At 44.8% G+C, this 115343-nt stretch carries 84 protein-coding genes (1 of these 84 running past the window's edge); 29 read left to right on the top strand and 55 right to left on the bottom strand.

Going from position 1 to position 115343, the window contains the following annotated elements; translation table 11 throughout:
• From A3860_RS13295 to A3860_RS13275, 5 genes are all read right to left on the bottom strand, one after another.
• Nucleotides 1-494 carry the 5' portion of a hypothetical protein gene (locus tag A3860_RS13295; RefSeq protein WP_081147202.1) on the bottom strand. 457 nt of this gene lie to the left of the window's left edge, so only the first 494 of its 951 coding nucleotides appear in the window; the start codon lies at nucleotides 492-494; its stop codon lies beyond the left edge, outside the window.
• A gap of 240 nt (nucleotides 495-734) precedes the next feature.
• Nucleotides 735-1118: a hypothetical protein gene (locus A3860_RS13290; protein ID WP_143774079.1), complete on the bottom strand. Its 384-nt coding sequence runs from the start codon at nucleotides 1116-1118 to the stop codon at nucleotides 735-737.
• Between the two features lie 71 nt (nucleotides 1119-1189).
• Nucleotides 1190-1363: a rhomboid family intramembrane serine protease gene (locus A3860_RS42085; protein WP_262497303.1), complete on the bottom strand. Its 174-nt coding sequence runs from the start codon at nucleotides 1361-1363 to the stop codon at nucleotides 1190-1192.
• A gap of 31 nt (nucleotides 1364-1394) precedes the next feature.
• Complete coding sequence (locus tag A3860_RS42265; RefSeq protein WP_081147199.1) at nucleotides 1395-1574, bottom strand: rhomboid family intramembrane serine protease; 180 nt, start codon at nucleotides 1572-1574, stop codon at nucleotides 1395-1397.
• A 62-nt stretch (nucleotides 1575-1636) separates the two neighbouring features.
• On the bottom strand, nucleotides 1637-2896 hold the full coding sequence (locus A3860_RS13275; RefSeq protein WP_081147198.1) for a hypothetical protein: 1260 nt from the start codon (nucleotides 2894-2896) through the stop codon (nucleotides 1637-1639).
• 121 nt (nucleotides 2897-3017) lie between these two features.
• Here A3860_RS13275 and A3860_RS13270 point away from each other — a divergent pair, with 121 nt between their 5' ends.
• Nucleotides 3018-4205 carry a hypothetical protein gene (locus tag A3860_RS13270; protein ID WP_081147197.1) on the top strand — a complete coding sequence of 396 codons (1188 nt, stop codon included), beginning with the start codon at nucleotides 3018-3020 and terminating at the stop codon, nucleotides 4203-4205.
• Between the two features lie 77 nt (nucleotides 4206-4282).
• Here the strand turns inward: A3860_RS13270 and A3860_RS13265 are convergent, their stop codons facing one another.
• Genes A3860_RS13265 through A3860_RS13245 form a run of 5 tightly spaced genes read right to left on the bottom strand, consistent with a single transcriptional unit; the run spans nucleotide 4283 to nucleotide 9006 of the window.
• A complete protein-coding gene (locus A3860_RS13265; protein ID WP_081147196.1) occupies nucleotides 4283-4522 on the bottom strand; it encodes a DUF6755 family protein in 240 nt (79 codons plus the stop codon).
• Nucleotides 4523-4549: 27 nt separating this feature from the next.
• Nucleotides 4550-5056, bottom strand: coding sequence for a Rieske (2Fe-2S) protein (locus tag A3860_RS13260; protein ID WP_081147195.1), 507 nt, complete (start codon nucleotides 5054-5056; stop codon nucleotides 4550-4552).
• Nucleotides 5057-5093: 37 nt separating this feature from the next.
• Entirely contained in the window at nucleotides 5094-5660 is a 567-nt protein-coding gene (locus tag A3860_RS13255) for a 4Fe-4S dicluster domain-containing protein (RefSeq protein WP_081147194.1), read from the bottom strand.
• Nucleotides 5661-5686: 26 nt separating this feature from the next.
• On the bottom strand, nucleotides 5687-7903 hold the full coding sequence (locus tag A3860_RS13250; RefSeq protein WP_081147193.1) for a molybdopterin oxidoreductase family protein: 2217 nt from the start codon (nucleotides 7901-7903) through the stop codon (nucleotides 5687-5689).
• Nucleotides 7904-7941: 38 nt separating this feature from the next.
• Nucleotides 7942-9006 (bottom strand): MFS transporter, encoded by a 1065-nt coding sequence (locus A3860_RS13245; RefSeq protein WP_173820209.1) that lies wholly within the window; start codon nucleotides 9004-9006, stop codon nucleotides 7942-7944.
• A gap of 225 nt (nucleotides 9007-9231) precedes the next feature.
• Here A3860_RS13245 and A3860_RS13240 point away from each other — a divergent pair, with 225 nt between their 5' ends.
• The 4 genes from A3860_RS13240 to A3860_RS13225 all read left to right on the top strand — a co-directional run bounded on the left by A3860_RS13240 (nucleotide 9232) and on the right by A3860_RS13225 (nucleotide 13434).
• A complete protein-coding gene (locus tag A3860_RS13240; protein WP_081147192.1) occupies nucleotides 9232-10731 on the top strand; it encodes an MFS transporter in 1500 nt (499 codons plus the stop codon).
• Between the two features lie 165 nt (nucleotides 10732-10896).
• A complete protein-coding gene (locus A3860_RS13235) occupies nucleotides 10897-11328 on the top strand; it encodes a hemerythrin domain-containing protein (protein ID WP_081147191.1) in 432 nt (143 codons plus the stop codon).
• 10 nt (nucleotides 11329-11338) lie between these two features.
• Nucleotides 11339-12145, top strand: coding sequence for a DUF2249 domain-containing protein (locus A3860_RS13230; RefSeq protein WP_081147190.1), 807 nt, complete (start codon nucleotides 11339-11341; stop codon nucleotides 12143-12145).
• Nucleotides 12145-13434, top strand: a complete 1290-nt coding sequence (locus A3860_RS13225) for a cation-translocating P-type ATPase (RefSeq protein ID WP_081147189.1) — start codon at nucleotides 12145-12147, stop codon at nucleotides 13432-13434. Before A3860_RS13230 ends, A3860_RS13225 begins: the two co-directional genes overlap by 1 nt.
• A 45-nt stretch (nucleotides 13435-13479) precedes the next feature.
• Here the strand turns inward: A3860_RS13225 and A3860_RS13220 are convergent, their stop codons facing one another.
• From A3860_RS13220 to A3860_RS13195, 6 genes are all read right to left on the bottom strand, one after another.
• Nucleotides 13480-14391: a DUF5777 family beta-barrel protein gene (locus tag A3860_RS13220; RefSeq protein ID WP_245843536.1), complete on the bottom strand. Its 912-nt coding sequence runs from the start codon at nucleotides 14389-14391 to the stop codon at nucleotides 13480-13482.
• Nucleotides 14378-14929 (bottom strand): YceI family protein, encoded by a 552-nt coding sequence (locus A3860_RS13215; protein ID WP_081147188.1) that lies wholly within the window; start codon nucleotides 14927-14929, stop codon nucleotides 14378-14380. Before A3860_RS13215 ends, A3860_RS13220 begins: the two co-directional genes overlap by 14 nt.
• Before the next feature lie 27 nt (nucleotides 14930-14956).
• On the bottom strand, nucleotides 14957-15376 hold the full coding sequence (locus tag A3860_RS13210) for an OB-fold protein (RefSeq protein WP_081147187.1): 420 nt from the start codon (nucleotides 15374-15376) through the stop codon (nucleotides 14957-14959).
• Nucleotides 15377-15385: 9 nt separating this feature from the next.
• Nucleotides 15386-15772 carry a hypothetical protein gene (locus tag A3860_RS13205; protein ID WP_143774078.1) on the bottom strand — a complete coding sequence of 129 codons (387 nt, stop codon included), beginning with the start codon at nucleotides 15770-15772 and terminating at the stop codon, nucleotides 15386-15388.
• 6 nt (nucleotides 15773-15778) lie between these two features.
• On the bottom strand, nucleotides 15779-16150 hold the full coding sequence (locus A3860_RS13200; RefSeq protein ID WP_143774077.1) for a hypothetical protein: 372 nt from the start codon (nucleotides 16148-16150) through the stop codon (nucleotides 15779-15781).
• Between the two features lie 190 nt (nucleotides 16151-16340).
• On the bottom strand, nucleotides 16341-17105 hold the full coding sequence (locus tag A3860_RS13195) for a LytR/AlgR family response regulator transcription factor (RefSeq protein ID WP_081147184.1): 765 nt from the start codon (nucleotides 17103-17105) through the stop codon (nucleotides 16341-16343).
• A gap of 101 nt (nucleotides 17106-17206) precedes the next feature.
• Here A3860_RS13195 and A3860_RS13190 point away from each other — a divergent pair, with 101 nt between their 5' ends.
• Entirely contained in the window at nucleotides 17207-17938 is a 732-nt protein-coding gene (locus A3860_RS13190; RefSeq protein WP_216823431.1) for an SDR family NAD(P)-dependent oxidoreductase, read from the top strand.
• Between the two features lie 38 nt (nucleotides 17939-17976).
• Here A3860_RS13190 and A3860_RS13185 read toward each other — a convergent pair whose 3' ends face one another.
• The 3 genes from A3860_RS13185 to A3860_RS13175 all read right to left on the bottom strand — a co-directional run bounded on the left by A3860_RS13185 (nucleotide 17977) and on the right by A3860_RS13175 (nucleotide 22485).
• Nucleotides 17977-19863 (bottom strand): O-antigen ligase family protein, encoded by a 1887-nt coding sequence (locus tag A3860_RS13185; RefSeq protein WP_081147182.1) that lies wholly within the window; start codon nucleotides 19861-19863, stop codon nucleotides 17977-17979.
• The gene (locus A3860_RS13180; RefSeq protein WP_158085232.1) at nucleotides 19835-20887 is read right to left on the bottom strand and encodes a sugar-binding protein; all 1053 of its coding nucleotides are present in this window, start codon (nucleotides 20885-20887) and stop codon (nucleotides 19835-19837) included. The genes A3860_RS13185 and A3860_RS13180 overlap by 29 nt, the downstream gene beginning before the upstream one ends.
• Before the next feature lie 98 nt (nucleotides 20888-20985).
• Complete coding sequence (locus A3860_RS13175; RefSeq protein WP_143774076.1) at nucleotides 20986-22485, bottom strand: transglutaminase-like domain-containing protein; 1500 nt, start codon at nucleotides 22483-22485, stop codon at nucleotides 20986-20988.
• 732 nt (nucleotides 22486-23217) lie between these two features.
• Here A3860_RS13175 and A3860_RS13160 point away from each other — a divergent pair.
• The 5 genes from A3860_RS13160 (at nucleotide 23218) to A3860_RS13140 (ending at nucleotide 28741) form a co-directional block, all read left to right on the top strand.
• Nucleotides 23218-24285 carry a BF3164 family lipoprotein gene (locus tag A3860_RS13160; protein WP_081147177.1) on the top strand — a complete coding sequence of 356 codons (1068 nt, stop codon included), beginning with the start codon at nucleotides 23218-23220 and terminating at the stop codon, nucleotides 24283-24285.
• On the top strand, nucleotides 24285-24821 hold the full coding sequence (locus A3860_RS13155; protein WP_081147176.1) for a hypothetical protein: 537 nt from the start codon (nucleotides 24285-24287) through the stop codon (nucleotides 24819-24821). The genes A3860_RS13160 and A3860_RS13155 overlap by 1 nt, the downstream gene beginning before the upstream one ends.
• A gap of 51 nt (nucleotides 24822-24872) precedes the next feature.
• Nucleotides 24873-25739: a GLPGLI family protein gene (locus A3860_RS13150; protein WP_158085231.1), complete on the top strand. Its 867-nt coding sequence runs from the start codon at nucleotides 24873-24875 to the stop codon at nucleotides 25737-25739.
• The gene (locus A3860_RS13145) at nucleotides 25726-28422 is read left to right on the top strand and encodes a carboxypeptidase-like regulatory domain-containing protein (RefSeq protein WP_158085230.1); all 2697 of its coding nucleotides are present in this window, start codon (nucleotides 25726-25728) and stop codon (nucleotides 28420-28422) included. The genes A3860_RS13150 and A3860_RS13145 overlap by 14 nt, the downstream gene beginning before the upstream one ends.
• A gap of 88 nt (nucleotides 28423-28510) precedes the next feature.
• Nucleotides 28511-28741: a T9SS type A sorting domain-containing protein gene (locus A3860_RS13140; RefSeq protein WP_081147173.1), complete on the top strand. Its 231-nt coding sequence runs from the start codon at nucleotides 28511-28513 to the stop codon at nucleotides 28739-28741.
• Between the two features lie 59 nt (nucleotides 28742-28800).
• Here the strand turns inward: A3860_RS13140 and A3860_RS13135 are convergent, their stop codons facing one another.
• Both A3860_RS13135 and A3860_RS13130 read right to left on the bottom strand, forming a co-directional pair.
• Nucleotides 28801-29265 (bottom strand): MarR family winged helix-turn-helix transcriptional regulator, encoded by a 465-nt coding sequence (locus A3860_RS13135; RefSeq protein WP_081147172.1) that lies wholly within the window; start codon nucleotides 29263-29265, stop codon nucleotides 28801-28803.
• Nucleotides 29266-29283: 18 nt separating this feature from the next.
• Nucleotides 29284-29703 (bottom strand): SRPBCC family protein, encoded by a 420-nt coding sequence (locus A3860_RS13130; protein ID WP_081147171.1) that lies wholly within the window; start codon nucleotides 29701-29703, stop codon nucleotides 29284-29286.
• A 181-nt stretch (nucleotides 29704-29884) separates the two neighbouring features.
• Here A3860_RS13130 and A3860_RS13125 point away from each other — a divergent pair, with 181 nt between their 5' ends.
• Complete coding sequence (locus tag A3860_RS13125) at nucleotides 29885-30724, top strand: hypothetical protein (protein WP_081147170.1); 840 nt, start codon at nucleotides 29885-29887, stop codon at nucleotides 30722-30724.
• Nucleotides 30725-30793: 69 nt separating this feature from the next.
• On the opposite strand, the gene A3860_RS13120 is transcribed toward A3860_RS13125, so the two are convergent.
• From A3860_RS13120 to A3860_RS13065, 12 genes are all read right to left on the bottom strand, one after another.
• Nucleotides 30794-32503, bottom strand: a complete 1710-nt coding sequence (locus A3860_RS13120; protein ID WP_158085229.1) for a c-type cytochrome — start codon at nucleotides 32501-32503, stop codon at nucleotides 30794-30796.
• 160 nt (nucleotides 32504-32663) lie between these two features.
• Nucleotides 32664-34388: a GH39 family glycosyl hydrolase gene (locus A3860_RS13115; RefSeq protein ID WP_081147169.1), complete on the bottom strand. Its 1725-nt coding sequence runs from the start codon at nucleotides 34386-34388 to the stop codon at nucleotides 32664-32666.
• Nucleotides 34389-34488: 100 nt separating this feature from the next.
• The gene (locus tag A3860_RS13110) at nucleotides 34489-35073 is read right to left on the bottom strand and encodes a helix-turn-helix domain-containing protein (RefSeq protein WP_216823430.1); all 585 of its coding nucleotides are present in this window, start codon (nucleotides 35071-35073) and stop codon (nucleotides 34489-34491) included.
• A 329-nt stretch (nucleotides 35074-35402) separates the two neighbouring features.
• Complete coding sequence (locus A3860_RS13105; RefSeq protein ID WP_081147167.1) at nucleotides 35403-37307, bottom strand: arylsulfatase; 1905 nt, start codon at nucleotides 37305-37307, stop codon at nucleotides 35403-35405.
• Between the two features lie 122 nt (nucleotides 37308-37429).
• Nucleotides 37430-39019 carry a RagB/SusD family nutrient uptake outer membrane protein gene (locus A3860_RS13100; RefSeq protein WP_081147166.1) on the bottom strand — a complete coding sequence of 530 codons (1590 nt, stop codon included), beginning with the start codon at nucleotides 39017-39019 and terminating at the stop codon, nucleotides 37430-37432.
• A gap of 24 nt (nucleotides 39020-39043) precedes the next feature.
• Nucleotides 39044-42235: a SusC/RagA family TonB-linked outer membrane protein gene (locus A3860_RS13095; protein WP_081147165.1), complete on the bottom strand. Its 3192-nt coding sequence runs from the start codon at nucleotides 42233-42235 to the stop codon at nucleotides 39044-39046.
• Between the two features lie 653 nt (nucleotides 42236-42888).
• On the bottom strand, nucleotides 42889-45042 hold the full coding sequence (locus A3860_RS13090) for an endo-1,4-beta-xylanase (protein WP_081147164.1): 2154 nt from the start codon (nucleotides 45040-45042) through the stop codon (nucleotides 42889-42891).
• A gap of 29 nt (nucleotides 45043-45071) precedes the next feature.
• Entirely contained in the window at nucleotides 45072-46028 is a 957-nt protein-coding gene (locus tag A3860_RS13085) for a DUF5627 domain-containing protein (protein ID WP_081147163.1), read from the bottom strand.
• A 93-nt stretch (nucleotides 46029-46121) separates the two neighbouring features.
• Nucleotides 46122-47885, bottom strand: a complete 1764-nt coding sequence (locus A3860_RS13080) for a RagB/SusD family nutrient uptake outer membrane protein (RefSeq protein WP_173820207.1) — start codon at nucleotides 47883-47885, stop codon at nucleotides 46122-46124.
• A 30-nt stretch (nucleotides 47886-47915) separates the two neighbouring features.
• A complete protein-coding gene (locus A3860_RS13075) occupies nucleotides 47916-50738 on the bottom strand; it encodes a SusC/RagA family TonB-linked outer membrane protein (RefSeq protein WP_081147161.1) in 2823 nt (940 codons plus the stop codon).
• A gap of 44 nt (nucleotides 50739-50782) precedes the next feature.
• Nucleotides 50783-52663 carry a RagB/SusD family nutrient uptake outer membrane protein gene (locus A3860_RS13070; protein ID WP_081147160.1) on the bottom strand — a complete coding sequence of 627 codons (1881 nt, stop codon included), beginning with the start codon at nucleotides 52661-52663 and terminating at the stop codon, nucleotides 50783-50785.
• A gap of 11 nt (nucleotides 52664-52674) precedes the next feature.
• Nucleotides 52675-55812: a SusC/RagA family TonB-linked outer membrane protein gene (locus A3860_RS13065; RefSeq protein ID WP_081147159.1), complete on the bottom strand. Its 3138-nt coding sequence runs from the start codon at nucleotides 55810-55812 to the stop codon at nucleotides 52675-52677.
• Between the two features lie 600 nt (nucleotides 55813-56412).
• Here A3860_RS13065 and A3860_RS13060 point away from each other — a divergent pair.
• Together A3860_RS13060 and A3860_RS13055 are read left to right on the top strand one after the other, a co-directional pair.
• A complete protein-coding gene (locus tag A3860_RS13060; RefSeq protein ID WP_081147158.1) occupies nucleotides 56413-57084 on the top strand; it encodes an RNA polymerase sigma factor in 672 nt (223 codons plus the stop codon).
• A gap of 6 nt (nucleotides 57085-57090) precedes the next feature.
• Nucleotides 57091-58269: a FecR family protein gene (locus tag A3860_RS13055; RefSeq protein ID WP_081147157.1), complete on the top strand. Its 1179-nt coding sequence runs from the start codon at nucleotides 57091-57093 to the stop codon at nucleotides 58267-58269.
• Between the two features lie 18 nt (nucleotides 58270-58287).
• Here the strand turns inward: A3860_RS13055 and A3860_RS13050 are convergent, their stop codons facing one another.
• The gene (locus A3860_RS13050; RefSeq protein ID WP_081147156.1) at nucleotides 58288-58848 is read right to left on the bottom strand and encodes an RteC domain-containing protein; all 561 of its coding nucleotides are present in this window, start codon (nucleotides 58846-58848) and stop codon (nucleotides 58288-58290) included.
• A 110-nt stretch (nucleotides 58849-58958) separates the two neighbouring features.
• Nucleotides 58959-60773: an alpha-1,3-galactosidase-related protein gene (locus A3860_RS13045; RefSeq protein WP_081147155.1), complete on the bottom strand. Its 1815-nt coding sequence runs from the start codon at nucleotides 60771-60773 to the stop codon at nucleotides 58959-58961.
• Between A3860_RS13045 and A3860_RS42080 the strand changes: the two genes are divergently transcribed.
• A complete protein-coding gene (locus A3860_RS42080) occupies nucleotides 60774-60908 on the top strand; it encodes a hypothetical protein (RefSeq protein ID WP_262497299.1) in 135 nt (44 codons plus the stop codon). It begins immediately after the preceding gene.
• A gap of 99 nt (nucleotides 60909-61007) precedes the next feature.
• Nucleotides 61008-61898 carry an AraC family transcriptional regulator gene (locus A3860_RS13040; protein ID WP_081147154.1) on the top strand — a complete coding sequence of 297 codons (891 nt, stop codon included), beginning with the start codon at nucleotides 61008-61010 and terminating at the stop codon, nucleotides 61896-61898.
• 10 nt (nucleotides 61899-61908) lie between these two features.
• Here A3860_RS13040 and A3860_RS13035 read toward each other — a convergent pair whose 3' ends face one another.
• Genes A3860_RS13035 through A3860_RS13020 form a run of 4 tightly spaced genes read right to left on the bottom strand, consistent with a single transcriptional unit; the run spans nucleotide 61909 to nucleotide 69782 of the window.
• Nucleotides 61909-62982: an aldose epimerase family protein gene (locus A3860_RS13035; protein ID WP_081147153.1), complete on the bottom strand. Its 1074-nt coding sequence runs from the start codon at nucleotides 62980-62982 to the stop codon at nucleotides 61909-61911.
• A gap of 31 nt (nucleotides 62983-63013) precedes the next feature.
• On the bottom strand, nucleotides 63014-65218 hold the full coding sequence (locus tag A3860_RS13030; RefSeq protein ID WP_081147152.1) for an alpha-galactosidase: 2205 nt from the start codon (nucleotides 65216-65218) through the stop codon (nucleotides 63014-63016).
• A 15-nt stretch (nucleotides 65219-65233) separates the two neighbouring features.
• Nucleotides 65234-66748 carry a RagB/SusD family nutrient uptake outer membrane protein gene (locus tag A3860_RS13025; protein WP_158085228.1) on the bottom strand — a complete coding sequence of 505 codons (1515 nt, stop codon included), beginning with the start codon at nucleotides 66746-66748 and terminating at the stop codon, nucleotides 65234-65236.
• A gap of 19 nt (nucleotides 66749-66767) precedes the next feature.
• Complete coding sequence (locus A3860_RS13020) at nucleotides 66768-69782, bottom strand: SusC/RagA family TonB-linked outer membrane protein (protein WP_081147150.1); 3015 nt, start codon at nucleotides 69780-69782, stop codon at nucleotides 66768-66770.
• A 159-nt stretch (nucleotides 69783-69941) separates the two neighbouring features.
• On the opposite strand from A3860_RS13020, the gene A3860_RS13015 reads away from it, so the two are divergent.
• Complete coding sequence (locus A3860_RS13015; RefSeq protein ID WP_081147149.1) at nucleotides 69942-70844, top strand: AraC family transcriptional regulator; 903 nt, start codon at nucleotides 69942-69944, stop codon at nucleotides 70842-70844.
• A 544-nt stretch (nucleotides 70845-71388) separates the two neighbouring features.
• Here the strand turns inward: A3860_RS13015 and ppsA are convergent.
• From ppsA to A3860_RS12995, 3 genes are all read right to left on the bottom strand, one after another.
• On the bottom strand, nucleotides 71389-73821 hold the full coding sequence (gene ppsA / locus A3860_RS13005; protein WP_081147147.1) for a phosphoenolpyruvate synthase: 2433 nt from the start codon (nucleotides 73819-73821) through the stop codon (nucleotides 71389-71391).
• A 75-nt stretch (nucleotides 73822-73896) separates the two neighbouring features.
• Nucleotides 73897-75039 carry a histidine decarboxylase gene (locus A3860_RS13000; RefSeq protein WP_081147146.1) on the bottom strand — a complete coding sequence of 381 codons (1143 nt, stop codon included), beginning with the start codon at nucleotides 75037-75039 and terminating at the stop codon, nucleotides 73897-73899.
• 266 nt (nucleotides 75040-75305) lie between these two features.
• Nucleotides 75306-75800 carry a hypothetical protein gene (locus tag A3860_RS12995; RefSeq protein WP_143774075.1) on the bottom strand — a complete coding sequence of 165 codons (495 nt, stop codon included), beginning with the start codon at nucleotides 75798-75800 and terminating at the stop codon, nucleotides 75306-75308.
• Nucleotides 75801-76068: 268 nt separating this feature from the next.
• On the opposite strand from A3860_RS12995, the gene A3860_RS12990 reads away from it, so the two are divergent.
• From A3860_RS12990 to A3860_RS12980, 3 genes are all read left to right on the top strand, one after another.
• A complete protein-coding gene (locus A3860_RS12990) occupies nucleotides 76069-77181 on the top strand; it encodes a histidine kinase (RefSeq protein ID WP_158085227.1) in 1113 nt (370 codons plus the stop codon).
• A 127-nt stretch (nucleotides 77182-77308) separates the two neighbouring features.
• Nucleotides 77309-78298 carry a sensor histidine kinase gene (locus A3860_RS12985; protein ID WP_158085226.1) on the top strand — a complete coding sequence of 330 codons (990 nt, stop codon included), beginning with the start codon at nucleotides 77309-77311 and terminating at the stop codon, nucleotides 78296-78298.
• Nucleotides 78291-79022, top strand: coding sequence for a LytR/AlgR family response regulator transcription factor (locus A3860_RS12980; protein WP_081147142.1), 732 nt, complete (start codon nucleotides 78291-78293; stop codon nucleotides 79020-79022). The genes A3860_RS12985 and A3860_RS12980 overlap by 8 nt, the downstream gene beginning before the upstream one ends.
• On the opposite strand, the gene A3860_RS12975 is transcribed toward A3860_RS12980, so the two are convergent.
• From A3860_RS12975 to A3860_RS12965, 3 genes are all read right to left on the bottom strand, one after another.
• Nucleotides 79023-79205 (bottom strand): hypothetical protein, encoded by a 183-nt coding sequence (locus A3860_RS12975; protein WP_216823429.1) that lies wholly within the window; start codon nucleotides 79203-79205, stop codon nucleotides 79023-79025.
• Between the two features lie 214 nt (nucleotides 79206-79419).
• Nucleotides 79420-81378, bottom strand: coding sequence for a RagB/SusD family nutrient uptake outer membrane protein (locus A3860_RS12970; protein WP_081147141.1), 1959 nt, complete (start codon nucleotides 81376-81378; stop codon nucleotides 79420-79422).
• Nucleotides 81379-81408: 30 nt separating this feature from the next.
• Nucleotides 81409-84525, bottom strand: a complete 3117-nt coding sequence (locus A3860_RS12965; RefSeq protein ID WP_245843535.1) for a SusC/RagA family TonB-linked outer membrane protein — start codon at nucleotides 84523-84525, stop codon at nucleotides 81409-81411.
• Nucleotides 84526-84785: 260 nt separating this feature from the next.
• On the opposite strand from A3860_RS12965, the gene A3860_RS12960 reads away from it, so the two are divergent.
• The gene (locus A3860_RS12960) at nucleotides 84786-85886 is read left to right on the top strand and encodes a DUF4253 domain-containing protein (RefSeq protein WP_081147139.1); all 1101 of its coding nucleotides are present in this window, start codon (nucleotides 84786-84788) and stop codon (nucleotides 85884-85886) included.
• 217 nt (nucleotides 85887-86103) lie between these two features.
• Complete coding sequence (locus A3860_RS12955) at nucleotides 86104-87129, top strand: rod shape-determining protein (RefSeq protein ID WP_081147138.1); 1026 nt, start codon at nucleotides 86104-86106, stop codon at nucleotides 87127-87129.
• 87 nt (nucleotides 87130-87216) lie between these two features.
• Here the strand turns inward: A3860_RS12955 and A3860_RS12950 are convergent, their stop codons facing one another.
• The 3 genes from A3860_RS12950 to A3860_RS12940 form a co-directional block, all read right to left on the bottom strand.
• On the bottom strand, nucleotides 87217-87615 hold the full coding sequence (locus A3860_RS12950; RefSeq protein ID WP_081147137.1) for a DoxX family protein: 399 nt from the start codon (nucleotides 87613-87615) through the stop codon (nucleotides 87217-87219).
• A gap of 38 nt (nucleotides 87616-87653) precedes the next feature.
• Entirely contained in the window at nucleotides 87654-88559 is a 906-nt protein-coding gene (locus A3860_RS12945; protein WP_081147136.1) for a sigma-70 family RNA polymerase sigma factor, read from the bottom strand.
• An 85-nt stretch (nucleotides 88560-88644) separates the two neighbouring features.
• Complete coding sequence (locus tag A3860_RS12940) at nucleotides 88645-91035, bottom strand: TonB-dependent receptor (RefSeq protein WP_081147135.1); 2391 nt, start codon at nucleotides 91033-91035, stop codon at nucleotides 88645-88647.
• Between the two features lie 114 nt (nucleotides 91036-91149).
• On the opposite strand from A3860_RS12940, the gene A3860_RS12935 reads away from it, so the two are divergent.
• Nucleotides 91150-91884, top strand: coding sequence for a Gfo/Idh/MocA family oxidoreductase (locus A3860_RS12935; protein ID WP_216823428.1), 735 nt, complete (start codon nucleotides 91150-91152; stop codon nucleotides 91882-91884).
• Nucleotides 91885-91917: 33 nt separating this feature from the next.
• On the opposite strand, the gene A3860_RS12930 is transcribed toward A3860_RS12935, so the two are convergent.
• Nucleotides 91918-92736, bottom strand: coding sequence for a cyclase family protein (locus A3860_RS12930; RefSeq protein WP_081147134.1), 819 nt, complete (start codon nucleotides 92734-92736; stop codon nucleotides 91918-91920).
• A 196-nt stretch (nucleotides 92737-92932) separates the two neighbouring features.
• Between A3860_RS12930 and A3860_RS12925 the strand changes: the two genes are divergently transcribed.
• The 6 genes from A3860_RS12925 (at nucleotide 92933) to A3860_RS12900 (ending at nucleotide 105194) form a co-directional block, all read left to right on the top strand.
• Nucleotides 92933-94900: an amidohydrolase family protein gene (locus A3860_RS12925; protein WP_158085225.1), complete on the top strand. Its 1968-nt coding sequence runs from the start codon at nucleotides 92933-92935 to the stop codon at nucleotides 94898-94900.
• 223 nt (nucleotides 94901-95123) lie between these two features.
• Nucleotides 95124-95705 carry an RNA polymerase sigma factor gene (locus tag A3860_RS12920; protein WP_158085224.1) on the top strand — a complete coding sequence of 194 codons (582 nt, stop codon included), beginning with the start codon at nucleotides 95124-95126 and terminating at the stop codon, nucleotides 95703-95705.
• Between the two features lie 68 nt (nucleotides 95706-95773).
• A complete protein-coding gene (locus A3860_RS12915) occupies nucleotides 95774-97009 on the top strand; it encodes a FecR family protein (protein ID WP_081147131.1) in 1236 nt (411 codons plus the stop codon).
• Nucleotides 97010-97276: 267 nt separating this feature from the next.
• On the top strand, nucleotides 97277-100720 hold the full coding sequence (locus A3860_RS12910; protein ID WP_081147130.1) for a TonB-dependent receptor: 3444 nt from the start codon (nucleotides 97277-97279) through the stop codon (nucleotides 100718-100720).
• 29 nt (nucleotides 100721-100749) lie between these two features.
• Nucleotides 100750-102501 carry a RagB/SusD family nutrient uptake outer membrane protein gene (locus tag A3860_RS12905; protein ID WP_081147129.1) on the top strand — a complete coding sequence of 584 codons (1752 nt, stop codon included), beginning with the start codon at nucleotides 100750-100752 and terminating at the stop codon, nucleotides 102499-102501.
• Nucleotides 102502-102872: 371 nt separating this feature from the next.
• Nucleotides 102873-105194 (top strand): glycoside hydrolase family 31 protein, encoded by a 2322-nt coding sequence (locus A3860_RS12900; protein ID WP_081147128.1) that lies wholly within the window; start codon nucleotides 102873-102875, stop codon nucleotides 105192-105194.
• A 166-nt stretch (nucleotides 105195-105360) separates the two neighbouring features.
• Here the strand turns inward: A3860_RS12900 and A3860_RS12895 are convergent, their stop codons facing one another.
• From A3860_RS12895 to A3860_RS12870, 6 genes are all read right to left on the bottom strand, one after another.
• On the bottom strand, nucleotides 105361-106923 hold the full coding sequence (locus A3860_RS12895) for a sulfatase family protein (RefSeq protein WP_081147357.1): 1563 nt from the start codon (nucleotides 106921-106923) through the stop codon (nucleotides 105361-105363).
• 44 nt (nucleotides 106924-106967) lie between these two features.
• Complete coding sequence (locus A3860_RS12890; RefSeq protein WP_143774073.1) at nucleotides 106968-107342, bottom strand: BACON domain-containing protein; 375 nt, start codon at nucleotides 107340-107342, stop codon at nucleotides 106968-106970.
• Nucleotides 107343-107369: 27 nt separating this feature from the next.
• On the bottom strand, nucleotides 107370-109148 hold the full coding sequence (locus A3860_RS12885) for a RagB/SusD family nutrient uptake outer membrane protein (protein ID WP_081147126.1): 1779 nt from the start codon (nucleotides 109146-109148) through the stop codon (nucleotides 107370-107372).
• Nucleotides 109149-109163: 15 nt separating this feature from the next.
• Nucleotides 109164-112631, bottom strand: a complete 3468-nt coding sequence (locus A3860_RS12880; RefSeq protein WP_158085223.1) for a TonB-dependent receptor — start codon at nucleotides 112629-112631, stop codon at nucleotides 109164-109166.
• Nucleotides 112632-112830: 199 nt separating this feature from the next.
• Nucleotides 112831-114039, bottom strand: a complete 1209-nt coding sequence (locus A3860_RS12875; RefSeq protein ID WP_081147124.1) for a FecR family protein — start codon at nucleotides 114037-114039, stop codon at nucleotides 112831-112833.
• A 75-nt stretch (nucleotides 114040-114114) separates the two neighbouring features.
• Entirely contained in the window at nucleotides 114115-114708 is a 594-nt protein-coding gene (locus A3860_RS12870; protein WP_158085222.1) for an RNA polymerase sigma factor, read from the bottom strand.
• Nucleotides 114709-115343: the final 635 nt, after the last annotated feature.

The raw sequence follows: 115343 nt of genomic DNA, 5'->3' as shown, positions 1-115343 counted from the left end.
GCAGCAAGAGAAGACACTTCACCTTCCTGGTTGGCAAATGTTGTTTTGGCCGTATCAACATTATCTGGTGGCGTGGGCGGGGTTAAGATGGTAATAAAGTGAAGATCGTCAGAGAAATCGCCGGTATCAACATTAAATGCATCAACCCAAACACCAGGCCCACCGGGGCCTCCTATGCCGCCCTGGGGAGCGTATACTACCAATACATCTACATCGGATGAGCCTACGGGAAAGGTTCGATTACCTGAAGAAGTATACAGTAGGTTGCCATCGGCAGTGCCATGCACCGACATAAATGCAAATGGCAAATTGAAACCGCCAAATGGCAATGATGGCCAGCCGTTAGCCGTGTGGCTTCCCGGGCTGCTGTTTGTAGTGCCCGGATAATTGTCGTTTGTTTCTGCCGTAATATTGTTGGAAGAAGTAAAATGGTGATGCCGTACGCCGCCACCACTGTGATTATACACTATATACTTTGTTCGTACATGTGCCATACAAAATTGATTAATGGTTATATTGATTATTATTGAGACAATAATTGCCTTGCAATATTCCTGCGGATATTACCTTTCCGATCCGATGGCCTTAATAGAATTGATTGGTTTGTTAACACGAATGTATTAACATCAAACAGTTGCAGCAATACAACTTTAGTTGTATTTATGGGGATTACAGGAAGAAGCCAGGCATGGCAGTAAAGAATACGGTAAAGGATGAACTATAGGAGCCCACCATTAATTTAACTCTTCAAAAAAAATGTCCCAATGCTTCTCAAAGCTGTCAAAGTCAAAATCATTTATTTTTTTATGATAACCCAGGATCACTTCAACAGACCCATTTAACGCTTCGATCAGCATCCTTTTCATTTCCGTAACAGGAAGCGCCACTACATCTTCAAAACTGGTGATCACATCATAAGACAGCACACGTATCGCTTTATCAAAGCGCTTTCTTACTTTAAAGTTCCCTGGGCGACAGGTAAAAACAATAAATATTTCAACCAAACCATTTCCATAGCTTTTTTCTGCAAAGAAGCGCTGCAGCTTTTCTCTTATTGGATCCATAATAGCGTATACTTTCGACTCCGAAGAAATATCAAATGACATCCTAACTTTCACTTGCTTTATTATTTTATTGACGAATGTAATCAAGCTCTTTGAAAATTGGTTGCTTAAACTGTTGAAAGATCTTAGCCCGCCTTTTCTTCAACGGGTTCATATTCCCGGTCGCTTTTAAGCTGTGTCGACAAAACAATCCCGATAATAAATCCGCTTATCAATCCGCCAAGATGGGCTGCATTGTCAATACCACCGGCAAGCCCCATGATCAGATTGTAACCAACAAAAAATAAAGTACTTGCCAGTAATGCTTTGCTTAACTCTTTTGGGAGCGCCTTACGCTAATAAAACCCCGTACAAACCGAAGATGGCGCCTGAAGCACCTACGCTCACCGTTGCGGTATGCCACCACAAACTTGTAATACTGGCAACAATACCTGTTACCAGATAGATGATTGCAAATTTCGATCTGCCTAATTGCGGTTCCAGAAAGACCCCAGGCCAGGCAGTTTTCATTTGACGTATCAGCAGCAGTAGCAAGTATTGGCAACGGGACTTTGTTAACGGCCCCGCTGTTTTTACTTCAGTTCATACAATTTCCCGCCCGCAGTAAACCGGGTTTCTTTCACAGCAGCGGCCCCATTGAATCTGTATTGCACACCAACAATACCGGTTGGCTTATTGGGAAACGTAAACGTACTGGCCTTTTTGTTATTGACATAGATCGTAGCTGTTTTATTGACTGTTTCAACCCGCAACGATGTCCATTGAGTAAGATCGCAGCCAAACGCCGACAGATCAGCCGTTTTACTCTCGGCCTGCCATCCACAAAAGTATAGCGACAGGTCACCTACACAGGATTGGGCAGCCAGTGGTATAATGATGATATCATTCTTGCATTGAATAAGCACCTGGGTTTTGTGACAGGCATTGGCGCCATCGTCAAAGTTGTTTTTCACCATGGTTTCGAAGGTGAAATTGTCATTCATCAGTTCCCCGAGATCCTGCTGGTTAAAAAAACGCAGCTTTGGCGTCTGTGATACCTGCTGATGTGCGCTCAACATGGAATCGGTTACTTCAACAATTCCGTTTTGCAAACACTGCTCTTTTTTAAAATAAACCGGAACCGGCTGCTCCTCGAGCAGGCACAACCAGCCACCGGTGGTGATCCACAGTTCGTGCGTTTTTACAATTTGGCCATCGGCAATGAGTTTGGCCTTGAAGTAGCCGGGATAATAATAAATGGCAGAATGCTCGTGTTTATCAGCTGGCACCAATGTTTTGCGGGTAATATCCCAGGTTTGCACTATAAATAAAGAATCTGGTTTTTGCCTGGCGGTGTAATGAAATATCACGGAATTGGGCACCCCTTCAGTCATTATTTTGTTGGCACTGAAATCGAACTGAGCGGGGTCGTATAATTTAGTGCGCCGCCCCGCAGAAAGGAAAACGACAAACACGACGGCAACCAAAACCAGTATGCCTGCAAGCCCCAGCATAAACCGTTTCGATTTCCGCTGCGATGCCGGCATCGCCTCAACAACCATCTTTTCCTGTTCAACCGGTTTGACTGTATTTTGTTTGAAATGCTGCCAATCATTAAACCCGGCGAATTGTGCCAGGGTATTGAGGGTAGCCAATGTTGGTGCGCTATCGTATTTCAGCCGGCCAAAAATGCGTTTGAGGGTAGTCACACTCAGGCGTACCTGCGTACGATCATAGATCGCATCGGACAGTTTTTCAAAGTCATAGGTCGACCACTCGCTGCTGGCCCCGCGGTCAAGAATACCCTCGATCTGCTTAAGGATATGGGCAAGGTGTTCGTTGTTGTTGCTCATTTTATTCGTTTAAAATGAATTGGCGTGCATTTGCACCACATTGGCGTGCGCTTGCACACCATGAAGGCTGTATACCCATGTAACTTGTTGGGCTAACACATAAAGTTATAAAACAGCCTTTATGAAATTAATATTCAAAAAAATCACCATCCTTCCCTGTATTCTTTTCCTGTTCGCTTTTTCTGCCTTTGCTCAAAAAAACAAAAAGCCGGCTGCAAAGGAGATCACCATTCCTATGGAGCCGGCCTACTGGCGATACGATACCAGTGGCGTAGAATTTATTTTATACAATAATGTGAAGGCTGCTCACCTTAAAAAACCGCTGCCCCTGTTTCCTAAAGAGGTTCAATTTTCAAACGGTATTATTGAATATGATGTAGCATTGGGCCAGGGATTTCCCGGTGTAGCCTTCCGCCTGTCGCCCGACAGTAAACAGGGGGATCATTTTTACCTGCGCTATTTTGGCACCACCTCACCCGAAAGCCGAACTACCCTGCAATATGCGGCGATCGTTGACAGTACGAGCATGTGGAACCTGACGGATGAATACCAGGCAGGCGCCACCCTGAACATACCCGGTTGGAACCATGTAAAACTTGTAGTGTCGGGCAAACAAATGAAAGCTTATGTAAATGATATGAACCGGCCCGCATTGATGGTGCCGGCACTGGAAGGCGGCCTGGAAAAAGGCGGCATCGCTTTTTCAGGCGGCAATGTAACCATCGCCAATTTTATAATAAGACCCGACTCCGTTGAGGGTCTTTGTGCAGCGCCGGGATATATATCCACGTACAATGATACCCGGTACCTGCGTAGCTGGCAGGTAAGCCCGGCCAGCGATTTTGCTTTTGGGAAAGAGATCCCGCCGCCATTTCCCTATTTGGCCGGGCCGCTCAAAAGCGTTGGCTTCCCAGATAGCACAACAACATGGACGCCCATATGGGCAGAACCCCGTGGCGTAATTAATATAACCCGGCTTTTCGGCCGTACACCATTCACCAAACGCCGGCTTGCCTGGTTGAAAACAACGATTGAATCGGACAGTGCGCAGGAGCGTACGCTTCATCTCGGCTTTGTGGATGAGATCTGCCTTTATGTAAATGGACAGTTCCTGTTTGCCGATAAAAATTTCTATGGCACCCCTGGTCAAAAATTTCCCCGGGGAAGGTGCTCGATCGAGAACGCAGTAATAAAGTTGCCGCTAAAGAAAGGTAAAAATGAAGTGCTGATAGGGCTGGCCAATTTTTTCTATGGCTGGGGCATCATTGCGCGCATAGATGATACGGAAGGAATTCACCTGGCTAAATAGGCCAGGTGTTAGCTAAGCAATTGTATGAGCCTTTCCACTGCCGGCCAATTCAGGATAATGCCTGACATTTCAACTGGCTATTGCCGGCTCCGCGGCAGGTAATAAAGCAACCAGCAATTGATAATGAAAATAACCAGCGATGCTATGAAGGCGGGAAAGGCAATGCCGCTGTTATGTGCCAATGCATTGTTGAGCCCACTGTAAAGCAACCAGATCTGAATGGTCACGTTCAGGATCAACAGCACGATGATGGCCAGCATCAGCGTGCTGGTCTTGTTGGGATGTGCCTGGCTTTGCGCCCTGCGAAAAGTACTCATGGTATCCTAAATTAATTTATCGTGTTGTTATGCCTCTTCTTTTGCCGCAGCAACAAAAATATCGTTCCCCTTCACCTGTACATCCAACCGCGGAAGCGGTCGCGGCGGCGGGCCCTGCAGCACTTCACCCGTCATGGCATCGAACCAACCATTATGGCAGGGACATTCAATTTTGCCGCTGCCCGGTTTATAAAATACCGCACAGGACAGATGGGTACATTTTTGTTCATAGGCTTTGAACTCACCGTTTTCGAGGTGTATCAGGATATAAGGCGTGGTGCTTCCTTCCAAAACAAATGACCTGGTGCCACCTACCGGTAATTCAGTAATACTGCACACCCGGTGTGCGCCCTTTATTTTTTTGTCGGGGGAAAGAACAGATTTCGCGGCCACAAATGCGCTGCCTGTTGCCAAACCGCCCGATACCAGGCAAAGGAATTTTGCAAACTGTCTGCGGGTTACGGACGTAGTTTCTGACTGACTGATGGGGAAATCATTTTTCCAATCAGGATATTTCTCATTATTATCAGACATAGTAACAAATATTCAATGATAACTATAAATCGTTTTGTTAGTCAACTTTCAACCTGGTTGAACCTGCCGGCATCATGATATTAACCTTGGTCTTTACTTCCAGCTTGCCGAACTGGAAAGTATTTACCGGCACGCTGTTGGGCCGCATCTTCCGCATTTCTTCCCTGGTTCCATAATACAGGGCCTGACTGGGGCATACGGTGGCGCACATGGGCTTTTTACCGGCGCTGGTGCGGTCGTAACACATGTTGCATTTCATCATCATGTCGTATTTCTCTTCCTTGATGGGCACCCCGAACGGACAGGCCATTACACAATTTGAACAACCTATACAGCGGGCTGAATTGGCGGTATGCACTACCCCAAATTCATCTTTGCTGATGGCATCGGCCGGACAAACATTCGCACATACGGGATCATCACAATGCATGCACACCTGTACCGTGGTTTGTATAGTTACCGCCCGCTCCACATAATTCACATGAATCATGGACTGCTGTCCGTTGGTTTCACATTCGGCGCAGGCCGCTTCACAGGCCTTGCAGCCAATGCAACGCTGCATATCCACAAAAAATTCCATCTCGGTTTTGTAATAGGTAGTCATGCGATCGTTTTTAGTGTGGACTATTATTAAATACTGTCATAGGCATGTGATTCCTGCGGCGAAGGCGCCTGTTTTCTTAACGGTACCAACTGGCAGGCACACACTTTAAATTCGGGTATTTTGGAAATAGGGTCCAGCGTTCCCGGTGTTAACTGATTAGCCGATTTACGACCAGGCCAGTGATAAGGTATAAAGACCGTATCCTTGCGAATGGTCTCTACAATATTTGCCGGGAACTCCGCCTCACCCCTGCGGGTGATCACTTTCACCAGTTCGCGCTGTGCAATGCCATATTTAGCTGCCAGCTCGGGATGTATCTCGAGTAAAGGCTCGGGATATTGATTTACCAGTTTGCCAATGCGCCTGGTTTGCGTACCACTCAGGTATTGCGATACTACTCTGCCTGTGGTGAGCACTACAGGGTATTCGGCATCTACCACTTCTCCGGGGTCTTTATACAGCACCGGATTGAAATGGGCTTTTCCATCGACAGTGGCAAATTTCCTGTCTTCCCATAAACGCGGTGTACCGGGGTGGTCCATAGTGGGACAGGGCCAGAATACGCCCATGTTCTTTTCAATTTTTTCGTAGGTGATGCCATAATAATCAGCAGTTCCTCCCCGTGATGCCACCCTGAGCTCATTAAAAATATCTTCACTGCTGTTATAAGAAAATTTATCACCGGCGCCCAGGCGTTTAGCTAATTCAAGAAGGATAGAAGTATCGGTGCGGGCGTGCCGCGGTGGGGTAACGGCCTGGCGTATCCGGGTTACGCGGCCTTCGGCCGTAGTAACGGTTCCCTCCTCTTCTTCATGTAAAGAACCGGGAAAAATAATATCTGCATGGCGCGCCGTTTCGTTCATAAAGAAATCTATGGTAGCATAAAATTCCAGTTTCTCAAATGCTTCCCGAACATAATTATTATTGGGCAATGATACCAATGGATTGAAGCAGAGGGAGATCAGTCCTTTTACTTCACCGCGGTGAATAGCTTCTATCAGTTCATACGCAGTATAGCCGGCACTGGGCATTTCGCTTTCTTCAATACCCCAAACCTCCGCAATGTATTTTCTATGTGCGGGATTATTAATATCGCGATTGCCGGGCAGCTGATCGCATTTGTGACCATGCTCGCGACCGCCCTGGCCATTGCCCTGCCCCGTTATGGTGGCGTAGCCGCAATACGGTTTGCCAATTCTTCCGGTAGCCAACACCAGGTTTATGCAGCCCAGCACATTGTCGACTCCTTTTGAATGGTGCTCAATACCTCTTGCATGCAATAAAAAACTGGTCGCGGCCTTGCCCCACCATTCGGCTGCGATGGCAATTTTTTCTTTGGCAATACCAGTCACCTGCTCTGCCCATTCAAGGGTATAATCTTTTACCGCATCGATGGTTTGTTGAAAACCGCTTGTATGGTTATTTATAAAATCATGGTCCAGCAGATCCTTTTCAACCAGGTAGCGAAGCATGGCGCCATACAGGGCCGAATCGGTTCCCGGCCGTATATCTAAATGCAGATCAGCTGTGCGTGCCAGTGGTATTACCCTTGGATCAACGACGATCAATTTGGCGCCATTGTCCCTGGCCTGCCAGATCCAATGCGTTAGCGTGGGAAATGTTTCGCTTACGTTGGCCCCGCAAACCATGATCACTTCGGCCTTGCCGAGGTCTGAATAGTTATTGGAGCCCCGGTCGAGTCCAAACGCTTTTTTATTACCGGCGCCGGCGCTTACCATGCAAAGGCGACCATTATAATCGAGGTTACGGGTCTTCAATGCCACGCGGGCAAATTTTCCGACGAGGTAACTTTTTTCGTTGGTAATTGATACGCCTGACAACATGGCGAATGCATCATTGCCATAAGTTTGTTGAATGCGCTTTATTTCGGCAATCGTTTTTTCCATCGAGGCTTCCCAGCTCATAGGTTTAAAGCCTACGCCTTCCACTCGTTGAAGCGGTTCCAGCAAGCGGTCGGGATGGTTGTTTTGCAAATACCGCTGTACGCCTTTGGGACAAAGCCTGCCTTCATTAAAAGGAAATTCCATCCAGGGATCAAAACCAACTACCTTATTATTTTTAACCAGCAATTTTATTCCACATTGCATGCCACAAAAGCAACAATGGGTTTCCACCACTTTATCAGGCTCATCTCTTCCCGCAAAACCTTCCTGGGGAGCAAAATTCAAATGAGGTCCAAATTGCGCTATGAGCTTTTCTGCCGGAACTGGTAATGTAGCCATGAGTATTTATTTCAAACTGCTTAAAATAGAAATTGTTCTTACCCGAAAAACTTACCACTTTCTTCACGGGCCTTCAGGTGCGCCTTTGCCAGGGCCGATCTTTTTCCTTCGGGGCTCAGGTCAAGGTGCGAGCTGCCATCTTCCAACGTAAAATCAAAACCCAATTCGGTGGTTACGGTTTTCAGATCGTCGATATGCATTTGGGTGGCAAATGGTTTATGGGTATGCGGGCATACAGCCATTCCTTTTTTCTCGCCTTCCTTTTTATATAAATGCGCGCCGACCTGCGCTGGCCGTTGTATGATATGAAAGAACTTTCCAAACGGGATCCAGATCAAAAACAGTATCACGGTAACCGCATGTGTTACCGCCATAAATTCATATGTTTTACCTTTCAGAAATTCATAATCGTAGGTAAGTCCCAACCCGGTAACGGAAATGCCTATTAGCAAGATCAGCGGCAGCCAGTCGCCTTCAAAGGTTTGGGTGGCAATTTGCCCCGCATGCGTTAAGCGGCGGCGCATAAATAATAAACAGCCAATGATCACCAGCCACGAGCACCAGTTGAGAATATGAAAAATGAAAAACGCAATCCATGAGCCCAGCTTAAACTCCATTACTTTAAACCCGAACAAATGGGCTTCGTATAAATTGGTATCGGCGGGATCGATGCTGGTGGCAGGGTTCATGGTAAAATGGATCCAGCCCAGGGTGAGCGGGATGGTAACTGAAAATGCCAGCAGGCAGCCCGTTGCCAACAGAAAATGGCCCCACCATCTTGCTTTTCCACGCGGATAAATAAACCGTTGAAATGCGATATTGCGCACCAGCTTCTGGATCGACAGGCCGGCATATTCCACAAAACTTTTTGAAAAAAGCAGTTGCCATCCCCTTTTAAAATACATCCAGGTGGGCGGCCGCTGCAACCAAACGCAGTAGCGATAGATGATGCCAAACAGGGCGAACACCGTACCGAATAAGTAGGCTATTAAGGCCGCATCAAAATTCTGTAGCTTGCGGGAACCATAAAACACCAACGCCACGGTAATAATACAACAGCACAATGCAACGAGGAATGCTTTTTTGTTGAGTCGGAACTTCATAACTGTCATACGAATAGTGTAAAAATAGAGTGCCGCCAATAAAAAATACCTGATAGAAATCATGCCTTTATGCGTGACATGGTCAGGCACAGAGTAATTTACTGAAAATATTTTTGTGAAATACAGGTAAAATACAAAGCCCAATTCGGTAATAAGATATCTTAGCAGGGCCAGCTATTATTGCCAGTGATTTAAAAAAAGTTTTTACGGTTTAATTATAAGTATATGAACAGTGCACCTTCACCTACCGCACACCGGATCCTGCTCTTCAACACCCTTGCTTTTACTGTTTGTTTTGCCGGCTGGATGCTGAACGGCGTATTGGTAACCTACCTTGTTGATGCCGGTATTTTTAACTGGAGCCTGGTAGAAGTTGGCTGGTTGTTGGGTGTACCGGTGCTTACCGGATCATTGATGCGGCTGCCAATGGGCATGATCACGGACCGGATTGGTGGCAAATGGGTTTTCTCTACCTTATTACTGGGCTGTTCAATCCCTATGTTCCTTTTATCAAAAGCCAATAGTTATGGGGCTTTTCTGGCGCTGAGCTTTTTCTTTGGGTTATTAGGTACTGGTTTTTCGATTGGGGTTGGATTTACTTCTGTATGGTATCCTAAAAACTGGCAGGGCCGGGCATTGGGATTGTTCGGAATGGGCAATATTGGGTCTGCCCTTACCACCTTGATGGCGCCTTCCTTATTAAAATCATTGACGGGCAATGGAAGCAATCCCGAAGGCTGGCGGCAATTGCCGGTTATATATGCGGTTGCGTTAGCTGTTATGGGCGTTCTTTTCATGGTATTCACCAAAAACAAAAAACCGGAGACATCAGATAAAACACTGCTTAAATTATTACAGCCATTAAAGAACGTGCGGGTTTGGCGCTTTGGGTTGTACTATTTTCTGGCCTTTGGCTGCTTTGTTACTTTTTCGCAGTGGCTGCTGCCCTATTTTGTTAATGTGTATAGTGTAAACCTCATCACGGCAGGTTTTCTGGCATCAGCCTTTAGTTTGCCAGCAGGTGCTTTCAGGGCTGTTGGCGGCTGGCTGAGTGATAAATACGGCGCCCGCAAGGTGATGTACTGGGTGCTTAACAGTTCAATTGTGTTAAGCTTTTTGCTGATGATACCACGCATGGAAATTTTTACGCCTGGTACCGGCATTATGGCAACACAGGCCGGTACTGTTACAAATGTCTCCAATACGGTTATACAGGTTGATCAAAAGCAATATCCTGTTATACAAAAAACCAACAAATTTGGGAATAGTGACCGGGAGGCCATGATATTACCGGGAAAAGATGTTTGGCAGGAACCGGTGGTAAAACAGGGCGATAAAGTGGCAAAAAAACAATTACTGGCAAAGGGAACAACCCTGATCTTTTTCAATGCAAACCGGTGGATGTTTGTGGTCTTCATTACATTGATAGGCGCGTGTTGGGGTATTGGTACTGCTGCCGTGTTCAAACATATACCGGAATATTTTCCGAAAGAAATTGGCGCTGTTGGCGGCATGGTGGGTATGCTCGGCGGATTAGGCGGTTTTATTGGCCCTATTCTGTTTGGGTATCTGTTAAACGTAACGGGCCTATGGACCAGCTCCTGGATGTTCGTATGCCTGTTATCGGGCGCCAGTTTATTGTGGATGCACTCGGTCATTACCAATATGATGAAGAAAGAAGCGCCACGGCTGGCCGACAAAATTGAGAATGTACCTGTTCAATAAGCCATATAGCCTCCAAATTTATGAATATGGTCATCTGCTGGCCTGACAGTCATCAGGCCAACAGATGATACTTCGTCAATTAATAAAAGTATTGCAGTACTTCTATATCAGCCATTTCAAATCCTCCTACTTTTGTTTCAGCGGCAACTGATAAAAATTTTAATCATGGAAACGCATAAACCAATTAAACGCAGTAAGGCGTTTGTTCAATTTTCAAAAGACCATCATTTTGGCTTATTGCATATTTGGCAGATAAGGCAGGATATAAACAAAAACACAGCTGCCGCGACTATCGGCAAGTATATACTGGATTTCTTTGAGAAAGACCTGGCAAAACATTTTAAGGAAGAAGAAGAACTTATTTTCAGTAAACTACCCGCTGAAGATCCATTGCGCAAGCAGGCAGAAGCTGAACATGCCCAACTGTATCTTCTTATTGACTCTATAAAAAACAACCGGATCGATAAACAATTATTGCAGCATTTTGCCAATTTACTGGAAGCGCATATCCGGTTTGAGGAAAGGACCCTTTTTAATCATTTACAGGAAATATTGAAACCAGCCGAATTGGAAGAGATCCTGTTACATACTAAATGATCACCCCGCCATGGTTATAACAGCCAATACAAAAATTGCCGCTATTTTAAAGCATAATCCCGCGGCGTTGGAAGCCATCGTTAGCATTTCTCCCAAATTTGAGAAGTTGCGAAATCCAGTATTGAGAAAATTAATGGCAGGGCGGGCTTCCCTTTCAATGGCCAGTAAGATCAGCGGCTGCCGGCTACATGAGCTTTTTGAAAAACTACAACCATTGGGTTTTGTTGTTGACGAAACCGTCCCTGCTTTCGCTGAAGAAAAAAGAGAGGCACCTGATTTTATCAGGTCGATTCAAAAAGAACAAATTGTTGTGCTGGATGTGCGGCCGGTGATGGCATCGGGAAAAGATCCATTGAATATTATCCTTGAAAAGATCAGGGCGCTTCAACCTAAACAGGTCCTGAAGATCCAGAACACATTTGAGCCCACGCCTTTAATGAAACTGTTGCAGAAACAGGGATTCGAATCCTATGCCACAGCAATTAATAACAACCTGGTAGAGACCTGGTTTTACGGGCGGTCAGCAACGGCGCCACCAAATAATACACCGCTCACCGATGCTACTAAAAACTGGAACCAACTCTTCGAACGGTTCAAAGACCGGCTGCAAACAATTGATGTTAGAAACCTGGAGATGCCTTTGCCCATGTTAACAATCCTGGAAGCGCTGGATAATTTAGCTGCAGGGACTGCTTTATTTGTTTATCATAAACGCATTCCCGTATTGCTGCTCCCCGAACTGGTGCAAAGGAAATTTGATTACAGAATAAAAGAGATCAGCGACCGGGAAGTGCATCTTTTAATTTTCAATTCGTGATGCTTACAGGTAATAACCATAACGAATTGGTTAAAACAACCACCCACAAGGTAGTAGTACCATTTTACATCTATGCGGCATTGGCTTTCCTGGTAGCTGCCTGGCTTTTGTTTACTTCGTCACACACGTTTTCACAATATTATTTTCAACCGCAACTATTAGCCATTACGCATACGATGGCCCTTGGCTGGGGCACTATGATCATCTTAGGTTCAAGCCACCAGCTATTGCCGATACTGGTTGAAAGAGAACTGTACAGTAATACCCTGGCCCATTTCACCTTTGCCTTTGCTGCAGTGGGCATACCCATGTTGGTGTGGTCGTTTTATACTTTTAATATGCTATGGCCTGCCCAATCGGGCGCCCTTCTAATTAATATTGCCGTACTGCTGTATTTAATAAATGTAACGGCAAGCATTCTAAAAAGCCAGCACGAAAACATACATGCCGTTTTTGTGCTCACTTCAGGCATCTGGTTATTCATTACAACCCTGATAGGCGGCCTGCTGGTTTTTAATTTCACTTATAATTTGTTACCCAAAGATTCGCTGCATTATCTTTCGTTGCACGCCCACCTGGGCATTACCGGATGGTTTTTACTACTTGTCATTGGTGTTGGCACTAAACTCATTCCCCTGTTCTTAATTTCCCAATACAGCAACACCAGCCTGTTAAAATGGATCTTTGCTTTAATTAATGCAGGACTACTAGCTTTTGTTTTCATTTTTCTTTTTATCCAATTGCCGTTCCTGTTCCTCATCCCTGTTGCACTTATTACAATTGCACTGGTCCTTTTCGGGTATTATTGCTTCAAAGCCTATCAGCTGCGCATTCGCAAACAGCCTGACGGACAAATGAAGGTCTCCCTGCTATCTGCAGCCATGATGGCAGTGCCCCTATTATTCCTGCTAATCATAATTACCATGCTGCTTAATTCGCCGGTGAATACCCATGTGGTACTGACTTATGGTTTCACGATCTTTTTCGGGTGGCTGACAGCCATTATTTTAGGAATGACCTTTAAAACATTGCCTTTTATTATCTGGAATAAAAAGTATCATGCAAAAGCCGGACTGGGCCAAACGCCCAATCCCAAAGATCTTTTCAGCGACAAAGTATTTAATGGCATGGCAATTAGTTACCTGTTTGGATTTTGCTGTTTCGCAGGGGGCATTTTAACCGCTGACGCCATGGTATTAAAAACGGGGGCAGCCTCATTGCTTTGTTGCGCTTTTTTGTATAACACCAATGTTCTCAAAATACTTTTTCACAAAGAAAATTTGTCATGAATGCCGTTACAGATGATGATGAGCTTCATTTGTAAAACCGATTCCTTAATGATGCCTGCCGACCGTAAACACCCGCGATAAATTAAATCCGAAACGCACTTCTCCCTTGCCCCAGTCGCCCGTGGTATTGGTAATAAATGCTTTCTCGTTCATACCGGTGGAATTTGAAAAATGTAACTGAAATACATGGCCGCCGGTCTCAATATCAAAGCCCACAGACAGGGGATCTTTGTATATTTTTTTATCGAGCCCTTTTGCGATATAATGGTAATCGGCCACAAAAGCTATCCGCTTCCACAGTTTGAACCTGGTGCCAATGCCCAGGGCATACACGTCGTTTTCTTCACTGGCCAGCTGTACCAGGTTGCGATGAATAAAAATGGGCGCCAGCTGCAAACTAAAGCGGTCGCTGAATTTGCGGCCAATGATCAGCTCATTATAAAAGTCCATGCGGCTGGTGAAATAATTCTTGCGGGTGGTATCGGTCCATGGCTGGGTACCCAGGGTTATGCCACTTACCAGCACAATGGAAAATGGAAAAGAACCCGGGCCTTTGGTTTGCGCAACCGGTCTGAACTTGATAAAGCCATCCAGTTCCTTCCCTACATTGCTGCGGCCAACACCAACGGTGAGGTTATTCGAGATACCATAATCCAATCCAAAACGCATGCTGGCCTGGTCAAGCCCAAACAGGTTACTGATGCCCGAACTCACTTCGCCAAAGCGATGCAGGATGCGAACATCCAGCACGCCTTTTCCCAGAAATTCTATAGAATGCCCGTTGATGACGCGGGACGATTTAAATGCATTGGTTACCCGCTCTCTTTTTATGGTGTCGTTCTTTTCAACAAGGGAAAGCAGATCGCCCTGCGCATACCCAATTTGTGAAACAATTACCAGTAACAGGCCGGCCACTAATTTTTGTATGTTCCAGGATTTGATTTTACTTAAGCACATTATAATTGCAGTTAATTTTTATGGTAACTGTTTTGGAAACTTTATCTTTTACCAGCGAGGGGATCTCAATTTTATAATCGGCCAGTAACACGGTAAAGGAAGCATCTGAATGAACGGTTTCCCCGGTCACTTTTAAGGTACCGGTTGTTTCTATTTCTTTTTTTTCTCCATGCATATCGAGCACGCCTTTTACAGTTACCGGGTAAGAACCATCTTTCTGAAAATTCACTTTGTCGATATTCACGATCTTTCCTTTGAAAACCGATTTGGGAAACTTATCGCTTTCCATATAATTTTCATTGAAATGCTCCTGCATCAGGGCTCTTTTAAACTCGAACCCTTTAACCAGCAAGGCAAATTCAATTTGCCCCGTTGCGGCATCAAATACACTGGTGGTAGCCTTATTGACCCCGTCAATATCTTCCGCGGCCGTACCGGCGGCAAAACTTATTTGACCGCTTTTTGTAAAATATCTTTTCTGCGAAAAAACCGGTATCGTGAGCACCAGTAATACAACCGCAATCAGCATCTGTTTCATAGAATAGAATTTATTTTATTGGCAACCTTATTCCGCAAGGCTGCATTTGTTTAATACTATATCGCTTAACATACCGGTGCATATTCCTTTTATACGAACAGGAGCACCGGTCTTAATTTTTTTTACGCCTTCATCATCCTGGTAAAAGCTGCAGGTTACGGCAGCAAGCAGGTCGTTTGTTCGCAAGGTCACCGTTGCCTGACCGCTGCTATCGGTTTGAATACCGTTAACGATACCTGATACAATCAATACCTTGTCGACATATTTTGCATTGCCGGCCATTTCATCCTGCTGAAATGCTTTTAACAGCTCAATGGCCGTTATTTCAATACCGCCTTTTTCTTTTCTTATATCAGGCGGTGGTTTTTGATACAGGAACCAGCCATAGCCGGCTGCTGCCAGCGCCAGCACGATGACGCCTGTTATTATCTTTTTCCATGTACGCATAAATATCGTTCAGTTATTAGGTGTGCCTGAGCTGATCCAGCATTTCAGTATAGCAATTTCCTCAGTGGCCAGTGCCGCTGTGGGTGGCATTGTTTTTTCAACAATTGCGCGCTGGTTAATGCGGCCGGCATGGGCCTTCACCTGATCATAGGTTTCGAGCACCACACCTCCGGCCGCGTTGCGCGCACTGTGACAGTTATTACATTTGTTCGTCAGAATGGATTGCACTTTGGCATAGGTGGCCGATACCGTAGAACAATCGACCGCACTGTTGGGGTACAGCAATTCTTCTTTATCGTAATAACACCCTGTAGTAAATGTAGCCATGACGGTTATGATGGACATAATGTACCATCGCTTCCTGTTTGCCAGGAATCGTATTCGTTGGTTATTCATATGAGTTTAGTTGTTTATGGCCCCTGCTGAGACCCATTTTTCAATTTGACGAATCTGGCAACCTGTAAGTTTGGTAGTTCCCGGCGGCATCGGTTTATACCCGGTTGCCTGCTTTATGCTGCCCAGCAGCCTGCCATTAAGCGCAACAGTTTTTACCCCGTCGTAGGCGCTTAGGTCTATTCCAGCCCTGGTAGTGGTAGCGTTATGGCATTTTGTACAATAAGTAGTCAATAATGGTGCTACACCGCCTGAATAAGTAGATACAATAGTACCGCAGGTGTCGCTGTTATTATTTCCATCTTTGAGCGGGATCTCATGCTTGCAGGTTACAACAAGGAATGCAGTTATACTAAACGCAACGATCAAACTAAGTTTCACAGTAGTTTTCATTAAATGAATAAAAGGGTACTTTTTAAACTCAATTTCTATGCTGATATTATCATGATACAATTTCAAAATACCCACTGGTAGAAATTGAATACCGGATAGTCGTATTAAGGGGCTGAATGGGATCCTTCCATGCTTCGACTGAGCTCAGTACGCTCAGGATCCTCTGGGGCGGATATAGTTAAGCCATTTCGAACCCGCCCAGCATCCAGTTGCAAAATGATTCGGTGCGGCCAAAACTGGTGATGGTGTCGTGAATGGTTTCAGGCTTCAACACCACCTGCATTCTTGATTTACTGGCAGGCAGTAATTTTACTATAGCAGAAATATTAATGATGAACTGCCGGTTAATACGAAAGAAGCTGGAAGGGTTCAGTTGCTGTTCCAGCTTTTCTAACGTAAATCCCGTATTGTATTTCACCTTTTGAAAAGTAACCAGATAAACAATTTTTTGCTCGGTGAAAAAATAAGCCACGTCTTCTGCGGGTATCAATTTCATTTGCCGGCCAATGGTAACGAGGAACCTTTCCTGCCAGGAAGTTTTGCCGGGTTTTACTATGAATTTAATTTCACCGGCATGCTCACCCGGTGAAAAAAAAGTTTCATACCGGTTAAGCGCTTCTTTCAGTTCATCCCTTTTTACAGGTTTTAATAAATAATAGATCCCATTTGCTTTAAATGCATCAATGGTATATTTCTCATACAGGCAGGTGAATATTACCGGTGGCTTTTTGGGCAGGGTTTTAAAGATCTCAAAGCTTAACCCATCGGGCAGCTCGATAGCAGCAATTACCAGATCAGGCAGGGGATTTTTTTGCAACCATTGCCGGGCAGTTTTAATATCCCCGCACCGGCCGCATATTTTCTTTTCAGGCGCGATCTCATTTAATAATTTTTCAAGATGTTTTATAGCCTGGGAATCCTGGTCAATAATTAGAGTACGCATATTGTTTATATAACAACTTATGCGCCGTTTTCTTTCTTTTTATTTATCCACCCCAGGCATTTATTTTCACATACAATTATTTTTAATAATTACCCCTATTTTTGACAAGCGAAGCTCACAATATGAAGATCATCATTATCGGCGCTACTTCCGGTATTGGAAGGGAGCTGGCGCAACAATATATAATGCTGGGCCATACAGTGGCAGTTACGGGCAGAAGACAGCCATTGTTGCTGGAGCTGAAAACGCAGCATGCGGCCATTGAAACCGCCTGTTTTGATGTGCAGGCTGCCAATGCTGTACTGGAACTGCAGTCACTGATAACAAAATTAGACGGCCTCGATCTGTTGATCTACAGCGCCGGCTATGGGGAACCTTCTGCCGACCTGGTTGAGGAAACAGAAATTGATGCTACCACCACTAACGTAATGGGCTTTGTAAAAATAGCCGCTTTCTCCTTTAATTATTTCCGCAAACAGGGCCATGGCCAACTGGCCGTGATCTCTTCAGTAGCGGCAGTAAGAGGCAACAGCTGGACGCCCGCCTACAGCGCCAGCAAAGCGTATGTGAGCAATTATTCAGAAGGCCTGAACATAAAAGCCCGCAAACTTCAACTCGATATTGTTGTCACCGATATCCGTCCCGGATTTGTAAATACTAAAATGGCCAAAGGTTATGGGCAATTCTGGGTGGCGCCCGTAACAAAAGCTGCCCGCCAGATCATCGCTGCCATCGCAGCCAAAAAGCGGGTGGCTTATATAACAAAACGGTGGTGGCTGATCGCTTTCCTTTTGAAAAGACTTCCTTTCTGGATCTACAGAAGGTTAGGGTAATCCTACTGGTTGCAAGGGTCAAAAACCATATCGCCGGATCATGGCAGGTGGTTTAATATAGTTTCCGCTTCGGCCTTCAGCTTATCTACCTCTGTAGAAGGAATTTTTACCGGCATTGTCAATATTGTATGTGCTATCGCCCTGGCGTTGAGGGTGTCCTTTGTTTCATGGAAGAGTTTTAATAACTCCACTTTCGTTCCAAACTTATTGGGCAAATAATGACACAACCATTCATAATTTTCAATCGCTTTTTTTTGATTGCCGCTTTTTCTGTATGCTTCTGCCAGCGTTTCAATAGTGATCCTGGAGATAAAATATTTTTTTGCTTCTTCCAGTATAATGGAAGCCTTTACGCAATCTGCACTGTCTTCTGAAAGGAAAATGCCATATTCAGTTAAAAATTTTCCATTATACTTAAAAGGCTCCATAAGTCTGATATATTCTCCATTTAAGCCGGTCCGCGATGCATTTAGCTGATTACGCAGTGTATCTAATTCCTGTTTTGCCTGCCATAAACCGAAAGCCCGACAAGCAACTATTGCTGCTGGTATGATGAGAATTGCAGGCAACAGTCTGGCAGGGGCATTGGATAATTGACCGGGCATCTTAAACCAGGCGTACCTGGTTTCATTTACAACCGCTGCGATCGCAAAACACAATGCAAGCAACATAAGCATGCAGTTTACATGCAACGGATAAGAACTAAGCCCACAAACAAGAATGCCGGTGGCCGTAAGCTTGGCTGCATTCAACAGGTCGGCGTGGCGGATCGACTTCGCAGCAAAGAACCCTGTTAAAAGCAATGCAACAATTATAAAACCCGGAAGCCCGATCGTATGAAAGAGCTGAACATATTCATTGAAAAGGATGTAACTTTCGCCGGCACTCAGGAAGTAATCCCTTGAAGGAGCCGAATGCATGGCAAAGTATTGCGCCTGCCATTGTGGGTAATACCAGGTGAACCGGCCTATTCCTGTTCCCAACCAGAAATGATCGGTGAGGTGATCTGTTGCCGTATCCAGGGCCATTAAGCGGCCAAGTGCCGATAGTTTTTTCAAATTAAACAGGTTCCAGGCCATATAACCCAATGCGGCAAGTAATACTCCTGCAGCAGTAAGGATAAGCACCTTTGGTAATTTTAAAATAACTGCTTTTATTGTTTTCCCATAATGCAGTATGAAAAAATAAAGCAGTAATACGATCAGCGCCAAAAGCGCAGTACGTGATTGCGATTGCCACACGATGAATACAACAAAGCCAACCACCACGGCAAAAACAATACATTTTATACCTTTCAATAACTGCACAAGCCTTTTGGGCATGATTGGCTGCTTCATACCCGGGAAAAGGCCGGTCATTGAAAAAAAGAGGTAGTACAGGAAAGGAAGTTGAGCGACAAGATAAAAACTGAATACACCCGAATTTTGCAATGTTCCCTGGATGTTCAGTTTCTGAATGTTGAGAGCAAATCCACCCATCTGTTCAAAGGCCAGGCATAATTGCCAGAAGAACATAATTCCCAGAACTATTAACAGGAAATGCGCTACTCGTATACCCGTCCACATCAAGAGCGTACAAAGCAGGATCACAACAGTGATATTTGTAAAATACTCATTCGCAAAAGAGTAGTAACGGCAGAATAACAGGCAAAGGATAAATACATTTACCAAAAGCATTGACAGGCTTTGCCTGACACCGGGCTTTTTTTTAGAAAACACGAACAGCAACATACTTACGAACCAGCAACATAAAGCTACAAAGGCGGCGAAATACTGGCCATTTTCATTCAATAGATAATTGAATGCAAACGGGTAATAGAAAAGATAGTAAGCATAAAGAATAACAAAAGTGAGAAAAACAAGCGGTGTTAACAATTTATCGATGGTATTCATTTTTTCAGTTTGCCTGGTACAAAACAATTCCATAAAAAGGAGTTAAGGGCGGGTCGGCGTCCCAATGGCCATAGGCATGTGATTCATCAGACGAATATTTCAATGTGTAGGTGCCAGCTTTTAAACTGATCACCGTATCTGCAAGCCGGTTCTTGACACAACCGCCGGCATGTATGGTATTCATTGCACTCATTGCCCATACAATGCGCCCCTTATCATCTTCGATATAACCGTAATCACATAAAGTTTTTAAGGTGGAAACTTTTTCTTTTGAGATGTATCGCCGCTCATACTGAATAAAAAAATCGTATACTCTCACTAAAAAGTAAAGGTTTTTTTTATCCCAACACGATCTTAGCAAAGCCCCGCAATCATATTTATCTTTTACCTCTCCGGCAATGACCTTTTCAATGGCAGTGGCCGGAATATTATCCCAGCATAAAGTATCCGTAGTTTTATATTTACTATAAATGCAATCCTGTTGTGAAGAAAGGTCCTTTTTCGCGGTTAACCGGAGCTTACCATAATTATAAATATGATCCACTAAAGGATCGGTACCGGTATGCCATCCGATCTTTCCTTCCTGCCTTATGCCATCATCGTTATCACCTACGGCAAAATCAAAATCCATTTCAACACCTTCTTTGGGTTGCGTGCCCAGTTCATTCCAGGGAATGGAAATTAAAAATTCAGCAGTATGGTTAGTCGAATCGATCTTTTTGGAAAAAGTGATAGCACTTTTCTTTGCCCCTGAAGTACCCATGAACCCTTCCACCGCAGTGAAAAGGTAATTACGGTGATCATTCTGTGAAGGATGAAAGAAGAATTCCAGATCGTCATTTTTCAGGAAATAAGGCGCTCTTACCTGAGCAAGGGGCCTTACCAGCTCTCCTACCCCATATACCTGCACGGCTGCATCCTGCTTAATGGTGAATGACTGCATTGTATCGCAATAGTCAGGTATGTTCACGAGCGCAGCCAGCCGGGGTTTATTATTGTATTTTTTATTTATCAGCGGTATGGCATTGTGCGTATTACCTGTTATTGTCGAAGCCATTATTAGCGCAGGTTCCCCGTGATTGACCGGAACACTAATTTTTGACCGGCAGGCATTAAGCAAAACCAGTGTTAAAAGGGCTATTGCTGTTCTTTTATTTACCACCATATCTGTTGTTTGTTTTCGAACGTGAAGATCCTTTCCTGGAACCCTGCATCCAGGTTACGGATAAAAAGCAATGCATTTTCAGGAACATGATCAAAGACCAGATAGTCTTTCGTTGCCATTTGTTTTCCTAATGATATCCATTCTTTATTCCAGTAATACAGTTCGTAGTTATAACCGGGTATAATATTGTTACTCTGGTCTTCAGGGTACTTTTTTACTATTATTATTTCCCTGCATTGCTGCAGATTGGCATGCAGGGTACGTACCGTTCCGTTCCTGTGCAAAATAAGCGGGTCGGCTGCCGGCCAGTATTCATTATTACGATATATCATCGGCAGGTATACGACATCCCTGCCCAAAGTGGCAAATGACACTTTTTTATCAGCGCCTGTTTTTCCCCACTGCACCGGCTCCCATTGTTTATTATTGAAAACACACAGGTAGGCCAGCCCCTGTTGAGGCAGAATGGTATCGAGCGTAAGCGTTATAGTTGAAACAGGAATAACCCTGTCTGTTACATCCTCGTGATGATGGTCCTGAAAAAAAACGGGCACATCAGCAACCTGCCTGGCATTAATGGTGTCTGTCACTTTTTCAAAACTGTACCTGTAGATCTTTGCCCGCTTTCGTTTCATTTGAGTGGCGCCCAGATAATTGTAACCAGGGTCTTCTACTTTTTCAAAACCCGGGTCCGATTCGCCTCCCATAAAGGTGATATCGCCGAGCGGGGAAATCAAACTATTCCAGTCGTGCCTGCCGCTTTTATTTGCCCAGAAGGGCGTATAATCGAGTGTAACGGGAATACCCATGGCACGCATAGCATAGGCCGCCAGTTGAGCAGCCTGGATACATTGCCCCGCTTTTAATTTCAGCAACTCGCCGCAGTTAGGGTCGCCAACACAGTTGAATTTCGGCGTGATATAGAACCACTTGCGGATATCATTATTGATCAAAGAGGCTGCTTCTATAAGGCTGCCACTGTCTTTAACAGTTTTAAGCACCCAGGCATACCGCTGCATCATGTTTACCCGCCAGCTTTCAGGGCTTTCATTTTTTAATTTATACGGCAGTATATATTTGCAGAAGTCATCGAAATTCAGCCGGCGGGCCCAGGGGTAATTCCAGGCGTTGAATGCATTATCTATATTATCTACCAGCAGCTCGCATGTTATTATATCTATATCTTTAATAGTATCGGGGGTAGTTGTTACCCGTTGGCCCAATGACGCTGTCAGGGAATCCCATATTTTTCTGGCGCTGCCTTTACCCAATTTGTTCAGGGAATCCATTTGATTGAAAATTCTACGGGATTCCTGCACCGATTCACCTGCCAGATGAAACTGATCGTCCATATTCCTGATCAAAAAATAGGCAGCTTTCAGCTTCAGGCTGTCATTCGGTTGCTGGTAATGGCTGATCAGCTTTATCAGTTCCTTTTTATTGGAAGTTGCGGCTATGATCTGTTCAATATCTGCTGGCGCAGGGCGCATACAGCTTCCCCAGCAAAATGAGATTATTGCAATCAGTAAATTGTTAACGGCTTTCAATGAACGATTATTTAAGGTAGGAGATAATATTGACTAAGATAAATCAAACCTTTTATCCGGGGATCACCATCAGCAATAAAGAATTGAAAAAAATTAAATCAGCCGCTTCCTGTAATTACGTGATCAATGCCGTGATTTAACAAACCAATTGAAACTAACCGTTATAGATGCGAAAAATGTTAAGCAAAAAATTAAGCAAAAAGTTAAGCAGGTTTTTTCTTTTCTATATTATGCGCAATATTTATTTTTATTGCATGTTAACATCTTCATAGAATTGGCTTGCACCCATGCGGGAGAATTGCTGTACGCCCTATATCTGCAAAATATTCAAGACGAGCAACATTAACCAACCATCAACCTTTATTAAAATGAAGAAAGGATTGCTTTTAATCGCCTTCGCAACTTTATCCATTACAGCGAGCTTATTCGCTCAAGTTGAGCCAGCCTACAATTGCGCTTACACAGGAAATGCCGCCGACGAATGTTACACTTCAGACGGCACCAGCAACATTATAGTTATTAACTGCCGCCCTGGTTCAACCAGCTGCGGTTACTAGTAGTGTTTCCTAAAAATTAAGACGGTGCCAAAACGGGCACGCCAGATTTGACATAATCAGTACTGACTATTCATTTAATCAGTACTGATTATCTTTTCATCCTACATAGATACTAATCATGTTTACCAATACACGCCTTTTCTTAAATGTATTGGCTGTTACCCTTTTTGCCGGTTGCTACAGCCATACACCCAAACAATCAAAAACAGATTTTGAAGCTTTTCCTGTTGAAAAAAAGCTCGATGAAGTTGAGCTGCGCAAGATTGATGAATTTACTCCCGACTTTATTGATCTTCACAACGATTCCATTTTATATTTTGTAAGTGCCAACGGCGAGAAAAGGTATCATTTTGCTTTATACCACCTGCAAGAAAAGACATTCCTTCATCCCCTGCTTCCTGCAGGAAGAAAAGAAGGCCAGGCACTGGGCTTCCATTCGTATGGTTTTGAAAATAACTATTTGTGGGTCTACGATGTAAACAAGGAAAAGATCACTTGCACAGGTTTGGATAGCCTCCGGGACACCAGCAGCAATCATTTCATAAAGGAATTACCAGCTCCCGGACACTACTACTCTGTTCAATTACTGAACGACAGTACCCTGCTGACCAGTGGAAATTACGACGCCAAAGACGATTACAAGATTGCGACCATAAACCTTATGAATGGCCAAATCTCCAATCAAATGACACCTTATGCGCCTGACAGTTCCGCATCATTCAACCGGGCCCAGAAAATGGCTTACGAAAGTTTTCTGTTTGTAAGGCCTTCAAAAGACAAATGTGTGCTGGCCAGCCGCTATACCGACAGGATCGAAATCATAGACCTGAACTCCCGCAAATCAATAGTCGTTAAAGGAACGGAAGGATTTGAACCTGAAATGAAAGTAGTCAGCGGACGTGATGGCAGAAAAATAAGCATCAGCGGACCTAATACCAGGCAGGCATTTGTGCGGGGAGAAGTGACCAACAACTTTATTTACCTGCTGTATTCAGGCAATGTAGACGGCACCAAACACTTGTTCTATGGAAAATATATTTACGTATATGACTGGGACGGAAAACCGGTTCAAAGACTGGAACTGGCTAACGACGTGAAAGATTTTGCCGTTACCCGCAATGATTCCCTGTTATATACTTACAATCCCCTGTCTAAATTCATCAGCGTTGCAAAACTTACAAAGTAATGAAGCCTATATATTACTTGCTGCTATTAAGTATCTGGCTGCTGCCTTCCTGTATTAATCGCAAAAAAGCAGCTGATGCGGCCGTAAAGATCGTTATGCCTGCACAAACAGAAGTTTATAACCCCTATATAACCGATACAAACAATGTTACTTTAAAAGCAGATAATAGCCAGTACAAAATTTACGCCTTCATCAATGTGTCGTGTTCCAGCTGTCTCGAAAAACTGGTGAGATGGGACAAGATACAATCGCAGGACCCTGATTTTGGCAAAGTTGCTATTATACCCGTTTGTTATTCGAGGGATAATTTTGAGTTGCTGAAGTTTATGTTTGAGAGCCATAAATTCCCCAACATACATTTTCCACTGGTACTGGACCTAAAGGATTCCTTCGCCATCAAAAACAGTTCGCTGGCAAGAGCTGGTGATTTTACCGCCCTCACCAATGCCCATGACCAGGTATTGCTTACCGGTAACCCGATTGAAAACAACAAGGACAAGGACCAGTTCCTGCATATTATCCGGAATACTGAATAACAAGCGTGCGAATGCTGTTTGCCTATTTTTGTTTATTAAATGTTTTATACGATGAAAACAAAAAGATTGCTGTTGGGCATTTTGCTCGTTATAACCGCCGGTGTTTCCTTTGCCCAGGAATCAATATCGCTGAATGTGGTGTATGAATTCAGTTACGTTCGGGATCTTTCACAAAAAGACAATCCCTATATATCGAACATGGTATTATCGCTGGGCAAAGGCACCAGCCGCTATTGTACAGAAAAAGACTATAAGGATAATGACAGGAACAGTATTGCCAAAAGGAAGCTGCAGCAAACGCAGACGGCTGCGGCACCAAGGCCGGTGAAAGCTGTAGCCGGCGGTCCGGCGCTTTTTGTAGGCAGATCGGGTGTTGCCATCAGAGAGGAAATAATGAAAGATATTCCTAAACGGAAACTGGAAACAACCGGCTTCATCGGCTCCAAGGTATATACAGTACAGACGGAACTGCCCAAAATAAACTGGGAGCTGCGGCCGGAAAGAAAAACGATCGACAAGTATGGCTGTCAGCGGGCATTGGGCCGGTACGCGGGCCGGGATTATGAAGTTTGGTTTGCACCCGATCTGCCTTTTCGGGATGGTCCCTGGAAACTGCAGGGCCTGCCGGGCCTTATACTTGAAGCCCATGATACAAACAACGAGGTAGTGTTTACCTGCAAGGGAATAAGCCGGAACGACGATTCAGCAGAAACGGTTATGTCATTTTTGAAAGACCCATACACCATTACTACAAATTTAAAAAGCTACAATCGCACAAGGGCTTCGTTCGATCAGGACCCTGAAGCGATCATCCTTGCCGAACATCCGGAAGCCAGAATATTTGTTCTGCCCATGGACAGCACGGGCACAAAGAAGGTGATAAAAATAAAACAATACAATCCCCTTGAGAAGGATTAAATACATTCGCGGGCAGCTCGTTACTACTGCCGTTGTCTTCCTTATCCTTTTGGCGCCTGTTGCTTATGCCCAACAACGAAAACTGACCGGTGTTGTAAGTGACAGCGCCAATAAACCACTGCCATCGGCCACGGTGAACCTTGTCAATGATAAAGCAACTATCATAAAATACGATTTTACCGACGAAAATGGCGCGTTCACCTTCAATCTGACCGCCGGGGAAGCGGCTTTACCACTTTGGCTGGAAGCAAGCTATGTAGGCCACCGGAATCAACGGATAGCCCTTTCACCCGGTCAAAATGTTTATCATTTCAAACTTGTTCGCGATCCGGGCATTCTCAACGAAGTGATTGTGCGAACTAAACCGCCGGTTGAACAAACGGGCGATACCCTGCACTACAACGTCAGTAAATTCGCGCGGAAAGAAGACAGAAGCATCGGCGATGTGCTGAAGCGTATGCCCGGCATTGAAGTTGGCGACGACGGCTCCGTTTACTTCAATGGGAAAAAGATCAGCAACCTGTACATTCATGGAGACGACCTGATGACCGGAAGATATGGTGCTGCCACCAAAGTGATACGGAAAGAGATGATTGAAAGCGTGGACATCATCATGAACCACCAGCCTGTCAAAGTGCTTAAGAATAAAATACCAACTGATAATACAGCGCTCAACCTGGTACTGAAAGACGAAAACAGCCTGAAGCTATCGGTCAACGGAATGATTGGCGCAGGCTTGCCCCGGCTGTACGATGCATCGGCAACAGCCGTATTGTTGAACAGCCGCATCAAGGCGCTCAATAATATCGGGCTCAACAACAGCGGCGTAAACTATACAGACGACTTTAAACAGTTGGGGGCTTCCAATTTCATTTCAGAGATCAACAATACGCCGCCTAAAATGGCTTTGTCCATGGCCACTATTGGTCCGCCCGACCTGCCCCTACCCAACTATTATTTCAATAACTCCAAAATCATTAACCTTAACAATCTTTATAAAACGAAGAATGATATTCAGTTCAAAATAAATATGCAGGCTTTTACCGACAGGAATAACCTGGAATACCTGAGCAGAACAGATAACTATTTGCTCAACGATACCATCTCTTTCAGGGAACGACAGTATCTTACCAACAAGCCCTCGTTGCTGAATGCTTCATTCAATATAATGATCAATAAAGAGCCGTATTTTCTCAACAACAACATGAAAGTTGAACTTAGTCATGAAGATAACGGCAGCTTTATGCAATTCAACGATAACACGTTTAACCAGGGCGTAAACAGAAAGATCAAAAACTTCTCGAACGACATAAACTACATACCATCACTACCGGGCAGGGGTATCGGAGAGTTAAGATGGCTTGTTAGCTATAATGAGAATCGGCAATTCCTCGATATTGGAAGTGGATACAATTTTGAGATAGGCAATCAACAGGATTATTACGATGATGTCATTCAAAACCTGCGCATTCCCGCATTATTCTCCCATCTGTATCTCGGGTACAGATTGCCCGGCACTATACTTACACAGAAATATACCGCGGGTTATATTATTGAATCGCAGGACCTGGTTTCACAACTGGAGCTGATCAGGAATGGAGGAACCACCCCATATTCAGGAGATGCGGGCAACAATCTGCAATGGCACAGGAACAATATTTATTTTACACCGGAATACCAGGTTAAATACAAAAGTATAAGATCAACCATTCTGTTACCGGTAACTTATCAAAACATCCATTATTCCCAGCAGGAATATGGTCTGGATTCGAAGAACAACAATCTCCTCTTTAACCCTTCGGCTGATTTCAGGTACGATCTCAATCCGGAGCAGTACCTGGGCGCCAGCTATACGTTCAATAACAGCTTTAGTGACATCTCGGGAATATACCGGGGTGGAATATTGGAAAATTATAGAACATTCAATGCAAAAGACGCCGACCTGCAACAGAAAGCCACTCATTCGCTAGCGGCCAATTATAATTTCCAAAAGGCCATCAACATGCTATTCATCAATTCGGCCATCAGCTTTGACAAAACGATCGCAGAAACCATCCTGTCTACTGAATTCCTGAACAATATACAAAAGACGGTCTTCCTGCCCTACAGGAACACGCAAAGCAGGTTGTCTTTAAAGGCCGGTTTCAGTAAATATCTTTTCAAGCTCAAAACAACGCTTTCACTGAAGTCTCAATGGAGCCGGTTCAGGTATGTACAGATCCTGAACAACACTACCCAGCCGTGTTATAATGACGCCTTGTTGTTCAGCGCGAAACTGATGAAAAAGATATCTCCTGCCATTACCATTATTTACGAACCGAGGGGATCATGGAATACTTCCCACGCCAGTGGAACAGATAGTAAGGCAGGCAGCCTGGTGCATCATGCCTTCCGGCTTGACCAGTACCTGTCGCTGGGAGCGGCGCCCCTGAAGAAAACGAATATTGAAGTAACAGCCAGGCATAGCTTCAGCAATAAATCGAACAGCACCGGAGTTCAATACTTTTTTATGGATGCCAAAGCCACCTATACTGCCAAAAGAATGGACCTGATCTTTTCTGTCACCAATTTGTTTAATGTTACCAACTACACCCTGTATTCCTTAACACCTTACCAACTTATGATAGATCAGTACCACATCAGGGGGCGCATGGGAATACTGCGGCTGAGCTATTATTTCTAGACCCTGGCAGTTACCCTTGTGGTAGCCACCACGGCGAACTCTCCTACTTCAGCTTTGACCGGCAGCCGTTCTGATATTTTCGGTGTTAATGACGTCAATTACCCGAGCACACATCAACATTATTGCCACCGGCGCGCAATCCAGTTCAATTGAACTGTTGGATATTAATGGTAGAAAAATGGTATCGAAGCCAATACATTTGAGCGCCGGTAACAATGCCCTTTCTTTAAATCATCTTCATCAATATGGCAAGGGAACTTACTTCATAAAGATCTTTGCAGATGGGGAGAACCACTTTCAGAAGATAATAATAAAATAGACAGGATGTGAACGTAAGAAGATACAGTCCCGCCGCGTGGCGGGACTCTTTTTATTATATTATTCTTCCTTTTGTGCATTCAGTAATGTCAGGAGCCCATTGTTAAAATTCTTTGTTTTTTCGCCCAGTGATTGAAAAAATTCTGAATCGAATTTTTCAATGATCTTTACCGCCTGCCTGGTGATCTTAATGCCCTGTTCAGTAAGGGAGATGCTTTTTGCCCTTGTGTCGGAATGGTGCTCCTGTCTTTCAATCAACTGTTTTCTTTCCAGTGTTCTGATCACTGTTGAAGTGGTCATCGGGTCAATTTTGCTATGATTTGAAAGGTCTATCTGAGTTACACTTTCCTGCTGCCGGGATAACCATAACAAACTTGCCAGCAAAACAAATTGCGGATGGGTAATATCAATACTATCCAAAGATCTCTTGATCCCTCTTTGCCAGAGCGTGGTTACCTGCCATAGCAGGAAGCCTGAACTTTCTTCAGCAGTTTTTACACCAAAAGCTTTATCCGGTTTCTTCATATTGAAAAAAATAAATAATCAACGCTTACTGGCTGCCTCGATTTGCTTTTTTATATCTGCAGGCAAGGCGTTCACGATATTTTGAGCCACCAATTTAATCCAAACAAAGGACAATAAACCTTTTACGGTAATAGTATTCGTTATTTTCAGCCCGTCTGGCGTTTCTTCAAAGGTATGATTGTCGTACATTCTGGCTAATGGGAATGTAGTAACATCGAGAAAGCTTTTATTGACGTGCGTTTCAAGCAACTCCACTTTCAGTTTTGGGCCACCTTTAGGTTTCAGGGTGAAATGATTGCCTTTTTCAAACCGGCCTTCCAATTGGGCGAATTCAATGCCTTCATCCCAGGTATGCCAATTATTTACATCTGCAAAAAGTTTCCACATTTGTTCTTTGGTAACCTCCTTTGTAACGATTGAATAGGATCTGGTCCACATAGTATTTTCTATTTTATAAGTGCAAATATAATAAGTATACTTATAATATCCAAATAATAAATAAATCGCCTTCCCTACGCACCAAAATTTACAATTCAGTCAGTAAAAAAAGCAATTCGTACCCGTTTGTATTTACTTTACTGGTATGCCGGCCTAATCTTGCACTAAAAATTGATTAAAAATGAGATCGATCCTCTCCACCGCCCGTATAGGTATTGCCGCATTTGCAGGCATTGTAATAGTTCTTTCGCTGTATGCTTTTAAAACCGTTCATACTGTGACCGACGACCTTTGGGCACGACTGGGAATGAATAAAACTGAGGGATTTGAAGGCGCCAAAAACAGCTTTATGCGGGGCTATCTTTATTATTACGGCGCCAAAAACATCAAAAGCATTGCGAAGGGCGACCGCGTTGCAGTAGCCGGTGAGCTGCTAACAACCGTAAAACAATACATTAACAGCGATGCCTTTAAAAAAGAATACGACCAGGAAAGGCAACAGGCAAAGCCACATCAGGATGCAACCCCTATGCGAACCAAAGAGGAAGTGCGCAAAGATGAAATTGACAAAATGGAAAAAGGGTTAAAGCAAACAGAGGAGATGATCAGGAAAACACCCAGCCTTGCCAAGAGCATGCAGGGTGTTATAGACATGTACAAAAAGAATATTGTTGATTATAAAGATCCCAACAGTAAGACGATCGAATTATTTTTCCAGGGCGAAAAATTAAAATATGAAAGGTCAACAGACGGGTATACTAAAGACCTGACTAAATGGAAAGAATCATACCCAGCCGATTATCGTGAGCTGATAAAAACACGTTTGCAAAAATTCCTCGAATTATCAGCCACCGTTGATTTTAATGCGGAACTGAAAGAAGTAAATGGTAAACAAAAATTTGTAAACCCCGATTATGAAGGTAAACCGGCCGATTGGAAAGAGATCTTCAGGGCCGGAAAAGACATAACCGAGGTTAGCCGAAAATTTGCACAGCAATGGCTGGCCGGGTTGGGTAAGTAATTTTCATTGTTTAGTAAAAGAAAAGGGTCCCGGCGCGCCGGGACCCTTTCTATTCCTGTACCAATACTATTATTTTTTAGCCCGTGCCTTCTTCACCTCCCCTTCCGTTACGGCGCTGGCCTTGTTGCCAAAGCTGGCGCGTATAAAGGTGAGCACATTGGCAATATCTTTATCGCTGAGGTAATTCAATGGCGGCATGGCGTTGCCATATTTTTCGCCATCTACCAGCTGCTGGCTAAGGCCTTCCAATACTACATTGATCAACCGGGTTTTATTACCCAATACATAACTTGTTTTCGACAATGGCGGATTCAGGTCCTGCACCCCGCCCCCATCTGCCTGGTGACAGGCTGCACAGTTTTGCGTATACACAATTTTTCCGGCGGCAATTGCCGGACTTGCTGCTGGCGTCGCTTTTGTCGCAGGTTTTGTGGCGGCTGCAGTTTTCACGGCGGTTGTACCCGCAGGCGTCTTTTTAACTGCTGTAGTTTGTTTTGCAGGAACCGCTTTTACTGTGCTTTCTTTTTTATTATACGATATTTTAAAGATAGTGCCACCTTTATCATCGCATACATATAAAGAACCATCGGGGCCCTGTGCCAGCCCGCACGGACGATGATCGGCGCGGCCATTGGCAGTTTTATCGGATGAACCGGAGAAGTTATCGGCAAACACTTCCCATTCGCCGGAAGGCATTCCATTTTTAAATGGCTGGAACACTACAAAAAAACCAGCTTGTGGTTCAGGCGCCCGGTTCCAGGAACCGTGAAAGGCAATAAAGGCGCCGTTCCGGTATTTTTCAGGGAACTGGTTTCCGGTATAAAACAATAAATCATTCGGGGCCATGTGCGCAGGATAAGCTGCAGCCGGTTCAATAAACTCAGCGCTTCCCTCTTTTTTTCCATCACCGCCATATTCGGGCGCCAGCATTTTCTTTTTTTGAAAACGATCGTAGTAAATAAAAGGCCAGCCGGCATTATCGCCCTTATTCAACGCATACATACATTCTGCGGGCAGTTCAGCATTGTCTTTTGCCGTATACATGTCGGGGAAAATAAAATTCAGCTGGTCTCTTCCATGCTGCATCACAAACAACTTGTTGGCCTGGTAATTCCAGTCAACAGCCACCACATTACGCAAACCGGTTGCATACCGAATGCCATCGGCATAGGTCTGGTCTTTTTTATCACGTTTAAACATCCATACGCCGCCACTTGTTTCCAGGAGCGGACAACCTGCCATACCCAATGAACCTTTCTGCCGGTCTTTTTCCTGGCAGGAGTTGGAAGGGCAGCCAATGGGAATATACATATTGCCCTCCTTATCCATCATGATCGATTTTGTTTCATGTGTACCTTTGTCAACCAAACCGGTCACGATCCTTTCCATGGAATTGGTGTCTACCTGATTGTTCGCATCTACTTTATAGCGGAAAATTTCCGAATTGGAAGCGGTGTACAAATAACCATCGCGCAGATAGATACCTGTGCCACCATAATTGCCAAAGCCGAATTTCACCGTCGCTTTTCCATTTTCCTGGTGTAACAACAGCGTGCCGTTGCCATTCACCGGGCGGGCCAGCCGTACGTAAATGTCGTTTTGCGGCGTTATAAGCAAATGCCGCGTTTTGCCCAGCTTATCAGCCACAATGAGCGAAGAAAAACCTTCAGGTAATTTTAAACCTGTAGTGTCGGGCTGCGGAGTTTGTGTTGTTCCGGTAAAAGGCAAAAGCAATAATAAAAAAAACGCTGTGAATACATTGTTCCTGGGTAAGTTCATTTCGTCGTCCTTTAAATATGACTTATTAATATGAATGATCATTAATATCATTCAAAATACCGCCATTTGTGTTATGTATGATTAAAAAGTGATAATTGCTTAATAGTTTGCCATTCTGCTTTAATTTATTTTTTCCGGGAACGATTGCGTTCCTCTTTCACTACCAGTCAAACTTCAGGAATGACACGCCCTGGCGTGGTAATTCAAAGCGAATGACAGCCTCGCCATTGTTTGTTTTTATATATTCCGGTGAGCTTAACAAATGCAACTGACCTGCTTTTTCCAGTTCGGCAATTTGCGCTGCAGAAGGATCTTGCGGCGAACCCATCTTCTTCCATACTTCATAGGAATTACTGTGCTCATCATCTATACGGTAATGCTGCAACAATACCTGTTTGGCCGGAATGCCTTTTACCTGTACCGTTACCTGTTCGGGAGCCGGTTTTACATCGTCATCGTGGTAATTCCATAACAGTACAGTAGCATTATCGACATCCTTACAGGCCATGCCATTGATATCGGACCAGGCTTTCCGGAAGCTTGAATCCACCGCCGTGCGAAGATCATATCCGTGATCAGATGAAACCGGCACCCGGCTGCCTTTCATCATACCGAACATGCGGAATACATTCAGTACTGGTTTATCAACGCCGTTGGTTGCCAGGTCGCGAAACCCATAGAACCAGGGCTGGCCCTCAAACTCGAACGACCAGTTAACCGCGCCTTTGAAATTCACTTTATACAGATCGGCCAGTAAATATTTCCGGGCAAAGGAAGCGGCCGTATAGCTTGAATACATGGTGCCGTTGCGATAAGCGTTCTCGGGATTGGTATGCATGCCACAGGCAGCACAACCTTCAGGATCTGATTCACCAATAACAATGGGAAGGTTTTTCAATTGCGGGTAAGAGGCAACGAATTTAAACCCTCTTTCAATATCCCTTAATTGTGTGCCCATATTCATTCGCACATGTCCATTCACCAGTTTGGGTGAACCTTTTGCATGGAACAGGATCATGTCGACAGGTGCACCAATTTTACCGGTAACATAGTTGGTATCTTTTAAACAATGTTTGGCAAAAGCGTTCAACCATTTCTGTGCACCTTCACTGCCGGTGCCTGCGATGTTGATACCACCGATCTTCGCCGTGGGCAAAGCACGTTTTACGGCATCGGTTGTATAGTCGTATAATTTAAAGTATTCGTCCATGGTGCCCTTCCAGTATCCATTCGGTTCATTCCATAATTCCCAATACCAGCTTTCCACTTCTTTTTTGCCATAACGGTCCACACTGTGTTTCACCCATTGGTATACCAGTTCGGCCCATTTTTTATAATCCTTTGGTGGATAGGCCCAGCCCGTCATGATCTTTCCATACGGATCACCGGGTTTCCAATCGTGTTTGTAAGGTTGTGGTTTTGTAGACAAAGCTTCCGGCATAAAACCGATCTGCGCCAGCGGCTTCATACCACGTTGTATATACGTATCAAAAATGCTGTCGATGATCGTCCAGCTATAGATGGGTCTCCCATTGGCATCTTCTGTATAGGCATTGGTAGAACCCCATTTTAAAGCAGGCGTTCCATCACCTGTTACCAGTAAGCTATGAGCACGTACATATACAGGAACCGGGCTCAGGGCCGCCAGTTCAGACAACAGCTTTTTCCCATCTTTCATATAAGTATAGTTGGGTTCATCGTAGCCGAACCAGGCCCATGCCGGGTACATAGGGCCAACAGACTTACCCAGATCAACCTGTACAACAGCGGTGTTTTTTTCTGTGGCAGCAACAGATTGTGCGCTACCTGATACCGCAGCCAATTGAAAGCTGCTCAGCACAACAGCCAGCCTGCAACCGTTTTTTAATGACAAACTTTCGAACATGTGTTACTTTATTTTATCGGATTATTTAAGGCAATAGCATTCCGGAAGAACCATTCAGTTCTTTTGCACACGAACTCAGGAGATCCATTATGTAGCCTGATTAAACGAAAATATCCAGATACATCACTTCATCTGAAACCGGCATGATGCCGTGCTTTTGAACAGCATTGAAATACAGGCTGTCGCCGGTCTGCAACAGATACTCTGTTTCCCCCACCTGCATTTTCATTTTCCCTTTTATTACGTAAATGAATTCTTCGCCTTCGTGCGACACCTCATGGGGTACCACCTCGCCTTTGCGCCCAACAAATAAAAAAGGCTGCATCTTTTTTTCATGGTATTCCGACGCATAGGGATAGATCAGATAACCTTTTTCTGTTGACGTGAGATTATCTTTTGCCTGTTTTATTTTGGTGAGAACAGCGTTCACCCATCCATCCTGTTCGAGCAAACTGGAAATACTGGTTCCCAATGCCTTTGCGATCTTTACCAGGGCCGCCACTGAAGGGATGGCCCGGTTGTTCTCAATTTTTGAGATCATGCTTTTGGAAAGATCACTGGCTTCGGCTATCTCCTGCATGGTGCGGTTTTGGGCTATGCGCAAGGCTTTTATGCGGTCGCCGATATTTAATTTATTCAGCTTTTCTTCTAACAACGATTCATCCATTGGTTGCTGCTTTTCCACTTTGTTTACTTCTATTCAACAAAGTTGAATGCGAATATACATAAAACTGTTATTTCTACATTTTTTCTTTTGATTCAGCCATTTTCAATAAGGATTCTCCTAAAAAATAAAAACAGGCCTGCTTTTTAACAGGTCTGTCAACTTACTTCTTTCATCAATTTTTTCTGCAACCATCTACATTAAAAAAGCCGCCCCGATAGTTATCGGGGCGGCCAGAATGAAACGAGCATTAACCATTACGTCAAAAGTGAAACAGAACTTTTATTAATCATGTAGAAATTGTTATAAAGCATCCGCCATTGACGGATGCTTTTTTTGATAAGATCCGATTATTCTTTTGCAGCATTTCCTGCATTTGTGGGATTTCCCGTATTTGCCGATGCATGGTTAGCAACATGCAATCTTCTCTTTAACACATCTGCCCAGTCAATTAAAGGATATACGTTGTATCGCTTTGCAGTTACATCAAAAAGCCCCTGCAGTTCTTTCAGCTTTTCAGGATACTTTTTTGCCAGATCGTTCCTTTCATTAAAATCTTCATTCAGATTGTACAGTTCCCATACATCTTTGTCGAAGCTGTGCTCAACAGAATCTTTTCCACTCAATACATTCAGATCAATATAATCAGGGTGATGCGCAGCGGCAGCTTTCCAGCCGTCTTTATAAATAGCCCGGGAACCAAAAATGTAGTAATACTGTTCTGTGTGACGGGATTGAGCCGTTGCATTTTCCAGCGAATAATACAACGAGGTACCTTGCAGCGTATCCTGTTTAATACCTTTTACATACCCGGGCAATTTAAGGCCTGCTAACTCTATAGTGGTTGGCAATATATCAACCACATGCCCATATTGATTTCTGATACCACCTTTGTCCTTAATACCATTGGGATAAAAAATGATCAGCGGATTATGCGTGCCACCTTCTGCATTGGCATCCTGTTTCCAGTATTTGAAAGGTGTATTGGTTGCCTGTGCCCAGCCAAGCGGGTAATTGGTATTTGTACCTGAAGGCGTACCTATTTCACCAATTTTTTCCAGGTTCGATTTAAACTGTTCTTCATCCGAAACTTTGGCTCCCAGCGGTCCGCGGTTCAGCACGCCCTGGAAGGTACCTTCCTTACTGGCGCCATTGTCGCCAATGATCACAAAGAACAAGGTATTGTCGAGCTGATTTATCTCTTTCAGGTGGTTAACTATGCGGCCAACCTGCGCATCAATGTACGTGAGGTAAGCGGCATATATTTCCATAAAACGGGCATACACTTTTTTCTGATCGGGCGTTAAGGTATTCCATGCTTTTATATATTCATTGCGGGCGGGCAACTGGGCATTGGCCGGAATAACCCCCAGCTTCTTCTGATTGGCGATCACTTTTTCGCGGTACACATCCCAACCTTCATCAAACTTTCCTTTATACAGATCGAACCAGGATGATGGAACCTGGTGTGGCGCATGCGTGGCGCCGGGAGCATAATAGAGGAAGAAAGGTTTATCGGGCGCCGCTTTTTTCTGTTTTGAAATATAGCTGATCGCTTTATCGGTAATGGACTCATTCAGGTTGCGGCCATCGGGTGTTACATGCGCATTATCTTCAACCAGATCGGGTTTGTACTGATCGGTTTGTGATCCCAGGAATCCATAAAAATGATCGAATCCTTTACCGGTAGGCCAGCGATCGAACGGACCCGCATCGGTTGCATCTTCATCTGGCGTTACGCCATACTTTCCAACCGCAAATGTGTTATAACCGTTCTCGCGCAGCACTTCGGCCACCGTTCCCTTATCGGCAGGGATGCGACCATCCCAACCGGGAAAACCGGCCGACAAAGCAGTATGCGCAAATCCGCCCATATGAACGTAATGCTGATTACGGCCGGTTAATAAAGCGGCACGGGTAGGTGCGCAAATGGCGGCTGTATGAAAGTTGGTATATCGCAAGCCCTGGTTAGCGAGGCTATCAAATGTGGGCGTAGGAATTAAACCGCCAAAAGCGCTGGAAGCACCAAAGCCAACATCATCGAGTAGGATCCAAATTATATTGGGCGCTCCGGCAGGCGCTTTCACCGGCGTCGGCCACCATTCTTTTGAATCGGCATAGGTTTTACCCACTACACCCTGGTAAGTTTGGGGCGATGATTGCGCATGCACACCCAATGACAGGGCACTAATACCCGCAATCATTGATGAGGCCAGCATCTTTTTGGTTACCCCGTTCATTTTCTGAAAACGCATGTTGTTGTATTTAATACGTGAGGAATTAAGTTGATAGATATTATAAGATCATAGATCGTTTTACGGCGAACCGGCAACTTTTGAGTTCATGCTTTATTATTAAAGTGAAACAACAGGATATTTTACCATCCCGGGTTTTGTTGAAAATTTGGGTTCTTGCCGCCATACAAATCGATCTCGGTTTGCGGTATGGGGAAAAGGGTATCCCTGAGCGTTGCTGCCGATTTTGGATTCCCAGGCATGGCATACACCGATTTCAGGTAATACTGCCCGGGCCCCTGATCTGTTCTGCGCACCAGATCAAACCAGCGTTGGCTTTCCTGAATGAATTCTTTTCTTCTTTCAGTAAAAACGGCATCCCTGAAAGCAAGCTGACTGAGACCTGGCGCCAGATCATACGTATGGTTGGTGTAGTTACCACCGGAGGTATAAGAATTGTAAGCCCTTCCCCGAACGATATTGATCGCTGCATATGCATCGGAGGTTGGGCCGCCATTTAATTCGTTCAATGCTTCTGCATACAACAACAGCACTTCTGAATAGCGAATCACAGGAAAATTCATCTTACTGTTTGCGCCCTGATTACCCTGCAGCGCAGTAACAAAACCGGTGCTTTGATCTACAAACTTCAGGAAGTTAGAAAAAGGCCATTTAACCCATTTGCCGGTGGACTGATTGAACAATGAATCGTAAAAAGTGGCTGCACGGCGCTGGTCTGTCAGGTCAAACAATTCTACCACGCTTTTATCGGCGGGAATATCGGCGGTATAAGCAGAATTGCTCCAGGTAAACGAACTCAACGTATTCGTACTGGTGAACCCACCTGTGGTGCCATTGAATTGTGCGGAAAAAATATGCTCCTTCCCGTTCTTGGTGGCGGGTTGAAAAGCATCTGAAAATTTTGCGAAAAGATCATAACCATAGGCCCCGGTAGTGGCGTTTGTGAGGTTGGCAGTGCCGGCCGTGATCACTTTTTTAAGTTCTGTTATCGCCTTTGCCCACTCCTGGCGGGTGATATATACTTTGGCCAGCAGCGCATGTGCCGCACCACTGGTTACGCGGCCAACGCTGGTACCAGTGTAACTGCCTGGCAAACTGGTAGCGGAGTCCAGGTCAGTGATTATCTGCTGGTATACTGTTTCTTTAGGTGTACGATCAACCAGTGCACTGGCCTCCGCCACTGTGCCCTGGTCGTGCAACAATAAGGGAACGTCCCCGTACAAACGAACCAGGTCAAAATACAACAAGGCCCTGATAAACTTTGCCTCGTTCACGAGGCTGGCCGCCGACCGCGCCGGATCTACAAATTGCCCCGCGGGAATGGTGGGAATTTTATCAATGGCCACATTGGCCTTATTGATGCCCCAATATAACTGCGCATAAATTTTGCGCACCCGGTCGTTGGTACTTACATAAGTGGCTGTACCAAGCGCCCGCACATCGGGATTGGTATTCGAAGGACTGTACACCTGGTTATCGCTGGTATTATCAACAATAAGATTGAGGTTGCGCCCGTAGATCGGGAAATCATTGTTTATATCGGTTGTCAGTGTACTGTAAACCGCCGTTACCGCCGCAACTGCATCACTTTGTGTTTTGTAAAAATTGTCCTGGGTTAAGCTGCCCTGAGGACCTTCACTCAGCTTTGTGCACGACGACACAAGAATGCCCATTGCCCCGGCAGCTGTTATTATCATTCCAATATTTTTCATTGTTCTATTATTATTTGCCGTGAATTAAAAAGTAACATTAATGCCCAGTGTATAGGTGCGATAGTTGGGATATACGCCATAATCAATACCGGGCTGCAGGTTATTCTGATCATAGAAATTGGCTTCCGGATCAAGTCCCTTATATTTTGTAATGGTCAACAGGTTTGTAACGGAACCATAAATCCTGATCTGTTTCGCCAGGATCTTTGCAGCAAGGTCTTTGGGAAAATTATACCCGAGCGTTATATTTTTCAGCCTTATATAAGAGCCATCTTCAATATACGTGTCGGCCACCTGTACCACCGGCGCATTAACCACTTTCGGGAACTTGCCGTTTGGATTGGAAACAGAATCCCAGCGATCAAGCAGCACAGTCGATACATTCTGGGTGGTGGTGGTCTTTTCGAGCTGTTGCTGTAAAAGATTGAATATTTTATTACCGAATGAACCCTGGAAGAATACAGACAGGTCGAGATTTTTCCAGGTAATGGTGTTGCTGAAACTGGCGGTAAACTTTGGTTGCGCGTTGCCGAGGTTGTGCTTATCTGCGGTGGTTACTACCCCATCGCCATCGGAATCAACATACTTCCGGTCGCCGGTTACCTGCGATACGCCTGCCAGTATGGGCGCTTTTTTGGCGCCGTATACATCGGCAGTCGTTAAAAGACCTGCAGTATTGTATCCCCAGAAAGTGCCTACGGGCAACCCTACTTTAACGATCACCGGTGATACCTGCCCTGTGGGCGCTACCGGGAAAAATGACTCGCTGGGTCCCAGGCTCAACACTTTATTGGCATTGCGGGCATAGATCAGTGTTGATCGCCAGGTGAAATTTTTCGACTTGATATTGTCTGTATTAATGGTAAGTTCAACACCTTTATTTTCCAGGCTGCCGATATTTTCCGATACCGATGCATAACCCGAGGACAATGGCACCAGGCCTGAACCGCTGACATACAGGTTGGTGGTCTTTTTGTAATACGCATCGGCAGTTATGACAATCCTGTTTTTAAGCAAGCCCAGATCAATACCGGCATTGTATTGTGTAGTAGTTTCCCAGGTTAGATCAGGATTTGACAACTGTGAAGGCGCCAAACCGTTAGTACCGGTAAGCGGATTGCCCAGATAATACCCATAAGAAGTAATGGTGGCCAGTGAACTGTATGCCGGGAAATTGGCATTACCCACCCGCCCATACGTTAATCGTAATTTCAGGTTATTGATGGTTTTATCGAATCTTTTAAAAAAGTCTTCGTCGGATACATTCCATGAAAAACCAACAGAGGGAAACAAACCCCATTTTTTATTGGCGCCTGCCGGTGATGCGCCGTCGGCCCTGGCAGCCAGGGTGAGGTTATACCGGTGCAGTAAGGAATAGGAAATTCTTCCCAGCCATGAGTTGCGGGTTTGTTTGGCCTCTGCTGAGCCTATCACTTTATTGGCGGAAGCATTGTACAGGTTATTATAGGTGGTGGCATCGGAAGAAAAAGTTTGCCCGGCCAGAAATGTATTCTCCGATTTCTGGTACTGCGTTGTATAACCCACCAACAGATTTAGAAAATGTTTGTCCTCAAATGCATGATCATACGTAAGGGTATTTTCGTTGAGCCAGCTTATGTAATTAATGGTGCCAACCGAACCCGAACCGGTGATGGTTCCCCCAAGGTTACCCGAATTGGTATACGAAGGGGTGTAATAGTTCAGCTTTGTATTTAACAGATCGGCCCCTATCGTAGATTTTGCCACGAGTTCACTGGTTATTTTATACTCGGCAGAAAAATTGCCCAGCACGCGCGACAATTTCGTTTGGTTGATAGTGACGGCGATGCCGAGAATGGCATTGTCGGAAAATTGTTGTCCGCTAATGGTGTTCAGCGTTGGATTGATGGCCGGTTGCGCGGTAGTATTATACGAACCGTCGGCATTTTTCACTGTTTGCAGCGGGTTAGCAAGGCTGAGGGAAGAAAACGCATTGCTGAATCCGATGCCGTTATAGGTAGCACCCGGAAGTTTATTTTCCGATGAACTGCTGCCAAAAATACTGGTAGCCAGTTTCAGCTTTTTGGAATACTCCTTTTCATAATTCACCCGTGCTGAATACCGTTTAAAATCAGAGGCCAGCACAATACCTTTCTGGTTGAAATAATTACCACTCACCGAGTAGCGCGACTTATCATCACCACCAAAAAGGGTAAGCTGGTGATTTTGTACAGCGCCTGTTCTAATGGCCGCTTCGGTCCAGTTGCCATTAACACCGGCAGCCCCTGCAGAATCGATCAGCTTTTTATTGGCCGCCAACCCTGCCTGAATAGTGGGCGTTGCATGGTACAGGTCGTCAAATAATTTTGCCCATTGCTGCCCGTTAAGCACGGGGATCAGCTTTGTTTTGTATTGTTGCCCGTAAGATGAATTGAAAGATATGTTGTTGCTGCCTTTGGTGCCTCTTTTTGTGGTAACGATCACCACGCCATTGGCGCCGCGCGATCCATAGATAGCGGTAGCGGCGGCATCTTTCAATACGTCTATCGATTCAATATCAGAAGGGTTTATGGTAGACAGTCCATTGGTTGAAACCCCGGTTACCGCAGGTACCGTACCAGATGCAGGCGCGAGATTGGTAAGACTATTATCGTTGTAATAGATAAACCCATCGATCACATACAAAGGATCGTTACCAAAACTCAGCGAGTTACCGCCGCGGATGCGGATGGTAGCCGTTGCGCCCGGCTGACCAGAGCTTTGGTTAACCACCACACCGGCAACAGCACCCTGCAAAAGATTATCGAGAGAAGAAGCCGGACGGCTGAGATTTTCCCTGGAAACACTCGCCACAGAACCGGTAAGATCTTTTTTTCTTTGCGTGCCATACCCAACCACCACTACTTCATCGAGTTTATTTTTCGATGCATGCAACAAAACATCAACATGGGCGCCGGTGGCCAGCACTTCCTCCTTTTGATAGCCGATATAAGTCACTACCAGGGTAAAAGGAAGTTTCTGCCCTGTTTTCAACGTAAAGTTTCCTTCAAAATCGGTAGTGGCTGTATTGGTGGTCCCTTTAATTTGAACAGTGGTACCTTCAAGAGGTGCATTGCCGTCAGTTACTTTGCCGGTAACAATAGAATTGATAACCGGTTTATTGATTGTTTGCGCCGTTATAAATACGGGCAAAAGGATAAAAGCAATGAGCATGCTTCTTCCTGAAAATAATTTCATACCAATTAATTTTGATTATTTAAATAATAGCTGCGGCAGGCAAGTAACCTGAGCAACAGCCGGCAAAGTTTGCGGCTAACCAACCACCGGTTAACCACAGCACCGGGCTGTTGCGCAGATCATAGTATTATATCAATAAGGGGTAAAGCCCTGCTACTGAACGTAACAAGCTATAATCCGGAGGAAAATAATCTTAACAACAACAACAGAAACTTCTGTAAGAAGAATTAGCGTAATGTAATACCACCCCTGCTACCGCGAGGGCGCGGTATGGCTCACTGATTTTTGAAGGTCTCATTTCAGTTGTTTTAAAATACGGTATAAACCGGTATACTGCTGGTGGTTAACAGCTACCATTTAATCATCAGCAAACTATCATCAAATAGTCTACTAATAGAGTAGACAAAATAATATTTTTTTTCCATTCCAAAAAAAATATTTGTAACAGTCTTTACGGTCAATGGAAAACAGCGTATTGCCTGCCTATACAGTAAGCATTTCCGGGACAGGTATGCATGCCTGAAGTGATTCATCCTTCTGGTTCTTATACACCAAAAACAATGGGAAGGTACTTTTAATGAAACAGCCCCGGAAGTGCTAAGACTTCCGGGGCTATTTTATTAGTTGTCAATGCGCTTACCAGTTATATCTTTCTATTTAGCATTCGCCTCCAGTGCTTTTGCCACTGCTTCATAAGCCAGTTTGCGCACATACGCTTCTGTCCATAACCCGATGGGTTCACCAGCCCGCCAGTAGGAACTGACCGGACTATCGAGCGGACTCCAGATCGTAATTCCATACCGTTGTTTGACTGGTATCAGCTCGAAATATTTATCAATTACATATTTGTACATGTCGGCCTGGGCTTTATAATGTTCGGTAGTAGCATCGGTGGTCTTTACGCCAACACCGATATCCAGTTCAGAGATCTTTATCAGCTTGCCTGTTGCCGCCAGTAATTTGAACGATTCGGCGATCTTCGTTTTATCGGCACTGATGCTGATGTGCATCTGGGTACCAATACCATCAACTTTAGCGCCCTTGCTTTCCACATAATTTATATAAGCGATGAGGCCACGGCATTTATCGAGGTTGTATTCGAGGTTATAATCATTGATAAAATGAAGATCACCCGGATTGCCGTATTGCCTGGCCATTTTAAGCGCAGTTACGGCATAATCTTTACCCAGGTAATCCTGCCAGTGGAAGATATCTGCAGCCAGGTTCGACTGCCCTACTCCTGTTTTCAATTCATAGGGTTTGGCATCATCCATGGGTTCATTGACCACATCCCATGCCTTTACATATGATTTGCTGGCGCCCAGCATGCCTGAGATCCATTTATCCATGGCATTGGTTACGATGAGCGCTTTTTCTGCAGGCGTTTTATCTACGGTGATGGTGGTGCCGCCGGTTGCTGAAGCGCTCTTGAGCACTACATCATCAATGTATACGGTGCCGGCGAATTCACCATAACTAACGATCAATCGAATGCGGTCGGCTGTAGTGGCTGTGGTGTTAATGCTAATCAGCGTCCAGGAGGTAGTAACGGGTACCTGCCCAAACCCATTGGAAGAATAGTTGGCGCTTTGCAGTTCGGGTCTGATGATACCCGCCGCCGTGCCTTTCACCCAAAAGCTCAGGTTATAGGTTTCCCCACTTTTCAACGGGGCGGCAAAAGCATAACTGGTTTGCACATCCCAGTAATTGGTAGTCTTTGACGGATTGGTTACATACAGTGCCTTGCCCGTGTTATTAACCCCCATGCCGGCTGCGGTAATGCCTCGCACGGAGTTATTTCCCCAACCGCTCCAGGCGCTGCCCGATTCAAAATCACCATTCGAGACAAGATTGGTCACAAGAGGAGAACCCTGCGTATCGTATACAAACAAGGTGTTCACATCAATGGTATAAGTAACACCAGGTTTATAACCCAGGTCAAAGTGGAGTTTAATATTATCCGCCGCAAAATCAGTCAGCTGAAACCTGATCTCCTTCCAGGAAATGCCGGTTGTAAATGTGGCAGTGGCAGTACCCGATTTTGTGTAGTCGATCGGTGGGGTATTATTATTTAACCCTTCAAAACTTATTCGTCCTTCGCCTGCAACATCTGATCTTATATACATCACCACTTCATACTTGTGCGTTTTATTTATTGCAATGGAAGGACTGATCAACTGCAGATCGGTTGCTGCAGCTGAGCCTGCTGTTGATATCAGCTTTATGGCCTTATTCCCGGTGCCCATTCCTTCCCCATCGGCGATGGTGATACCAGCGCCGGCATTTGCCAGGTTCCACCCGGTAAATGTTTTATTCTGCAAGCCCGCAATGGGTAGGTCATTATTAAATGCAGGTGTGGTAACTATCATGGGTGACAACAGCCCCTTCAAATAAGTTGCATTATTATTGGCATGCCAAACCAGTGTATGTCCATATACAGACATCCCGGCCTGGCTCGTTGCTGATAAAAAGTTTTTTACGTTATCCAAAGCCAATGTACCATTGGCCTGCACTACGGCGCCATGTTTCATTTCGTACCCCACCGCAAACTCTTCGAAGTTCTTATTGGCCAGGCGGTACATTACGCCTTTTGTGAGATAATCTGATAATGACCCGGCCACGCCCAATTTGAAACCGGGCTGTGCGGTATGGTTTATATAAGTTTTCAGCGCAGGATACGCATCCAGGTCTTCCTGTATGACAACCGATTCCGGTTTATCGACGGTGAACCCAGCTGCTTTATACTTGTTGCAGGAAGCCATTATTACCAGGGTGGTAAAGCCTGCTATTTTCAATAGTATATTCATTGCATTTAGGATTAAAGATGGTGAAATAATTACCAGCCCACAGGTGTATAAGTTTCCATGGTTACCGAACGGTCTCTTAATACCAGGGTATCCATTGATGACACCTGCATATCTGGTAATGTAACATCGTATTTTAAGTAGATGGCATCACGGTCCTTGCTGCCCCAGCTGTTCTTCTCCCCTTTCTTCACAAACTGGCCGCTTCCGGTAACCGTGAAATTGCTGGCGCCGGCGGTGATGGTGCAATTACCGGCATCATCAAAATTCAACACCAGGGGACAATTGACGTTCACGCCGTTCTTGTCTTTAAATACCACCGGGAAATCGATCTTCTTCCTTGACCGGGTGTATAACTTTGTGACTTCATCATCTTCAACATATTGTTTGTGCCGGGTAATTGTTTGGCTAACACTGCCGGTGACCACATCTTTTCCCCGGCGCAGGTAATTGCCATGCCAGGGATTCACATACTTGATGGCATAGAGGGTAAAATCCTTACCTGAAAGAATGGAATCGGCATTTGTTTTACTACTCATTCGTATTGGAATAACATAGGTATTCTTTATAGCTTTGGGATCATTAAAAAAAGCATCGGTGAGTTGCACTTCTACCCCGCCAGTAAGGCTGCCCTCAGGAATGGTAATAGTATTGGAAGCCAGGGTAAAATAGTTATCGGGCATAGGCACCACCGTGTCGCCGCCGGCCTTGAATAAAAGCCCCGTACCTAATAAGGACTTATCAACAGAAATACCGATAACAACATTCTTTGGACTGGTGTACACGCCACCGGTAGTAGCCATGATCTGGCACTTGCCCTGGTTATCGAGATCGGTATTGAAGATATCTTCGCCAAATGTTATGGTACGCACCGGGTACTGGTAGGCAAAGTAAACCGTTTGGTATTTGTAGTCAGGAAAATCCACGTCTTTGTTACCGCACGATGCCAGTACAAAGAGCAGGACCGCTGGTAAAAGAAATTTTTTCATCATAAGTTTTTTCAAGTTCATTTGATAATACACGTCTCGACTTCGCCCGACGCCCCTTCGATCCTTCGACTTCGCTCAGAACGCTCAGGGCCATTACCATCCCTGGTTTTGCTGTAATTCGCCAAACTTCAGGATCTCGCCATACGGGATGGGACCATAGATCATATAGGGTTGAAATTGCCGGTCTTCCACTTTGATACCGGTTGGCTGACCATTCTTTATGCTCACTCCCCGGGCTGCATCGGTGAGGTTTTCTTTCCAGCGGCGAAGGTCCCAAAAGCGGTAGCCCTCAAAGCAAAGCTCCAGCCGCCGTTCATTCTTTATCAATATGCGCATTTGCTCTTTACTGCTTTTGGCCGCTTCCAGATATGGATCGCCGTTTGATAAGCCTACTCCTGCCCTTTTACGTATGGCCTTAATGATATCATAGGCAGAAAAACTATTAGCGCCAGCACCGGTTGGCCCCCAGGCTTCGTTGGCAGCCTCTGCATAATTGAGGTATATTTCCGTGTACCGGATGTGGGGTTTATAATGTCTTTGATTGTTGGCGGATGTGGGATTCAGGTTTACATCCTGGCGAAGTAATTTGCGCAGGTAGTAACCTGTTCTTGTAGATGTTTCTACCTTGCCAAGGGCATCGTTCGTAGTACCATCAGCCGCTGTATTGATAGCGGTACTGTTAGGCCCCGCAGTTCCGCCATTCACCAGAATATATTGTTTCAGGCGGGGATCGCGATTGTTGTATGGATTGGCCGCATCATAGCCGCTGGCGGCATCTGCTATGGGATAGCCATTAGCCATCGGAAAGGCATCAACGAGATTCTGGGTTGGATTTATGCGCCCGCTTCCAAAAAGACTGGGCGGATAGTTTGACTGTTCCAGGTCCCGGTTATCGCCATAATTTCCCCGCCATAATATTTCGCCGGGATTCGCGCCATCGGCCAGCCCAGAAATTTCTGAGGCGTTCGAGTACCAGGTAGTACCATTCGCTGCCAGGGCACTCACCCCACCTTTCAAATTGATCACCGCCGCTGCATAATTAGCCGCATCGGCCCAGGTGGTTGATGTACCGGAAGCAAATGCCGGACTTGCAGCCAGCAAAGCCGCCTTTGACCGGATGGCTTTGGCAATACGACCGGTGAATAATCCACGAAATGCAGAACCAAATGCGCGGTCATATTCCACTTTGGTAATGGAACCGAATTTAGTGGGGATCACAGCTGCGCTGGCAATATTTTCATAATCCAGTGGCAGCATTTCTTCGGCCTTATCCAGATCGCTGTAGATCTGCTTCATGCATTCTTCAAACGTGGCCCTGGGATTATTGAAGTTGGCATTGGTTCCCTGTACATCCAGAACGATGGGTACGCCAAGCAATGTGGAGTTAGACATACCTGCATGCGCCTGCAGTAAATAATACAGGAACAAGGCCCGCAAGCCGTAGGTTTCGCCCTTGATACGCATGGCAAACAACTTGCTTACTCTTTCATCGGTGGTCCATTGTACCTTATCTATTTCGCCGAGCGTAATATTGAGGTACTGGATCGCGGCATACGAATTGGTCCACTGGCTAAGTGGGTTGTTATTGGCCGTCCACTGACCAGTGGCTATTTTTAAATACCCATTGCTTTGGTCGTTGGTTACCGCATCATCGGTGGCCACATCGTTGAACGACCAGGAGTTGGTTGGAATGCGATTGTATGCGTTGAGCAATATTCCGAATGGAAATCTTGCATCATTAGGCAGATAGGCATCGGGGTTCAGCTCCCGGTTATTTTCTATCTCCGGCTTTATGAGGTCTTTACAACTGGCAAGCATAAAGACAGCAGCCAACAAGATGATCATACTTCTTTTCATATTCATTTTCTTGACGGGTTTCAACAGCTTTTAAAACAAAGCTTTTACACCTACATTATACAAGCGGGTTTGCGGAGCGCTTCCAATGTTCAGCTCCATTATATCACGTTCGGGCGAAATGGTCAGCAAATTGAAACCGCTGACATAGGTCCCCAATTCCTTAATGAATTTCTTATTCCGGAGCATACCGGTGATATCGTAACCGATCTGCACCTTAGTGAGGTCGAAACGATTGGTGCGGTACAACCAGAAATCGGAAGAGCGGAAATTGTTATCGCTATTCAAAGTTGTTAACCGGGGATATTTTGCCGTTTGCGCAGTTCCTTCGGTCCAGCGGTCGCGTACCACAACAGAATATTTATCTTCTCCATCGATCCAGAAATAAGAACTGTTCTTCATGGCATAAGCGCCAAAGCGGCCTGTTCCCAATGCAAAGAAGGTAAGCTGCTTCCATTTTGCCGTCAGGTTTATGCCCAACGTCAATGGAGCACCGTACCAGCCGGCCCGGCCAAGAAACACTTCATCGCGGGTATCAATGATGCCATCGCCATTCTGATCTTTATACTTGATATCGCCGGGCTTTACCTGTCCGAATGTTTGTGTTGGCGAACTGTTGATATCATCTTTATCCCGGAAGAAGCCAAGGCTTTGCAGCCCCCAGATGGCATCGAGCGGTTTTCCCTGGCGGTATTGATAATCGTCCTGGTATACTTCTGCGCGTTTTGATGCAGTAGTCTTATACCAGGTACCGGTAACATTCAATGACCAGTCGATGCCGCCGAGCTTTTTGTTAAGGCCGGCCCCGAAATCAATGCCCACCCGTTTGTCGTCATTGTAGTTTACATATGGAATAAAAGAAGATACCGGCCAGCCCGTGGTGAAATAAGAAGGGAACAGCACACCGGCCTGAATAATATTCCCGGTGATCTTGTTCATGAAAAAATTTCCTTGCAACGTAAGCAGGTTTTTAAAGAACGAACCTTCCACCCCTACGCTTACTTCTTCGCGTTTTGGGAATTTCATATTCGGGTTATCACCTCTTCTTGACTCGGTGGCCTGAATACCGGTGCCATCTTTCCAGCCAAACCAGGAACCCTGCGCCGTATAATATCCCTGGTACAGGTAATAACCGGGTATATCCAGATCGGTATGCAGCACACCGGCAGAAGCGGTTAAACGGAGGTCGTTAACCACATTGGAACCGCTCAGGAATTTTTCGCCACTGATGCGCCAGCCCAGTGAAACCGTAGGTGAAAATGCCTCGCGGTTGCCTTCGGGCAATTTGGCCGAATGGATCATGGCGCTGCTGAAATCAACATAGTACCGGTTCAAATAATTATATCCCAGTTGCAGACCAAGGTTTGCATTGCTGGTACGGTGATAAACAGCCGACTCAGATTGCTGATAACCGTTCACCAGCAACACCGCAGATAAATTATGAATGTTATTTATAGAGTTTACATAATTGAACTGGCCGGTTGCCGAAATGGTCTGCCGGTACCAGCTGTTGCTTACATTCTGTACGCCCGAAGTGGCATCCTGGCCATATTTGGTCAAGCTGCTTATAAGGTCTTCACCCGCGTAATTGTTCCAGGTGGGCGCATAGGTAGCATAGGTATTATTGTATGCCAGGTTGTACGAGGTGGAATAATCCACTGCGAAAGTAGAACGAAAGGAAAGCCCTTTCAGCACATTCCGCAGATCGGCATTCACACCGGTGTTGAATTGGAACTGGCGGCTGTTGTATTTATTATTTCCACCCGCGTAAATGGCGGCAAACGGATTGGTTTGATCTAATTGGGTTCCGCCCAACAAATACTGGCCATCAATGATGTGGTTGCTATTCTTTATTAAAACCTGTGAGGGTTCATCCGCATCTTCTATCATACTCAGGGGAATAAGCGGTGCAAACCGGTGCGGGCGCAGGGTGGCAGCACCTGACCAATAGTTGGTATTTACACCACGGCCTGTATAAAACACAGCAGAGGCATCTACATTACAGGAAATATAATCGTTCAGGTTGATATCAATATTACCCCGCACGTTCAGGCGATCGGCGCGGTCGTTCTTTTTGGCCTCGCCAAAATTCAGCAGCGAGCCGGAAGTCTGGAAACCGATGTTGGTATAATAACGCGCCTTGTCACTACCGCCTGAGATCTCGGCAGTAGCATCGTAACGGTTATACATTTGCTTAAGGTAATCACTGGAATAATAATCTACATTGGGATAACGGTACGGATTTTTGCCAGATGCATAATTGTAAATAGTGGTAGCGCTGTAGAGTTCAGCCAATCCATCATTGCGGCGGGCCTCATTGTACAGGGTCATATATTCAGCAGAACCCAGGTACACCGGATATCTTTTCGGTACATTCACGCCGGTATTCACCCGTACATCAACCCGGCGGCTGTTGGCTTCGCCTCTTTTTGTTGTTATATAAACAACGCCTTTGGCGGCCCGGCTGCCATAGAGCGCTACGGCATTTACCCCTTTCAGAAATGTGATCTGATCTATTTCTACCGGCAATACATTGCCCGATTCGCGCGACACTCCATCAATCAACAACAGATAATCGCCCATGCTCCACAGGTTGTTGCCATTATAACCGGGGGCCCATGTTTCCATACCCTCGAGGCTCCAGGTCATGTAGTTCTTCTTTATAAGGCCCGGCACATCAACTGCAGACACACCGCCCAACAGGTCTGTTTTATTTACCTTGCGAAAAGCCACCTGTACCGGCTTTGGTTTCCCTGTATTATTTATTACAATTATACCGGTGGTATCCTGTGCGCGCCCCTCGGGCAAAAGGGCCATCAGTGCACATAACACCCCTATTATTCTTAAATATTGCATGTTTTTCAGGTTTAATAATACGTGATACTTTTTCGGTTCCTCAATTACCAACCCGGGTTCTGCGGAAACTCCAGGTACATATTGGCATCCGAGTTCTTTAACGGCAACCAATAATGCTTTTCGGTGTATTTACGTTCCAGGATCACCTGCTCTCTCAGGTTAATGACCTTATTTTCTTTTGGATCGGTATTGTTAAACGTTCCCGTTCTGTCAAACTCAATAGATTTTTTCAATGTATAAGGTGATTGTATCAACAGCATCCAGCGGCGGAGATCATTGAAACGATGTCCTTCAAATGAAAGTTCAACAGCCCGTTCGCGTCTTACTTCACCCATGAAGGCATCTAACGAAACGAGGAATTTAGGCGCCACGTGGCCAACACCGGCGCGGTCGCGGATCACATTCACTGCCTCTTCGGCTGTTTTGCTGTAATCAGGCGCTTTGCCCGCGGCAGAACCATAGGCCTGCGCGGCCGCTTCGGCATACATTAAATAAATATCAGCCAGCCGCATATAGGGCAGGTGAATGTTCAGGCTTTTATCATAGCTGTATCCATTGTCATATTTGTTTGCCGTAATGGGGATGAACTTGTACAACAAATAACCGGTGCGGCTGCCGGTACTTACATTTCGGTAGCTGCCGCCGGTATACAGATTGGCATAACGGTTCGGCTCATCTGTAGTGGCGCCCTGTACGCATTTCACCCCATCATATACGATATCGTTATAAAAGCGGGGATCACGGCCCTTCCAGGGGTATACCGGATTATAACCCGATTCTACATCGGCCTGGGTAATATCTTTGATGGGCAACCCATTGGCCATTCCATAATAATCAACATAATTGGCGCAAGGCAAAAACTTAACATCGCCACCTTCCAGTTGCGGTGCTGGCTGGTACTGTTTGGCAGTGCCCCAGTTTGATCCATTGGCGCCATAATAAGGACCGCGGAAAATGGCTTCGGTATTACCCGGCATGGTCCAGTTTTGACCATTGGTATAAAAGTTTGTATAGTATTTTGAAAAATCAACCAGTTTATAAGAAGCGGCGCCTTCGTCGCATAAGCGCAACAGTTCGGCAAACGCTTCTGCCGCTTTTTTACAATACCCGTTGTGGTAGGTTCTATTACCCGTAGAAGAATAGTTCATCAACGGACTACCAGCATAGAGATAATTTTTACCGAGGTAACCCAATGCCATGATCTTATTGATGCGAAGCTGGTTCTTACCCAGAGTTTTCTTTCCTGCAGTGGTGTTATCCCAGTCTGTTGGCAACAGGTCAGCCGCCGCCCTGAAATCCTCGGCAGCTTTATCGGCACACTCGTGGTAACTAAGGCGGGGTAAAGTGAGTTTTTGATCACCCGGCAATACCTTATCTATATAGGGCAAACCGCCAAAATACTGGATGAACATAAAATGGAACCAGCCGCGGAAAAATAACAACTGACCTTTTATGAGGTCTTTCTCTTCCTGCGTGGCATCGGTTAGCTTATCCATATTTTCAAGCCCCATGTTGGCTTTGCGAATGCCATACCAGCCCAGTTTCCACAATGACTTGGCAAAGCGGTCGTCGTTGGTGGAGGTAGTATTCCTGTCCATCCAACCGGCCTGCCAGCCATCGAACTGCGATTGCCAGCCCCAGAAATCACCATTGTCAATTTTTACCACAAAATGAAAATCACGGGCAGTGGATTGGATCTCATCTTCGCCCCAGTTCCAGGAGTTTGTCCAGTAGGCATTGGTGAAGTCGGGAATACAGTGATACAACTCTTCGGTAAAGCCCTGGAAGTTGGTGAAGTTCTTGAAGGCATCTGCTGAGGAGATCACCGATTGCGGTTCCCGGTCAAGGAACTTTTTGCAGGATACTCCACCAAGGGTTATGGCCATCACCCAAATGGAAAGTATTTTCTTTATATGCTTATTCATAATGATCTTGTTTAGAAAGTTATATTAGCGCCGAGGTTGTAACGCTTAACTGTAGGGTATGCGCCCTGTGAGGCCCAGCCGGTTCCGGCAAAATTCGATTCGCGGTCGTCGGGCATCTTGCTCCAGGCTTTCAGGTTATTGCCATTTACGTATATCCGCAATGATTCAAGCCCCAGCTTTTTCACAATGCCTGTATTAATGGTATAGGCGATCTCAGCATTTTTCAGGCGCAGGTAAGAACCATCGTACATGTATTGGGTTCCTCTGTAATAGCCGGCGGGGGTAGAAAGCCAGCGCGGCATGGGCACATCGGCGCCCGTATTGTCTTTTGACCAGTAACTGCCTTCATCGTATACCACGTGGCTTTGCGAGCCCAAACTGTTAAACACTACCTGGCGGGTTACATTGTTAACGCCATAAAACTGTACAAAAGCGCTTAATCCTTTCCAATCGACACCAAACGTTGCGTTGTACGTATTTTGTGGCCAGCCACTATGGCCATAGGGAATATTGTCCTGGGCGTCAATTACGCCATCGCCGTTGTAATCGACGATGTAATAGTTGCCGGGCAGCTTCTGGTTATCGTTGGTATTGTGCTGGGTGCTGCCATACAGTTGGTCCCAGGTATTATAATAACCTTCACTTACATACGAATAAGCCTGACCGATCTGTTTACCTTCCGATTTCTGGTAATCGGGCAGCAAGGCCGGGTTGTCGGCATCTATCACTTTGTTCTGTGTATGGGTCAGGTTAAGGTCACTCCACAGCCGAAGCCCTTTCGGGAACTGGTAATTCAGGTGAAGCTCCACTTCATACCCTTTCGAGTTTACCTTACCCAGGTTGGCCACGGGTGGCGTAGCGCCGTAATAAGATGGCACCGAGGTTCTGTTGGCCAGTAATATTTTGGAACGTTTATCCTGGAACACGTCGACTTTGGCTTTCACCAGTCCTTTGAACAATTCGAGATCGGCGCCTATGTTTATTTTTTCGGCCTGCTCCCATTGCACGTTGGGGTTACCTACGGTTGTTTCGCGGTACCAGTTATAAGGGCTTAGTTCTGCCGCTTCGCCGTTCATACCCAGCCGGGCCTGTCCGCCATACGCCCACTCCGTGAGGTAAAGAAAACGGCCGCTTACATCATCAAAACCGGTTTGCCCGTAGGAAGCGCGTAATTTGAACAGGTCGACAAACGGAAGGTGTTTCATAAAGTTTTCGTGGGAAACCAACCAGTTTACGCCACCTGAAGAAAAGAAGGCAAACCGGTATTGCGGGCTGAACTTTTCTGAACCATTGTAAGCCCCATTGTATTCAATGGTATATTTATTATTATAGGTGTAAGTGGTGCGGAACACCCAGTCTTCGCGGTAAGAAGGGATCATGCTGCCGTTTGCTGTAATATTCCGGTTCAGCAATCCCATCGCTGTTACGGCATGCCTGCCGGCCAGGGTTTTGGCATAATTGAGCTGCAACTGATAAAACAGCCGGCGTTGGTTGCCGGTTACCGCCCCTGCTGCGGGCGTCCATTTTATTCCTTCCTGGAAATCGAAATTGGTAACGCCGTCATATGCCTGTTTGTAGATCACGGTCCCGGTTTCAGGATCGATCCATTTACGCTGTGTATCGTTATACAGGTCGTTGATGCCACGATCGCTTTCAACATAGGTATTGTCCATGGAAACGGTACCATTAAACCGAAGACCTTTGATCAGCATATCAAGGCTTTGATCGAGAGAAAAATCGGTGGTGATGCGCGTGGTGGTCTGGTATTGCACACCGCCGATGGCCAGGGTTCTTGCCGAGTTTTCGGCCCGGCCTTCATTGGGGGCATAATACCCCCAGGAACCATCAGCATATACGGGCATAAATACGTCGGGCGCCGTGGTGTACGCGTCGATCCAGGCACCGTACTGGCTACCCGAAAAAGCCCAGGGACTTTTTCTTACGCCGTAAGAACCAGACAGGTTCACTTTAAAAAGCGTAGAAGGCGTGAGTTGAAAATCGAGGTTGGTGCGGGTATTTACCCTGTTGAAGCCAAAGCCGGGTTTGTACCCACGGTTGTTATCATATATTCTAAACAGATCGCCTTCATGTAAAAAATCGGCGCTGGTAAAATATTTTACAAACCTGGTTCCCCCGCTGATGTTCAAATTGGCGTTGTGCGACATGGCGTAATCCCTGAACAGGGTCTTTTCCCAGTCTACATTGGGATAGCGTTCCGCTTCTTCCTGGCTGGCCGGGTTGCGGTATTTGTCGAGGATAGCCTGCGGCAGGTAATCGTTCCAGGCATCTGGCTTCAGCGCCAGTTCATATTCAATAGCTTCATTGCGGGTACGCAGAGCATCATATGAATCCATTTTTCCGGGCAGCCTGGAAGGCACCTTCATAATGGTATTAACCGTACCGCGAATAGAAGCTTTGCCCAGCTTTCCTCTTTTTGTAGTGATGAGGATAACGCCGTTGGCCCCGCGCGAACCGAATACCGCGGTAGCTGAGGCATCTTTCAGTACCGTGACGGTTTCAACAGAACCGATGTCAACGCTGGTCATGGGACGTTCAACACCATCGACGAGCACCAGGGGGCTGGAATTATTCCAGGTGCTACGGCCGCGAATAATGATCTGCGGATCTTCTTCACCGGGCAGGCCCGTACTTTGTTCGGTAATGAGACCAGGCACATTACCAGTAAGCGCCGCGCCAATGTTCGACACCCCACCGGCCCTTTCGAGAATTTTACCATTGGTTTGCGAAACGGCCGCCACCACACTTTCCTTTTTTTGCCGGCCATAGCCCACCACGATCACATCATCGAGGGCCATCACACTATCTTTAAGGGTTATAATGACCGTATTTTGATTGCGGACGTTGACTTCCTGCGCCACCTTGCCAACATTACTGATCAGGAGAATATACCTGCCGGTTGGTACAGATATGGCAAATTTTCCATCGGCGCCGGTGCTGGTAAAAACCTTTGTCGTTTTTACGGTTATGGTGGCCCCAACAACAGGCGCCTTTTTTTCGTCGAGCACCACCCCATGCACGGTATGGGATTCCTGTGCCTGCAGGGGTGAGTAAAGTGAGACAATCGATAGCGTTGCCGCTGTTACAAACAGCCATTTCCACAGCTTTTGTAGCGAGATCGTTGTAAACATGGGTATTGTAAATATTTTAATATAAGGACAAAAAGTAGCCCCCGACAGCCCGGTTAAGGACCATCTCCAGTGAAGCAAACCAGGCACTATGTTATCGCCGGAGGGCGATAAACAAACTGCTTACAAAAATTTACTGGCCGACATTAAGTGTGGTAATGACACAACTAAGAAAGGACATGGGGTGACCGTACCCGGGGATTGTTTAAATTTCATAGCAATCGTTTTAAGCATTTAGTTTGGTGATGAATTTCAGGAGTGAATTGCAGTACGTTGGCATATGATCGTACGTTACAAATACACAAGCTAAATTACCCCTGAGCGGCAGAAATCAATGGTACGAATCATCGAAAGAATGTAACAAATGTTGAGGCACCGGGAAGCTGGCCCCACTTCTTTTCTGTAAGAAATTGATTTTCATTTTCTTTCTAATACAGCAGGTTACCGACTGCTTTACTTGAACGATTTTTATAATACAACCGATCGTCCCGGCACAGCTTTCAGAAAGATTTGATTTAAAAACTTAAATGATACTATTTTTGGTCCCGAATCGCTTATTCGTGATCGTATTCTGTATGATCCGTGTATCAAAAATGACATTTTTTGACTTCCATTAATAACAATGCCGGGCTACCGGCCGATGAAAAACAACTTTTCCTACAGGTTTCAGCGGGTGACGAAAGGGCCTTCGGAGCACTGTTCAATACATTTCTTCCTAAAATATACCCTTTCATAATAAAGTTCACCAAATCAGAACCGGCGGCACAGGAAATTATTCAGGAAACTTTTATAAGAGTATGGTTATCGAGAGATAAACTAAGCGAAATAGACAACCCCGGGGGCTGGTTGTTTAAAGTTGCCAGCAATGAATGTTATAGCTATTTACGAAAAAGCATTTTAAATAATAAGTTCTTTAACCCTATTACAGTTGAACCTGACCCGGTAAATTCAACACATGAAAGCTTTGCTTTAAAAGAATTGAACCGGCTTATTGGTGAAGCTGTCAATAAACTACCCGCACAACGAAAAAAGATCTATCGTATGAGCCGCGATGAGGGAAAAAGCATTCCCGAAATCGCTGCCATATTAAATATATCGCCCAATACGGTTAAGAACGCGTTGGTGGCTGCCTTAAAATTTATCAGGGAATACCTGGTCAAATACGGCATCATCTTCATGCTGTTCCTTTTTAGCGGGGAAAATAAAAATATTTTTTTCGCCGATAGTCCTAAACAGATCCCCGGCCTTCTTATTACTGATAGCAGGCGTAAATAACAATAAATGAGCACACAACGATTAACCTGGCTACTGGAACAACACCTGGCTGATAGCATAACAGAACAGGAACGACTTGAGTTATCCGATCTCATAAAAGATAACGACAACGAGGAGCTTTTTAAACAGGTGTTGAGTGAGAAAATGCAAACAGAAACACCCGGTGTTCCTGTTGAGGCAGCCCCCTGGCAAAAAATGATCCAGGATATTGTGAACATTGATAAGGCGCCTGCTACACCTGCCAAAAGACCGGCCCGGGTGTTTGGCATATACCGGTGGGCGGCAGCAGCTGCGGTGCTGTTATTGATAGGGTCCGGCGCCTATTTTTATATGGTCCGAAACTCAAAAACAGGGCTAATTGCTATTCATAAGGCATTGCCGGAGTTACCAGAAACGCCCCTTCAAAAAAACTCATTGCTGCTCGCCGACGGGTCGCGCATTTCGTTAGATGAGGTTAGCAATGGGAAAATAGCAACTTTGGAAGGGACCACAATTACAAAACTGGATTCACAAATCATTTACACCACTACCAGCAACAGCACAGAAACTTATTACAATGTGTTGTCAACAGCGCGCAGCGGCCAGTACGAAGTGGTATTGCCCGATGGCAGTCATGTATGGTTAAACGCCGCTTCGGCTATCCGTTTCCCCGCATCATTTACAGGTAAAGAACGAAGCATTGAATTGCTGGGTGAAGCCTGGTTCGATGTACAGCATGCCGATAAAATTCCATTTGTTATTCATTCCGGCAATATGGTCACTTCGGTTATGGGTACTGCCTTTGATATTAAAGCTTACCCCGGCGAGCAGTCTATGACCGTTGCGGTACAACGAGGTATTGTGAAAGTACAATCGGGGAACAGGTTACTGGCCATGCTTGTAAAAGGACGGCAGGTAAAAGTAATGGCCAATGCCAGCGCTGTTCAAAGCAACATTGATACAGCTATTATAGCCGGCTGGAAAAAAGGCAACCTGTATTATAAAGATGAACAGCTGGCCGATATTGTAGCCGATCTGCAAAGAGTTTTTAATGCATCCATTCAAATAAACAAGGCATCCCTGAAAGAAGAAATAACCACCGTTTCGTTCAATAAAAATACAGGACTGGCCAAAGCGCTTGCCATTATCTGCCGCATCACAGATGCGAAGCTTACTGTAAACAACGGAATGTACATTATAGAATAAGCAAGCCTGGCGGAGATCCTATTTAAAGAGGTTTTCCTTCCACTGCTTTTTGATGTTACCAGTAACAAACTCCCGATAATGAATTAATGCCTTCAGCCTGGAGATCAGGCTGTCGCCATTTGTACACCAGGCGTTGTCCATATCGTATATCCCAATGGTCCCATTTTCCCTGGGCACATAGTAACTGGTTAAAAAATAGTGCCGGTCGTTTTGGTGACCACCGCTTTCATAATAATCAATAAACGCTTTATGGCGGTCACAAAAACGCGCGTACCGGCCCAGCTCTTTGTTCCAGTAAGTCCACTTCAGCATTGGATCAGCAGGCGCATGCAGCAACGCCTCCTTTACCAGGGAATAATAGTCAATTAAACAGGTAAAAGCGGGTTTGGTATTCCGGAAAAAACCGATCTCTTCGCGATCGGTATTGAATTTCTTCCCTAATGCCTTCACCCCTTCCCACCCGAAAAAACAGATCAACAATTTTTTCTCGGCCAGGGCCATTTCAGGCAGGTTCAGCTCATCGGCCTGTGTAATTGCCGAGATCATATTAAGGTATATTTCTCTGACCTCCTCCTTCATAACTAAACCGTTTTATTGACACATAACCACTTACCATGACAGGTAATAGTTTCCCGGGAACCGGATCTGTAATGGCTTTTTCCAAAAATAATGTGCAAATGGCCGGCTTTCTATTTGTGATTGCCATCAACTACAATATCAGTACAATTTTGAAAGGTTGTTACTGCTGAAAGTGAGGCAGGGCTGGCGCCAGTGATGCTGTTCCGTCGAAACTCGAGGTGTGCGGCACTCCTGGCAGTGAAGGCTTTGGTATTGTTGGGCCTTAGCACAAAACGATTATCATTTACTTTGATATGTTCATGAACCGGCCCTGCAAACTGTTTATTTTCCGGTTGCACACATACCACCGCGCTACCGCATTCAACAAAATCATTATTCGTGATCTCCATCGATTGTACCGGCCCCGATTCATACCAGCTTTCCGCATCATCGGCAACGAGGACCGCATTCCCGTTAACACGAAAGAACCGGTTATGTTCGATCCTGATCTTCCTGCGGGTTGTTGTTAATATACCCCGGGTGGGAATACGGGTGATGGTAGTATGATGAATATTTACCGATGGGGTGCGGGTGGTATTTTCAACAACATCGTCACCCTGCAGGTTTGCGATAACAGGATGTTTCAGGGTAAGCAGCATTTCCCTGTCGTTCAGCCTTTCTGCCTTCGTTACTACATTTGTTTCAACAGGGAGCAGTGTTTGGGCCTGCACCAGGTTGATGCTATCACCGGGCATAAAGGCGTCGAAGCCATAAGACTGATCGTGCATAAACCGCACTTTCAAAATATTTGCACCGGGTTTCTCTATGATCCTCAGGTGAGTGCCATGCACATTGACGGCATCGTCGTTAGCTGCTGATAAATAGCAGTGGTCTACTTCAATGCGGCCGTTGCAACCGGAAAAATGAAGAATATCGGCCCATGCGGCACAGGTTCTGTCGGTACTATCCTTTGGTTTAACAACCAGCTCTTTCATCCTGATATTCGTACAGAACTGACTAACCACTCCCATGCCATGCATATAGTTGATACGGATATTTTCGAGTAGGAGAACTTTACTGTATTGCATAAATATACCTGCACAATCCCTGAGCACATCCCGGTTTTGATAAATGATGCCGGTTTTAAACCCCACGTTGCGAGGGAAAAAAGCTCTTACCACTCTGTTACCCAGCTGTACAAATTTCACTTTTGACAGATCGAAACTTTGCCGCACTACAAAACCGGTTGTTGGATCGAAAGCCTGCCAGTACCAGCCTGGTTGGTTTCGCCAACCTTCTCCCTCCCACCAAAGCGCACTGTCCCTGATGCTGTATGTTGATTCCCGGCTGATCTGCAGATCGGCATATTCTTCGGCAACGCTGGTCACCAATAGTTCAGATACGGTTGGCCTGAAGTAATCATACTGCATTCCGGAGATTGTTACATGGTCGCAGTGGTCAACGGCGGTTTCCACCATTTTACCATGCATGACGATGTTTGCCGAAGTTGATTGCAGCGACACATACGAGGAGTTCCTTATACAGATGGCCACTGATTTGTCTTTGTAAGGCACATCATTAGTGTTGGAGATATGCCATTGGGTAACATACGCACTGTCGGGGTAAAAATGATAGGTGCCGGCAGTAAACCTGACCTTGACCGGAGAAGCGGCTGTTCCCCGCCCGGTGATCACCAGCGAAGACCGGTATATGCCCGGACTGACCATGATCGTAGTGCCGGCCGGTAATTGCCGGCTGTTAACCGGGTTGAATGTACGCCAGGGAGTTTTGGCAGCAGTGCCATTGTTATTGTCATTACCTGTTGACGGGTTTATGTAATAGATCACATTCCCCTTAATCGCATTATTCGTTTTATTCGCCAATGCCCCGAAAGGGCAGATGAGCCATAGCCAGGTGGTTAAACCCGTTAAAAAGGAAAATTTCATATGAAAATAATCGTTGCGGCAAATCTACTGCGTTTTTCAGGTAATGCTGTCCAACCTTCTGGTGCTATTTTAACAATAATTAATGGATACTTTGCAATAAGGATATACAATGGTGATCAGGGGGATAGCTTATAGTAAGCCAGGGCACCAAAATATCTTATAAAAATCCATCCTTTTCGTAATAACGCCTATTCCCCAGGTCAGGGCTGATCACGAAATTTAGCATAATGAACTATGAATAATTCTGTACATAAGCAAGAGGGGTTTGAAGGGCAGCGATTGATCGTTCTTCCTAAAAAAGTTATTTCTCCTTTTCTGATAACCGATAAATTGACCAGGTCGTTGTTTGTAACAGACATTGGGTATTACCCCAGGGCCCGCTTCCATTTCATTGAAAGAAGTAAGGGAATTGATCAATTTATTATTATCTATTGCATTGAAGGCAAGGGCTGGATCGAGATCAATAAAAAGAAACGCCCAATAAAACCTTCGACCCTGTTCATCATACCGGCCAGTATGCCACATCGTTATGGTTCCAGCGAAAAAGAACCCTGGACAATTTACTGGATCCATTTTAAAGGCGAGGCAGCCAGCAGTTTCGTTGACCACATGCAAAAACAATTCCCCAAAGGGCAATCCCATTTAACGTTCAATGAAAACCGGATCAAATTATTTGAGGAGATCTATGCCAACCTCGAGAAAGGATACAGTGAAGCCAACCTGCGCTATGTCAATATGGTGTTCTCCCACTTCCTCTCTTCTTTATTGTACGAGGAAAAATTCAATTATTCTGAGAACAAACAATATGAAGATATCGTTGACAAAACCATTACCCTGATGCAGAAAAAACTGCATACAAACATTGGCCTGCCCGAACTGGCTGCCTTTTCAAAGTTTTCCGTGGCGCACTTTTCGGCCTTGTTCCGGAAGAAAACCGGCCATGCACCCATTCAGTATTTCAATCATCTTAAGATACAGAAAGCCTGCCAGTACCTGCTGTTTACAGATATGAACGTACGACTGGTCGCCAGCAAGCTGGGCTTTAATGATCCTTATTACTTTTCCCGGCTATTCACGCAGTTGATGGGCCTGTCGCCCCTGCAATACAGGAAGCGGAATAGTTAGCCCGTATCCATTACACCATTAGCCCAAATTCAAACAAAGTAGTAGCAGTATATTCTTCGCCGGGATGCAAAATGGTATTGGGGAAATTCCGGTGGTTAACACTATCGGGCCAGCACTGTGTTTCGAGCGCAACACCGCCATGCTTTTGATAGGCCACACCCTGTTTGCCGATAATAGCGCCATCCCAATGATTGGCAGTATACAGCTGAATGGCCGGTTTATTGGTATATACGGTGAGCATGCGGCCGGTTGTTCCTTCGCTTAACACGGCAGCTTTTATTATTTTTTTGGTAGCCCTGTGACTCAAAATAAAATTATGATCGTAGCCCATATCGCCGGGAAAACAGTTAATATGGCTCCCGATCAACCGGGGATTGGTGAAATTCAACGCGGTGTTATATACGCTTGCCAGGGCGCCGGTGGGCGTATTGCCGGCCGATTTTTCGGTATATTCATCTGCAACGATCTGCAGGTAATGATCCAGGATATCCCGTTTTTCAAATCCCGTTAAATTAAAGTAGCTGTGATTTGTGAGGTTAACCGGCGTACTTTTATCGGTGGTGGCCCGGTATACAATATGCAGTTGATTGTCATTATTCAATATATATTTCACCGTTACCTGCACATTGCCGGGATATCCTTCTTCCCCATCCGGGCTGGCATACGCAAATTCTACCCCACATTCGTTTTCATTTTCAACAGTACCTGTCAACTTCCATACTTTACGACTGAACCCATTCCAGCCACCATGTAAATGGTTGGGCCTATCGTTCACAGTGAGCTGGTAGGTTTTTCCATTCAGGTTAAATGTTCCATGGGAAATCCGGTTGGCATACCGCCCCACCACACAACCCAGGTAATCTTTGTTGATAGTATATAATTCCCAATTGGTAAATCCTGCTACGATATTCTTTTTTACCTGATGCCTGTCGGGCGTATATATGGCAGTAATGGCACAACCTATATTCGTACACTCAACGGTAATATCCCTGTTCTGCAAAACGATCATTACAACCGGTTCATTTCCCTTACCGGACCGTTGCCATACGGTTGTTGTTAATACTGTTGGTTTGGTTATAATCATGTACGAATTATATGGTCCTCAAAAACTGGTTTTATTTTTCTGCCGGAACGAGTTGCAGCATCACCGCATCTTTTACATTCACGGTAACCGTAAATGATGACTGGCCTTTTTCAATTTTCCCTGCTTCCTGTCCGGTTAAAAGATCCCGTAAGCTGTATGTTTTGTTTGGCCATTTCAGCTCCGCCTGTTCAAAGGTTTCGGTAAATGGCTTTGTGGTATCGAAGTTGAACGCCGACACCAGCATGGTATCGCCGGGCAGGTAAAAACTCATTTGTTGTGCCTGCCCATTCCCTACCGGAAAACGCAAAGGGGTAAACGCCCTTGGTCTGCTGAAGAAATCACAGATGGCCGCATTATTTAAGAATTGCCGGGCCCTTGCAGCTGCTTCCCTGTTCCTGTAATCGGTACCATCGCCTAAAATACTTCCCAATGTCATCATAGAGAACAGCCGTACTTTTACGTCCTGTTCGGTGAGGTCTTTATTCTTTTGAAAGTTCTTCATTACCACTACATCCATATTGGTATAGGGCCATAGCGTGCCCTGCGTCCACCAGAAATGCGCCGCGCTGATCATGGAGGCGCAGGTACTGCCATAATGCGGAAACCCGGGTTCATCGTTGCGTAAATGCGAATACACATCTGTTGACAAAAACCGGGTATGCGTATACTGGTTGGGGAACAATGGCGATATGGCCTGGGTAATGAAAATATCGGGGCCCATAATAGAATCTACCAGGTGTTTGAGCATTTTCATTCCATAGCTATAGGCCTGAATTCCCGATCGCACCTGCGGGTTATATCTTCGGGAAGATTCCAATGCACCGGCCGACAAAAAATCTATCTTAATAAACTTTGCGCCAATGGCTTTGGCTTTTTGCAGTTGCCCTATGATATAGCTCCGTGTATACGGGTGCGTAGGATCGAGCGGAAAGGCGCCCCAATCACCGTCCTTATACGGAACATATTTACCATTATCATCGAGCAGTATTACATCGCGCAAATAACCACCGGTATTGAGTGTAACCTCATTGATGCCATTCTTCCAGGTCCACAAGGCAAAGGGAATAAAATAAAAACCTATTTGCTGTCCATTCTTTTTTCCATAGCGGTTTATTGACTGTAATACTTCCGTTGAATAAATACCCTGGTCATAGGAGTCAATACTTAATACCGGTTGGGTGGTCTTATTGAAATTATTCAGGGAATGAATAAAGTCGCTTACTTTGGCCACATCTATTGGCATCATTACTTTTTCGTAGCCCAGTACGCCTTCTACTCCAAAACTGTTCCAGTAAAAAGGCGCGCTTTGCGTCCAGCTGCAAATCCCGGCAATCTTTTTAACGGTATTACCAAACTGCAACAGGTCATTGCGCACATCGGGCGATGCAGATAGATAGATCAGGGGTGAAGCCACTGATCCGCCTATTTGCGTACCGTGCTGCACATAATCATGGGTGCCATCTTTGCCGCCGTAGGAGTCGGGCAATGCAGGATCATCTTTTGTAGCGGCGCCGCCATATACAATAAATGAATCTATCTGATTACTGAAAGCACCGGTACCATAGCTGATACCGGTCTTCCAGAAGTCATGCACCAGGCTGCCAACTGCAAATCCGTTCTTTGTATGCTCATCATACACAGAGGCTAATTCGTAGCTGGTGCCTGTAATTCCTGTATTGTTAGCCGGCCAGTGGCGCGAGATAACATCAACCCAGTTATCATTATCAAACGGATAATCGGTCAATAATCCGTTTGTACCCGGTGTTGTAATCTTTCCCTGCGCCGCCGGTAATACAGTCAATGGAGAAATATTCCTGGTTTCAACCATTGCGCCCTCTACCCTGGTTGTTGCCACCGCGCTCAGCAGGATAAATGGTTGCTTTTCGTATACCGTAATATATTGTGTAAGGCGAAGCGGCTGACCAGCATCTTCATGCACCAGGTTAAGGCAGATGGCTTTTCCCAGCGGGTCACTGATGGCATCAGTAGTAACCTGGTGGCTGGCAAAAGCAGTTGACAACAACAGGCCATTTTTTACCTCCTGCACATATGCGACCGTATTGTTGAATTGTGTTCCCGACGTAAACCGGTAATGCACTTTGCCTGTATGCAAATTGGCAACAACTTTTACATAATCGCTACTGATCACTATGCTGTCGGCCGTTTCCTGCTTTTGCTGGGCAACTGCTAACACAGGGGCAAGCAGTAAACACAGTATATTCTTTTTGCTGATCATTATTTCAATTATTCGCTAGAAACCAGTATTCTGGTCGCCGGGTTTCAGGGAACGGTTTAATTCAAATTCGCGGGAAGATATCGGGAACAATAAATTCTTGTTCGAGATATTCGGCGCAGCATCGGTATTGTAGGCTTTTGTTTGGGCAATAAGCTTTCCGGTCCTTTTAAGATCGCACCAGCGCCAGCCTTCAAAACCCAGCTCACGCATGCGTTCTTTCAATAACTCATCGCGCAATTCCTGCTGCGTAGGCGTATGTCCCAATACGGTTTCCCAGTTGGCCAGCTTTGCCCGGGCACGGATCTTATTCAGGAACGTGAGTGCATTAGTGGGGTCATTGAGCTCATTCAGGGTTTCTGCATACATGAGTATGGCATCGGCGTAACGCAAATAATACAGATTACGCGATGAAAGGCCGCCGTTCAATGATTGACCCTGTGTTATATCATATTTCTTTACATGTGGTTTGGTAACATCGGCCCACCACCAGTAATCGACCTCATTGCCATTCTTATCGTAAAATTTATAGCGGATAGATGCATCCTTACGGGTATCGCCATTCTCAAAACTATTGTCGTAATAATCGGTGGGTATCACTACATGACCGCCACCGCCGGGGTAGGTATTTTCAATATGCCAACCGCCGAGCGTATTGGCCTGGCTGTTGGTATTCCCGTTCTCAGTGGAATACTCGATCTCAAAAAGCGATTCAATATTGTTCTCATTTTTTTCATTGAACAGATCGGCGTAATTAGCCATGAGGGCCACATTGGTAAGCGACATCAGGGGCTGCAGCATGGCTTTTGCATTAGCATAGTCTTTACGGGTAAGGTATACCTTGCCCAACAGGGTTTGCGCCGCTTCTTTGTTGGCATGCCCCACCGCAGCAGTGCCTTTTGCCTGCAGGTTGCTGGCCGCGAAACTCAGATCACTGATAATTAATGCATATACTTCGTCTTCACTGCTGCGTGGTTTGCCACCATTGGCATCGGCCACCGCATCGGGCTGGTCGGTAGGCAGGGGCACACCGCCAAAGAATTGCACCAGCTTGAAATAAAACACGGCCCGTAAAAATCTGGCTTCCCCCAGCAACCGGTCTTTTACCGGTTGCGAAGCGGCCGATGAAGGAATGTACCTGATGGCGGTATTGGCGTTTACAATGCCTTTGTACAGGCTATTCCAGGTTCCCTGTACCAACTGGTTCTGCGCACTTAATAAACTGTTGTAGCTGTTAATGCCATCATAGTGTTGCCAGTAGCCGCCCCAGGTAGGCACAAAGGAAGTTGTTTTACCTTCATCGGTCCCTACAATACCTACAAAATAATAATCACCGCTATTGAACTCCATCAACTTTCTGTAAATGCCGGTTACACCGGCTATGGCGCCCTGTTCATCTTTGTACAGGTCTTCGGGCGAGACAAAAGTTTCGGGTGTAATATCCAGTTTTTTGCTGCACCCTGCCGCCAGCAGCAAGATCAACAGCAGGGATATTGCGAATCGTTGTTTAATAAAATTTATTATAGCAAACATGGTATCGTTATTTAATTTTTTAAAAACTTGCTTGCACACCAAACAGGAAAGTACGGTAGCGTGGATAGATATCATATTGCCCCACTCCTATTTCGGGGTCAATACCTTTGTATTTTGTAAACAGGAATGGCTCCATTACCTGTACGTAGGTCCTTATTGAACTGATCTTTGCCTTTGACAATAACTTTGATGGGAGATCATATGCCAGCGTTATATTCCGTACCCTGATAAAATCGCCTTTTTGCACCATAAAGCTCGAAGTACCCGACTGCAGCGCTCTTAACGAACGTCCATACTGGTTAGGCCGCGGCACATCGGTATTGGTATTGTTGGGCGTCCAGTAATTCAGCCCTTCTTTCAGGGTGCGGGTAGCTGTTTTGCTGCTGTAATACAAATAATCCTGGTAAGCTTTATTTGCTATTTTATGACCGTAGGTATAATTGGTAAATACAGTCATGGAGAATTGTTTATACCGCCAGTAGCTCCAGATGCCGCCCCAGCCCTTTGGCGTTGTACGTCCTACAATGGTGCGGTCGTACTGGTTGATCTTTCCGTTTCCATCCAGGTCTTTCACCCGCACGTCACCGGGTCTTGCCTGCGGGTTCAAGGTAAAATCATCGCCTTTCTGGTACAGGCCGTCAAATACATAATCGACGATCAAACTGTTGGGGGCTTCACCCACTTTCAAATAGGGACTTAATGAATCTACACCGGGCAGCAGTTTGGTGATCTTCGATCTGAACTTCGACCAGTTGAGGTCCATTTGCCAGTCGAAATGAGCGGTTTGAATAATATTTACTTTCAGGCCAATGTCAATACCACGCGTGTTCATTTCCGAGATATTGATCCATTTGTTATCGAATCCCTGCGACGGCGATAATGGATTATTCAGCAAAAGATCATGGATGTTTTTATTATAGTAATCAAAGGTTACCCGTACCCTGTTTTTGGCCACTGCCAAATCGAAACCGGAATTGAACTGTTGCTGGCTTTCCCATTTCAGGTTGGAATTCCCCTGCGTTCCTGTTCCTAACTGAAAGCCTGAAGTTTGCGGGGCAGCGCCGGTAAAGGGATAGGCTGCCGGGTTCATTCGCGTATAGGTAGCATCTATCGGTATTTCCTGGTTGCCTACCACGCCATACCCTACCCGTATTTTGAGATCGTTTATTACCGACCTGATCTTTAATCCCATAAACGGCTCCTCTATTACGCGCCAGGCAGCACTTACCGAAGGGAAATAGCCATACCGGTTATCGGAACCAAAACGCGATGAACCATCGCGGCGTATAGTTCCGTTAAGGATGTATTTGTTCCTGAATTTATAAATAACACGGCCCAGCAAGGAGGCAACCGACCAGTTAAAATAATCACTGTAAATGGCGTCGCGGTTGCTGGCGAGGCTCATGTTCTTGTACGTAAGATCATCTGTAGGGAACCCGGAGGCTTCCTCATAATTCCATTCCTGTCTTCTTTGCTGGTAAGTGGCGCCTGCCAGAAAATCGAATACATGGTTGGCAGAAGGCGCATAGCTATAGGCCAGGGTATTCTCCCACAAATAATCGCGCCAGCCGAAATTCTGTATTTTGGCTACGCCTTTTTTGGAGAACCCGGTACTGGTAGTACGCGGATAATATTCAAAGCGCTGATTTTTGTATACATCTATTCCAAAACTGGTGCGAAACACCAATCCTTTTATGATCTTATATTCCCCGAAGATGTTACCTAAAAAACGGTCATCGATATTGTGCACCGGCGATTGGGTAAGGGTAACCGGGTTATTGAATAACAAATTACCGCTTGATGGATCAATATTGGCAGAAGGATTGCCCGCCGAATCATAGGCCGACATCAACGGGCTGATGGTTACTGCATTGTAATAAACTTCGTTACTTGTTACATCGTTTTTGATATGGGAGAAGTTGGTGTTCACGCCTATTTTTAATTTTGCGTTTATTTCCGACTCTACATTAGCCTTTAAAGAATAGCGTACAAAATTGGAACCTCTGATAATTCCATCCTGATTCAGGTAATTTCCACTGAGGTACAATTTGTTTTTTCCCACGCCATTCGAAATGCTGAGTGTATGGCTTTGCTGTGGTGCGGTGTGTGTAACCAGTCCTACCCAATCGGTCCATTTGCGGGCAGCCATATTGCGCCGTTCATCACCGTTGAACAATAAGGTATCGAGGCCAGGGCCCATGGGCCAGGCGTTGGGGTCTTCATCGCTAAGCCCTGCCCGACGCAGATTTACATAATCATCGATATTATCTACAAAATCATAGGTCTTTATCATTTTTTGAACGCCATAATAACCGTCGTAATTGACGGTGGTTCTTCCGCTGGCAGCTTTTTTGGTAGTAATGATCACTACCCCTTCCGCCGCGCGGGAGCCATAAATAGCCGCGGCAGAAGCGTCTTTCAAGACATCGATCGACTCTACATCATTGGGATTTATTTCGCGAAGATCGTAGGTCACCACTACCCCATCTACTACATAAATTGGCCCGGTGCCTTGTGTAATGGTATTAATACCCCTGATGCGTACATTGGTGCCGGCACCAGGCTCATGGCCGGCATTGGTAACCTGCATGCCCGGAATGCGCGATTGCAACGCGGCATTGATATTGGTTACCGGCATCTCTTTCAGTTCTTTGCCCGAGATGCTGGAGATAGCGCTGGTTACATCTTTTTTTGCCTGTTTTCCATAACCGATCACCACCACTTCACCCAGCGCTTCTGTTTCTTTTTGCAAAAGCACTTCTATGGCAGTTTGTGATTCCCCTATATTAATGCTTTGCGATTTGTAACCGGTATGGCTTATCACCAGAATGATCTTTCCTTTTACAGTGAAGGTGAAAGTGCCGTCATTGGCAGTTGTTTGTGCAGATACATCTCCTATAGCCCGCACAGAAGCAGCCGGCAGCAGCGTCCTGCTTTCTGCATCCAACACCTTACCTTTCAGTACACGGTCTTGCGCCCGGATGCTAATGCAAGCTATAAAAGATAAAAAGAGAAGGAGCGTCAATTTCTTCATAGCAATCGTTTTACGTTTATTTTAAATTTTAGCCGGAACAGACCGGCAGCAGCGTAGTCAGCATTCAAAATTCGTATTATTGCTTTTGCGGGGAAATAGGAAATTGTAGGAAAAAGATGGACTTTTATTCACTAAATATCACTTTGCAACCTGTGCCATATGTCATACAAAAGTTCAAGAAAACGACAGGGCTTTGAAGGACAAAAGCTGCTCGTTGTGCCTAAAAAAATAGCTTCCAGCTTTCTGACGAAGGACGCCATTACAAAGCAAATATACATTACAGATATTGGCTATTATCCCAAGGCAGCCAATCACTATTTTGAAAGGCCGCATGGCATCAATCAGCATATCATTATTTATTGTGTGGAAGGACGGGGCTGGGTAACGATCAATAAACAAAAGATGGACATTTCGCCATCGCATTTCATTGTGCTTCCTGCCAATACCCCGCATAAATACGGCGCTATGGAAGCAGATCCCTGGACCATTTACTGGGTGCATTTTAAAGGCGATATTGCCACCTATGTAGTGAACCTGATCACCAATCATTCGCAAAACTATTTGCCCTATCTTTCCTTTAATGAGAACCGGATAAAACTATTTGAAGAAATATGCTTTCATTTTGAACAGGGGTACAGTGCCGATACGTTGCGGTATGTAAATATGATCTTCTATCATTTTCTCTCCTCTCTGCTCTATGAAGAAAAATATAACCAGGCAGTAAAAGCGCCCGGCAAAGACGCGATCGCAATGACCATTGAACGCATGAAAGAAAAGATCAACACCAATCCATCGCTGAATGACCTGGCCAGTTCGGCACATATGTCTGTTACGCATTTCTGTAACCTGTTCAGGATACAAACCGGTTTTTCACCAATAGAATACTTCAATCATTTAAAAGTGCAGCAGGCCTGCCAAACCCTGGCCTTCACTTCGAGAGCAATTAAAGAGATTGCCGACGAGCTGGGCTTTTCTGATCAGTACTATTTCTCCCGCATGTTCTCGCGCTTAATGGGCATGTCGCCTTCAGATTACCGCAAACGGAACAGGACTACGGAATAGCTGGGGCTTACAGGGGATGATTACCTCTTCTTTACCTCCTGGTTACCTCTGTGTTTCGCAATTAGCAGATTTACAATAAGGCAATTTCTAATTACTTACCCGCTGGTAACCTCCCGGTTTCCTCTTGCTTAGGTATGCTTTACCTTTCTTTACCTCCGCCTGTCCTTTTTATTACACCCGGTTACCTGTTCTTCTCCCTGTCTTGAGGTCTCCTTTATAGTAGGGTAATATTGCCTTTACCTTTTTATTTCCTTTTTTTAACCTAAAGGGTAAAGAAAAGGTTAACCTAATATTACCACAATACGACCACAACCAAACCACAACCTAATGGAAGTAGAACCGGAACGCCAATCGGGCAAAAAAAGAGGGGTAAGTAGACACAAACCCCGGCTCTCATTTCAAACTAAACAACCAATGAGAAACTGTATCTATATTAACTATGGCAGCCTTGCTGTATTTATTTATGCAGTTAAAAATTGGAAGCCGGTAGAAACCGGCTCCGTACTTCAGAACGTAACTTGAGAAATTAAACCATGATGAACTATTAGAACTGCAATTCTTTTTCTTTTATCTTTTTCTCCACCGCATGGATCGCCTTTATAGTTTTGATCACCGAATCAGGCGTAACGGAGATAGAGTCAATCCCCTCTTCTACCAGGAATTGGGCAAAGTCGGGATGATCTGATGGTCCCTGACCGCAAATGCCTACTTTTATTCCCGATTCTTTTGCTGTTTGAATAAGATGCGCCAACATTCTTTTTACTGCGGGATTTCGCTCATCGTATAAATGGGCCACCAGTGATGAATCCCTGTCTAACCCCAGTGATAGTTGTGTGAGATCGTTTGAACCAATGGAAAAACCATCTATATGTTCAGCAAATTCAGCTGCCATAATAATATTCGATGGAATTTCGGCCATCAGATACAACTCCAGGCCAGCTGAGCCCGGCACCAATCCATATTCGGCCATCACCGCTTTCACCTTTAAAAGCTCTTCCACTGTTCTGCAAAACGGTACCATCACCACCACATTTGCCAGTCCCATTTCTTCCCGCACTTTCTTTATGGCTTTGCATTCCAGTTCAAAAGCCGCTTTATAATCGTTTGAATAATACCGCGAAGCGCCCCGCCAGCCGATCATCGGGTTTTCTTCCTGCGGTTCAAAATATTTTCCACCCAACAGATTAAAATATTCATTCGATTTGAAATCGGAAAAGCGAACGATCACTTTATTCGGATAAAAAGCCGCTGCAATTTTTGCAATACCAAAAGATAATTTGGAAACGAAGAAATCTTCTTCATCCTTAAAACCAACGATCCTGCTTTGTATAGCCGCGGAGAGTTCGGGATAATTCAAACTTTTATGGTTCAGCAAAGCCAGTGGGTGTATCCCGATATAGTTATTGATGATGAATTCTTCCCGTGCCAGCCCCACACCGCTGTTGGGAATATTGGAGAATCGGAATGCCAGTGAAGGGGAACCCACGTTTAACATCAGTGCCGTTTTTATTGCAGGCAGATCACTGAGTTTGGTTTGTACCACTTCGTAAGGAAGCCTGCCCGCGTAAACGATGCCCGTATCACCTTCTGCGCAGGAAATGGTCACCTCCTCGCCATCAGCCAAAACAGTCGTTGCATAACCACACCCAACAATGGCGGGAATACCCATTTCCCGGGCAACAATGGCTGCATGACAGGTTCTTCCACCTTTATCGGTAACAATAGCAGCTGCTTTTTTCATTATGGGTTCCCAATCAGGATCGGTCATATCAGTTACCAGCACATCGCCTTCCCTGAAATCCTGCGCTGCTAACGCTCCTTTATTTGTAGCATACATGATCTTCACTTTACCGGTTCCTACCCGGTCACCAACGGCTATTCCCTTAATCAGCGCCGTGGCGCCATGGGGCGGCAGCACATATTCAGTAAGCGTATCATGATCTTTGCGTGAATGAATTGTTTCGGGTCTTGCCTGAACAATAAACAGCTTATTGCTTATGCCATCTACCGCCCACTCAACATCCATAGGGCACCAGTGGTTTTTCAGTGCGGAATAGTAGTTTTCGATGTGCATCACCCAACGTGACAGTTGCATGATCTTTTCATCATCCAAACAAAACCGCTCTTTCAGATCTTTATCTACATCAATGATCTTTACCCTTTCTTCCGGATCGTCGCTATACACCATCATCTGATCCTTTACCCCCAGCTTTTTCTCAATTATTGCATTATACCCTTCCTTAAGCAATGGCTTGAACACAATAAACTCATCGGGAGAAACACTGCCCTGTACCACCATTTCGCCCAAACCATAAGAACCATTGATCACCACGGCGTCTTTAAACCCACTTTCCGTATCGAGAGAAAAAGCAACACCGCTTGAACCCAGGTCACTTCTTACCATTTTTTGAATGCACACTGATAGCCCTACTTCAAAATGATCATACTTAAAAGTTTCCCGGTAAGAAATGGCCCTGTCGGTAAACAAAGAGGCAAAACAATTACGCACTGCATTTATCAATTCAGCGGCCCCACGAACATTCAAAAAGGTTTCCTGTTGCCCTGCAAAGGAAGCATCGGGAAGGTCTTCAGCTGTTGCCGACGATCGAACCGCCACATCAGTATTTTTCTGGCTATACTCTTTTGACAATTCAAAATAGCGGTCGATGATCTCCTGTGAAAGCCCCGGTGGAAAGCTGCCATCCCGGATCAAAGTTCTGATCTGAAGTCCTGTTAAACGAAGAGATTCAACGGAGGAGTAATCAATTTGGCTGATGAGCGCCCTGATCCTTTCATCCAACTTGTTATATTGGATAAATTCCTGGTAAGCATTTACCGTGATGACAAAACCACCCGGAATGTTCACACCAAGTTTTGCAAGGTGCCGGATCATTTCACCCAGTGATGCGTTCTTTCCGCCTACCAGGTCAATGTCGCTTATACCAACCTGGTGCAGCTGGACAATTTTTGTTGACATACAAGCAATCGTTTTTGGAGTGTTTATTGTTTTTCGTTGGCAAGGCAATGGCAGTACAAAGGATAAGTTTGCGCTTTACGCTTCTGCCATTGCGGTTTTGAGTCTGCTTTCTTCCATCAGATCATTCAGAAATTCGTCTACTTTTTCTTTTGTTATGCCTGGCATACAGATCATGTGCGTCCAATCCCCTTCAGTAGCCAGTTGCCATTTCTGACAAAATTCCTTTGAGGGCGCCGAAAAAACCACCGTAATAGCATTTTCATTTTTCCAGGCGTTACAACCAATGCTGTTCAATTGCTGAACGGCATATTCGGCCATCGCAAGGGAATTGATGGCCCGTTGCTTAAGCCCCTCCCTTCCCATTCTCTTTATGGCATGCCATAAAAACACCGGACTATGTCCGTTACGGGAACCAGTGATCGTAGTATCAATGGTTCCAATGTAAGGAATGGTTTTGCCAATTCTGTCCCTGTAATTTTTCTTTACAATGACCACTCCACAGGGTATGGGCGAACCAATGAATTTGTGCCCGCTGATAGCAATACTGTCGGCACCATGTGAAAAATCAAAATCATTTGCATCATCCAACAAAGCAAGGTAAGTGCCGGCCAACGCACCATCGCAGTGGATGTAATGATTCTTGATAGCACAATTGTGAAGGATCGCTTTGATAGCGGGAACACTGTCTTTCGCTTCCATCATGGTTGTTCCTATATTGGCAATAATAATGGCCGGCTGGTGGCGGTGCAATTGCATGACCTGGTTCAGGTCTTCATAATCCATTTCGCCATTGCTTTGGCAACGGATAACAATCGATGGCATGTTCAGCAGGTGAATATTCTTTTGAACGCTGTAATGCGTTGCCTCAGAGTAATATACCACGGCATTGGGGTACAGCTCGCGTGCAACATATAAGCCATATAAATTACCTTCAGAGCCACCATTGGTCACATAGCCCCAACTATTTTTAACCGGTGCATTAAATAGTTCTGTAAAAAAATCCACCACTTCCCTTTCTATGCTTCTTGAGTTCAGATCATAGGTAGATTCAACCTGCGGATCACCCACATTATTAAGCGGCAGGCCCAATAAAGGATATAACTCCCTGTAATCGAAATCCTGTGATATGGGATACCCGATAAAATATTTAGAACGGTCTACGGCCTTTTGCATGTATTGTTTTAACCGTATGGCATCTGCTGCCTGTAATTGATTCATATAGTTTTTGTGGTCTTATTTGTATGCAAAAGTTTAAAAAATAGTTCTTGCAACCAACACATTTAAATTTTGCAGTAAATAAAACTACAGATCGCCCTTAAAATGGTAATTTGAAAGATTTTGCCGGGCATAAAGCCCCTTTCACAATAAAAAAAACTAATTGTGCGGTTCTGCCGGCGTTTGCCTGCCGCGTGCCAGGAAATAAAAAAGACCGTTCGCCAGTTGGCGAACAGTCTATCCCCGGGAAACCCGCTATAAAATGGGATTTATAACTTAACCATTTCCTGGAACAGCTCCATTTCGTTGTTTACCACTTTAATGGTCTTCAGAGAGGTATTATCTTCTATGCTAACCAGGTAAGCTGTTTTTCCGCCAAAGCTAACTTCCGATACCTGCCGGATTGCAGCATCATACCAGGTGCTTTTTACCAGGTGCCGTACTTCTGCCGGTAGCTGATCTTCATTATAGTAACGGAAAGTGGCCACCCATTTCCCATTTTTGTTATAGATGATCCTATGCTGAATACCTTGCTGTGTGAACTTTGCCATAAATCCTTTCTGAATTATATACCAGTCCTCATTGGTTACGGTTTTGTAAGTTTTGTTGAAATCATGCAAGGCTTTGATGCTGATCAAATCTTTAGTGTCTGCCGGTGATTCATTAACGGTTCCCAAAGTTCCTATGGCCATTAGCCTGTTTTGTGCGCACACTGATATCGTAGCAATAACGCTAACTGCCAGCAAAGAAATATACTTTTTCATGATTGTATGTTTTAGAGTGATGAGTACGTGTGACCCCAAAACTAATACACACAAAACCCGTTATTTTTTGAATTCGCCGGGCTACCTATTACAGCTTACAAATAACAGGTAAAAGCAGCAGGGCCGCTATCATTGTCGACAAATGGCATCCGTCGTCAAAAAGATGCTATGTATCAGGAAATGCAGTTGATAACAGGTATAATATTTAACTTTATACAAGAACCCCGGTACTATGCGTATAGACGGCTTTTTATTATCTGATAAGCCAATGGATCGTGTTGTGAGACACCTGGTGTTTTGGGTCATATACTGCACCTATTTTTATATACAAAGCCTTGCACCCCGCACGATAGCTGAATTTGGAAACAGCGACACCTATTATTTCGCCTGGCTGAATTTATGTTGCTTTGGGCCGGTATTCATTTTTGCTGTTTATTTTTCTATTTACTATTTACTACCCAAAACACTGGCTGATAAAAAATATGCCTTATTCCTGTTTTACTTTTTATTGTTGTATGCAACCGGATCATACGTAAATTATTTTATGGCAGGAATATTTCTGAGCCATGTGCATTATTCAACACCAGTGGAAAATAATTTCCGGCACAGGATAGAATTTGGCAATTATAATACCCGTTGGGGAATGGTTATTGCAATTATAGCCATAGGCATTAAATTAACAAAAACCTGGTACCTGCAGCAGAAAGAAAACCTGGAAATACTAAAGAAAAAAAACAGAACAGCCATACAGCTGCAAAAAGCCCGGCTTCATCCTGATTTTTTACTGCGCTCACTCGATACCATTTATACGAATATACAATCAGGATCGGGCAAGGCGCCATCGATCATCCTGAATTTATCTGATCTGCTGAGTTATTCCCTTTATGAGAATGGCAAGGAACTGGTGCCCCTTGAAAGGGAAATAGGACAACTGAATAATTTTATAGCGCTTGAGCAGCAAGGCAAAGCAGGCACTATAAATATGCATTTACAAACCGGCAGTGTTACCAACAGTTTATACATTGTACCGCTGGTGATCATAAAAATACTGGAAGAAACCACGGCGCTGTTGCATACCCGGGAACAGACTGTTTGTTTGCAAACCCTGCAGGTTGCAACAGAAAAAAACCAGGTATCGATAACGCTTTTAATTCATCCATTGTACAATGAGCCCGGGGGAATACCCAATTGGTCGTATATAGTTGAAAACACCCAAAGAAGATTGCTTGAATATTATTCCCCAAACGATTTCCAGATCGACTTATCCGAAAACGAGCAGGAGACCGGCCTCAGGCTTCACCTTACGCTGGCCGATGCGCCCGGGATGCAGGCCCCGGCTTTCAACATAAACACAAAGACGGTAGCATATGACCGTGTATGAGCTTATATTTACCACGAGGCAGCCACACAAATACCTCCGGCACATATTATTCTGGATAGCCCATTCTTTATTCTGGGTTTTCTGGGCCGGCGCTTTTTTTGTTGATTACAAAAAATGGGTATCCTTTATGTGGGAATTACATCTGAAATACAGCCTGCTTATAACAATTGGATATACGTACCTGGTTGTTTATTTTCTTTTACCCCGCTTTGTTGCTCAAAAGAAATATGCATTATTTGGCATTTTGCTTTTTTTCTTCACAGGCTTATTTTACACGTTATATGTCTTAAATTTTTTCAGGATAAAAAATGAGCAAGAACCTTCAACTGACAATCAAATATTGATGACCTGGTATTTCTCCATGAATTTTATCATTAACGGCCCCCCGGTTGCCTGCGCTATTTTCCTGGCCCTTAAAATGCTTAAGACCTATTATATAAAAATAGAAGAAAAGCAGTTGCTAGTGAAGGAAAATACGCAGGCAGAGCTGCAACTATTGAAAGCGCAGGTGCATCCTCATTTTCTTTTCAATACATTAAACAATATCTATTCTTTTTCCCTCACCCAACCATCCCATGCAGGAACACTTGTTCTGCAATTGTCCAATACGCTCAGGTATATGATCAATGATTGTGCCGCCGTGCGGGTGTCGCTTGAAAAAGAAATACAACTTATAAATAATTATATTGGCCTGGAGAGCGTGCGGTATGGAAACCGTTTAACGATGCAGACAAGCATAAAAGGCGATTATGAACACAAAATGATCGCGCCATTGCTGATGCTGCCATTCGTTGAAAACAGTTTCAAGCATGGCATTGGTATGATGCGGGGCCCGCAATGGATCAACCTGGAATTGCTCATACAGGACAACCGCCTTTATTTTACTATCAGTAACAGCAAGCCATTACAGCCGGCTCCGACAAACGGGAATGAGGGTATTGGATTGATAAATGTGCAAAAAAGACTGCAATTGTTGTATCCTCAACAGCATGAACTGAAAATAGAATCAACCGAGTCAATTTTTACGGTATATATGCAAGTGGCATTGCAGGAACAATCAGTACCCGTTGAAACCGGCAACCCCAATGTTCACGCCCAATTACTTCCATATGCCTGATAAAAAGATCATTTGCCTGGCCGTAGATGATGAACCGCCAGCGCTCGATGTGTTGAAGAAATATATTGCTTCGGTGCAATCGCTGGAACTGGCCAACACCTGTGTGGATGCAGTTGAAACCATTAATTTTTTACAGCAGCATCCGGTTGACCTGATGTTCCTCGACATAAAAATGCCGGAACTGTTAGGAACAGACCTGGTGCGAACATTAAAAAACCCGCCAAAAGTTATTTTCACCACCGCTTATCGCAAATATGCCCTGGAAGGCTTTGAGCTGGATGCGGTAGATTATTTACTAAAACCCATTTCCTTTGATCGCTTTCTGAAAGCAGTGAATAAAGTAATGCAAACCTCTTTACATACCAATATACCCATCATAACAGAAAATGCTCCTAAAAAAGAGGCCGGGGATAGCAGCATATATTTCCGCAGTGATCGTAAAATGATGAAAGTGCACCTGGAAGACATCCTGTATATAGAAAGCTTAAAGGATTATATCAAAGTGGTAACAATTGCTCAAACGATCATTACCAAACAATCTATTTCGGCCATGGAAGAGAATCTGCCAAAAGAAAAATTCATTCGCATACACCGGTCTTTTATTATTTCCCTCAACAAAGTTGAATCATATACCCATGATCTCATCTGGATTGGCAAAACCGAATTACCTGTTAGCCGGATGTACAGGCATGCACTGGAGCAGGTTTTGAAACAATACAGGTAGTCATTTTTTCCCATACTCCAGCAACATAAATGTGCCGGGTATAATGGATGGCCTTGGTTTTGGGTTTGCCGTAGTGGGCGGCGGCGTATCGCCCAATTGAGCGGTAACGGTGTACAGGTGTTCGGTCCTGCTGTCAAAAGCCAGTGTTTTGGCGCCACGCGCTGTGACGATGGTATCAACCACTTCAAATTATCCCTTTTCAGATAGGCGCATATGCTCCTGGATAATTCCATTTGATCTTCTATCACCAGCAGTTTCATGGAAAATGTTTCAACAAAAGTGTAGATAGAATGGCTTGTAGTTGAACGATTACAAAAATTTAATATTTTAATAATATATGGAAAGAAAAAAGACCGCCATTGCTGACAGTCTTTTTCCTTTTTATTTTCAAAAACACTCAATAGCCAGGGTTTTGCATCGCCTGCTTTTCATCTGCGCTTAAAGCCTTACCATTTGCCTGTATAGCATCGAGGAAAGATTGTGGAATAGGTCGCAGTAGATGGTAGTCCTTAATATAGCCTGCAGCCTGGGAGTTAAATGCCTTTACTCTTGAAACCAGTGTTTTGGTTCTTGAAAGGTCTTCCCAACGCTTATACTCGCCGCACAATTCCCGGGAACGTTCATCCAGTACCAACGCCAGCATTCTATCATAAGTACCGCTCAGTCCTAATTTGGAGATCACATATTCATCGCCGGCGGGCAATGTATTAATGTCTGAAATAGCCAGGCTTGCCGAAGCTGCCGTGGTTACAGCAATATTATTCGATTCGTAATAAGAGTTTTCGGCCATGAAGGAATTGATAGTGGCACTTTGGCCCGACGTGGATGCCCCCAGCGCGCCACCTCCATCATAATAAGCGGCGCGGTCTTCCCCGCTTGCAAATTGAGCGCGGGCACGAACAGTATTAATGTATGGTAATGCATCAGTATAAGCGCCGGTGCCCAGTTTTGCGAGCCTGATCTTTGCTTCAGCTGCCATCAAATATGTTTCTGCACTCCGGGCAAGGTTCAGGTCACGCAATCCCCTGGTTTCATTCAACGCTATCCTTGATCCATCCATATGCTTGCTGCAGGAAGGGAATCGTACGTCCACTTCCATGGCGCCATCTGTTGTTCTGCCCGTGGGGAAAGCAACATATGCATTCGGAATTGTTTTGCCTGTTTTGGAATACACAACAACGTCGTTCAGCTTGTAACTGGCAAAGCGGGTATCCCCGGGTTGATTTATAATATAGATGATCCCCAAATCGCCGTTGGCATAATAACTGCCTGAGGCCTTATTCAGCCTGCTTTTTGTTCTGAAGCTTTTCCAGAACCTGCTGTCATTCACCTGGTCGTATATTCTATACATGAAGTAATTGGTGCGTAAACGGCTGAATGGCCTGTCACCGGTAACATCACGTTGCATTTGGGGGATGTCGTCATAACGGGAACCCCAGTAAAGGTGTTGCTGATTAGCACCGTTCGTTGAAACATCGGCAGTGAATTGCGCGGAAAGGATCCATTCTGATAGTTTTTCATTTGCACCATCGGGGCCGGTATATTTCCAAAGGTCGGCGAAGTTAGCCGTTAGTGGGTGATGGGAAATAACTTCATCACACAAAGGAACGATGGCTGCCAGGTCAGTTGCTTTATAGGAGGAATTCCATGTATCATTGATCTCGCTGGCGCGGAACAGATAGGCTTTTGCCAAATAATGGGCGGCTGCATCTTTTGTGATCCTGGCAGGCGCATTGGTGTTTGGTAAAAGATCATATGCCTGTTTAAAATCTGAAATGATCTGTTTGCAAATATCTTCAGGTGCTGCCCGCGTAAATTCGTATTCAGCACCAGTACTGACTTCGGTCTTCAGCGGCACGGCACCATATTGAGAAACCAGTTTGAGAAAACAGTACGCTCTTAAAAAATACCCTTCGCCCAGGGCCACTTTTTTAATGGCATCTGCAGTAGAAGCGCTGGCTGTTGCATTTTTGATCAGCAAATTCGCATCGCCTATACCGATGTACAGGTTATCCCACTGCGCATTGGCTGCCTGCGTATTTGAGTTATTAATGGTAACAATAGACTTGAAACCGGCATCATAGTTATTCCAAACGCCGTTTGACGGGTCGCCGCCAACCATAAACTCATCAACACCGTAGTTGGCAACACAATATGCCCACTCTGCAGCATACGGAAGATCGAACACCTGGTAATAAGTACCGGTGGCCAGTGACTGAATACCTTCATCGGTTTTAAAATAGTCATTCCCTCTTGCCGTGGTAAGCTCTTCTTTCAGAAAATCTTTTTTGCAGGACGACATAACGATCAAACCTGAAAAAAGGGATATATTAAAGATCAATTTTACTGTGTTCATTTTCTTAATTTTTAGTAGTGATCGTTGTGGTTAAAATGATGCGTTAATTCCCAAAGTGATGCCTTTGTTATAGGTGGCACCATTAAAAGTAGAAGTAACTACATCCATATCCAGCCAGTCGATCTTCGAAAACAGCATGCCCGGGTTGGCGATCTGTACATAGGCTTTAATATTCGAGATGCCAGCTACTTTCAATGCTTTGCCATCCAGGCTGTACCCCAACGATATATTACGGATCTTGATAAACGAAGCGTCTTTATAACCCAACACCACATAATAGGGATCTCCACTTCCTTCAGAATAAAAAGGTTTTTGATATTCAGCATTCATATTGTTCTCATTGTAATAGTTGATCTTCCGCTGAACAGGGCGGGCAGTTTCGGCTTCGCCGCCCGTGTTATACATGTATTTCAAACGGCCATACAGGAAAATGGACAACTCGAACGATTTGTAAGTAACCGTATTGGTCATGCCAACAATCCATCTTGGTCTTGTATTGCCAATGATCGTGCGGTCATGGTTTGCATCTATCTTATTGTCGCCATCGATATCAACCGGCCGGGCATTTCCGGGTGTGAAAGAGCTTCCATTTGTATTAAACTGCCTGTAAGTGGCTGAATCCTGCACATGCCACAGACCTGCCCCTTTATATCCATAGATCACGCCTATAGACCGGCCTATGAACAGGTTGTTATTGATATCATCCTGCTTTCCGTTTGACAGGGTGACGATCTTATCTTTTTGCCAGGAAATACTGGCATTGGTTGTCCAACTGAAATTCCTGGACCTGATATTAACGGTTGATATACTCAGATCAATGCCTTTATTAGCCGTTTCGCCAACATTTTCAAACGTGTTTGTATAACCGGTAACAGTTGGGATGAGCACCTGGAATAACAGGTCTGTTGTTTTTGATTTATACACATCCAGGCTTCCGGTTATCCTTCTGTTCAGCACCGAAAAGTCGATACCCACATTGTATTGCGTAGTTTTTTCCCAGCCCACCGACTGGTTGGCCAGCGTTAATGAAGGAATAGACCCGGCTGTTATTGTTGAGATGTATGGATAAAAGAGTGAGGTAACAGCGCCCTGGGTGGTGTATGGATTGATGGAAGAGTTACCGGTAACACCAACGCCAAATCTCAATTTGAAATCATTGACCCAGGTGACATTCTTCATAAAATTTTCGTCGTTAATTTTCCAGGCAACAGCCATTGAAGGGAACCAGGAATACTTGTGCCCTTCAGCGAGTTGAGAGGCGCCATCACGACGGGCGCTCACAGTAAGCAAATACTTGCCATTAAAGCTGTAGTTCAGGCGGGCCATCAAAGACTGCAATTGACTTTCGGTAAGGCCCGAGGTATACCCGGTTAAATTAGCAGCGGGGATATAACTTTTCGACAGGGCATTCCATCGCTGACTTCCAAAAGCAACGCCGTTTGCAGCGATATAGCTGCTGTCTGTTTTAAATTTAGTCTGGCTGGCTAATAAAGTGAGCCCGATGTCGTGGTTGCCAATGCTTTTATTATAATAGATCAAATGATCGAGGGTATATGAAACAGTTGTAGCCTTGGTAAGTGAAGCAGCGTTGGAACCACTACTGATCACAGAATTTGCATCAATGTAGGTTCCATCCTTATAAGTAGAATAGTCTGGCCCAAAATTCACGCGGTATTTCAGGTCTTTCAACACAGGATGAATGGCGCCAAAATCAATTTGACCATAAAAGCTGCCGAAAGCGCGAAGCATTGTTCTTTGGTCCTGGTTCAGCGTCCACTCATTAGCCACATTTTTAAAAGAAATATCACCGCCGGGGTAAAAGATCCTGTTTCCCAGTGAATCATATGGTACAGCATAAGGGAACAGCGCCCTGGCAGATTCATAGATACTGCTTGAAGAGGATACTGTTGTGGCCCCTGTTTTGGATTGTCCATATTCCTGTACACTGTATGAAACAGTAACGTTACTACCAAACGAAAACCATTTGGTAGCACTGACGTCAATATTTGAGTTGGCAGTATACCTTTTATAACTCTGTCCTTTTTGCGTACCGGTATTACCCAAATAACCAAATGAAGTGTACGATTTAACCTTTTCACTTCCGCCGCTCACGCTCAGATTCAGGTTTTTTGTGATGCCGGTTTGCGTTACCATTCCAAACCAATCGGTTGTTTGCACCTGCGATCCGTCCCATTTTCCCGAAGCCCAGCCCCTTGAAATATTTGCCCAGGCCGAGGGGTCGCTGGTGGCAAGGAAGATCACTTTATCATTGGCAACAGTAGGTTGATCGCCGCGGGGATATGTTGCCGGATTCTTATAATAATAGGCCCAGCGCCGGAATGTTATATAATCCTGGGCATTGAACATTTTTTCTCTATCAACCAGCTTTTCAGCTGTAGTAGACACGTTAACATTCAACGATGTTCTACCCGACTTGCCTTGTTTGGTAGTAACAATAACCACCCCATTGGCGCCACGGGAACCATAAATGGCGGTGGCCGAAGCATCTTTCAGCACATCAATTGACTCAATATCATTAGGGTTTATGTATTCAATGCCGCCGGTCATCAGGGGAATTCCATCAACAACGTACAGCGGTGCATTGGATGCATTTATAGAACGTACACCCCGGATGTTAATGGTACCTAATGTACCTGGCCGCTCGCTGGTGGTAATGTCGACCCCAGCTACTTTTCCCTGCATCGATTGCAAGGCATCAGTTGTTGGCCTCGACTTTATGTCTTTTTCACTGATGCCGGTAACAGCGCCCGTTACATCCCGTTTTTTTACGGCGCCATATCCAATAACTACAACCTGGTCCATGGGGTTATCAGCGGGGCTCAAAGCCAGGTTCACCTGTCCTTTATTATCTATTGGGACTTCTTTGGAAATAAATCCAATAGAACTAAAAATCAGCACGGAGCTCCCCGAAGGCGCATTAAGGGAAAACGCACCATCCTTGCTTGTTGCGGTGGCAATGCTGGTGCCCTTAATTTGTACAGTAACTCCCTGTAATGGGATGCCGGCATTATCTGTTATTTTACCGGTTACCGGGAAATTGTTTTGAGCGAAGGAGAAAATGGCAAAAAGGTTGAGTAACGAAATGAGCAGGGCATTTCGCTTTGCAGCGATAGAATTTTTCATCATGGCAAGTCAGTGAGATTTAATTTACAATGTATCTGTAAGTTATCTTATCCAGTCCCTAAAATCATCCTGAGCCATCCTGTGGCATCCTGTGCGCTTAAACTGTTTCAATTGTTATTTAATGTTAATATATTCGATAACTTGTCAGCCACACCTTTAATCTTACGATCCCCCTCCTTTCGGGTGCCATGTGGCTATGCCTATTTGGATATTTGCCTGAAAAAAACTATGTTAAAGCGTTATAAATAAAAGCAGCATACCTTATGATCGAAAGCATGGACTTTGAAGATCCCGTATTACACCTGAAAAACAGCGGATTGCCCTATTTTGAACATAAGTACAACGGAGCGTTTGAGTTGCTGTACCAGCTGCTTACCATGTATTTGCCCGGTAGCGTAACCGAAATTCAAAAAACAGCTACTTCCATACATATCATATTTCCTGACCAGGAAATTACTATTCCTTTAAACCCGCAACTGGATTCTACACATGATACCTATGCGATGGTCGAAAAGCTAAATATGCTTTTTCAGGAGTTTGAAGTGGCTGTACGCATATATGGAATATATTATAATGATCAGGCTGTATACAATTATTTTATTTGTACATCAGCAGAAGCAGCAGCTGTTTTCAGCCTATTTGAAGCAAATAAAGAGATCCGGCTTACTAATACCCGCGCATATTTCAGGGTAGTATTTGTACTGCCACAGGCAGAAAACTCCAGGGAAAGTATTGTTTATAATACGGGGGTCCTTCCTTTGGGTGAATCGGCATATAATTTCCTGAAAGCATCCGGATTTTCGCTTCCGCTGGCACTTGTTGTTTTCCATAATAGTGATTTTGGTGAAACTATAAGAGTGCTCCGGAAATATAGTGATACAAATGAAGAAATGGATGAATATGCAAATGGGATCATTTTTAAAGGCAGCCTAACCCTGGTTACCAATGAGGCGCAGGCCTTATATCAGTCCCATGCCAACGGATATTATGCATTTGCAAATGCCATATTAGAAGAATATAGAAATGAGGCAGGCGGATTTGTGCAAGATACCTTCATTTTGAAACTGGATAATCAATTCGAGGTATTACACTACCGGCATACCCATGGAATGAATTACAATGTTACTACTGCGCATATTGTAGAAAAATTAAAAACGTGGGATCAGAAATATGGACTCACCATTGAAGGAGTTGATTACGACTGGGTTGATTTTACGCTTCACCGGGTTCCTGAAGACCTCGATGAATTTGCAAATGAACTTTATGCATTTTGCCCCGATTGCATTGACCAGGGCGTTGGCAGCATTGATGAGCTGAAATATGTTATTAGTTCCAGGAAATATGTTTGTTTATGGTGGGACTAGCTTAAACGCATCAAAAATTAAGCGTAATCTTACCCAACAAGAAGCTATATTCTCCATGGAATATAGCCTCTTGTAATATATATGACGCTATATTCTAAAGGTATTGTTTATATGCTTAACTTCCCAGACCAATTAACATTGGGGAAATTCTTTAAAATATCAAAGAGGATAACACTTCAGAATACATCAGGAAGCATCTTCTAATTCTGTTATAATTATGGGCTTATTTAATTGGCTTACCCAGGGAATCGCAATGGACCTTGGAACTGCAAACACGCTGATCATACACAACGACGAAATAGTAGTGAACGAGCCTTCGATCATAGCTTTAAACAGAAATAATCCGAAAGAGGTTTTGGCGGTAGGAAAACGGGCATTGATGATGCATGAAAAAACCCACGACGATATAAGAACAATTCGTCCGCTAAGAGATGGGGTCATTGCCGATTTTAATGCAACCGAACTAATGATACGGGAACTGATCAGGATGGTTTACCCGAAGAAACGAATATTCGCCCCATCCTGGCGCATGATGATCTGTATCCCTTCCTCCATAACAGAGGTGGAAAAGCGTGCCGTGAGGGATAGCGCCGAGCAGGCTGGCGCTAAAGAGGTATATCTTGTTCATGAACCAATGGCAGCAGCACTGGGTATTGGGATAGATGTGGAAGAGCCTGTTGGTAATATGATCATTGATATTGGTGGCGGAACTACGGGCATTACAGTAATTGCACTGGCTGGTATTGTATGCGACCAATCTATTCGCATTGCAGGGGATGAGTTTACAGGTGATATTATGGAAGCTTTGCGTCGTTATCACAGCTTATTGATTGGAGAGCGAACGGCGGAACAAATTAAAATTCAGATCGGTTCGGCCCTGAAGGACCTGGAAGATCCGCCGCCAGATCTTCCTGTAAATGGCCGCGACCTTGTAACCGGCATTCCCAAGCAGATCTATATTAGCTACCAGGAAATAGCGGAAGCGCTGGATAAGAGCATTTTTAAGATCGAGGAAGCCATCTTAAAAGCCCTTGAGCAAACACCCCCTGAACTCGCGAGCGATATTTACCAGCGCGGCCTGTACCTTACCGGTGGCGGGGCTTTGCTGAAAGGGCTTGACAGACGATTAAGCCAAAAAATTAAATTACCCATTCATATAGCAGATGATCCGCTTAAAAGCGTTGTGCGAGGTACAGGAATGGCGCTAAAAAATTACGAGCATTTTCCTTTTATCATGCGATGATAACTCAGGGATACCACAGGAAACAAACCGTTTACACACCACTATGGAAAATTACAACACTAAGAAATTGCTTACCCACAACCAAAATCAAGGGTGACCCTGTTTATGAAGCTCTGCACCTTCTATCCTTTTCCAATAAACGTAGGACACAATTAAACAACCCAGAAAAAGCAACGGGTCAATAATGTATAGAAAACCATCACCCGTTGAAAAATGGGCAAAGCTGGCAGAAAAAAGCGTAATGCCAAAACCAAAGTAAGCGAACTCTTTTATTTTAGAAGGGATGTTGGGTAGTAGCAGCGCCAATAGCCCCAATGCTTTAGCAATGGTTATTTCAATCTTGAAATAAGGGGGTAAGCCTAAATGTTTGAAAGCTCCTTCCGGATACATTGCATACTCAAAAAAAGTAAAGCTGAGGATGCTAAAGATCATGACGGCACTTACAATGCCTGTAGTTATCCAATAGATTAATTTATCTCTTTTCATTTTGTTGTCCTTTTTGCTTTTCGTTTAGAGATACCGCATTAAACAGACCTTTTAAACCGTTTAAGCTTTTCCGGATTTGTTTGTACATAGATATTTTTGATCTGATCTCCATCTGGTTCAATAGATACCAGCGCCCTGGGTTCATTACCGGAATAATTGAGGATGGAAGGCAGGCCATTAACAATAATAATTTCCCGGTTAAAATCAGGAATATACTGTTCTATTTTGGGAATAATGCTGATCAGCAGCCTGCTCACATTGCCACTTCCATAAATAGGCCTGGAGAAAGCTGTAAGCCGCTGACCATTTACGAAGAAAGCAGCTGCCCCACCCTCTGCAAAGAATATAATGTCGTCTTTTAATAGCTGGATCAGATCCTCCAGATTTCCTTCCGAGATAGCCTGAAGGAAGCTGTTTAAAATTTTTTCATGCACTTTAAGGTCCACTTCAAAACGCCGCGCGTCTTTTCCCAGGTTGTCTTTGGCGCGTTTAAAGAGCTGCCGGCAGTTGTCTTCTGTTTTATCAAATATTTCTGCCAGTTCTGAGTAATCATAAGCAAAGATTTCCTTTAACAGGAATATAGCCCGCTCATTGGGTGTTAATTTCTCCAGCAGCACCAGTATACCAATAGAGAGGGCGTGATATGATTCTATTTTTGTTTGGGCACTGTTGCTTTCCTGGTAACTCAGTGGTTCGGGTAACCAAATGCCAGTATATTCTTCATGCTTTACCCTGGCGCTTTGCAGGTAATTAATGCTTTTATTGGTAACTGCTTTAACAAGATATGCTTTTATATGCCGTATATCTTCGGGTTTGGTTTCGAGCCACTTTACAAAAGTATCCTGCACTATGTCTTCTGCAGCATCCACATTACCAAGCATATTGTAGGCAATTGAAAAGAGAAGGGATTTGTATTCGAGAAATATGTCTGTTTTATCGCTCATGAGGTAAACAAATTTTAATCTTATGTGTATAGGGCAGCCCTGTGGCCCTATACATAAGACAAATTACTCAACCTGTTTGTGACAGCTAAAAGTCCATCCGCATGCCAAAAGTCGGGAAAACGGCAAGGCCGAGGAAATAAGTTTTACCGGTAAGGGGCTGAAAGAGCGCTGAGCTTTCATTGAACCTGTTCAGCACATTTACGACATCAAAGAAAGCTGTCCAGCCAATTTTTTTCAATTGGAATTTATAATCGGCCCGCAGGTCGAGGCTTACAAAATCGGCAAGCCGCTCCCCATTTTTTTCGGTTACCTCCTGACCATACCGCAGGTAGTTGGGGTTACCAAAAACATCGGCATGAACAATGTATTTGTCTGTAGGTCTACCGCTTGCATACCTGAATTTACCTGAAAAGATCCATTGATCGTTTGGCTTGTAACTTGCGAGCACACTGATCACATGGGGAAGGTTAAAGATATAGTTGTATTCTCCCAATCCATCATGGTCATCCCTTTTAGAATCCATATAAGAATAGCTTATCTGTCCATGGTATTTTTGGGAGAGTCGTTTGGTGAGGCTCACATCAAACCCATGGGCCTTTCCGGTACCATTGTTGTTCAAAAAAGGTTCGCCACTGGAAGGCCTTACCGCGAGATCATCCATTTCTTTGTACCAGCCTTCGGCTGTAAATTTCACATCCGGACTGAAATATATTTTATAGCCGAGTATATATTGAATGGTACGTTCACATTGTAACCGGTGGCCCTGGGGTTGAGAAGCAACATCCGAAAAAGCGGGATCCTGGTAATAGATCCCGGAAGCAAAATTGATGCTTTGCTTTCCACTCAATTCTAATGTACCGCTGATGCGTGGTGACAGGGTATGCTGGGCAGCAAAACCAGTGTAATCATATCTTACCCCGGGATTTATTGTAAGCTGCTTAAACAGGGTAAAGGAAAGATCGAGATAGCCGGATACATTCCAGGCGGCATCTTTAAAAGATGCATTGAAACGGTCGGGCGTCAGCATGAGATAATATTGAGCAGGGTTTGGCCTGTAATCTGTGGGTAAAAAACTGTACAGGGTATCGGTATGCTTCAGCCTGCGGTTATAATCAATATTCACGTGGGCCACATCGGCGCCTGCCGTAAAGGTGAGGTATTTACCCCGCTGAGTAAAGATGCTCCGGTAACCCGCTTCCTGCTGTTTGTTCACAATTTTCCGGAGGTCCTGTTCAAAATTGATCTTATCGGTAGCTACGATCTCTCCGCCGGCTTCAATAACGGGGTTTGTATAACCGAGATCATTGTTAACGTCCATCATGCGGTAGTAAAGGATATTTTTCCAGGAGCTGGACCTCCCTGTGAGTGTGCGCAGGTTAAGTCCAGCAACAGCTTTGCTGACCTTTGATTGCCCGATAAAATTGGAATTATTGTCATCATTGAGGTTTTTGCTATCCAGCACATTTTTTACGGTACGCTTATAGGTTTCAGGATTGAACATGGCAATGAACGACAATTTGTTTTTGGCATTGAGCTCTGTAGTTGTTTTAAGCAGGTAATCACCATACGAAGGCAATCCGGTATGGGTGAGGCCGATCATTTTGAGCAACAGGTCGAAGTTCTGGTACCTGGCTGAAGCAAAGAGGTTTGTTTTTTTATTGAAACCCGAAGGACCATCATACATAAGTGTAAAACCAATGAGGTCGAACTGACCACTGTACAGCGGATTGGTGTTGTTTCCCTCTTTAATGCCTAAACCAAGATACGATGAGCTTTTTCTTCCATACTGGGCGCCAAAGCCACCGCCCTGGAAAGTGGCATTCTCCACAATGCGCGGGGCGAATATGCTGAAGCGCCCGCCGTTAGGATCATTAAACCCGGAATTGAACCCTTCGATCTCCAGGTGTGAGACCTGGAACAGCGGTATATCATCTGCTATAAATAAATTATCCGAAGTGCCCTGCCCACGCACAGCAATGGCAGAGTACTGACCACCGCTGCTAACCACGCCTGGCAGGGTGCCGATGGCCCTGAAGATATCGCCCTGCGCTCCGGGGCTTCTGAAGATCTCTTCCCTGGAAAGTGAAAAAGCCGACACGGGCGTCTGGGGATTGTGCTCGCCTTTAAAGGCTTTTACAGTAACATCCTTCAGCTTTACAGCTTCTTCAGTAAGCTCCGTTTCAAAGTAATAGGTTTTACCGGCCACTACGTTTATATCATTCAGTGTTTTATTATAAAAACCAATTCCGGTGATCGCTACGGTGTAGGTTCCTGCAGCCAGATTTGGAATAATGAAAATACCTGTGCTGTCAGTAGTGGTCGCAAAATCCTTTTCCCTGATGGTTATGGTAGCTCCTGCCAGTGGCTGCTTTGTTCTGTATTCAACCACTTTTCCTTTGATGGCGCCATTCTTCTGTGCAAGCATCATATTGCTGATCAACATTAAAATAATGATGCAAACGATCCTGTTATACATGTTACTTTATTTAAAAAAGTGATAACCGAAACATTACCCAACATGTGACAGGAGAGGGACATCTTTTGTGACAGAGGAGCCCCGGAAATCAGGAAGTCAGCTATTTATGGTGTATTGTTAGCAGGCGATGATCCAAAATGGCAATGCCGTTTCGATTTTGATCTATGGCAGGGGCCTGCCCCGCGTATGCCTTATCAGAGCAACCTGGTGCATTATAACTGGCATTGGTTCTGGCATTGGGGAACTTCGGAAACCTGTAATAATGGTACACATGAAATTGATTGCTGTCGCTGGTTTTTAGATGTTGAATATGCTACCAAAATTACCTCTGCCGGTGGCCGTTATGCCTTTACTGACGATTGGCAAACGCCCGATACACAAATTGCCAGTTTTGAATTTGGCAATAACAAGGCTATTACCTGGGAAGGAAGAAGCTGTAATGTATTTCCGGTTGAAGGTGCAGGCCGGGGTTTCATTATTTATGGTGATAAAGGAACGCTGGTAAACGATGGCAATGGCGATTATAAAATATTTGATGAAAAAAATAAGTTGATAAAAGAAGTTAAATCAGACGTTAAGGCCGACCCCAACAACCCGGTAAGTGCAAGCGGGAACCTTGATCTATATCATTTTCAAAATTTTATCCAAAGTATCCGCGGCGAGGCGAAGCTCACCGCTCCGGTTAATGAAGCCTATAAAAGTGTATTGCTTTGCTTACTGGCCAATATTGCACAACGCACCGGGAAAACCCTGCACTGCAACCCCGAAAACGGACATATCCTTGATGATACAGCCGCCACAAAGCTATGGATGCGAACCTATGAAAAAGGGTGGGAACCGGTGGTGTAGTAGCTTACACCTTAAATATTTCCTGCTTATGAGCTAACCATTTTTCACCCAGGCAACAATGCGCAACGGACCGCCGCTGCCGTTCTTTATTTTCATGGGCAATGCCACTATATAGGCCCCGGTTACAGGCAACTGATCCAGATTGGCTACGTTTTCAAAGGCAGGAATGTCTTTTGCCAGCAATACCTGATGTGTTTTAAAATCTTTCGACTGGCCATAATCGATGCTCGGCGTATCCAATCCTACGGCTTTCACTTTTCGCCGGGTGCCCAGCCATTCCGCAGTTGCCGGATCAATACCCGGAAAATGCAAATGGGGTATGGCCCCTGCCCCTTTTTCATCGGTACCAAAATACTTTTTGGCATCGGGATAATACTTCCCATAACCAGTGCGAAACAAAACGATCGCACTATCAGGTATTTTACCATTTGCTTTTTCCCATGCCTCAACATCCTGCACCGATATGAGATAATCCACATTCTTTAATGCCTTCTCACTCACATCAATCACTACTGCCTGGCCGGTAAGATGTTCCAACGGCACCTGATCGGTTGTTTGATGCCCCTGTGCAAAATGCACCGGCGCATCGAGGTGCGTACCGCCATGCTCCGGTGCTGAAAAGGCATTGGAAGCATAATAAAAACCCGCCGGTGTAATGCCATTCACCTGTGTATCGAGTTTAAAACCGGTGGCATTATTTGGCCAGTACAATGTTTGTTCGCTGAAACTATAAGTTAAGTCGATCCATTTGCCGGATGCGAAAAATTGGGCGGCGCTATCATCATGCCGGGCAGGTTTACACGCAGCCATGATGAGAAAGCATGAAACGGTGAGCATAATATACCCTTTCATGAGCATAGTTTAAGTACGAAAAGGTACAAAAAAAGATGGCTCATCCGCGCTTCAATTGCCAATTAAATCAAATATGTACGATTTTCGACGAGTGCGCTATCCCCGGGACTTTCTCATAAAAAACTTCGGTTTTGCATGTCCGGGTCAAAATAATATTTTAAGTTTACCTCCTTTCTTTGAACCTGAATCTTTATTCATGAAAAAAATCACCTTCATCCTGTTCTTTTTGACCGGCTTTACAATTACCTACGCACAGTTGCCAGACAGCAGCACCTTTTTACTGCACAAGTTTGCACAGAATATTGGTAAGGAAAAATACACCCTATCCAGGAATGGCGATATTGTTACCTACACAGTAGATCTAAAATTCACCGACCGGGGAACACCGGTTCCTTTAACAGCAAAAATGCAGCTTACAGCCGCATTTGAACCGGTTGCATTTACAATAAATGGCAAAACCTCGAGGATGTCGACCATAAACGATTCCGTGGTAATTCATCAAAATAAAGCCGACATAAAAGTTGATAATTCAATAACTAGTCAACCGTTACCGCCAATAAGATTTCCGATAGCAGGTTACTCGCCCGGCACTGCGCAAATGTTGTTATTGCAATACTGGAAAAAACATCATAGGCCGGCTACCGTGAGTATACTGCCATCGGGTATGGTGCACATTAAAAAAGACGGCGAAGATACCCTGCTGTTCAACAACAATACCCTGGTACTGGAGCGCTACGTAATAAGCGGACTGATATGGGGTAATGAATTTTTATGGACAGATGCGAGCGGACAATTATTTTGTTTAATTACCAATGATGCGGAAGGTGATAAGCTGGAAATGATGCTGGAACCTTATGAACCATTGTTACCCGTGCTGATCAATAAAGCGGCTGCATATGGCATGCGTTTATTTACAGCAAACGCCAATCCGTCGTACGAAAAACATGACGTGATTGCCATAACAGGCGGCACCATATTGGATGTGGAGAATAACCGGTCAATCAGCAATGGCGTGGTTTTGATCAAAGCTGGGAAAATAACAAAAGTTGGCGCTGCAAACAATGTAGCCCTTCCTGCCGGAGCGTATGTAATTAATGCAAAAGGCAAAACAGTTTTGCCGGGATTATGGGATATGCATGCCCATTTTGAACAGGCAGAATGGGGACCAGCTTACCTGGCCGCCGGTGTAACCACCGTAAGAGATTGTGGCAATGAGTTTGAATATATCAATGCAGTACAACAGGCCATTGATAAGGGAAATGGCATTGGCCCTCATATTTTAAAAGCAGGTATTATTGACGGCAATGGCCCCTATGCATTGGGCGTTATCAGGGCCAATACCAGGGAAGAAGCCATAAAAGCGGTACAGCGCTATAAAGAAAACGGCTTTCACCAAATAAAAATATACAGCTCGGTAAAACCGGAAATAGTAAAAGAAATATGCACGGAGGCGCACCGGTCAGGTTTAACGGTGAGCGGTCATATTCCGATAGGAATGACCCTGCAACAGGGCGTTGATTCAGGTATGGACCAGGTGAATCATATCACTTTTGTGAACGCTGTACTTAAGAAAAACAAGGATGGTTTAATTGATTTTTCCGATTCATCGAATGTGGCAGTATTCAATTATTTAAAAGCGCACCATGTAGTGATAGACCCAACATTGGGTGTATATGAAATGATCCTGCGTTCCGTAAAAGACAGCATCACAAAACTGGAACCTGCATTTGCTTCGTTACCACAGCCATTAAAACCATTATTCATCAACACAGGGGCTGCTAACGATTCGCTGGCTGAACGGGGCAGGCTATTCATGAAAAATTTTAAGCAGATCGTGTATCATTTATACATCGACAGCATTCGTATTGTTGCAGGAACAGATATGGGCTTTCCGGGGTTTAGTGTTTACAGAGAAATGGAATTATATGTAGAAAGTGGCTTAACACCTATACAGGCCTTACAAACTGCTACTATTGTACCTGCGCGGGTAATGAATATGGAAATCAGTTCCGGTTCAATATCTCCGGGCAAACGTGCAGATATTATTATCACCGATGGCAATCCTTTGCAAAATATCAGCAATATCAGACATGTAGTTACAGTAATAAAAGACGGGAACATTTATAACCCGGCCCATTTACATCACCTGGCAGGGTTTCAATAGCTGACCTGCCGGTAAAGGTGGGACATTCGCCACGAAATCGATGCAAAACTGTAAGTATTTTGACAAATACCTGTGCTTTTTTTGCACTTACTTTTTTGTTCATGATGATTTATTAAATTGCCTGCATAGCATTTTTCAGTCAAAACCAAAACACCTTCACGCTGTGCTACGGCAGTATTAATTAAATATTTTCTTATTAGTACGTTTGAATATGATTTCGGCCGTGAATGATCATAACTGCCTGCTTTTGCTTAAAACAAATGAGAATGCCGCCTGGCAATATCTCATCCGCATTTACTTTCCCGTGCTATTTCGTTTTGCGCATAAAATATTGAAGGATGAAGGAAACGCCGAAGACGTTGTTTCGGATGTATTTGTAAAACTATGGCAACAGCATGCTGATTTTGATGACTGGCATCAGGTCAAAAAATACCTGTATACCGCAACCCGTAATAGTTGCCTGAATGCGTTGCGTAGTAAACAGCGGGAAAAAGCCCGTCATGAATCTTTTGCCAATGCCTATGTACAGAATGAAGATGTTTTGGGTAACGAGATCTTATACTCAGAGATTTTAGCAGAAACACGTAAAGCTGTTTATGAACTACCGCCAAAAATGCGTGAAGTATTCATCCTTGCCTATTTCAAAAAAATGACAAACGAGGAAATTGCGGTTTATTTGAATTTATCTAATCAAACAGTACGTAATCAGAAAGCTACCGCACTGGCTATGCTAAGAAAATCATTACAACCTAAGTTCTCCCTCCCTGTTCTTGCGATTGCACTTACCTTAAAAGATCTCTGCTAAAAAAAGTATTGTTTTCTTCTGGTACAAATGGTTGGCCGCGGTGTTACTGTAATATAAAGTAACCCCTGATGAAAGAAAGCAGTTTGGATGAATTAATATATATAGCCGGCCTAATCAAAAAAAGCCAGTTAAATGAACTATCAGCTGTTGAGGCAATTCAGTTGGAGAACTGGAAGAACCGTAAGGAAGCAAACCGTGAATTTGCCGAACAGATAAATGCCGGCGACAGATTTGCCAATGACATGCTGGCATTAGAACAGTATGATACCACAGCCGCTGAACAACGTTTTTTTTCAATAACCGGAATGCCTTTTATTGATGGTGAAAAACGGGTGGCACCTCTTGTAAACATTTTCAGGCGAAAAGCCATACGATGGGCAGCAGCAGCTATAATCTTATTTACAGTCGCTGGTTCAACCTGGTATATTATGAAGAGCAGCAGATCAGTTAAACAACCTGTTGCAGTGAGCCAGAACGTAAAAATAGTGCCGGGGGGAAATAAAGCCATACTCACCCGTTCAGATGGAAGCCAGGTGATCCTCGATAGCGCCGCCAACGGTTTAATAAGCAGGGAGGGTAATGCAATGGTAATAAAGTTGAAGGATGGAAAGTTAGCTTATAATGCGTCCGCTGCAGCTGACGAGGCCCGGCCCATCTATAATACGGTATCTACGCCACGTGGAGGCCAGTATCAGATCACTTTACCAGATGGTACCGGAGTCTGGCTTAATTCTGCTTCCTCTATAACATTCCCTACCCAATTTAGCGGCAACGAACGAAAAGTGAAGATCACAGGGGAAGCCTATTTTGAAGTAACATCCCATTTATCAAAGGGAATAAAAACCAAATTTATTGTAGATGCAGAGGGCACCAGCATTACTGTATTAGGAACTCATTTTAATGTAAATGCCTATACAGATGAAGAAGCAATAAAGGCCACCCTCATAGAAGGTTCAATAAAAGTAAACAAAGGCGGCCTTACAACCATGATAAAACCGGGGGAACAATTCCGTTACAGCAATGGCGCAACCAATTACGAAGTACTCCGTCCCGACCTCGAAGAAGTGCTTGCCTGGAAGAATGGGAAATTTATATTCAGGAATACCGGGGCCATTACTATCCTGCGTCAAATATCCCGCTGGTATGATGTGGACATTCATTATAAAGGCGCTCTATCGGGAATTATGTTCTCGGGGGGCATATCCAGAAAAGATAATATAGAAAAACTGCTGGAATTACTGCAATTAGACGAACGGATACGTTTTGAGATCAAAGGCAGGGAAATTACCGTATCGCCGAAATAAAATTTGAAACGAACCAATTCCTGAAGCGAACCAACGTGCAATTATAGCCAACCTCAGGCTTTCCAGCGCGGGGAAGGCCTGCAGAACCTTAATGCCTGATTTTCTTAACCAAAACAAAACTGCCTATGCCATTTGAAAAGTAAATCTTCACCATGTGGCTGAATAAAAAGAAACCCCTGCGGGGGCAGGAGTCTCTTCAATTCGGGCCACCAATGTTCCTCTTTCCAAAATTGACAAACATTTAGTAAGCCAAAACTTTACAAAAGTATGAATGAAATTGTTACGGGCAATACGTTCCGTGCAGGAAGGTATTTGCCAGCCAAAACGCTGCTTTGTATGAAATTGACTGCATTTTTCTTATTAGTAGCCTGCCTGCATGTAAATGCCAAAACTTTCTCCCAGAAAGTTTCCATAACCGGCAGACAATTACCGCTCGAAACGGTATTTGAAATGGTAAAGCAACAAACGGGTTATGATGTTCTTTATAATCCAGAACTGCTTAAAAAAACAAGGCCCGTTTCTATATCCGTAAAAAATGCAGACCTGGAGGCAGCCCTGGAGCTTTGCTTCAAAGACCAGCCGGTAAGCTTCCAGATCCGGTATAATACCGTTGTTATAATTACCAGACCGAAACTACTTTCCCCGGTTGAAAAGAATAAAGAAGCTGATGAGCCCGCACCTTTACCTGTTCAAATACAGGGAAAAGTATCCTCTGAAAACGGGGAGCCCCTGGTAAACGCCAATATAGTAATTAAAGGAACCAATTACGGAACCACTACAAACGACAAGGGCCTTTTTACCATAAATGCAAACCCGGGTGATATACTTGTTATTTCAATGGTGGGGCATGCGCCACAGGAAATAAAAGTGACCAGCCAAACAAGTATAAATGTTATATTAAAACAGGTTGCGACCGAAGGTGAACAGATAATTATCGTAGGGTATGGCTCTCAGAAAAAAGCCAAAGCAACCTCTGCGGTTTCATCTATCAATGCACAGGACATACAACTCATCCCTACTTCCAATTTATCGAATGTGCTGGCCGGCAGGTTATCGGGCACATTTATCAGTTCACAAACCGGCACCCCGGGTGCTTCTTCTACTATCAAGGTACGTTCCCGTTCATCATTCAGTGGTACGTACGATCCCATATTTGTAATTGATGGTGTTGTAAGGGACAAAAACAGTTTTGATGCGTTAGACCCCAATGAGGTAGCAGATATCTCCGTATTGAAAGACGCCGCTTCGGCTGCCATCTATGGGTCCCGGTCTTCGAATGGGGTTATCCTGGTGACCACGAAAACAGGTAAAAGCGGTAAGCCAAGGATTGAATACAGCTCAACCTTCAGTAAGCAAAAGACCGGCAAACTACCGGAATATATGCCTGTTGCAGATGGATTGAAACTTTCAAAAGCGGTGAATGGCGGCTTAAGCGACGAAGAAATTGACTGGGTGTTGAAAAACAACCCCAAAGGTGAAAATTATTATAATGCCGCCTATACCGACCCAACCAATCAACGTCATGCTTTAATGGTATCTGGCGGCAACGAGAAAATTACTTTTTATATGGGCGGCTCTTATTTTAAAGAGCGTGGATTTTTACCAAATGTGTGGTACAAAAAATACAATTTGCGTGGTAATATTCAGGCCAATTTAGTAAAAAACCTCACCATTGGTTTAAACGTAAGTAATAGTTACGGCACCCGTAACCGTTTCAATTTTACTTACGATTATAACTCGCCTGACCTGAATAACCTGTGGGGCAAATTATTGTATTGGGATGTTTTTGCAACCCCTTACATTAATGGCAAACCCAACAACCCGGGCTGGTTGGGCAACCCTGTAGAGATGATGAAGAACGGCGGTTACTGGCGTAACAACAACCAACAGATAGACGCCCTGCTCACAGCCGAATACAAAATACCTTTTGTACAGGGGTTAAGCGTAAAGGCCGCGTATAGCAAAAACTACAATAACGATTATGTAAAGAATTTTGCCAAAAAACAACTGCTGTACAACTTCAAGAAAACAGGTCCCAATAACCTGATATACACCGATGAAATGACCGGCTCAGTACTAAGCGGTGATCCCGGTAGTGAATACCTGGGGAATGAATATAGAAAATGTGACAATTATCAGTTAAATGGCCAGATAAATTATGACCGCACATTTGGTAAGCATACCATTGGCGCCCTGGCTGTTTACGAACAATTTGAGGCCGATACCAGCTCCTTTTCGATGTACAGGTATAATTTTCCATTATTCCCTACCGATCAGTATTTTGCCACCAGCGGAAACAATGCCGACTGGACAACAGGTGGAAGACAGATCATGGATGGAAGATTATCCTATATCGGCAGGCTCAGTTACGATTATGATGCAAAATATCTTTTCTCTGCCTCCGTTCGAAGAGATGGCTCTGTAAAATTTGCTCCTAATAAAAGATGGGGCTGGTTTCCTTCTGTATCTGCAGGCTGGGTGATTTCCAGGGAAAACTTCTTCGAGTCTTCAAAACTGGCCAATGCCATTGATTTCTTAAAGTTGCGGGGATCTTTTGCTACAACCGGTAATGATGCTATTGGCGGTTGGCAATGGGTCGACCAATTCAATATTCTGAGCAGTACCTATTATTTGGGCAACCCTGGCACTACTGCTCCACGCCTGTCTTATGGAGGTATTCCCAATCCTGATCTGAGCTGGGAAAAATCAAATTCGGTTGATATCGGCCTGGAGGCTACAGCCCTGAAGAATATAAGATTTACGTTTGATTATTGGAAACGCCATACTTATGATATCCTTGGCTTCCGTATCCTGGCTATTCCCGCAGAATTTGGCGGCGCTTTACCGGCGGAGAATTATGGTCAGGTAGATTCAAAAGGTATGGAATTAGAACTGAGTTATAATAACTCGATCGGTAAAGATTTCAGTTATAACGTCAAAGGAATATTTAGTTATGGTACCAATAAAGTGATCAGAAGAGACGTTGCCGCCAATGCCCAGCCTTATGCAAATCCCAATGGAAAAACTTTAGCCTATAGTTCCGGGTATCAGGCGTTGGGAATATTGCGCACACAGGAAGACCTGAATAAGCTACCGTCAGGATATACGATTAATGGTGTTGCGCCTGCATTAGGAGATATGTTATTTAAGGATATCAGCGGACCTGATGGAAAGCCGGATAATAAGGTAGACAGTTATGATCAAATAGTGCTTGGCAAATATTTTGGTGCAGACAACGCACCTGTTTCCTATGGTTTGAATATTTCACTATCATACAAAGGATTCAGCCTGGAAACATTGCTTTCGGGCCTGGCAGGTTTTAAAGTGAGTTACAACGATGCATGGAGCAGGAATTTTGGTGGTGGAGGCAAGGTGCCTAAATACCACGCCGATTCATGGAGCACCGATAATGTCAATGGCTCTACACCTAAAATTTATCCCTGGGGCGATCCCCATTCTTACGGTTACACATGGACATCCACTTTTAATACGTATAATGGTGGAATTCTGCGAATGAAATACCTGAACGTTAATTATAAAATACCTTCCATACTGTCAAACAGGTTAGCTATAAAAGATGCAAGGATCTTCGTATCAGGAACAAATCTGTTTTATCTGTCGAAATTCAAGTTGTATGATCCCGAGCTGTATCAATTTATGAGTTATCCAAGCATGAAGACATATACAGTGGGTATCGATATCAGGTTTTAAGTAAAAGTGTTAACGCTAAAAACAGTAACATGACAAACAATTCGAAAATAATACTGCTCTTATTACTCTCTTTTGAAATAATGAGCTGCAGTAAGGTGTTGGATAAAAAGAATCTTTCCGCTGTAGACCCGGCCACCGTTTGGTCGAACCCGGCAATCGCTACAGCATATCTCAATAATATTTATGCGGCCGTGTTGACCGCAAACCCCAATGCAACGTATAGCTGCACTGGTAATCTTTCAGACGAAGCTGTTGCTTACCAAAGGCAATTGAATTCCGCGTTAAGAGGAACAGCTACCTTTGATACCTGGAATAATTTTAGCCAATACAACAATATCCGCACCATCAATATTTTGTTGGGTCAAATAGATGGCGCCACTTTCAGCCAGGCAGATAAAGATATGATAAAGGGACAGGCATTATTGCTGAGGGCCTGGGCCTATCACATACTGGTGAGTGGTTATGGCGGCGTTCCGCTTATACTGGAAGCCCAGAGCCCCACCTCAGACCTAACACAATTGCAAAAACCGCGTAATAAAACATCGGAATGCGTAACACAGATCTTAAAGGATCTTGATGCCGCCATCGCATTACTGCCCGATGTATCGAGCGGCAACGACGTGGGCAGAGTTGATAAAGGTTCGGCCATGGCTTATAAAGGAAGGGTGTTATTGTTTTATGCCAGCCCCCTGTTTAATGGATTGGGCGGTGTGGCCTCGTGGCAAAAAGCATATGATGCCAATAAGGCGGCTAAAGATTTTTTAGACGCTCATGGCAAAGGATTATACGCGTCGTATGGCAAAATATGGGATGATGAATTAAACAAGGAAGCGGTAATGGTACGCCGGTACAACTATCCGCAGGCCACTTATTTTCAGGGCGGGTTAATACCTTTAAACTGGTCGAAGGATGACGTAGGCTACGACAGGCCCTCATTAGAACTGGTCAATGCGTTTCCAATGAAAGATGGCTCATCCTGGGATTCACAAACCAGAAGTTATGATACGCTGTTCAGGAACCGGGATGACAGATTTTATGCAAGCATCTATTATAATGGTTCTCCCAATCAGTATTTAAAGGGCATGCGCGATGACAAAACCTATTTGTGGACCTATTTTACAACTATCACCAATTATAACGGGGCTACCGGTCTTGAAGGTGTACACAATGATGTAACCACTGACCCCCTTTGGTCAAATTCAAGCTTTTACCGCATTAAGGGCATTGATAAAAATATAGATAAGGGCACCGTTTATAATGCAGCTGTGGATTGGATAGAAATCCGCTATGCTGAAGTTTTAATGAATTATGGCGAATGCGCCAATGAACTGGGTAAAACAACGGAAGCCCTGGATGTATTAAAACAGATAAGGAACCGCGCGGGTATTTTAGCTGGTGCCGGTGGCAATTATGGAATTACCGCCGCTTCGCAAAATGAGATGAGAACAGCTTATCAAAAAGAGCGGTTTGTTGAGTTCTGTTTTGAAAACAAGCGCTGGGATGATCTCCGCCGCTGGAAATTGTTTGGTTATATGAACGCGCTTCAGCAGCGGCATGGCATAGCTGTGTTATTGAAACCAGGCGAAACCAAGGTGTCGCCGATGGATGATATCAACACGGTTTGGACCAAATTCACATCCACTGTTATCACTACAGATGCTGGCAATATAGCCCTGAAAGACCAATATTACATTTATGGGATACCGAAAGCAATTTTAGACCGCAATCCATTGTTGAAACAAAACAACAATTGGGGTGGAGATTTCGATCCATTACAATAGTTCCGGTTTTTCTTATAAGCAGTCGCAGTAGGTTAAATAGAACGGGAGCCGCAGGGCTCCTGTCTCTTTTTCTAACCATTTGATCATGACTGCTTTTACTTCGTTGAACTTGTAGTTATTGAGAACAGCACCGTGGCGTTAGCTGTTCCCGACGATTAACCTGTGTACCAGGCATTAAGGATAGCAGGACTGCTTTTACTACGATCAGCATTAACAGGAATGTCAACTCCATAATTCGTATTCAGGTAATCCCTGAGATAATTTGCCACCTTAAAAATCTCAACAATATTGACTTAAACCGATGGCATTTTCGCTTTCGCGCTTTCCTTCACACAAAGGGCTTTATTTTTACCGTTTAAAAGTTACAATTGATGAAAATAAAAACGACCGTTACAGTATTACTACTGTTATTTACCCGGGCAGCATTTAGCCAGGCTTATACCCAAACAAATACCGGCATAAAAGCCACTGTGAATAATATCAATGTAGAAATTCAATGGTACAGCCCGCGCATTGTGAGGATCATGAAATCGCCGAAAGATGCTGTAGTTAAAAAAGAAAGCTATTCTGTTATCAAAACACCCGAAAATGTCAGCGTCAATATACAACAGCATGACAACAAACTTGTACAACAAACCGATTCGCTGCAGGTAATAATCAACCTGCAAACCGGAAGGGTTTCTTTCGGCCGCCCGGGGGGAGAAATTATATTCAGTGAAAAGGATCACGGAACACAATTCACACCTATCATTGATCTCGGGAAAAACACCTATGATGTAAGGCAGGCGTTCTTCCTTGATAAGGATGAGATGATCTATGGTTTAGGTCAGCAGCAGAATGGTAAAATGAATCAGCGGGGGCAAAAGCTACTCCTGTTGCAGAAAAACACCAAAGTATGCATCCCCTTTTTTCAGTCAACGAAAGGCTATGGCGTATTCTGGGATAATTATTCGCCCACGCTGTTTACCGATAATCCACAGGAAACATCCTTCGATTCGGAAGTTGGTGACTGCTCAGATTATTACTTTCTGCTAGGTAATAGCGCCGATGGTGTTATTGCTCAAATGCGCCAGCTTACCGGACAGTCGCCCATGATGCCTTTATGGGTGTATGGTTTTAATCAATCAAGGGAACGCTATAAAACACAATTCGAACTGGTGGACGTAGTGCAGCAATACCGTACTTTGCAAGTGCCACTCGATGGCATTATTCAGGATTGGCAATACTGGGGTGATGACAGCATCTGGAACGCGATGGCCTTCGACCCGGTCCGCTATCCAAGACCTAAACTTATGGCAGATAGTGTGCATGCCATGAACGCACATTTATTCATCGTGGCATGGCCGGTCTTTGGTTACAAAACAGCTCAATTTGCCGAGTTCAAAAAAAAGAATATGCTAATTAATTTCGAAACCTGGCCAAAGCATACCCGGTTATATGACGCATACAATCCCGTTACGCGCGATAGTTACTGGGAATACCTCAACAAAGGCGTTTTTTCACAGGGCACCGACGGCTGGTGGCTCGATGACCCGGAGCCTGATCATCTCAACCATAACGAGCAGGACTATGACCAACCTACGTATGCCGGCAGTTTTCGCAGTGTTTGTAATGCGCTCCCTTTATTACACGCTGGCGGCATATATACGCATCAACGGCAAACTACCTCAGCCAAACGCGTTGCTATTCTTACCCGATCTGCATTTGCAGGGCAGCAGCGTTATGGGGCCAATACCTGGAGTGGTGACGTTCGTTCTGACTGGAGCACGTTACACAAACAGATCGCTGCCGGTTTGAATTTTTCATTGTGCGGTATTCCCTATTGGAATACAGATATCGGTGGTTTTATTGCAGAGGATTATGTAAATGGGGGTACTAAAAATCCTGAGTTCCAGGAATTATATATCCGCTGGTTGCAATTCGCCACCTTTACCCCCATGATGCGGTCACACGGAACCATTTTACCCCGGGAGATATATCAATTCGGGCAACGCGGAGAATGGCCATTTGATGTACAGGAGAAATTCATCAACCTGCGCTACAGCCTGCTTCCCTATGTGTATGCAACTGCCTGGCAGGTAACAGCCAATGCGGGTTCCATTATGAGGGCATTATACTGCGATTTCGCAAGCGACCCGCAGGCCCTTGATATAAATAATGAATTCATGTTCGGGAAATCATTTCTTGTTGCCCCGGTTACCCAAAAAGGCGTAAAAGAACAGGTCGTTTATCTGCCTGCGGGAACAAGATGGTTCAACTTCTGGACCGGCGACCAACTTGAAGGCGGCCAATCAATAACCGAAGCTACTCCTATTGATAAAATGCCCCTGTATGTAAAAGCAGGTTCAATAATTCCCTGGGGACCGCGCGTTCAATATGCCGAAGAAAAGAAATGGGACAACCTGGAGCTGCGTATTTATCCTGGCACCGATGGACATTTCACGTTATATGAAGACGAGAATGATAATTACAACTATGAAAACGGACAGTACACTGAAATAGATTTTCACTGGAATGACCAGACCCGTATGCTGACCATTAATGATATCCGCGGGAGTTTTCCCCGTATGCTGCAAAGCAGGAAATTCAATATTGTAATTGTAAACAAACAAAACGGCACAGGTGCTGCGCCTGCTGTAAAGTTTAATAAAACAGTTACTTATAAAGGCCGGAAAACGGAAGTGCGGTTATAATAAAACAGAAAGCAAATAGGTAAAGGATCGATAAAAAAGGTTCAAGCAATAAAACTGTTTGAACCTTTTTTATCACAGAGAACAAACGGCAGCAATCATAGAAAATGCGTCTTTAATTCCTCAATGGTCAAATTACCTTTTTTCTGTTCGTTTTGAGAAAGAATTATTATGGATTGCCGGTGTGCACCTCCTGATCCAGTAGCCTTTTCGCCTCTTCATCATCATACTTAATGATCAGCTCATTCAATTGACCTTTAAGCGTTGCCGTTATTTTTTCGTATCCCTTTTGCCCGTATAAGTTCCTCATTTCATTTTTATCTTTCTCCAAATCATACAATTCCCATCCATTTACCCGGGTATAAAACCGGATGAGTTTGTAACGTCCCGTACTGATACCAAAATGGGGCGACACGGCATGTTCACCATTCTCGTAGTAGTGATAATACATCGCCTTACGGCCTGTTGCTTTCTTATTTTCCAGTAATGGCAGAAATGAACTGCCCTGCATATCCTTTGGTACAACAATGCCGGCCGCATTTAACAACGTAGGACCGATATCAATATTCATAACCAGGTCATTGTTCACCGTTCCTGGTTTTATTTTCACCGGATACTGCATGATCATAGGCGTACGAAAAGACTCTTCATACATAAAGCGTTTATCGAACCATCCATGCTCGCCCATGTAGAATCCCTGGTCACTCACATAAATAACGATCGTATTGTTGTTCAATCCATGCGTGTTCAGGTAATCGAGCATACGGCCAATGTTCCTGTCGAGAGAGACAGCGGTGGCCATGTAATCCTTCATGTAACGCTGAAATTTCCATTCGGTCAACGCATTGCCCGAAAGGTTTTGCGCCTTAAGGTCCCTGTAAATAGAATCATAATAACCCATAAAAACCTCCCGCTGTGCCCGGTTCATGCGGCTGATATTGCCTTCTTTATCGGCAGCGGCGGGCGAATCGAACATTTTGAGATCGTATCCCATTATCATGGTTTTGGCAACCGTCATATCCTGAACAGCAGCGGCAGCCCGGTTTGTATAGGTATCATAGAAATTGGCGGGAAGCGGAAAGCTGGCATTATTAAATAACCGGAGGTCGCAGGTATCGGGCATCCAGGTGCGGTGCGTATTCTTATGACCAATTACCAGGCAAAACGGTTTGGTAGTATCCCGCTGGTTTAGCCAGCCTTCTGCCTCATTTTCCACCACGTTGGCCACATACCCTTCGCGGCGCTTTCTGGAACCATCCATCGTAATAAAGTCGGGATTGTAATAACTGCCCTGCCCTGGCAGCACCTCCCACCAGGAAAAACCTTGCGGCTGGGTTTCCAGGTGCCATTTACCAATCCACGCAGTCTGATAGCCGGCATTGCCCAATTCTTTGATGAAGGTGTTTTGCGAACCATCAAAACGCGAATGGGTATTGTCTTTAAAGCCGTTCTTATGACTGTATTTCCCGGTTAATATGCAGGCACGGCTGGGCCCGCAGATGCTATTGGTCACATACGCTTTGCCAAATACAACACCGGCCTTCGCAATACGGTCGATATTCGGTGTTTGCATCAGTTTACTTCCGTAAGCGCTGATCGTTTGATACGCATGGTCATCCGAAATGATTAGCACAATATTGGGAAGCGAAGCTGGTTTCGAAACCTGTGCCTGCAGGCCCCGGCCGGGCACCATTGCCATGATCATTACCAGGCGGGTAAATATTCTCATCATATACATCAATTTAAGGTACAGCGTCTCTTTTTGAAAGCGTATACTCACTTTGTTTGTTTCACTTTAATGACAACGGCTGCTTGTGAGAATGTAGGCCACAAAGAAATGTCTATTTCACGGGTAACGCCTGTATTGTTTGCCTTCACCTCCACCGGTAATTTGAAATCGCCGGAACCAAATAGCTTAGAAACCACCATCCAATTACTGGAAGGCAGTGTAACCCACCAGCCATTGGTGCCGCCATTGATAACAATGGTATCCTTTGCCCCGGCAGCCGGGAATTCTGTATATTTTATTAAAGCGGCAGAGAAGGGCGATGGCTGTGGAGGCACTGGCAACTGTTGTTTTGAACACGAGACAACCGGCAACAGGCTCGTGAGAGAGCACATCATGTACACGACTATAGTAAGCTTTTGCATGTTTTTTTGTTTAAGGAAGGTGAATGATTACCAATTGGGGTTCTGCACCCATTTATAACCTGTCAGTTGCAGCATTCGCTGTTGAAGGGGCAACAGGTAATCCCTGTTTAATACAAAACCGTATCCGTTGGGAAGTACGGTTCTTAATGGATCAAGATAGCGACGTGCGTCACCGGCACTGCCTGTTAGCAGTGGTTGATACGATGCGGGGTAGTTTGCCTTCATATCACTGCCGGTAAACAGCGCCCCCACAGGACGCTTACCCTTTATCAAAAGATCTGCAACGGCCCACCTCATAATGTCATCAAGCCTGAATCCTTCAGCGGCAAGCTCGATCCTTCTTTCCCGCCGCACTGCCTGCAATACCGGATCCAGATCTTTAAAGGGGTAAGCAGCATCAGTATTGTATTCCCTGGCAAAATCAACAGCAGGCATCCCCACCCTGTCGCGCAATGGTTTCAACACATCGGCGATCTGGGTGGCATTTCCTCCCAACTCGGCCATGGCTTCTGCATAATTTAACAGCACTTCTGCATACCGTACAGCGATAGCCGGGCATTGACTGTTAAAGTCATCGGCCACTGCCCTGGGGTCATTATACTCCAAAAATTTATACAGCGGGTACCCTGTGGTACTGCGGTTAAATCCTGTTTGGTTAATGGGCGGGTAAGCGGGTACAACTCCGCCAGGACGTATGGGCCTTCCCGGGAGTGCTACTGTTTGAGCAAGCCGGGGGTCTCTCGTGTCGGGCTTCAGTTCATTGGCGTAAACAATTTGTGCATTATCTTTTTCAGCGCCGGTAAACGGGCGGCCATCGATGGTGAGGTAATCGTCGACAAGGGACTGGTTAATACCAAGATCGGCGCCTGCAGTGGAAGTATATTTACTGATACTGTGTCCGATATTATCTTTGACGCTGTAGCGACGCCACAGCATCACTTCAGAATTACTGGAAAGATCCAGCGTAATGAATAGATTCGTATAATCTTCAAGCGGCTTGCCGGTTGTATACACGCGCCAACGATTGCTGTTAATGACCTGCAAGGCCGCATCTCTTGCCTGCTCAAAATAGCGTTTGATGGCTGCATCGGTAATGTCTTTGGTATAGAATGGATCGTTTTTCGCCTTATGGTATTTTTGCCAGGTAGCTTCGAATAAAGCAATACGCGATTTATAGGCGAGCGCCGCATCTTTATGCAATCGCATGGTGGCACTGCTGGCTCTTTCAGGCAGGAGGGCGATGGCAGCATCAAGATCGGCCAACACAGAATCAATGATGACTGTTCGGGGCGCCCTGGGAACCTGCATGAAAAGGGTATCAGCCGGAAGCACTTTGTTTACCCAAACGAGGTCGCCGTAATTCCGGACCATATTGAAATAAGTAATGGCTCTGAAAAACTTCGCTTCCCCCAGATAGTTATTGATCAGGTTAACATCGCCGGTAGCATGCTGATAATTTTCAAGGAAGTAGTTGATACTCCTGATGGTGCTATACCCCGACAAGGTACCGGCCGTACTAAGGGCAAGCGCTCCATTCATTCGGGTATTCACTGCCGAAAATGTCATATTATCGGTACCCGCATCATTGAAAGCAATGCCGGCGCCTCCAATGCCGGTTGGCTGCGCAGGGAAACTTCCAATATAAAATTGGTTCACAAATAATCGCAGCTCGTTGGTACTGGCCAGTGAATTATCAGTGCTCAACGTATCGAGCGGCTGCCTGTCAAGAAAATTCTTTTTACAGCTTGTTAGTACTAAAGCTGCCAGTGCGATGGGAATAATTCTTTTATGATTGATGTGTAGCATTTTATTTCTGATTTACTATAAACTAATATTGGCACCAATGGAAAACGCCTGGCTTAAAGGATACACCTTTCCGGTTCCCTGCACACCGCTCAGCGTTTCGGGATCAAACATGCCAGCCAGTTTGGTGATGGTAACCAGGTTTTCGCCCGACACAAACAGGCTTACTTTCCTGAGTTTGGCTTTTTGCACCAGTTTGGCCGGCAACGAATAACTGAGGGTAGCATTTTTCAATCGCAGGTAGGAAGCCCGTTGTAAATATCGATCGGATACCTGTTGATTTTTACTGTTGAAAGCGCCCTGTGCGCCTGCCGGGGCCGAATAAGGAGCCGGATAATAAGCACCCCGGTTATCGGGGGTCCAATAGTCCAAATGTTCTTTAAATACCGTCACTTGTGCCAAAGCACCCCAGCCCCAGAAATACACATCACCGATGCCGGGCGCAAAGTCACGTTTACCAATACCCTGAAACAGGAAGGATAATGAAATGCCTCTCCAGGATAGTGATCCATTAAATGAATAGGCGTAGCGTGGAGATGAATTGCCGATAATGGTTTTGTCGCCCATATCGCCGAGACGGTTTTTTCCATCATTGATAAAACCATCCTTATTAAGATCGATGTACATTACATCGCCGGGCTTCCAGGGCTGGCCGCTCAGGAACGTTTTGTTCACCGCCGTGTTGTAATCTGTGGCTTTTTGATCATCCTGCAGTAATCCTTCTACACGGTATCCCCAGATCTCGCCTGACCGGCGGCCCACATACCAGGTGCCTGCAGGATTGGTAAAAGTGGGGTTTTCATATTTAGTAACCCGGGTGGTATTGTCAGCCAATACCCCGCCAACCGACCAGGACCAGTCTTTTCCTATATTGCCGCGGTAATTGATACTTAGCTCCCATCCTTTTGTTATGAGGTTCGCATTATTACTGGCCGGCACGCTACCGCCAAACATATCGGCAATGTCAAAAGTGGGCCCCAGCATATCTTTGGTTTCCCGCTGGTAAACATCCACAGATCCACTTAACCTGTTTTTGAGTAGTTCAAAGTCGAGGCCCAGATTCTTTGTGTACACTTTCTCCCAGGTGGTACCTGCATTAAAAGGAGCTGGAGCATTTATCACCGCTTCTCTGCCATTCTGGAAAAACCAGGCGGGGCCGGTGCCATTTATGCCGGGTACAGCAATCCCCATCGACTGAATGTATGAATAAAGACCTGCACCAGACTGGTTGCCCAACAACCCATAAGAAGCACGCACCTTAAGCGTATTCACAATGCGGCTCAGTGGCTGGAAAAAGTTTTCTTTGGCGATATTATAACCAACCGACATGGAGGGGAAGAAGCCCCAACGGCTGTTGGCAGCAAACCGCGAAGAACCATCATAACGTCCGTTCACCTCAACCAGGTATTTTTCCTGGTAGTTATAACTTAACCGGCCAAAAAAACCGCGCGTTGCCCAATGATTGCGGCTTTCCGTTGTCGTTGGTGTACCAGTGGTTAAATTGATGCCGGGACGGTTAGGGCTGATGAGATCCTGTGAAGAAGAAGTAAGCGAGCGATACTCATTTAACTCCTGTTGAAACCCCACCATGATATTAAATTCATGTTCATCATTCAACAAAAACTTATACGAAGAATAGACATTGGGCGACACATATAGGGTATTGTTTTCGTTCCTCGAATAACTTCCCAATAGCGGTATGTCATATTCTGAACGGTTTACCATTTTAGGCGTGCCATCGATACCATAGATGGTACCAGGCAACAACAAACTGGAGTTTTGCCCTTCTTCGCGGCGCATGTTCAAATCAAACATGATCTTCCAGTTTTTGATGGGTTCAATTTCCAACCCGGGTAAAACCGATAAGGTGAAGCCTTTGTTGATTGCTTCGGAGCCTGATTGAAAATAAGGTACGCTCGAAATTTCATTGAAATTACCATTGAGGTCGTACGGAGAAATATTGGGACGCATCCTTGCCAGGTTATGAAAGAACAGCGACTCAAAAGTACCACCGGCACTGAAAGGCGCCTTGTATTTGTCCTGGATGATCTTGGTGTTCAGTTTCAGTTTGGCCCAGTCTGTAAGCTGAGAGGTGATTGTGCTATTAAAATTGAACCGGTTATACTTGATAGCTGCATACCGGAGAACGCCATCCTCGGAATAATATCCGCCGGAAATAAAGAACTGGGCGTTCTTATTGCCGCCACTGATGCTAAGATTGTGCATCTGGCGGGCTGCATTCGGTTTATAATGAAAGTTAAACCAATTGGTGTTGGCTACCCCGTTCGCTGTATTCTCCCAGTTCGATAAATAGTTGTCGGTAGCCTCCGGAAAAATATTCATCCCTTCCGGATTGACCACATACTGTTTCAGCAAGTCCATCTTACTGTCTGAATATTGTTTACTGCCCTGTGCATTGAAAGTGGCTGCATTAAAGAACAACGCAAAATCATAAGCGTTTACCATTTTGGGTAAGTTAACAGGCCTTATAACTCCAAAGTTGTTGGAATAGGTAATGGTGGTTTTCTCAGCCTTTCCTTTTTTCGTTGTTACAAGAATAACACCATAAGGCGCCCTGGCGCCATACACGGCCGAAGCGGCCGCATCTTTCAATACAGAAATAGACTCAATATCGCTGGGATTGATGTCGGACAGGCTTTGCGGCATTCCATCAACCAGCACAAAGGGTCCGTCGCCCCCTGCCAGGTTGCCTGCTCCACGTACATTGAGGTTAAAACTTTGCCCGGGCCGGGTATTGGCACCTACCGTAATGTTCAGGCCAGGGACCATACCCTGCAGGCTTTGGGTGGCATTGAGCACAGGCCGGTTTTCAATGTCGGAGCCTTTTACAACAGATACTGCACCTGTCAGGTTCACCTTCTTCCTGGTGCCATATCCAATCACAATGACCTCATCAGTAACGGTAACATCCAGTTGCAACTGAATAGAAATGGTTGGGGCATTCCCCACCCTGGCGGTAGCTTTTTTATATCCGACAAAAGAGAATTCAAGAAAATCACCCGGATCAGCATCGAGCTTAAACTCGCCGGCGTTGTTGGTGGAAGTACCACGCTGGCTTTCCCGGTTAGTCACCGACACGCCCGGCAACGGCTTCCCCTTTTCATCCATGACCACTCCCTTTATTTCTATAGGTGGCGGTGGCACAGTTGATGTTTTATTCTGCTCAATGGCAGCCTTCTCCCTGATGATGATCGTTTTTTCAACAATACAGAACGTCACCGGTAATTGTTGAAAGCAGATCTTCAGCGCATCTTCTACGGGTAAATTGCGTACAGAAATATCCACTTTACCCACTTTGTTCAGCAGGTTGTCTTTGTAAAAGAACTGGTAGCCGGTTTGACGGTTGATCTTTTTAAAGATCGATTGCAGGGTTGCTTCTTTTTCAGATAGCGTAACTGTTTGGGAAGCAACTTTTGCGCTTACCTGAATGCAGGCAACCAATAAAATAAAAGCTGTTATTCTCATACGCAAAAGCAGTTTGATCCAGCCTTCCCTTCGGAGTGAAGGGAAATAAGTAGTCTTTAAATTCATACATTTGCTTTGTTCCGGTTGACCCCGGAGCTGGTTTTGGTTTAAACAATAATCAACCCTTGAAGAGTGTTGGTATAATGGTTGACCAAACCTATAGACGCCCGGGCCCTAATCCGGGCGTTTTTCAGTTGGCTCACTTAGTGACGATAATCTTTTTGCCCTCCAGTTTATATTGCAGTCCGCCTGCTTCCAGGATCTTCAGAACCTGGTTGATATTACTGCTGCGGCTTAAAACACCTGAAAAAGTTTCCCGGCTCACGTCGCCTTCATACACCACGTCGATATCATACCAACGGCTTATCTGCCGCATAATGTTTTCGATGTGGTCTGTATCAAATAAGAATAATCCGTTCTTCCAGGCCATTTCTTTTTCGATGTTGGCGGCAGCGATGCCGATGTTGTTTTTTGTGTTATCGGCGATGGCCTGTTGACCTGGTTGAAGCACCTGTTTTTTGTTCTTCCTGGTAAATTGTACTGAACCTTCGAGCAAGGTGGTTTTAATGGCTCCTTCCTCTTTGTAAGCATTCACATTAAAATGAGTACCCAATACCTTCACTTCTCCTCCATCGGCACCGCCCGGTAAGCTGATCTTCACGATAAATGGCTTTGCAGCATCATGCGCTACTTCAAAATACACTTCGCCGCTTACTTCCACCCGCCGTTCGCTTCCGGTAAAAGTGGTGGGAAAGCGGATTGAAGAAGCGGCATTCAACCAAACTTTGGAGCCATCTGCCAGCCTTAACTGGTATTGGTTACCGCGGTCGGTAGCAAGGCTGTTGAATATGGTTTCACGTGACGCGGTCATTTGTCCATAGGAGATCTCTCCGTTTTTCTTGGTTATGGCTGCAGCGCCCTGTTTGGCTAATGCGCCGTTGCCGGCGCTGTCGAGTACAATCACCGAGCCATCGGCGAGGATGAGTTTGGCAGCATCTTTTCCGGGAAGGATCTCAGTTTTTGCGATCTCTGGTAAAACAGCAGCCGACGCCGCTGTTTTCATTCTGCCGGTTAGCAGGAAACCTGTTATCGTTGCCAGTAAAACTAAACAGGCGATGGCAGCCACCCTGAACCAGTTGCGCTGATACATGGGTATCGTTCGTTTGGCAATGGGGATGCTTTTTTCCCTGATAGCCGTTTTTATATTGACCAGCACACTTTCGGTGAACGCATCACTCGTTTCGAGAATGGTATTATCAGCTTCCAGAGTTTGCAATACGAGTTCCTTCAACAGGGGCTCATTTTCTCCCGCGTCAAAATAGGCAAGCAATTGCTTTATTTCGGCAGCCGTACATTGATCGGCAAGATATCGTTGATACAGGTCGGCGATGGGATTGGATAGGCTCAAAGTTGTTCTTTAGTATAATACGCACGGGCGCCAGCTTCCATCTGCCCACGCTTAAAAAAAATTTTGAAGGATTTTTTAGGAGAAGTGCAGTATAATAGCCACGCTGATGGCTCCTGGATACAGCAAATTCATTTGTTGTTGAATGTGCCTGGTAGCTTTTACAATATGGTCATTGATGGTGGATTCGGAAATATTCAAGTGGAGGCTTACTTCGGCATAGGATAATCCATCGAGCTTGATCATTTTGAAAATAGTACGCCGTTTGGGCGGTAAATTACTTATGAACTCCTGTAAGTGTCGAACCGCTTCGGCCTGAAAGAGGTCTTCCTCAATGTGCACATAGCCATCTTTGTTGTTTGCCGACAGGTCAATAATAACCTGCAACTTACGCGCGGCCTTGCGGAAGAAATCGTAGACCTGGTTTTGAGCGATCCTGAAGAGATAGGGAGAGAGCGGTCTGTCGACATCAATTTTTTCCCGGCTGAACCACAGCTTCACAAAGACCTCCTGTAACAGTTCGGCGGCTGTGGACTCCGATTTTACCAGTTTAACGATATTCCCCAGTATTTTTTTAGCATAAAGCTGGTAAACCTGTTCAAATGCAAGTTCGTCTCCTTCTTTAAGGCGGGTTAGTAACAATCGTTCATCATATGCAGACGGTGGAGCCAAAATCGTGTAGTTGTAACCTGTAATTTTTAAAAGTAAGCAAAAGTTCTATTGCAGAAACGCGATCTCTTCATGCAAACGATTGTTCAATTTATTTCAACGATGGAGATATAAAGTAAGAAGCCTTAACGATGACTGTTGTTATAAAAATGAAGCAGGTTGGAATGTTGGATGTTAAATTTCCGGGAATAGAAAGTTTATGGAATGATTTCGAAATATAGACAGAAAGCGGAAATGGAAATGGAACAAAGTTGATCATTTTCCACTGCAAAAGGTACTGCCGGGGCGTTTTTTGGAAAGCGCCGGATAAAAGTTGCTAACTATGCCGCATATGTTTGAAACTTTGTGTGGAAAGTTTAAAAGATTGCGTGGAAAGTTTCAAACATTGCGTGGAAACTTCAAAAGATTGGTTGGAAAGTTCAAAACATCGCATGGAAAGTTTCAAACATTAGATGGAAACTTTAAAACATTGCATGGAAACTTTCAAACCTCCCGGCTAAACTTGCGAACTTATGTGGCAATGTTGCGAATTTGTTTTTCCAGGTAACAAAGAGCTAAGGTTATATTGCGAAAAGGCGCTTCAAAATTGACAACTTATGTTACCGGGTCATCGAGTAGGAAGTGAGAGATTAATCCCT

The organism is Niastella vici, assembly GCF_002077945.1.
GTDB classification, from domain to species: Bacteria; Bacteroidota; Bacteroidia; order Chitinophagales; family Chitinophagaceae; genus Niastella; species Niastella vici.
The sequence above is the reverse complement of the archived record's forward strand: the minus strand, read 5'-3'. Positions and strand labels throughout refer to the sequence as shown.

What these genes read in the sequence shown, in the direction of transcription:
- A3860_RS13275 (WP_081147198.1), bottom strand. Translation starts at nt 2,896, where the DNA reads ATGAGCAACAACAACGAACACCTTGCCCATATCCTTAAGCAGATCGAG.
- A3860_RS13100 (WP_081147166.1), bottom strand. Translation starts at nt 39,019, where the DNA reads ATGAAAAATATTGGAATGATAATAACAGCTGCCGGGGCAATGGGCATT.
- A3860_RS13180 (WP_158085232.1), bottom strand. Translation starts at nt 20,887, where the DNA reads ATGGCTTCGACAATAACAGGTAATACGCACAATGCCATACCGCTGATA.
- A3860_RS13085 (WP_081147163.1), bottom strand. Translation starts at nt 46,028, where the DNA reads ATGAAAAAATTTCTTTTACCAGCGGTCCTGCTCTTTGTACTGGCATCG.
- A3860_RS42265 (WP_081147199.1), bottom strand. Translation starts at nt 1,574, where the DNA reads ATGAAAACTGCCTGGCCTGGGGTCTTTCTGGAACCGCAATTAGGCAGA.
- A3860_RS12970 (WP_081147141.1), bottom strand. Translation starts at nt 81,378, where the DNA reads ATGAACACAGTAAAATTGATCTTTAATATATCCCTTTTTTCAGGTTTG.
- A3860_RS12900 (WP_081147128.1), top strand. Translation starts at nt 102,873, where the DNA reads ATGAAAATAAAAACGACCGTTACAGTATTACTACTGTTATTTACCCGG.
- A3860_RS12915 (WP_081147131.1), top strand. Translation starts at nt 95,774, where the DNA reads ATGAAAGAAAGCAGTTTGGATGAATTAATATATATAGCCGGCCTAATC.
- A3860_RS12930 (WP_081147134.1), bottom strand. Translation starts at nt 92,736, where the DNA reads ATGAAAGGGTATATTATGCTCACCGTTTCATGCTTTCTCATCATGGCT.
- A3860_RS13235 (WP_081147191.1), top strand. Translation starts at nt 10,897, where the DNA reads ATGGAAACGCATAAACCAATTAAACGCAGTAAGGCGTTTGTTCAATTT.
- A3860_RS13250 (WP_081147193.1), bottom strand. Translation starts at nt 7,903, where the DNA reads ATGGCTACATTACCAGTTCCGGCAGAAAAGCTCATAGCGCAATTTGGA.
- A3860_RS13125 (WP_081147170.1), top strand. Translation starts at nt 29,885, where the DNA reads ATGAGATCGATCCTCTCCACCGCCCGTATAGGTATTGCCGCATTTGCA.
- A3860_RS13020 (WP_081147150.1), bottom strand. Translation starts at nt 69,782, where the DNA reads ATGAAGAAATTGACGCTCCTTCTCTTTTTATCTTTTATAGCTTGCATT.
- A3860_RS12990 (WP_158085227.1), top strand. Translation starts at nt 76,069, where the DNA reads ATGGATCGTGTTGTGAGACACCTGGTGTTTTGGGTCATATACTGCACC.
- A3860_RS13030 (WP_081147152.1), bottom strand. Translation starts at nt 65,218, where the DNA reads ATGATCAGCAAAAAGAATATACTGTGTTTACTGCTTGCCCCTGTGTTA.
- A3860_RS13105 (WP_081147167.1), bottom strand. Translation starts at nt 37,307, where the DNA reads ATGCGTTTTCAGAAAATGAACGGGGTAACCAAAAAGATGCTGGCCTCA.
- A3860_RS13035 (WP_081147153.1), bottom strand. Translation starts at nt 62,982, where the DNA reads ATGATTATAACCAAACCAACAGTATTAACAACAACCGTATGGCAACGG.
- A3860_RS13025 (WP_158085228.1), bottom strand. Translation starts at nt 66,748, where the DNA reads ATGTTTGCTATAATAAATTTTATTAAACAACGATTCGCAATATCCCTG.
- A3860_RS13225 (WP_081147189.1), top strand. Translation starts at nt 12,145, where the DNA reads ATGCTTACAGGTAATAACCATAACGAATTGGTTAAAACAACCACCCAC.
- A3860_RS13185 (WP_081147182.1), bottom strand. Translation starts at nt 19,863, where the DNA reads ATGGAATTGTTTTGTACCAGGCAAACTGAAAAAATGAATACCATCGAT.
- A3860_RS13135 (WP_081147172.1), bottom strand. Translation starts at nt 29,265, where the DNA reads ATGAAGAAACCGGATAAAGCTTTTGGTGTAAAAACTGCTGAAGAAAGT.
- A3860_RS13070 (WP_081147160.1), bottom strand. Translation starts at nt 52,663, where the DNA reads ATGAATAAGCATATAAAGAAAATACTTTCCATTTGGGTGATGGCCATA.
- A3860_RS13205 (WP_143774078.1), bottom strand. Translation starts at nt 15,772, where the DNA reads ATGAATAACCAACGAATACGATTCCTGGCAAACAGGAAGCGATGGTAC.
- A3860_RS13065 (WP_081147159.1), bottom strand. Translation starts at nt 55,812, where the DNA reads ATGTTTACAACGATCTCGCTACAAAAGCTGTGGAAATGGCTGTTTGTA.
- A3860_RS12905 (WP_081147129.1), top strand. Translation starts at nt 100,750, where the DNA reads ATGACAAACAATTCGAAAATAATACTGCTCTTATTACTCTCTTTTGAA.
- A3860_RS13160 (WP_081147177.1), top strand. Translation starts at nt 23,218, where the DNA reads ATGTTTACCAATACACGCCTTTTCTTAAATGTATTGGCTGTTACCCTT.
- A3860_RS13155 (WP_081147176.1), top strand. Translation starts at nt 24,285, where the DNA reads ATGAAGCCTATATATTACTTGCTGCTATTAAGTATCTGGCTGCTGCCT.
- A3860_RS12880 (WP_158085223.1), bottom strand. Translation starts at nt 112,631, where the DNA reads ATGAGAATAACAGCTTTTATTTTATTGGTTGCCTGCATTCAGGTAAGC.
- A3860_RS13000 (WP_081147146.1), bottom strand. Translation starts at nt 75,039, where the DNA reads ATGAATCAATTACAGGCAGCAGATGCCATACGGTTAAAACAATACATG.
- A3860_RS13095 (WP_081147165.1), bottom strand. Translation starts at nt 42,235, where the DNA reads ATGAAATTATTTTCAGGAAGAAGCATGCTCATTGCTTTTATCCTTTTG.
- A3860_RS12995 (WP_143774075.1), bottom strand. Translation starts at nt 75,800, where the DNA reads ATGAAAAAGTATATTTCTTTGCTGGCAGTTAGCGTTATTGCTACGATA.
- A3860_RS12940 (WP_081147135.1), bottom strand. Translation starts at nt 91,035, where the DNA reads ATGTATAACAGGATCGTTTGCATCATTATTTTAATGTTGATCAGCAAT.
- A3860_RS13230 (WP_081147190.1), top strand. Translation starts at nt 11,339, where the DNA reads ATGGTTATAACAGCCAATACAAAAATTGCCGCTATTTTAAAGCATAAT.
- A3860_RS13015 (WP_081147149.1), top strand. Translation starts at nt 69,942, where the DNA reads ATGTCATACAAAAGTTCAAGAAAACGACAGGGCTTTGAAGGACAAAAG.
- A3860_RS12925 (WP_158085225.1), top strand. Translation starts at nt 92,933, where the DNA reads ATGAAAAAAATCACCTTCATCCTGTTCTTTTTGACCGGCTTTACAATT.
- A3860_RS13175 (WP_143774076.1), bottom strand. Translation starts at nt 22,485, where the DNA reads ATGCGCCCTGCGCCAGCAGATATTGAACAGATCATAGCCGCAACTTCC.
- A3860_RS13080 (WP_173820207.1), bottom strand. Translation starts at nt 47,885, where the DNA reads ATGAAAAGAAGTATGATCATCTTGTTGGCTGCTGTCTTTATGCTTGCC.
- A3860_RS12965 (WP_245843535.1), bottom strand. Translation starts at nt 84,525, where the DNA reads ATGATGAAAAATTCTATCGCTGCAAAGCGAAATGCCCTGCTCATTTCG.
- A3860_RS13140 (WP_081147173.1), top strand. Translation starts at nt 28,511, where the DNA reads ATGACGTCAATTACCCGAGCACACATCAACATTATTGCCACCGGCGCG.
- A3860_RS12945 (WP_081147136.1), bottom strand. Translation starts at nt 88,559, where the DNA reads ATGAGCGATAAAACAGACATATTTCTCGAATACAAATCCCTTCTCTTT.
- A3860_RS13215 (WP_081147188.1), bottom strand. Translation starts at nt 14,929, where the DNA reads ATGAAACAGATGCTGATTGCGGTTGTATTACTGGTGCTCACGATACCG.
- A3860_RS13055 (WP_081147157.1), top strand. Translation starts at nt 57,091, where the DNA reads ATGAGCACACAACGATTAACCTGGCTACTGGAACAACACCTGGCTGAT.
- A3860_RS13245 (WP_173820209.1), bottom strand. Translation starts at nt 9,006, where the DNA reads ATGAAGTTCCGACTCAACAAAAAAGCATTCCTCGTTGCATTGTGCTGT.
- A3860_RS13195 (WP_081147184.1), bottom strand. Translation starts at nt 17,105, where the DNA reads ATGCGTACTCTAATTATTGACCAGGATTCCCAGGCTATAAAACATCTT.
- A3860_RS13240 (WP_081147192.1), top strand. Translation starts at nt 9,232, where the DNA reads ATGAACAGTGCACCTTCACCTACCGCACACCGGATCCTGCTCTTCAAC.
- A3860_RS13220 (WP_245843536.1), bottom strand. Translation starts at nt 14,391, where the DNA reads ATGTGCTTAAGTAAAATCAAATCCTGGAACATACAAAAATTAGTGGCC.
- A3860_RS13255 (WP_081147194.1), bottom strand. Translation starts at nt 5,660, where the DNA reads ATGACTACCTATTACAAAACCGAGATGGAATTTTTTGTGGATATGCAG.
- A3860_RS12950 (WP_081147137.1), bottom strand. Translation starts at nt 87,615, where the DNA reads ATGAAAAGAGATAAATTAATCTATTGGATAACTACAGGCATTGTAAGT.
- A3860_RS13120 (WP_158085229.1), bottom strand. Translation starts at nt 32,503, where the DNA reads ATGAACTTACCCAGGAACAATGTATTCACAGCGTTTTTTTTATTATTG.
- A3860_RS13045 (WP_081147155.1), bottom strand. Translation starts at nt 60,773, where the DNA reads ATGAAATTTTCCTTTTTAACGGGTTTAACCACCTGGCTATGGCTCATC.
- A3860_RS12890 (WP_143774073.1), bottom strand. Translation starts at nt 107,342, where the DNA reads ATGCAAAAGCTTACTATAGTCGTGTACATGATGTGCTCTCTCACGAGC.
- A3860_RS42080 (WP_262497299.1), top strand. Translation starts at nt 60,774, where the DNA reads ATGAAAATAATCGTTGCGGCAAATCTACTGCGTTTTTCAGGTAATGCT.
- A3860_RS13075 (WP_081147161.1), bottom strand. Translation starts at nt 50,738, where the DNA reads ATGCAATATTTAAGAATAATAGGGGTGTTATGTGCACTGATGGCCCTT.
- A3860_RS12885 (WP_081147126.1), bottom strand. Translation starts at nt 109,148, where the DNA reads ATGCTACACATCAATCATAAAAGAATTATTCCCATCGCACTGGCAGCT.
- ppsA (WP_081147147.1), bottom strand. Translation starts at nt 73,821, where the DNA reads ATGTCAACAAAAATTGTCCAGCTGCACCAGGTTGGTATAAGCGACATT.
- A3860_RS13265 (WP_081147196.1), bottom strand. Translation starts at nt 4,522, where the DNA reads ATGAGTACTTTTCGCAGGGCGCAAAGCCAGGCACATCCCAACAAGACC.
- A3860_RS13260 (WP_081147195.1), bottom strand. Translation starts at nt 5,056, where the DNA reads ATGTCTGATAATAATGAGAAATATCCTGATTGGAAAAATGATTTCCCC.
- A3860_RS13115 (WP_081147169.1), bottom strand. Translation starts at nt 34,388, where the DNA reads ATGTTCGAAAGTTTGTCATTAAAAAACGGTTGCAGGCTGGCTGTTGTG.
- A3860_RS12895 (WP_081147357.1), bottom strand. Translation starts at nt 106,923, where the DNA reads ATGATGAGAATATTTACCCGCCTGGTAATGATCATGGCAATGGTGCCC.
- A3860_RS13210 (WP_081147187.1), bottom strand. Translation starts at nt 15,376, where the DNA reads ATGCGTACATGGAAAAAGATAATAACAGGCGTCATCGTGCTGGCGCTG.
- A3860_RS12980 (WP_081147142.1), top strand. Translation starts at nt 78,291, where the DNA reads ATGCCTGATAAAAAGATCATTTGCCTGGCCGTAGATGATGAACCGCCA.
- A3860_RS12985 (WP_158085226.1), top strand. Translation starts at nt 77,309, where the DNA reads ATGTGGGAATTACATCTGAAATACAGCCTGCTTATAACAATTGGATAT.
- A3860_RS13130 (WP_081147171.1), bottom strand. Translation starts at nt 29,703, where the DNA reads ATGTGGACCAGATCCTATTCAATCGTTACAAAGGAGGTTACCAAAGAA.
- A3860_RS12960 (WP_081147139.1), top strand. Translation starts at nt 84,786, where the DNA reads ATGATCGAAAGCATGGACTTTGAAGATCCCGTATTACACCTGAAAAAC.
- A3860_RS13090 (WP_081147164.1), bottom strand. Translation starts at nt 45,042, where the DNA reads ATGAATATACTATTGAAAATAGCAGGCTTTACCACCCTGGTAATAATG.
- A3860_RS13050 (WP_081147156.1), bottom strand. Translation starts at nt 58,848, where the DNA reads ATGAAGGAGGAGGTCAGAGAAATATACCTTAATATGATCTCGGCAATT.
- A3860_RS12955 (WP_081147138.1), top strand. Translation starts at nt 86,104, where the DNA reads ATGGGCTTATTTAATTGGCTTACCCAGGGAATCGCAATGGACCTTGGA.
- A3860_RS13040 (WP_081147154.1), top strand. Translation starts at nt 61,008, where the DNA reads ATGAATAATTCTGTACATAAGCAAGAGGGGTTTGAAGGGCAGCGATTG.
- A3860_RS13150 (WP_158085231.1), top strand. Translation starts at nt 24,873, where the DNA reads ATGAAAACAAAAAGATTGCTGTTGGGCATTTTGCTCGTTATAACCGCC.
- A3860_RS12910 (WP_081147130.1), top strand. Translation starts at nt 97,277, where the DNA reads ATGAATGAAATTGTTACGGGCAATACGTTCCGTGCAGGAAGGTATTTG.
- A3860_RS13270 (WP_081147197.1), top strand. Translation starts at nt 3,018, where the DNA reads ATGAAATTAATATTCAAAAAAATCACCATCCTTCCCTGTATTCTTTTC.